General features: G+C 43.5%; 101 protein-coding genes (1 of these 101 running past the window's edge). 50 read left to right on the forward strand and 51 right to left on the reverse strand.

Going from position 1 to position 115,343, the window contains the following annotated elements; genetic code table 11:
• Window positions 1–3,582: VWA domain-containing protein (locus R7Q39_RS15010; RefSeq protein WP_206954803.1), on the forward strand; the 3,582-nt coding region annotated here is incomplete at its 5' end.
• A 52-nt stretch (window positions 3,583–3,634) separates the two neighbouring features.
• Here R7Q39_RS15010 and R7Q39_RS15015 read toward each other — a convergent pair.
• Both R7Q39_RS15015 and R7Q39_RS15020 read right to left on the reverse strand, forming a co-directional pair.
• Window positions 3,635–4,828: a class I SAM-dependent methyltransferase gene (locus R7Q39_RS15015; RefSeq protein WP_054579311.1), complete on the reverse strand. Its 1,194-nt coding sequence runs from the start codon at window positions 4,826–4,828 to the stop codon at window positions 3,635–3,637.
• Window positions 4,829–4,988: 160 nt separating this feature from the next.
• On the reverse strand, window positions 4,989–6,392 hold the full coding sequence (locus tag R7Q39_RS15020) for a methyl-accepting chemotaxis protein (RefSeq protein ID WP_017821867.1): 1,404 nt from the start codon (window positions 6,390–6,392) through the stop codon (window positions 4,989–4,991).
• Between the two features lie 90 nt (window positions 6,393–6,482).
• On the opposite strand from R7Q39_RS15020, the gene yccX reads away from it, so the two are divergent.
• A complete protein-coding gene (yccX, locus tag R7Q39_RS15025; protein ID WP_017634611.1) occupies window positions 6,483–6,755 on the forward strand; it encodes an acylphosphatase in 273 nt (90 codons plus the stop codon).
• A 2-nt stretch (window positions 6,756–6,757) separates the two neighbouring features.
• Here the strand turns inward: yccX and R7Q39_RS15030 are convergent, their stop codons facing one another.
• Entirely contained in the window at window positions 6,758–7,087 is a 330-nt protein-coding gene (locus R7Q39_RS15030) for a TusE/DsrC/DsvC family sulfur relay protein (protein WP_005377396.1), read from the reverse strand.
• A gap of 408 nt (window positions 7,088–7,495) precedes the next feature.
• Here R7Q39_RS15030 and R7Q39_RS15035 point away from each other — a divergent pair, with 408 nt between their 5' ends.
• Window positions 7,496–7,870 carry a chromosome partitioning protein ParB gene (locus tag R7Q39_RS15035; RefSeq protein ID WP_005377398.1) on the forward strand — a complete coding sequence of 125 codons (375 nt, stop codon included), beginning with the start codon at window positions 7,496–7,498 and terminating at the stop codon, window positions 7,868–7,870.
• A gap of 76 nt (window positions 7,871–7,946) precedes the next feature.
• On the opposite strand, the gene R7Q39_RS15040 is transcribed toward R7Q39_RS15035, so the two are convergent.
• The 6 genes from R7Q39_RS15040 to R7Q39_RS15065 form a co-directional block, all read right to left on the reverse strand.
• Window positions 7,947–8,615 carry a Bax inhibitor-1/YccA family protein gene (locus R7Q39_RS15040; RefSeq protein ID WP_186585018.1) on the reverse strand — a complete coding sequence of 223 codons (669 nt, stop codon included), beginning with the start codon at window positions 8,613–8,615 and terminating at the stop codon, window positions 7,947–7,949.
• Between the two features lie 249 nt (window positions 8,616–8,864).
• The gene (locus R7Q39_RS15045) at window positions 8,865–9,614 is read right to left on the reverse strand and encodes an amino acid ABC transporter ATP-binding protein (RefSeq protein ID WP_005377400.1); all 750 of its coding nucleotides are present in this window, start codon (window positions 9,612–9,614) and stop codon (window positions 8,865–8,867) included.
• Window positions 9,615–9,637: 23 nt separating this feature from the next.
• Window positions 9,638–10,735, reverse strand: coding sequence for an amino acid ABC transporter permease (locus R7Q39_RS15050; protein ID WP_005389988.1), 1,098 nt, complete (start codon window positions 10,733–10,735; stop codon window positions 9,638–9,640).
• Window position 10,736: 1 nt separating this feature from the next.
• Complete coding sequence (locus tag R7Q39_RS15055; protein WP_005377402.1) at window positions 10,737–11,942, reverse strand: amino acid ABC transporter permease; 1,206 nt, start codon at window positions 11,940–11,942, stop codon at window positions 10,737–10,739.
• Between the two features lie 19 nt (window positions 11,943–11,961).
• Window positions 11,962–12,105 (reverse strand): hypothetical protein, encoded by a 144-nt coding sequence (locus R7Q39_RS15060; protein ID WP_186584238.1) that lies wholly within the window; start codon window positions 12,103–12,105, stop codon window positions 11,962–11,964.
• Window positions 12,106–12,160: 55 nt separating this feature from the next.
• Entirely contained in the window at window positions 12,161–13,189 is a 1,029-nt protein-coding gene (locus R7Q39_RS15065; protein ID WP_005377403.1) for an amino acid ABC transporter substrate-binding protein, read from the reverse strand.
• Between the two features lie 460 nt (window positions 13,190–13,649).
• Between R7Q39_RS15065 and R7Q39_RS15070 the strand changes: the two genes are divergently transcribed.
• Window positions 13,650–14,570: a bifunctional precorrin-2 dehydrogenase/sirohydrochlorin ferrochelatase gene (locus tag R7Q39_RS15070; protein WP_005377406.1), complete on the forward strand. Its 921-nt coding sequence runs from the start codon at window positions 13,650–13,652 to the stop codon at window positions 14,568–14,570.
• 102 nt (window positions 14,571–14,672) lie between these two features.
• On the opposite strand, the gene R7Q39_RS15075 is transcribed toward R7Q39_RS15070, so the two are convergent.
• Together R7Q39_RS15075 and R7Q39_RS15080 are read right to left on the reverse strand one after the other, a co-directional pair.
• Entirely contained in the window at window positions 14,673–15,155 is a 483-nt protein-coding gene (locus R7Q39_RS15075) for a YajQ family cyclic di-GMP-binding protein (RefSeq protein WP_005377415.1), read from the reverse strand.
• A 21-nt stretch (window positions 15,156–15,176) separates the two neighbouring features.
• Window positions 15,177–16,235, reverse strand: coding sequence for a 3-deoxy-7-phosphoheptulonate synthase (locus R7Q39_RS15080; protein WP_318076417.1), 1,059 nt, complete (start codon window positions 16,233–16,235; stop codon window positions 15,177–15,179).
• A 371-nt stretch (window positions 16,236–16,606) separates the two neighbouring features.
• Here R7Q39_RS15080 and R7Q39_RS15085 point away from each other — a divergent pair, with 371 nt between their 5' ends.
• Window positions 16,607–17,104, forward strand: a complete 498-nt coding sequence (locus tag R7Q39_RS15085; protein ID WP_005377418.1) for a DUF4442 domain-containing protein — start codon at window positions 16,607–16,609, stop codon at window positions 17,102–17,104.
• 33 nt (window positions 17,105–17,137) lie between these two features.
• Here the strand turns inward: R7Q39_RS15085 and R7Q39_RS15090 are convergent, their stop codons facing one another.
• Window positions 17,138–18,490 carry a hypothetical protein gene (locus R7Q39_RS15090; RefSeq protein WP_005377421.1) on the reverse strand — a complete coding sequence of 451 codons (1,353 nt, stop codon included), beginning with the start codon at window positions 18,488–18,490 and terminating at the stop codon, window positions 17,138–17,140.
• A 192-nt stretch (window positions 18,491–18,682) separates the two neighbouring features.
• Here R7Q39_RS15090 and R7Q39_RS15095 point away from each other — a divergent pair, with 192 nt between their 5' ends.
• Window positions 18,683–19,516, forward strand: a complete 834-nt coding sequence (locus R7Q39_RS15095; protein ID WP_054576876.1) for a S1 RNA-binding domain-containing protein — start codon at window positions 18,683–18,685, stop codon at window positions 19,514–19,516.
• Window positions 19,517–19,801: 285 nt separating this feature from the next.
• Here the strand turns inward: R7Q39_RS15095 and rsmF are convergent, their stop codons facing one another.
• From rsmF to R7Q39_RS15115, 4 genes are all read right to left on the reverse strand, one after another.
• On the reverse strand, window positions 19,802–21,238 hold the full coding sequence (gene rsmF / locus R7Q39_RS15100; RefSeq protein ID WP_170890642.1) for a 16S rRNA (cytosine(1407)-C(5))-methyltransferase RsmF: 1,437 nt from the start codon (window positions 21,236–21,238) through the stop codon (window positions 19,802–19,804).
• Between the two features lie 150 nt (window positions 21,239–21,388).
• Window positions 21,389–24,037 carry an MlaD family protein gene (locus R7Q39_RS15105; RefSeq protein ID WP_017634276.1) on the reverse strand — a complete coding sequence of 883 codons (2,649 nt, stop codon included), beginning with the start codon at window positions 24,035–24,037 and terminating at the stop codon, window positions 21,389–21,391.
• Entirely contained in the window at window positions 24,030–25,280 is a 1,251-nt protein-coding gene (locus tag R7Q39_RS15110; RefSeq protein WP_005377429.1) for a paraquat-inducible protein A, read from the reverse strand. Before R7Q39_RS15110 ends, R7Q39_RS15105 begins: the two co-directional genes overlap by 8 nt.
• A gap of 24 nt (window positions 25,281–25,304) precedes the next feature.
• Window positions 25,305–27,101 (reverse strand): ABC transporter ATP-binding protein, encoded by a 1,797-nt coding sequence (locus R7Q39_RS15115; protein ID WP_033905326.1) that lies wholly within the window; start codon window positions 27,099–27,101, stop codon window positions 25,305–25,307.
• 92 nt (window positions 27,102–27,193) lie between these two features.
• Between R7Q39_RS15115 and R7Q39_RS15120 the strand changes: the two genes are divergently transcribed.
• The 14 genes from R7Q39_RS15120 to rmf all read left to right on the forward strand — a co-directional run bounded on the left by R7Q39_RS15120 (window position 27,194) and on the right by rmf (window position 48,331).
• Window positions 27,194–27,667, forward strand: coding sequence for a GAF domain-containing protein (locus R7Q39_RS15120; RefSeq protein WP_017634278.1), 474 nt, complete (start codon window positions 27,194–27,196; stop codon window positions 27,665–27,667).
• A 97-nt stretch (window positions 27,668–27,764) separates the two neighbouring features.
• Window positions 27,765–28,391, forward strand: coding sequence for an RNA chaperone ProQ (proQ, locus tag R7Q39_RS15125; protein ID WP_005377435.1), 627 nt, complete (start codon window positions 27,765–27,767; stop codon window positions 28,389–28,391).
• A 17-nt stretch (window positions 28,392–28,408) separates the two neighbouring features.
• Window positions 28,409–30,415, forward strand: a complete 2,007-nt coding sequence (prc, locus tag R7Q39_RS15130) for a carboxy terminal-processing peptidase (protein WP_017634279.1) — start codon at window positions 28,409–28,411, stop codon at window positions 30,413–30,415.
• A gap of 194 nt (window positions 30,416–30,609) precedes the next feature.
• Window positions 30,610–31,275, forward strand: a complete 666-nt coding sequence (locus R7Q39_RS15135; protein ID WP_005377438.1) for a hypothetical protein — start codon at window positions 30,610–30,612, stop codon at window positions 31,273–31,275.
• 226 nt (window positions 31,276–31,501) lie between these two features.
• Entirely contained in the window at window positions 31,502–34,108 is a 2,607-nt protein-coding gene (gene pepN / locus R7Q39_RS15140; protein WP_258614732.1) for an aminopeptidase N, read from the forward strand.
• A gap of 65 nt (window positions 34,109–34,173) precedes the next feature.
• Window positions 34,174–34,392, forward strand: coding sequence for a DUF2835 domain-containing protein (locus R7Q39_RS15145; RefSeq protein ID WP_005377440.1), 219 nt, complete (start codon window positions 34,174–34,176; stop codon window positions 34,390–34,392).
• A gap of 201 nt (window positions 34,393–34,593) precedes the next feature.
• On the forward strand, window positions 34,594–39,435 hold the full coding sequence (locus R7Q39_RS15150; RefSeq protein WP_086046766.1) for an NAD-glutamate dehydrogenase: 4,842 nt from the start codon (window positions 34,594–34,596) through the stop codon (window positions 39,433–39,435).
• 311 nt (window positions 39,436–39,746) lie between these two features.
• Entirely contained in the window at window positions 39,747–40,757 is a 1,011-nt protein-coding gene (pyrD, locus tag R7Q39_RS15155; protein WP_017634281.1) for a quinone-dependent dihydroorotate dehydrogenase, read from the forward strand.
• Between the two features lie 168 nt (window positions 40,758–40,925).
• Window positions 40,926–41,468, forward strand: a complete 543-nt coding sequence (locus R7Q39_RS15160) for a cell division protein ZapC (RefSeq protein ID WP_318076418.1) — start codon at window positions 40,926–40,928, stop codon at window positions 41,466–41,468.
• 485 nt (window positions 41,469–41,953) lie between these two features.
• Window positions 41,954–44,074 carry a bifunctional 23S rRNA (guanine(2069)-N(7))-methyltransferase RlmK/23S rRNA (guanine(2445)-N(2))-methyltransferase RlmL gene (gene rlmKL, locus R7Q39_RS15165; RefSeq protein WP_318076419.1) on the forward strand — a complete coding sequence of 707 codons (2,121 nt, stop codon included), beginning with the start codon at window positions 41,954–41,956 and terminating at the stop codon, window positions 44,072–44,074.
• 21 nt (window positions 44,075–44,095) lie between these two features.
• The gene (locus R7Q39_RS15170; protein WP_017821808.1) at window positions 44,096–44,338 is read left to right on the forward strand and encodes a glutaredoxin family protein; all 243 of its coding nucleotides are present in this window, start codon (window positions 44,096–44,098) and stop codon (window positions 44,336–44,338) included.
• Window positions 44,316–46,235 (forward strand): ABC transporter ATP-binding protein, encoded by a 1,920-nt coding sequence (locus R7Q39_RS15175; RefSeq protein ID WP_318076420.1) that lies wholly within the window; start codon window positions 44,316–44,318, stop codon window positions 46,233–46,235. The genes R7Q39_RS15170 and R7Q39_RS15175 overlap by 23 nt, the downstream gene beginning before the upstream one ends.
• 7 nt (window positions 46,236–46,242) lie before the next feature.
• Complete coding sequence (locus R7Q39_RS15180; RefSeq protein ID WP_033905318.1) at window positions 46,243–47,976, forward strand: DUF3466 family protein; 1,734 nt, start codon at window positions 46,243–46,245, stop codon at window positions 47,974–47,976.
• Between the two features lie 181 nt (window positions 47,977–48,157).
• Window positions 48,158–48,331, forward strand: a complete 174-nt coding sequence (rmf, locus tag R7Q39_RS15185) for a ribosome modulation factor (RefSeq protein WP_005377453.1) — start codon at window positions 48,158–48,160, stop codon at window positions 48,329–48,331.
• Window positions 48,332–48,471: 140 nt separating this feature from the next.
• Here rmf and fabA read toward each other — a convergent pair whose 3' ends face one another.
• Window positions 48,472–48,990, reverse strand: a complete 519-nt coding sequence (fabA, locus tag R7Q39_RS15190; protein ID WP_005390081.1) for a bifunctional 3-hydroxydecanoyl-ACP dehydratase/trans-2-decenoyl-ACP isomerase — start codon at window positions 48,988–48,990, stop codon at window positions 48,472–48,474.
• Window positions 48,991–49,060: 70 nt separating this feature from the next.
• Window positions 49,061–50,701 (reverse strand): Lon protease family protein, encoded by a 1,641-nt coding sequence (locus tag R7Q39_RS15195; protein WP_318076421.1) that lies wholly within the window; start codon window positions 50,699–50,701, stop codon window positions 49,061–49,063.
• A gap of 210 nt (window positions 50,702–50,911) precedes the next feature.
• On the opposite strand from R7Q39_RS15195, the gene matP reads away from it, so the two are divergent.
• The 3 genes from matP to R7Q39_RS15210 all read left to right on the forward strand — a co-directional run bounded on the left by matP (window position 50,912) and on the right by R7Q39_RS15210 (window position 52,126).
• Entirely contained in the window at window positions 50,912–51,361 is a 450-nt protein-coding gene (gene matP / locus R7Q39_RS15200) for a macrodomain Ter protein MatP (protein ID WP_005396497.1), read from the forward strand.
• A 15-nt stretch (window positions 51,362–51,376) separates the two neighbouring features.
• Window positions 51,377–51,688, forward strand: a complete 312-nt coding sequence (locus R7Q39_RS15205; protein ID WP_005377468.1) for a DUF3634 family protein — start codon at window positions 51,377–51,379, stop codon at window positions 51,686–51,688.
• 114 nt (window positions 51,689–51,802) lie between these two features.
• Window positions 51,803–52,126, forward strand: coding sequence for a hypothetical protein (locus R7Q39_RS15210; RefSeq protein WP_025766620.1), 324 nt, complete (start codon window positions 51,803–51,805; stop codon window positions 52,124–52,126).
• A gap of 602 nt (window positions 52,127–52,728) precedes the next feature.
• On the opposite strand, the gene R7Q39_RS15215 is transcribed toward R7Q39_RS15210, so the two are convergent.
• The 3 genes from R7Q39_RS15215 to R7Q39_RS15225 all read right to left on the reverse strand — a co-directional run bounded on the left by R7Q39_RS15215 (window position 52,729) and on the right by R7Q39_RS15225 (window position 56,091).
• Entirely contained in the window at window positions 52,729–54,450 is a 1,722-nt protein-coding gene (locus tag R7Q39_RS15215; RefSeq protein ID WP_213903948.1) for an ATP-binding protein, read from the reverse strand.
• Entirely contained in the window at window positions 54,440–55,621 is a 1,182-nt protein-coding gene (locus R7Q39_RS15220; RefSeq protein ID WP_151514797.1) for an FIST signal transduction protein, read from the reverse strand. The genes R7Q39_RS15215 and R7Q39_RS15220 overlap by 11 nt, the downstream gene beginning before the upstream one ends.
• Before the next feature lie 113 nt (window positions 55,622–55,734).
• Window positions 55,735–56,091 carry a hypothetical protein gene (locus R7Q39_RS15225; protein WP_005377473.1) on the reverse strand — a complete coding sequence of 119 codons (357 nt, stop codon included), beginning with the start codon at window positions 56,089–56,091 and terminating at the stop codon, window positions 55,735–55,737.
• Window positions 56,092–56,348: 257 nt separating this feature from the next.
• Between R7Q39_RS15225 and ccoN the strand changes: the two genes are divergently transcribed.
• The 10 genes from ccoN (at window position 56,349) to uspE (ending at window position 65,350) form a co-directional block, all read left to right on the forward strand.
• Complete coding sequence (ccoN, locus tag R7Q39_RS15230; protein WP_005396488.1) at window positions 56,349–57,776, forward strand: cytochrome-c oxidase, cbb3-type subunit I; 1,428 nt, start codon at window positions 56,349–56,351, stop codon at window positions 57,774–57,776.
• Window positions 57,777–57,788: 12 nt separating this feature from the next.
• Window positions 57,789–58,409 (forward strand): cytochrome-c oxidase, cbb3-type subunit II, encoded by a 621-nt coding sequence (gene ccoO, locus R7Q39_RS15235; protein ID WP_005377475.1) that lies wholly within the window; start codon window positions 57,789–57,791, stop codon window positions 58,407–58,409.
• Window positions 58,410–58,418: 9 nt separating this feature from the next.
• Complete coding sequence (locus R7Q39_RS15240; protein WP_005377485.1) at window positions 58,419–58,592, forward strand: cbb3-type cytochrome oxidase subunit 3; 174 nt, start codon at window positions 58,419–58,421, stop codon at window positions 58,590–58,592.
• The gene (ccoP, locus tag R7Q39_RS15245; protein WP_005377487.1) at window positions 58,592–59,566 is read left to right on the forward strand and encodes a cytochrome-c oxidase, cbb3-type subunit III; all 975 of its coding nucleotides are present in this window, start codon (window positions 58,592–58,594) and stop codon (window positions 59,564–59,566) included. Before R7Q39_RS15240 ends, ccoP begins: the two co-directional genes overlap by 1 nt.
• A gap of 105 nt (window positions 59,567–59,671) precedes the next feature.
• Window positions 59,672–60,148: a FixH family protein gene (locus R7Q39_RS15250; protein ID WP_005377489.1), complete on the forward strand. Its 477-nt coding sequence runs from the start codon at window positions 59,672–59,674 to the stop codon at window positions 60,146–60,148.
• Window positions 60,149–60,152: 4 nt separating this feature from the next.
• Window positions 60,153–62,516 carry a heavy metal translocating P-type ATPase gene (locus R7Q39_RS15255; protein ID WP_064353934.1) on the forward strand — a complete coding sequence of 788 codons (2,364 nt, stop codon included), beginning with the start codon at window positions 60,153–60,155 and terminating at the stop codon, window positions 62,514–62,516.
• A 15-nt stretch (window positions 62,517–62,531) separates the two neighbouring features.
• Window positions 62,532–62,696: a cbb3-type cytochrome oxidase assembly protein CcoS gene (ccoS, locus tag R7Q39_RS15260; protein ID WP_005377493.1), complete on the forward strand. Its 165-nt coding sequence runs from the start codon at window positions 62,532–62,534 to the stop codon at window positions 62,694–62,696.
• A gap of 8 nt (window positions 62,697–62,704) precedes the next feature.
• The gene (locus R7Q39_RS15265) at window positions 62,705–63,385 is read left to right on the forward strand and encodes a sulfite exporter TauE/SafE family protein (protein WP_064353933.1); all 681 of its coding nucleotides are present in this window, start codon (window positions 62,705–62,707) and stop codon (window positions 63,383–63,385) included.
• A 90-nt stretch (window positions 63,386–63,475) separates the two neighbouring features.
• A complete protein-coding gene (locus tag R7Q39_RS15270) occupies window positions 63,476–64,222 on the forward strand; it encodes an FNR family transcription factor (RefSeq protein ID WP_005377497.1) in 747 nt (248 codons plus the stop codon).
• A gap of 180 nt (window positions 64,223–64,402) precedes the next feature.
• Window positions 64,403–65,350: a universal stress protein UspE gene (gene uspE, locus R7Q39_RS15275; RefSeq protein ID WP_005377500.1), complete on the forward strand. Its 948-nt coding sequence runs from the start codon at window positions 64,403–64,405 to the stop codon at window positions 65,348–65,350.
• 140 nt (window positions 65,351–65,490) lie between these two features.
• Here uspE and ttcA read toward each other — a convergent pair whose 3' ends face one another.
• The 4 genes from ttcA to R7Q39_RS15295 form a co-directional block, all read right to left on the reverse strand.
• Window positions 65,491–66,384: a tRNA 2-thiocytidine(32) synthetase TtcA gene (gene ttcA, locus R7Q39_RS15280; protein ID WP_005377502.1), complete on the reverse strand. Its 894-nt coding sequence runs from the start codon at window positions 66,382–66,384 to the stop codon at window positions 65,491–65,493.
• Window positions 66,385–66,583: 199 nt separating this feature from the next.
• Window positions 66,584–67,246, reverse strand: a complete 663-nt coding sequence (locus tag R7Q39_RS15285) for a DUF2987 domain-containing protein (protein WP_025766641.1) — start codon at window positions 67,244–67,246, stop codon at window positions 66,584–66,586.
• Between the two features lie 13 nt (window positions 67,247–67,259).
• Window positions 67,260–68,096: a glucosaminidase domain-containing protein gene (locus R7Q39_RS15290; protein WP_017634900.1), complete on the reverse strand. Its 837-nt coding sequence runs from the start codon at window positions 68,094–68,096 to the stop codon at window positions 67,260–67,262.
• The gene (locus R7Q39_RS15295; RefSeq protein WP_005377508.1) at window positions 68,089–68,886 is read right to left on the reverse strand and encodes a hypothetical protein; all 798 of its coding nucleotides are present in this window, start codon (window positions 68,884–68,886) and stop codon (window positions 68,089–68,091) included. The genes R7Q39_RS15290 and R7Q39_RS15295 overlap by 8 nt, the downstream gene beginning before the upstream one ends.
• A gap of 400 nt (window positions 68,887–69,286) precedes the next feature.
• On the opposite strand from R7Q39_RS15295, the gene potA reads away from it, so the two are divergent.
• The 5 genes from potA to R7Q39_RS15320 all read left to right on the forward strand — a co-directional run bounded on the left by potA (window position 69,287) and on the right by R7Q39_RS15320 (window position 74,434).
• On the forward strand, window positions 69,287–70,402 hold the full coding sequence (potA, locus tag R7Q39_RS15300) for a spermidine/putrescine ABC transporter ATP-binding protein PotA (protein WP_216613637.1): 1,116 nt from the start codon (window positions 69,287–69,289) through the stop codon (window positions 70,400–70,402).
• Window positions 70,383–71,243: a spermidine/putrescine ABC transporter permease PotB gene (gene potB / locus R7Q39_RS15305; protein ID WP_005377512.1), complete on the forward strand. Its 861-nt coding sequence runs from the start codon at window positions 70,383–70,385 to the stop codon at window positions 71,241–71,243. Before potA ends, potB begins: the two co-directional genes overlap by 20 nt.
• Window positions 71,243–72,013: a spermidine/putrescine ABC transporter permease PotC gene (potC, locus tag R7Q39_RS15310; RefSeq protein WP_005389180.1), complete on the forward strand. Its 771-nt coding sequence runs from the start codon at window positions 71,243–71,245 to the stop codon at window positions 72,011–72,013. Before potB ends, potC begins: the two co-directional genes overlap by 1 nt.
• A 102-nt stretch (window positions 72,014–72,115) precedes the next feature.
• The gene (locus R7Q39_RS15315; protein WP_017634902.1) at window positions 72,116–73,147 is read left to right on the forward strand and encodes an extracellular solute-binding protein; all 1,032 of its coding nucleotides are present in this window, start codon (window positions 72,116–72,118) and stop codon (window positions 73,145–73,147) included.
• A gap of 249 nt (window positions 73,148–73,396) precedes the next feature.
• Entirely contained in the window at window positions 73,397–74,434 is a 1,038-nt protein-coding gene (locus R7Q39_RS15320) for an extracellular solute-binding protein (protein ID WP_025766646.1), read from the forward strand.
• A gap of 88 nt (window positions 74,435–74,522) precedes the next feature.
• Here R7Q39_RS15320 and cobB read toward each other — a convergent pair whose 3' ends face one another.
• A complete protein-coding gene (gene cobB, locus R7Q39_RS15325; protein ID WP_005377522.1) occupies window positions 74,523–75,254 on the reverse strand; it encodes a Sir2 family NAD+-dependent deacetylase in 732 nt (243 codons plus the stop codon).
• 118 nt (window positions 75,255–75,372) lie between these two features.
• Here cobB and R7Q39_RS15330 point away from each other — a divergent pair, with 118 nt between their 5' ends.
• A complete protein-coding gene (locus tag R7Q39_RS15330; protein WP_005377524.1) occupies window positions 75,373–75,546 on the forward strand; it encodes a hypothetical protein in 174 nt (57 codons plus the stop codon).
• 32 nt (window positions 75,547–75,578) lie between these two features.
• Here the strand turns inward: R7Q39_RS15330 and R7Q39_RS15335 are convergent, their stop codons facing one another.
• The 12 genes from R7Q39_RS15335 to R7Q39_RS15390 all read right to left on the reverse strand — a co-directional run bounded on the left by R7Q39_RS15335 (window position 75,579) and on the right by R7Q39_RS15390 (window position 91,772).
• Window positions 75,579–76,799 carry an ammonium transporter gene (locus tag R7Q39_RS15335; protein WP_017634904.1) on the reverse strand — a complete coding sequence of 407 codons (1,221 nt, stop codon included), beginning with the start codon at window positions 76,797–76,799 and terminating at the stop codon, window positions 75,579–75,581.
• 342 nt (window positions 76,800–77,141) lie between these two features.
• Window positions 77,142–78,044 (reverse strand): immunity 49 family protein, encoded by a 903-nt coding sequence (locus tag R7Q39_RS15340; protein WP_213968826.1) that lies wholly within the window; start codon window positions 78,042–78,044, stop codon window positions 77,142–77,144.
• Between the two features lie 2 nt (window positions 78,045–78,046).
• On the reverse strand, window positions 78,047–82,432 hold the full coding sequence (locus tag R7Q39_RS15345) for an RHS repeat-associated core domain-containing protein (RefSeq protein ID WP_318056201.1): 4,386 nt from the start codon (window positions 82,430–82,432) through the stop codon (window positions 78,047–78,049).
• 423 nt (window positions 82,433–82,855) lie between these two features.
• On the reverse strand, window positions 82,856–83,272 hold the full coding sequence (locus tag R7Q39_RS15350) for a membrane protein (protein ID WP_005377532.1): 417 nt from the start codon (window positions 83,270–83,272) through the stop codon (window positions 82,856–82,858).
• Window positions 83,256–84,308, reverse strand: a complete 1,053-nt coding sequence (locus R7Q39_RS15355) for a formate dehydrogenase subunit gamma (RefSeq protein WP_318076422.1) — start codon at window positions 84,306–84,308, stop codon at window positions 83,256–83,258. The genes R7Q39_RS15350 and R7Q39_RS15355 overlap by 17 nt, the downstream gene beginning before the upstream one ends.
• A gap of 14 nt (window positions 84,309–84,322) precedes the next feature.
• Window positions 84,323–84,931 (reverse strand): formate dehydrogenase FDH3 subunit beta, encoded by a 609-nt coding sequence (gene fdh3B, locus R7Q39_RS15360; protein ID WP_005377536.1) that lies wholly within the window; start codon window positions 84,929–84,931, stop codon window positions 84,323–84,325.
• 11 nt (window positions 84,932–84,942) lie between these two features.
• On the reverse strand, window positions 84,943–87,798 hold the full coding sequence (locus R7Q39_RS15365) for a formate dehydrogenase subunit alpha (protein ID WP_172563266.1): 2,856 nt from the start codon (window positions 87,796–87,798) through the stop codon (window positions 84,943–84,945).
• A gap of 10 nt (window positions 87,799–87,808) precedes the next feature.
• Window positions 87,809–88,009 (reverse strand): twin-arginine translocation signal domain-containing protein, encoded by a 201-nt coding sequence (locus R7Q39_RS15370; protein WP_005377542.1) that lies wholly within the window; start codon window positions 88,007–88,009, stop codon window positions 87,809–87,811.
• A 73-nt stretch (window positions 88,010–88,082) separates the two neighbouring features.
• Window positions 88,083–88,709: a molecular chaperone gene (locus R7Q39_RS15375; RefSeq protein WP_017820684.1), complete on the reverse strand. Its 627-nt coding sequence runs from the start codon at window positions 88,707–88,709 to the stop codon at window positions 88,083–88,085.
• Between the two features lie 9 nt (window positions 88,710–88,718).
• Window positions 88,719–90,380: a 4Fe-4S dicluster domain-containing protein gene (locus tag R7Q39_RS15380; RefSeq protein ID WP_017634908.1), complete on the reverse strand. Its 1,662-nt coding sequence runs from the start codon at window positions 90,378–90,380 to the stop codon at window positions 88,719–88,721.
• A gap of 308 nt (window positions 90,381–90,688) precedes the next feature.
• Window positions 90,689–91,318, reverse strand: a complete 630-nt coding sequence (locus tag R7Q39_RS15385) for a DUF3306 domain-containing protein (protein ID WP_053307092.1) — start codon at window positions 91,316–91,318, stop codon at window positions 90,689–90,691.
• A complete protein-coding gene (locus tag R7Q39_RS15390) occupies window positions 91,308–91,772 on the reverse strand; it encodes a DUF3305 domain-containing protein (RefSeq protein WP_017634910.1) in 465 nt (154 codons plus the stop codon). Before R7Q39_RS15390 ends, R7Q39_RS15385 begins: the two co-directional genes overlap by 11 nt.
• A gap of 323 nt (window positions 91,773–92,095) precedes the next feature.
• Here R7Q39_RS15390 and R7Q39_RS15395 point away from each other — a divergent pair, with 323 nt between their 5' ends.
• A complete protein-coding gene (locus tag R7Q39_RS15395; protein ID WP_005377552.1) occupies window positions 92,096–92,920 on the forward strand; it encodes a formate dehydrogenase accessory sulfurtransferase FdhD in 825 nt (274 codons plus the stop codon).
• A gap of 240 nt (window positions 92,921–93,160) precedes the next feature.
• Here the strand turns inward: R7Q39_RS15395 and R7Q39_RS15400 are convergent, their stop codons facing one another.
• From R7Q39_RS15400 to R7Q39_RS15410, 3 genes are all read right to left on the reverse strand, one after another.
• A complete protein-coding gene (locus R7Q39_RS15400) occupies window positions 93,161–94,753 on the reverse strand; it encodes an ABC-F family ATPase (RefSeq protein ID WP_025766654.1) in 1,593 nt (530 codons plus the stop codon).
• Window positions 94,754–94,969: 216 nt separating this feature from the next.
• Window positions 94,970–97,009, reverse strand: coding sequence for a cache domain-containing protein (locus R7Q39_RS15405; RefSeq protein WP_047102277.1), 2,040 nt, complete (start codon window positions 97,007–97,009; stop codon window positions 94,970–94,972).
• Window positions 96,999–98,450: a sigma-54-dependent transcriptional regulator gene (locus R7Q39_RS15410; RefSeq protein WP_017820677.1), complete on the reverse strand. Its 1,452-nt coding sequence runs from the start codon at window positions 98,448–98,450 to the stop codon at window positions 96,999–97,001. Before R7Q39_RS15410 ends, R7Q39_RS15405 begins: the two co-directional genes overlap by 11 nt.
• Window positions 98,451–98,784: 334 nt before the next feature.
• Here R7Q39_RS15410 and R7Q39_RS15415 point away from each other — a divergent pair, with 334 nt between their 5' ends.
• The 6 genes from R7Q39_RS15415 to R7Q39_RS15440 all read left to right on the forward strand — a co-directional run bounded on the left by R7Q39_RS15415 (window position 98,785) and on the right by R7Q39_RS15440 (window position 103,761).
• The gene (locus tag R7Q39_RS15415) at window positions 98,785–99,603 is read left to right on the forward strand and encodes a substrate-binding domain-containing protein (protein WP_171342966.1); all 819 of its coding nucleotides are present in this window, start codon (window positions 98,785–98,787) and stop codon (window positions 99,601–99,603) included.
• Between the two features lie 6 nt (window positions 99,604–99,609).
• Window positions 99,610–100,308 (forward strand): ABC transporter permease, encoded by a 699-nt coding sequence (locus R7Q39_RS15420; RefSeq protein ID WP_005389524.1) that lies wholly within the window; start codon window positions 99,610–99,612, stop codon window positions 100,306–100,308.
• Between the two features lie 50 nt (window positions 100,309–100,358).
• Window positions 100,359–101,078 (forward strand): energy-coupling factor ABC transporter ATP-binding protein, encoded by a 720-nt coding sequence (locus R7Q39_RS15425; RefSeq protein ID WP_213896319.1) that lies wholly within the window; start codon window positions 100,359–100,361, stop codon window positions 101,076–101,078.
• Window positions 101,056–101,643: a molybdenum cofactor guanylyltransferase MobA gene (mobA, locus tag R7Q39_RS15430; RefSeq protein ID WP_171342967.1), complete on the forward strand. Its 588-nt coding sequence runs from the start codon at window positions 101,056–101,058 to the stop codon at window positions 101,641–101,643. The genes R7Q39_RS15425 and mobA overlap by 23 nt, the downstream gene beginning before the upstream one ends.
• Entirely contained in the window at window positions 101,640–103,418 is a 1,779-nt protein-coding gene (locus tag R7Q39_RS15435; protein ID WP_206949511.1) for a bifunctional molybdopterin-guanine dinucleotide biosynthesis adaptor protein MobB/molybdopterin molybdotransferase MoeA, read from the forward strand. Before mobA ends, R7Q39_RS15435 begins: the two co-directional genes overlap by 4 nt.
• Before the next feature lie 76 nt (window positions 103,419–103,494).
• On the forward strand, window positions 103,495–103,761 hold the full coding sequence (locus R7Q39_RS15440) for a DUF2960 domain-containing protein (protein ID WP_005377584.1): 267 nt from the start codon (window positions 103,495–103,497) through the stop codon (window positions 103,759–103,761).
• Between the two features lie 208 nt (window positions 103,762–103,969).
• On the opposite strand, the gene nagK is transcribed toward R7Q39_RS15440, so the two are convergent.
• Complete coding sequence (nagK, locus tag R7Q39_RS15445) at window positions 103,970–104,878, reverse strand: N-acetylglucosamine kinase (protein ID WP_318076423.1); 909 nt, start codon at window positions 104,876–104,878, stop codon at window positions 103,970–103,972.
• A 175-nt stretch (window positions 104,879–105,053) separates the two neighbouring features.
• Complete coding sequence (locus R7Q39_RS15450; protein WP_213895590.1) at window positions 105,054–105,803, reverse strand: tRNA-uridine aminocarboxypropyltransferase; 750 nt, start codon at window positions 105,801–105,803, stop codon at window positions 105,054–105,056.
• Between the two features lie 140 nt (window positions 105,804–105,943).
• Between R7Q39_RS15450 and R7Q39_RS15455 the strand changes: the two genes are divergently transcribed.
• Window positions 105,944–106,759, forward strand: a complete 816-nt coding sequence (locus R7Q39_RS15455) for a sterol desaturase family protein (RefSeq protein WP_031777247.1) — start codon at window positions 105,944–105,946, stop codon at window positions 106,757–106,759.
• Between the two features lie 103 nt (window positions 106,760–106,862).
• On the opposite strand, the gene R7Q39_RS15460 is transcribed toward R7Q39_RS15455, so the two are convergent.
• From R7Q39_RS15460 to R7Q39_RS15475, 4 genes are all read right to left on the reverse strand, one after another.
• Window positions 106,863–107,081, reverse strand: a complete 219-nt coding sequence (locus R7Q39_RS15460) for a hypothetical protein (protein WP_005389537.1) — start codon at window positions 107,079–107,081, stop codon at window positions 106,863–106,865.
• Window positions 107,082–107,129: 48 nt separating this feature from the next.
• The gene (locus tag R7Q39_RS15465) at window positions 107,130–107,510 is read right to left on the reverse strand and encodes a hypothetical protein (RefSeq protein WP_025766661.1); all 381 of its coding nucleotides are present in this window, start codon (window positions 107,508–107,510) and stop codon (window positions 107,130–107,132) included.
• A gap of 210 nt (window positions 107,511–107,720) precedes the next feature.
• Window positions 107,721–108,134: an NUDIX hydrolase gene (locus R7Q39_RS15470; protein ID WP_318076434.1), complete on the reverse strand. Its 414-nt coding sequence runs from the start codon at window positions 108,132–108,134 to the stop codon at window positions 107,721–107,723.
• Between the two features lie 270 nt (window positions 108,135–108,404).
• Window positions 108,405–110,423 (reverse strand): methyl-accepting chemotaxis protein, encoded by a 2,019-nt coding sequence (locus R7Q39_RS15475; protein WP_017820668.1) that lies wholly within the window; start codon window positions 110,421–110,423, stop codon window positions 108,405–108,407.
• A gap of 134 nt (window positions 110,424–110,557) precedes the next feature.
• Between R7Q39_RS15475 and R7Q39_RS15480 the strand changes: the two genes are divergently transcribed.
• The gene (locus R7Q39_RS15480; RefSeq protein ID WP_005377619.1) at window positions 110,558–111,052 is read left to right on the forward strand and encodes an NlpC/P60 family protein; all 495 of its coding nucleotides are present in this window, start codon (window positions 110,558–110,560) and stop codon (window positions 111,050–111,052) included.
• A 44-nt stretch (window positions 111,053–111,096) separates the two neighbouring features.
• Here R7Q39_RS15480 and R7Q39_RS15485 read toward each other — a convergent pair whose 3' ends face one another.
• From R7Q39_RS15485 to R7Q39_RS15495, 3 genes are all read right to left on the reverse strand, one after another.
• Window positions 111,097–111,441: a DUF3802 family protein gene (locus R7Q39_RS15485; protein WP_005377620.1), complete on the reverse strand. Its 345-nt coding sequence runs from the start codon at window positions 111,439–111,441 to the stop codon at window positions 111,097–111,099.
• A 190-nt stretch (window positions 111,442–111,631) separates the two neighbouring features.
• The gene (locus R7Q39_RS15490; protein ID WP_017634922.1) at window positions 111,632–112,594 is read right to left on the reverse strand and encodes a GGDEF domain-containing protein; all 963 of its coding nucleotides are present in this window, start codon (window positions 112,592–112,594) and stop codon (window positions 111,632–111,634) included.
• On the reverse strand, window positions 112,594–113,568 hold the full coding sequence (locus R7Q39_RS15495) for a response regulator (protein WP_021033872.1): 975 nt from the start codon (window positions 113,566–113,568) through the stop codon (window positions 112,594–112,596). The genes R7Q39_RS15490 and R7Q39_RS15495 overlap by 1 nt, the downstream gene beginning before the upstream one ends.
• A gap of 224 nt (window positions 113,569–113,792) precedes the next feature.
• Between R7Q39_RS15495 and R7Q39_RS15500 the strand changes: the two genes are divergently transcribed.
• Complete coding sequence (locus tag R7Q39_RS15500; protein WP_005377623.1) at window positions 113,793–114,659, forward strand: fructosamine kinase family protein; 867 nt, start codon at window positions 113,793–113,795, stop codon at window positions 114,657–114,659.
• Between the two features lie 253 nt (window positions 114,660–114,912).
• Window positions 114,913–115,107 carry a CPXCG motif-containing cysteine-rich protein gene (locus tag R7Q39_RS15505; RefSeq protein ID WP_017634925.1) on the forward strand — a complete coding sequence of 65 codons (195 nt, stop codon included), beginning with the start codon at window positions 114,913–114,915 and terminating at the stop codon, window positions 115,105–115,107.
• 75 nt (window positions 115,108–115,182) lie between these two features.
• Here R7Q39_RS15505 and R7Q39_RS15510 read toward each other — a convergent pair whose 3' ends face one another.
• A protein-coding gene (locus R7Q39_RS15510; protein ID WP_318076424.1) for a riboflavin synthase subunit alpha crosses the window boundary here: on the reverse strand, window positions 115,183–115,343 show its 3' end. The gene runs 451 nt beyond the window's last position; 161 of the gene's 612 nt are visible here — the last part of the coding sequence; its start codon lies beyond the right edge, outside the window; its stop codon occupies window positions 115,183–115,185.

The following is a 115,343-nucleotide window of genomic DNA, read 5'->3' on the forward strand; positions in this document are numbered from 1 at the left end:
CCAGATGATGACCGTCCAAGCGTGACTATTTCAGATGCTGGCACCATTAATGAGGGTGACACAGCGAACTTCAAAGTAACGTTGTCGAACGCCGCCGAGTCTACAGTTCAAGTCGAACTAGGCCTGAACTTGGGTGACACCGAAGCCGGTGACTTAGGTACCTTGGAATACAACACCGGAAGTGGTTGGGTGACAGTGCCAAACGATGGTGTGGTGACCGTGCCAGCAGGGCAAACTGAGTTTGATGTGCGTATCGCTTCCATTGATGACGCTGTTTATGAAGGCCCTGAAGATTTCAGCGTGACAGTAACCGGCATTGGTGCAGTGCAAGGCAGCGATACCGGTACGGCAACGATTATTGATAATGATGCTCCTCCTTCTATTTCAAATGTTGTGAATGCAGTTGTTTCGGAAGAAGGTTTAGCTAATGGTATCCCTGATAATACAGGATCACCTTCAGACACTACTAACTCCGCAAGTTTCTCAGGAACATTCACAGTTGCCGATCCAGACACGGCGAATGTTTCAGTGGTATTGGCAGGTCCTAACAACCTAACATCAGGAGGGGAGCCTATATCGTGGACGTGGGACAACAGTACTCAAACGCTGACTGCGAAAACTGCTCACCTGAGCGTTGTTGCTACTGTTGTGCTGAGCGAGCCTTCAGCTTCAGGTCAAGGCTCTTGGGACTATACTATTACTCTGTTTGAGCCACTTGATCATCCTGTTAATGATGTGGAAGACATCATCAACTTTGATTTACAGATTTCTGTAAGTGATGGACAAACAACAACATCTCAAAGCTTAAATGTGGCCGTTGAAGATGATTGCCCATACGTGCCTGTTGTTGTTCAACCCGTCGATGTGTCGCTTACTGGTGCACCTAACGTTCTGACAGGGCGCATAGATTTTGCAGGAAGTGAGGCAGATGCAACCAGTCGAACATTTGGGGACGTTGTTGTGACTGCAAACGGTTTTGTGTCTGACGAATCTGTGATGCTGGGAACAGCTGAAATCAATCAATCATCAGAAGGGATTGGCGTTAAAAGTTCTGGTAACAACGGCTTCCAATTAGAAAACGAAGTCGATTATCGATTCGCGGGTAATGAGGGTGTATCAGAGCAGTTAATCATAGACTTAGGCAATAAAGTTGCTTACGGAGCAGAAATAGAATTTGAGAAAATGTTTGGTGGTGAACTTGAGAAAGGAATCGCATCTTTTTATAGAGATGGTGTATTAATTGCTCAGCAATCGTTCAGCTCTGACGCAAGCAGTGGTGATTACGCGGCAAATTTCAATGTTCAACAGGGAGGCTTTGATAAAATCATCCTCGAGGCGACCAGTAATGGCAATGGCCCGGATACTGAAGACAACAGTGACTTTACCGTTAAATCAATAACCTTTACAGGTGCGTACTCTGGCGTGCCAATTGCTAGTGCGGATGGGAACCTCGGTGCTGTATATGGAGCTGATGGCCCTGGTTCTATAGTCTTAAATGGAGGTGAGGCTGGTTTAGAGACTCTAGATGGTAAAGACGTGTTGATATACGTCGATCCACAAAACTCTAATAGACTGATTGCAGAGGCTGATGGAGAGCTTGCATTCGAAGTTCAACTTACACCTAGCACTGGAAAATGGGAGTTCTTCCAATACTTGCCTTTGACCTCACCTTATGGCGATGGGGATATCGATTTTAACTACACTATTACTGATAATGATGGCGACAGTAAAACGGGGTACTTTTCTGTCAACCCTTACGCCCCACCAATCGTAGAAGGTGTAACACTAAACGTTTCTGAGGAAGGCTTAAGCAACGCCATTGCTGATGACTCTGCTCTAAACGGCTTTGATGACACAACTGACTCGAGTTCTGATGTAGAACAATTGACGCTGGGTCAAACCGTTGATTCTGTTACGCTCAGTGAACCATCTACAGCTCTTACTAGTAACGGGATCTCTGTAACGTGGACGTTATCAAATAACGACCAAATGCTTATCGGTTCAGCGAACGGTGAAGAGGTTATCAAAATATCAGTCAATGATACTGGAGTGGTATCTACGGAGCTTCTTGGTCCGATTGATCACTCCAACCCATCTGGAGAAGACACCTTAAATATTGAGGTGCCTGTGCTTGTCTCGAATGCTCGTGGCCTTACTAACTCCACAACGGTCAACGTTATTGTGGAAGATGACTCACCAGATTCTGCATCTATTATTCACGATGTAGTTGCAGAAACTAAAGAAAGTGCCAACGTTCAGCTCATAATGGATGTCTCGGGTTCTATGCGAACGGATAATCGCTTGCAGATAATGAAAGATTCGGCAACTCAGTTATTGAATCAATATGAGTCTATCGGTCAAACGCGAGTTCAAATTATTACTTATAGCAGTACAGCATCCACTTACGCTATAGGTGCTGCGACGTGGCTGACGGTCGAGGAGGCCAAAGCGTATATTGAGACGCTAACTGCGGGTGGCGCGACTAACTATAACAACGCGCTAAATGAAGCAAAACAGTCATGGGATGATGTAGGTAAGTTAACCAGTGCGTCGAATGTTAGTTACTTCTTGTCAGATGGTCAGCCAAACCCTGCGTCATCATTTATAAACGACGCTCGCGAGCAGAGTTGGATTGATCACCTAACCGATCCTGATAATCAGATAACAGCCCTAGCGTATGGTATGGGCGTTAATCTTATGCCGGAGCAATTAGATCGCGTAGCATATGATGGCTTTTTGAATCAAGACCTTGATGGTGTTGTGGTTCCTGACGTAACTCAATTACCTCCGGTTATGTTGCAGTCAGTGATTCAACCTGTTGGGGGGAACTTGATGTATACCACTTCTCCAGATACAGGTATTGGTGCAGATGGTGGTTATATTAGCGAAATAGAACATGACGGTGTCACTTATTCGTTTGATGGTACAGACCTAATAGTAACTGACAATAACGATGGTATTTCGCATGCATTTGACGACACAACGATGCAGCTTACTATCTATATCGACAGCAAACATACTCTGGAAATCGACCTAAACGATGGTGCGTATGCATTTTATGGTGCAGTGGGTGATACAGTTGAAACGTTAGACTTCGATTATGTATTGACGGATAACGATGGCGATCAAAGTGAGAATACCCTGCAATTCGTTATTGATGAAAACGGAGGAGTAAATGCTTCAAGTAATGGCTCTGCAAATATTATTGAAGCTGAAGTAGACGTAAGTCATGACATCTTGATCGGTAATGATAACGAGGCAGATGTCTTTAAATGGGTCAACGACTCCTTGGATACAGGAACAGATCTAATTAGAGGTTTTGAGAGAGATTTGGACACCTTAGATCTGAGTGAAGTCGTTGAAGATGCAGGGCACAATACGATAGAAGAACTTCTTAATAGTATTGACTTGAACATTGATGGCGATGACTTATCTCTAGAAATAACCCATAACGATGGAAACTCAATTCAAACTATCGTAATAGAAAACGGGGCGACAGAGTTTAGTGATTTAATCGTGGGAAATGCGGACTTTGAGAGAGATGTGTTATCCGCACTAACTAAGGTTAACTTAGAGCCATAATGAAAAGGGCCAGTAGGCCCTTTTCTTCTGCTTTGTCTTACTTATTCGTAGCCTAAAGCACTTTACATGCAAAACCTTTTAAGTAGAAGCCTTCTGGATATGCTGTATCGGTTGGGTGGTCAGCGGCTTGCTCAAAACGCTCCACAAACTTTACTTGGCGGTTAGCGTCTACGGCTGCATCAGCGATGATTTTCTGGAACAGAACTTGATCCATCAAGCCAGAGCACGAGTAGGTCAGTAGAGTGCCGCCCGGTTTTAGAATTTGCATTGCTAGCATGTTGATGTCTTTGTAACCACGACATGCACCGTTTAGTTGTGCTTTGCTCTCTGCGAACTTCGGTGGGTCCATAATAACCACATCGAACTGAGTTCCTTGATCACGATACTCACGAAGCAGCTTAAACACGTCTGCATTTAGGAACACGGCACGCTTCTTCGAAATATCAAAATCGTTTAGCTCTGCGTTGAATTTTGCGGTATCTAAAGCAGGTTGCGACACGTCAGCGTTAATCACACGCTTTGCATCACCTTTTAGAGCGTAAAGTCCGAAGCCACCTGTGTAAGAGAAGCAGTTAAGAACTTCTTTGCCTTTCATATATTTCATCGCTTGCTGGCGACTATCACGTTGATCTAGGTAGAAACCTGTTTTGTGTCCGCCAACGATATCTACACTAATCTTTACGCCATTTTCTTCGATGACGACCGATTTAGGTGGCTCTTCGCCATGCAAAACGCCCGTGCTCTCTTTTAAACCTTCTTTTTTACGAACGGCCACGTCAGAGCGCTCGTACACATTACAATCAGGGAAGCACTCAACCAGAGCGTCAACAATAGCCTGCTTATTGTGTTCTGCGCCAGCACTGAGAAGTTGGCACACAAAGAAATTTTGGTAACGGTCGATCGTAACGCCAGGTAAGCCGTCAGACTCTGCTGCGATAAGGCGATAACCCGTAAGGCCATCACGTTTGATAATGTCTTCACGAAGAAGTTGTGCGTCTTTAAGTCGTTTAACGAAAAACGCGGTGTCGATTTCTTCTTTATCAAAACTCCAAATACGAGCACGAATTTGTGAAGCTGGCGAATATGCCGCCTTAGCTAGCCATTTACCGTCGTGAGTGAATACATCAACCGTTTCGCCAAGAGCAGGTTCGCCCTCAACTTTGTTGATGCCTCGAGAGAAGATCCAAGGGTGCTTGCGCTTGACCGATTTCTCACGACCTTTAACCAAATAGATAGCAGCTGTCATTTCATTAGCTCTTGTTGAATTTTGAAAGGGGCGTATTGTCCGGGATGTAAATGGTAAAAGCAATATCCCTCGGCAATCCAGTACATTGTAGTGACTTTTAAATACAAAAAAGGTCACTAAAGTGACCCTTTTATTGAATTTGCTGTAATAGATTCCGTTGCTATGCTTTAAGTCCAGTAAGTAGTGCTTCCATTGTGTCGCTTTGCTTACGCAGTTGATCAACGTTTTGTGAAGTCGTGCTTATCATATTGCACACGTTATCTGCTTGAACTCGAATTTCTTCAACGCTTGAGGCGATATTGTCCGCGACTACACCTTGCTCTTCAGCTGCTGTTGCAATTTGAATGCTACTGTCGGAGATAGTTTGATTTTTATCTGCCAAAGAGCCGATTTCGTGATTCACTTCCGTCATGAGGTTTTGTCCCTCATTTGCGTTATTAACTGTCACTTCCATCAGCTTAGTAAGTGACTGACTGTTACGCTGTAACGATTCAATCATCGTTTGGATTTCCACTGTCGCTTGCTGAGTGCGTCCCGCAAGAGCGCGAACCTCATCCGCAACGACCGCAAATCCACGACCTTGTTCTCCAGCACGTGCAGCTTCAATAGCCGCGTTCAGAGCAAGTAGGTTGGTTTGCTCGGAGATCCCATTGATGGTTGTCACGACTTCATCAATTTGTGCTGCATTGGCATCTAACTCGGCAACGGCTTGAGACGCAGATTGAATCTCATTAGAAAGGTTCGAAATCGAGTGAAGCGTATTCTCAACTTTCACTTGTCCAGACTGAGCCACGTTTCGCGCATCATCGGTTTGCGTGCTTGAATCGTGAGCTAGTGTCGCGACTTCTCGAATCGTTGATGCCATCTGTTCAGTTGCACTCGCAAGAGAGTTGAGGTGTTCCTGCTGAGTCGCTGAAATATCTGAACTGTGATGAATCGATTGATTCAGGTCTGAGCTAATTTGTTGCATTAACGCCACAGACTCTTGAATCGACAGCACCATTTGTTGCTCTCGTTCTGCAACTTTGTCTATCGTAATAGCAATTTCACTAAACTCGTCGCGAACAGGGAAGAAGTTCATTCTCGCAGTTAAGTCGCCACCCGCAAGGGTGTTTAATGCTTTGTTCATCGTGAACATCGCGCCGCCAATAAACGTCATGATGTAGTAAACGCCAAGAGCGAGAATAAACAAGCTCACACAGATGATGCTCACTTGAGTCGTTGATAGGGCAGTCCATAAAGAAAGTTCATGGTTCGCAACCAAACTGTACGCACCATTTAAAACAGACACGGATTGCGAACCAGAGCCAATAGAAACGGTTTCTGAACCCGCTATGAGGCTTGCTACTTGAGATTGAGAAAGGTTGCCTGCCTCTATCAGACCTTTCATAAGCATGAGCTCTTCTTGGTACATACTTGAGATCAGTGTATTAGCCGCGCTATTAAGGACGAGAGTGAGAATGACTAAAGCAAGAAGAGGGAGAACGAAGAGCAAATAGAACTTTTCTTGAATCTTTAAGTGAATGAGATACTTATCAATCCAGCGGAATGGAATTTCTTTCATAATTATAATAACCGTGCAAAAACCCACTATCCTTAGTGGGGTGAATAGACGAAAAGAATATATCACTCAGTAAAAAGAAGCGGTACAAAGATGAACGTAAAGTGTGAGAGATTTATAGTAAAAGGTCATGTTCAAGGCGTGGGCTTTCGTTACCATACTTCCCATCAAGGATTGAAGCTAGGGTTAACAGGTTATGCGAAGAACCTAAACAATGGTGATGTTGAAGTGATGGCGTGTGGAACAGACGCGCAAATAGTTGCGTTTTCGGAATGGTTACAAGAAGGACCGCGAACGGCAACAGTAGAGCATGTGATGCAGGAGCCTGCGTCGTATAAGCCGTTACGCGGTTTTAAAATTTTATGAATCTACAAGCATTTAGCTGGCTTTGGTAGGCCGGCTAATTTGGTTGCTTGTTTGGCTGGCCCCTTTTTAAACAGCTTGAATAGATACTTACTGTTACCTTTTTCCGGGCCGTGCGCTTTTTCCATCGCTTTCACAAGCATACGCACTGCAGGGGAGGTATTAAACTCTTCATAAAAGTCTCGCACAAAATGCACAACTTCCAAATGAGCATCCGTAAGCTCGATGTCTTCTTCTTTTGCTAAAAGCTCAATCATACCTTCTTCCCATTGAGTATGATCCAATAAGTAGCCTTGAGCATCCGTTTCAATTTCTTTGCCGTTGTAAACGAACATAACGTTTTATCCGTTAAGTAAACATGGATGTTTATAGATTAGCGACAGCCGAGAATGTTCTCAACAAAAGAATCTCGAAGTAGTGCCGAGCGAAGCAAAAGCGTACAAAATGGTGAGTGTTTTTGACTGAGCTAGGCACTTTGATATAAATGCTCTTTTATTCAAATAAATAGGAAACTATTCAGTTTGTTAGAAATTTTACGGGGTGAGTACCAACGAAATTGCATGGATATCCAGGCTTATTCATTTTTGTTTTGGTTTTTTCTTGGCTACTTGTCTGATTATGGGATTTTATGGGTGAATGAATAGCTGACAACGTTGTGTTTGTTTTCATAGACCGATATTCTCATTGGATTAATGAAAGCCTGTATTCAGGTTAGAAACAACAATGATGACAAGGAGTTAGTCATGTCGAAACAACGTTACATTGAGATTAATGACAATGTAAAATCCACTTGGTCCATCGAGCGTATTTGGCAACTTGCAGAATCCTTACCTGTAGAAGAAATTTCGATTGATGATATCAAAGGCCCAAATGAAGTGACTTGGTTTAGTCATGAAGGGCCACAGCCAACCTGCCGTGAAATTGCAAAACATTGCCAACGAATCAACAATGCTGATTTGTCGTATCCGGTAATCTTAACCAGTGACTATCGTGTTTTTGACGGTATGCACCGAATCGCCAAGCAAATCATGTTAGGAGAGGAAACGATCAAAGTGAGACGCTTTAGAGAAAATCCAGAAGCTGACGAAGTTATCGAGTTGTCAGTAGAGCAGGCGTAATACACTGAATTGCACACAAAGAAAAAGCCCGAAGGAATTACCTTCGGGCTTTTTTATTCTACTTAACGAGAAACGATTAATCGTCGTTCATAATACCTAGAATGCTTAGTAGACTAGTGAACAAGTTAAGGATGTTTAGGTACATCGAAATTGTTGCACTGATGTAGTTTGTCTCTTCGCCACGAACGATACGACTTGTATCGAATAGGATGAAACCAGAGAACACGAGTGCAGAAACACTGCTGATTACTAGGTGAGCCATTGTTGAAGCAACGAAGATGTTAATCAGCGCTGCAACGATCACAATGATCAAACCCGCCATCAGGAAGTTGCGCATGAAAGAGAAATCTTTCTTGCTTGAAATGGTGTAAGCCGATAGGCCAAGGAACACCATACCAGTCAAACCTAGAGCTTGAGCAATGATAGTAGGACCGTTTGGAATTGATGCGTAGTAGTTAAGCATTGGACCTAAAGCACCACCCATTAGAGTCGTGAAAACGAATGTCCAAACGATACCAGATGATGAGTTGATTGCCTTTGGCATAACAAAGAACAAAATACCAATCGCTGCAAGCTGCATCACAATTGCCATGATTGGTGAAATTTGCATTGCCATAGTCGCGACTGCTGCGATAGCACTGGTCATCAGTGTCATCGACAGTAGGAAGTAAGTGTTTTTCAGTACTTTGTTAGTTTCTAGTGTATTAGGAACACTTGTTGAACGAGTAAACATTGGACTGTTCATAATTATCCTCAATAAGGGAGTTTACTATTGGTACATTTATGGGGCTGAAAGTTCAAAAAATCAAGCCCTTTTCATGCATATCCTAGATAAAATGATAATGGAAATAAGATGTTATGTATTTGGCAACTTGTAACACAATATTACTGCCTAGCATAGCTATGTTGATTCTCACACGGATTTTTGAATTTAGTAACAAAAAGCACTGGCTTCATAGAAACCAGTGCTTTTTTATGTCGATTCGGCTAAATCTTAGTGGTGTAAGATTTGCGCTAGGAAGTTTTGGGTCCTATCCGATTGAGGATTCTCAAAGAAGTCGACCGGGTTGTTTTCTTCGATGATCTCTCCTGCGTCCATGAATATCACGCGATCGGCAACCTCTTTAGCAAAGCCCATTTCATGTGTCACACATAGCATAGTCATGCCTTCCTCGGCGAGTTCGACCATTACATCCAGTACTTCGCGAACCATTTCCGGGTCGAGTGCAGATGTTGGCTCATCAAAAAGCATGACTTTAGGGTTCATACACAAAGAGCGAGCAATCGCCACACGTTGTTGCTGGCCACCAGACAGCTGACCGGGATACTTCTCCGCTTGGTCTGGAATTTTTACACGTTCCAGATATTTCATCGCAACTGCTTCTGCCTCATCTTTTGGCATCTTCTTCACCCAGATAGGCGCGAGCGTACAGTTTTCCAGTACGGTTAAATGAGGGAAGAGATTAAAGTGTTGAAAGCACATGCCCACTTCTCGGCGTACTGCTTCAATGTTCTTTAAGTCTTCAGTTAATTCCGTACCAGAGACGTAAATGCTGCCTGCTTGGTGTTCTTCAAGGCGGTTAATACAGCGAATCATCGTTGATTTTCCCGACCCAGATGGGCCACAGATAACGATTTTCTCGCCGCGCTTAACGTCGAGGTTAATATTTTTTAGTACGTGAAACTCACCATACCATTTATTCATGTCCTTCAATTGGATCATGTAATCTTGTTGTTGCGTCATAATACGTCCTTGATCTTGATGAGTTATCGTTTGTGACCGGTATGAAGTTTGTTTTCAAGCCATATCGAATAGCGTGACATGCCAAAACAAAATACCCAAAACACTAACGCGACAAATACATAACTTTCAGTAGCAAAACCTAACCATTCAGGGTCGGTATTTGCTGCTTGTCCTATACCGAGTACGTCAAACATGCCAATGATGAGTACTAAACTGGTGTCTTTAAACAAACCGATAAAGGTGTTCACGATAGAAGGAATAGTAATCTTTAGCGCCTGTGGCAAGATAATAAGCCCAGTCTTTTTCCAGTAACTTAACCCAAGCGCATCAGCGGCTTCATATTGACCTTTCGGAATGGCTTGTAGACCACCGCGTACCACTTCTGCCATGTAAGCGGAGGCAAACATAACCACACCGATAAGGGCGCGAATCAGTTTATCTGTCTCTGAACCTTCAGACATAAACAATGGAAGCATAACCGAAGCCATGAACAAAACCGTAATAAGCGGAACGCCACGCCAAACTTCAATGTAGACGGTACAAATGCTGCGAATGATCGGCATCTCTGAACGTCTACCAAGCGCAAGCACCACACCAATTGGCAGTGAAACTACGATACCAACTAACGCAATAATGAGCGTAACGAGTAATCCACCCCATTTGTGTGTATCGACCACTTCTAGTCCAAAGACACCCCCGTATAACAGCCCAGCGATGATGAATGGATAGATGTTTACGAAGAAAAGCCAAATCCACATCCGTTTCGGTGTCTTCTCATACGCGAGTAAAACGGTAAATATGGCTAATGTGATATAGAAAAGGCGAGGGCGCCATAGTTCGGACTCTGGATAAAAACCATACATGAACTGCTCCCAGCGCACGCTGATAAATACCCAGCAAGCACCATCTCGGCTACAGTCGTCACGCGTTGAGCCAATCCAGTCTGCGTTAATAAACGCCCAATCCACGATATACCATATTGCAGTTACGACAATATACGCAAGAATGACAGTAACAATGGAATTGATAGGGCCATTAAATAGATTTTTCCGCATCCAACCAACGAAGCCTACAGTATTGGCGGGTGGTGGGAGATCCGGTTGAAATTGATGAGTACTCATATTATCTCTCCACCAGCGCGACTTTACGGTTATACAAGTTCATTAATGCAGACGTAATCAGACTTAATGTCAAGTACACGCCCATCGTCATCGCAATGATCTCAATCGCTTGTCCCGTTTGGTTCAGGGTAGTACCAGCAAACACAGAGACAAGATCTGGGTAACCAATCGCCATCGCTAACGATGAGTTTTTGGTGAGGTTGAGATATTGACTGGTTAAAGGTGGAATAATAATTCGTAACGCTTGAGGAATGACAACAAGCTTTAAAGTTTTCGAGCGTGGTAAGCCTAGCGACATCGCTGCTTCGGTTTGACCATGGCTAACCGCATTAATACCAGAGCGCACAATCTCAGCAATGAAAGAAGCTGTATAAACACTCAATGCCAAAAGTAGCGCGGCCAATTCAGGAATAATGCTAATACCACCTCGGAAGTTAAACCCTTTTAGTTCAGGATAATTCAGTGAAATTGGCATACCAGCAAGGAAGTACACAACCAATGGAAGGCCAACAACTAAACCCAAAACTATTCTTCCCATTGGGGTTTGTTGCCCAGTGAGACGTTGCTTATTATTCGCCCATACATTAATTAATAAGCTTGCGATTACCCCGAAGATTAACGCGGCAATAACGTAGCTACTGCCAGGTTCCATAGTCGGTGCAGGGAAATATAAGCCACGAACGTTCAAGAAAATAGCTTCACCAAGACTTAAGCTTTGGCGTGGTGAGGGTAATGCTTGAAGAACAGCGAAATACCAGAAGAATATTTGCAGAAGAAGGGGGATATTTCGGAAAGTTTCGATATAAACTGCCGCTAAACGACTAACTAACCAGTTAGAAGAAAGGCGGGCAACCCCCATGGTAAAGCCAATCACAGTAGCCAGAATAATACCTAATACGGAGACTAACGCCGTATTAAGAAGGCCGATGATAAATGTTCTACCGTAAGAGTACGTTTCATCGTATTCAATTAATGTTAACCCAATACCAAATCCGGCTTCTTGATTCAGAAAACCGAAGCCCGTTGCAATACCACGAGCATCTAAGTTATTGAGAGCGTTGTTTACAATCGTGTAAAAGAAAAATACCAGTGCAGCAATGGCAATGATCTGGAAAATAGCAGAACGAAAGGCAGGATTATAAATCAGGCTCTTGCTTCCGCTTGGTTTGGACATCGTACTTGGCGATGCATCTTGTGTCGGTTTCATACAGCGATAACCTCAAACCTTAGTTATAGATATCGGCCTGTATAAAGAAGTTTCGTCCTTGCTGGCTAAAGAATAACGCTCCCATGTCTGGTGACTTACGAACCTTTAAAGCCGTTCCACCAAGCGAGCGCTTTTCGCCATCCAATGAGCGATCCTTACTCATACAGTGAGATATAATCAAGAAAAAGGGCGGCATGAACCGCCCTGATTAACTCTTTCTATCGGATTGGTGGCGCGTACATAAAGCCGCCTGCATTCCATAGCGCATTAACGCCACGAGAGATTTCTAACGGCGAACCAGTACCGACTGTACGTTCGAAGCTTTCACCATAGTTACCAACTTGTTTGATAACCTGGTAGCCCCAATCGTCGCGGATACCCAACCCTTTGCCTTTAGGGCCATCAACACCAAGGATACGCTTGATGTTTGGATCTGTTGACTTCAGCATTTCATCCGCATTCTTCGAACTAATACCGTATTCTTCAGCGTTAATCATCGCAGACAATGTCCACTTAGCGATGTTAAACCATTGATCATCGCCTTGACGAACGACTGGACCTAGTGGCTCTTTAGAGATGATTTCTGGAAGAACGGCCGCAGAGGACGGATCTTTCAAATTCAAACGTAGTGCATAAAGGCCAGATTGGTCAGTTGTTAATACGTCACAGCGTCCCGCATCAAAACCTTTCGAAGTTTGCGCCGCTGTGTCGAATACCACTGGTTTGTACGCCATGCCTTGGTTGCGGAAATAATCTGCAAGGTTTAGCTCGGTTGTTGTACCTGATTGAACACATACCGACGCACCATCAAGCTCTTTAGCACTTGATATACCAAGCTCCTTCTTCACCATAAAACCTTGACCGTCGTAGTAGTTCACACCTACGAAGTTTAGGCCCAGTGCAGTGTCGCGGTGGAGAGTCCAGGTCGTGTTACGGGAAAGCACATCAATCTCACCAGATTGAAGCGCAGTGAAACGTTCTTTTGCGGTTAGGGGTACATATTTAACTTTCGTTTTATCCCCAAGAACAGCTGCAGCCAGTGCTTGGCAATATTCTACGTCGATACCTTCCCATTCGCCTTTTGAGTTAGGGTTAGAGAAACCAGGTAGACCGGTACTTACGCCACAAGTAAGAAAGCCTTGTTTTGTGACTTTGTCCAGAGTAGTGTCTGCTGCTTGAGCTGATGTTGCCATCATCGCAGTAGAAGCCGCTACGACGGAAGCAAGAACTGTGAGTTTATTTGCCATTTGTATCCTTCCTGTATGATCCATGTTTAATCAGGAGTGACCTGAAATAACGTGTCCAATTCGTTAGAGTTATCGTCCTACGTGATTGATTTTCGAAGAAACGGCATTCGATAGATCAACCAGTTATAAGCGTAGGAAAGGATCTGTTAATTCTCAAATATATAATTTAAATGAAGTTTTGAGAGAACTTACAAAGTGCCTTGAGATTTAGAATGACTAAATGTTAATTGTTTGTAAATAGTGCAATTCATGGACAATTTGGTGCATCAGAACAATCAATAGAAGAGTGAACAATACAAAAGAATAAAAAGTTGTTATTAAAACTGTCATTAGCTGAGCAAGGTGAAGTTCAGTAAAAATTCAAACAAAAATTATTTGTGATACCGAAACAGGGTGATGAGCTTGCCCCATTTTTGGTAGCATGGTCTACAACAGCTAATTAGAGTAATCATGGATTGAAATGCGATATTTTCCTCTGTTCTTAGATTTAATTAATAAACCCGTTCTCGTCGTGGGTGGCGGTGAGGTGGCAAGCCGAAAGGTGGAAGCGTTGCTAAAGGCTGGGGCGGATGTGACTATCGTTTCTCCGACGTTGGTTGATTTTCTGTCTAAGCTTGCTTCTGAGCATCAACTGCGCTGGGTACAACGTTTCTATTCGAGTGACATTGTCACTAAAAACTTTGTTCAAGTGTGGGCGACGACAGACAATCCTGAGCTAAATCACCAAGTGTACAAAGATGCCAAAGAGCTAGGCATCTTGGTTAACGTTGTGGATGATAAGCCTTATTGTGATTTCATCACGCCGTCTATGATTAATCGTGGCCGCATCCAAATCGCTATCTCTAGTGGTGGAGCTTCGCCAGTTTTAATTCGAAACATCCGTGAAAAACTTGAATCGATACTGCCACAAAACATGGGGTTGATGGCGGATTTTGCTAACTCAAAGCGAAACTCAATTAAAGAGGCGCTGCCTAGTGTCGATTTACGCCGCAAGTTTTGGGAGCAATTCTTCTCGAATCCCGAGGTGGAAAACGCGCGAGATAATCGTGAGTTAGAAGCAATTTACCAAGCGACCATGGCAACACCCTTAGATGAAAAGGGAAGTTGTACTTGGGTTCATGTTGGGAAAGATGTTGAGATGTTGCCAATAAAAGCCGTACGCTATATGCAACAAGCGGAGCTGGCTCTGTACTCAACTCGATGTGAAGCGAATGTGTTAGAACTAATACGAAGAGATGCAGAAAGAGAAGCTTTCTCGAGCGCTGCTGAGCTTTCGGATATGCTGGCCAAGGCTAAAGCTGAAAAGCTTCGAATTTGCGTGTTCATACCACAAGGAACGAGCGAATTCGTATTGCTGCAAGGGCAGGACTTGGTTATCTAGCAATGCCAAATGCTAAAAGTGGATACGTAGTTCGTTACACAAAAGCCAATAAAAAACGCCAGCGGATTATGCGCTGGCGTTTTTACTTACTTCTCAGATTGATTAATCACGGAAGTTGTTAAACTGGAATGGGATACCCATCTCTGCTTCACGAATCGCTGCCATTGTCGCTTGCAGGTCGTCGCGTTTCTTACCAGTAACACGTACTTTGTCGCCTTGAATAGAAGCTTGTACTTTTAACTTTGCGTCTTTGATAAGTTTCACTACTTTTTTCGCCGTTGGAGTATCAATACCTTGACGGAAAAGCAGAGTTTGGTGCCAGTTTTTACCAGTAACGTCTGGGTCTTGTGCATCCATTGCGTTCGCGTCAATGTTACGCTTCGCTAAGTGGCCGCGTAAAATGTCGCGCATTTGCTTAAGTTGGAAGTCACCTTCCGCAGACATTTTTACGTTTTCTTCTACTAGCTCAAAGCTCGCATTTACGTTGCGGAAATCGAAACGAGTAGACAATTCACGGTTAGCGTTATCAACGGCGTTACGTAGTTCAACCGTATCGATTTCAGAAACAATATCAAACGATGGCATGAAGATTCCTTGATTATTTTGTTATAGGGACTTTCGGGACTTAACAGCGCTTGCCAGCATATCTAGCATTGTAGCAGTGTCTTCCCAACCTAGGCATGGATCTGTAATAGACTGACCATACGTTAGGTTATTGATGTCAGTCATTGGCTGATTGCCTTCAAGAATAAAGCTTTCAGCCATGATACCCGCAATACGAGTGCTGCCTGACTTAATTTGGTTACAAATGTCTTGAGCTACGTCGATTTGTTTTCTGTGTTGCTTCTGACAGTTTGCATGGCTGAAATCCACAACCAAACGTTGTGGCAATCCAAACTCAGCTAAAGCACCACATGCTTGTTTGACTGATGCTTCATCAAAGTTAGGGCCTTTTTCTCCACCGCGCAGAATAATATGACCGTAAGGGTTGCCACTTGTGCGGTAAACCGTCATTCGACCGTTCTTATCTGGCGAGTAGAAGTAATGCGATGCTTTCGATGCGCGAATTGCATCAATTGCAATTTTTACGTTGCCATTTGTGCCATTTTTGAAACCAACTGGGCAAGATAGTGCCGACGCCATTTCACGGTGAATTTGTGATTCCGTTGTGCGAGCACCAATCGCGCCCCAAGTGATCAAATCCGCGATGTATTGGCCAGTGATCATATCAAGAAACTCAGTAGCAGTCGCAAGACCAAGCTTGTTGATATCCAGTAGTAGTTTACGAGCTTTATGAAGACCAGCTTCAAGTGCGTAAGAACCATCTAGGTTAGGGTCCGTAATCAAACCTTTCCAACCAACTACTGTACGAGGCTTTTCAAAGTAAGTACGCATCACGATAAACAGTTCGTCTTTGTACTTGTCTTGGATTTCACTCAGGCGAGTGGCGTAATCAATGGCAGCTTCAGTGTCGTGAACAGAACACGGACCTACAATCGCAAGAAGGCGATCGTCTTCACCCGATAAAATGTTTTCAATCTGACGACGAGATTGAGCGATACGGTCTGCAACGTCATCCGTAATAGGATGTACACTACCTAGCTCTGCTGGGGTAGGCATTGGACCCAAAGGTTGGGTTCTCAATTCATCTGTTTTTATAGGCATGTTATAGCTTTATTCTCTATTGCGAAGGGGTAAAGATAACGGAATTACAGGCAGGAATAAACCGTTTCACGGGAATCTTCGCCAGGAAATACCGAATTGTATACAAAGGTGTAGGTATTCATTTAAATGACTTATGTATAAATGACAAAACTTGATCATTAAATCAATATATATACATTTGAATTTATAACCATTTTATCTATCTCGCTGTAAGGTAACCTAAGTAACTGCGATAAACTTCATACCTCACGGGTGACACCGTCACTTCCTGAAGGTTAAATAACTCGTGAGATCGACTTTTGTTAACATTTCTTTGACATCTATTTCTTTCGTTGATTAACTGGTCTGACTAGATTGGTAAGGAGACCAAAATGTTATCAGCTCTACGTCGTGCGAATTTGTATCTAAATCTGTTTGGCTTTTCAAAAGTGCCGCTGATTTGGCTTTGCCACCCTAAAATCATTGCGATAGATAGCAAGCATGTTGAGGTTCGTATCCCATTGCGCAGAAGGACGAAGAACCACCTGAATAGCATGTATTTCGGCGCTTTAGCCGTTGGCGCTGATGTTGCTGGTGGTTTTCTTGCTATGAGTAAAGCGCAAGAAAAGGGAGAAGCGATCTCGCTAGCATTTAAAGGTGTGAAAGCCGAGTTTTTAAAGCGCCCGGAAGCCGATGTGCACTTTGTTTGCAATGATGGTCATGTCATTGATGAGATGCTCGAGCACACCTTGGCAACGGGTGAACGAGTAAATCGTGACGTAAAAATTGTCGCGCTGTGTCCTAACTTACATGGTGACGAGCCAATGGCTGAATTCTCGCTTACTCTTTCGATAAAAAAAGCAGCCCAACAAAGAAAAGAGGCTGCCTAGTGGTTTGTGGCTCGCTTGTTTAAAGGTTGTGGCTTAATTGAGTTCAATCTTCTCGATAGAGACGATTTTGGAGCGATTTAAGACCACTTTCCAGCGGTAATAAACAGGCTCATCGGTGTGGTTGTCCTCTTTGACAATCACATTGAGCAAATGACGTTTCTCTACTGACTCTTTGGTTACTTGACCTTCATTTAAACGGTAAACTCGGTTTGAGCTTTTATCCATCAAGCGGATGATAGGGCGCAAACTGATGTTCAATGTTTCTCTCGTTTGTTCGTAACCACTCAAGAAAAGAGAGGTCGCCATTTCGGTTTTCTCGTGATAATGAAGAATCTGCTCTTCACGTTGCACGACGCGTTTTTTACGTATTCTTTGAATCTTATCCGGCAAGCTACTTAAGGTACGATAATCGAGCCACTCCAATTTTTTGCCAACCACTTTTTTCGTCGTTGGATCAACATACTTCTTACGCCATTTTGGCTTGCCTTTACGGATCCATCGCCACATGGCATCGCGTAAATCATCTTTAAAGATTTCTCGTAAAGCGTAAATAAAAGACATCGCGATAATGAATGAGGCAGAAATTTCCCCCAGATAATCGCGAGCGAGAATCACTGTCGAGGTCACGACAACCATCACTAAACCGGTTGCAATACCTTTGATAGCGCGCTTAATGTTGTTACCCATCGATATGGTTTCTTCACGAAGCACGATAGGGTGTTCAATCAATCGCCTTAGCAAGCGCATTTTGTTAGATAGGCGAGTAACGTCTTCAACGACTCTTGATGAGTTGTATTTGTTGAGTTTACGATGGGCTTGCTCTTTCTCACATAGCGTGATCAGACGCTTTTTGATCGTGCCATAGTCGCCTTCACGTGGTAGATGGGCCACCAGTGACAGGAACTTTTGCTCGGTATACCAAGACAGATAGTTATCGATGTTAACGTAGTAGCGTTTTAAGTTCTCTTCATAAGGAATAGAACGCCGCAAGCGCTTTAAGATCTCAAGCGTGAGCTCGATAACTTCGTCCACTTCATCTTCCGTTACGGAGTTGTTCTCATGCTTGTTTAAACTTGCTACCGCTTTGTCTAGCGCGATAACGTATTGGTAAGCGAACAAACTCAAACTTACTCGGTATTGCTGATTCGACAGGCGTCCACGTTTGGCAAGTCGACTGTGTACTAGCGGAAGAAGGATTTCAGTACTGTAATAAGATCGTTGCTGTGTGATTGAGGTGTAATAAAATTCGGATTCACTGATGATATCGGCGTTTAAACCAAGCTCACCAGGTATAAAAAAGTAAATATCTAGGTCGACACTTTTGCTCTTTGCGAGTGCATGACTGATTTTTAATGTTATTGAGTCTTGTTTATCGACGGTGACCAAAGAAAGCTCCTGACTTTGCTAAAGCATTCTTAACTTATGCGTTCCGTTGAGCAGGTAAGTATAAGAGTGCTAAAAGAGTGACTGGGGCATATAGCTGAACGACAACAGCATAACAGAGCACTATGCTTTTCTCTCTGATTTTCTTGTTAGTTTAGGTATAATTCCACGTAAATTTAAAAAGAGACAAAATCAATGATTAAAATTGGTCAAATTAACAGCTTAGAAGTCATTAAAAAGGCTGATTTTGGCGTATTTCTGGATGGCGATGATTACGGTTCTGTTCTACTACCTAGTAAGTATGTACCAGAGGGTACTGAAATTGGTGAGTATGTAGACGTATTTCTGTACTTCGATTCAGAAAGCCAACTTGCTGCGACCATTGAAAGACCAATTGCCCAAGTGGGTGAGTGGGGTTTAATGAAGATTGAGGGTGTGAATGCGACAGGTGCTTTTGTAAATTGGGGCATCAAAGAAAAGGACTTACTGATTCCTTTTAGTGAGCAACGCACTCGCTTCTCTGCCGGACAAACCATTTTAGTGTATGTTTATACCGACAAAGCGTCAGGTCGCATTGTTGGTACGACTAAGTTCAATAAATGGTTAGATAAAACTCCAGCGAATTATGAAGTTAACGAACAAGTTGATTTGATCATCGCAGAGCGTAGTCAACTTGGTTATAAAGCTATCGTTAACGGTAAGCATTGGGGCATGATTTTCCCATCGGATGTTTTTGGTAAGCTTTACATCGGTAAAAAGCTGAAAGGCTTTATTAAGCACATTCGTGAAGATGGTAAAATCGACCTTGCTCTACAAAAAGTAGGTGTGGCGAAAATGGACGATCTTTCTAGTAAGATCCTTGACCTGCTAGAGAAGAAAGGCGGATTTTTGCCTTTGAATGACAAGTCGTCTCCTGAAGCGATTTTTGATGCTTTCCGCACAAGTAAAGGGACTTATAAAAAGACCATCGGTGGCTTATACAAGCAGGGTAAAATTGTCATTGAGAAAGACGGTATTCGTCTAGCGTAGTCCAAACTCACGTATAGCGGATCTACAGCCAAAAAAACGGCCCAAACTTTTCCTTTTTTTGGGCCTAGGGGAAACGGCTCCGCAGAGCCTGCGCTAAACTTGTCCAACAATAATTTTGTTGGTGAACATAGAGAGAAATGCCACATCAAAGCATTACTTTGATACAACTAGTTTAGTACAGCGTGTCCGGATCGCTAGCGAGCCCACTTGCTTTCATACTTACGAATTAAAAAGCCATCGCAAATACGATGGCTTTTCATTTATTTATGGTTCGTTTTACGTCTTTTAAAATAAGTTCTTATCTCGTACTAATTCGCGAGGGAGACCATTCTTTATTCGGTTGCTTACCCACTTGCCAAGGCCAATAACTGCGCCTTGATAGGTGACAAGCACTTCGCCTTTACCTGTTTTCATTCCCTCAGGAATGGTTTGTGGGCGAACATCACGCCCCATGTACCATTCGCGCGCTTCTTCAATACTGAGTTCAATGGCGTTGCTTTCAGAACCTGTCGCCAGGGCAGTCGCGACTTGGTGTTGCCAACGGTAGCCATTTTTATGTGCTTCCGCGATCTTTATACCCATACGGGAGAAGCGTAATTCGCCGATCATCGCTTCTAAAGCATTAGGGAATAACCAGACATCTTTATCGCGAAGCCATACAGAACTGTCATTTGGAAGTTTAATACCTAACGCGCTTTGGAGTTGTTGAGCAATTTCTGTCGATTCTTTTTTTGAAGTTTTAGCAAAGGGGAATTTCCCCATGCGCTTTTTGACTTCTGGCGCCTCAACAGCAGCCTGTTTGCGAATTCTTGCAACAAAGAACCCTTCACAGTCGTAGACCTGCGGGAAAATATGCAAAAAGCCTTCTTCAGTTAGAGCTGCCTCTGCGTTTTCAAACAAGTTCTCAAGGCTTTCAAACTCTACAGCATCCCCAAAGGTTTCTTTCAAGTGTTGACAAACTTGTTGGTTTTCTTCTGTACTGAGCGTACATGTTGAGTAAACCATCACACCACCGGGCTTTAATGCATGGAAGGCGCTTTCAATAAGATCTTTCTGTGTGTCAGCGATGTCGAGTACGGAAGCTTGCGTCCAGTTTTTCATCGCATCTTCGTCTTTGCGAACGGTGCCTTCTCCAGAGCAAGGCGCGTCGAGCAAAACCGCATCAAATTGTTCTGGTAGCCAACCGCCAAAAACGCGCCCATCGAAGTTACTTAGTGCGGCGTTACGTACTCCACAACGTTCCACATTAGCGTGCAGTACTTTTACACGACTTGCGGCGTATTCATTGGCCACAAGCACACCTTCGTTGTTCATTAAAGCTGCAATTTGAGTGGTTTTTGAGCCTGGAGCGGCTGCGGTATCTAACACGGCATCGTAAGATTCATCATTCATAAACAGAGCAGATACCGGCATCATCGAACTGGCTTCTTGAATGTAGAATAAGCCAGACATGTGTTCTGCTGTGTTGCCTAATGGTACAACTGACTCGTCCGCTTCAATCCAAAAACCTGTGTCACACCAAGGCACGGGAGAAAGCTTCCAGCCTTTTGCTTCTGTTCGTTCTAGAAACGCTTCAACACTGATCTTCAACGTATTAACTCGAATACTTTTGCGCAGTGGCTTTTGGCACGACGCGATAAAGTCTTCCATGTTGAGGTGAGCAGGAAGAATAGTTTGGATTTTTTCCAGAAACGCGTCTGGGATGTAAACATTAGGATGCAATGTGGGATCTCGTTTGCAGAATTTGTGGCAAATAATATACGAAAGCGAAGCAGAAACGAATAGTGACAAGGGCCGAGCAATAAAAAAGAGCAGCGATTGCTGCTCTTTTAAAATGATCAAACTTCAATTGTACGTGAATTGAGCTTTATTCTACGGCTTCGGAATTGCTGTACGCCATTGAGTCCAACCTTCTTCAGCTTGTGGATACAAAAAGAAAGATTGCCCACTCTTTGCCGCTGGTGGAATAGTCGATTGCTCTGGCGTTGAAAACGCAATTCCTCCGCGAACTAAACTATCAAAGGTTCCCGCTTTGATGTTAGCGCCGGTAAGCCCGATGGAAACATCTACTCCTGAAACATTCCAGAACACACTGTTTTGACGAACGAGGTAAGCATATTCAGGCTGTATTTTGATAGTCGTGACGATGCGATCAGCAAATTCTCCTAGGCTTACGTCGGTCACTTGGCCAACTTCCATCTGGCGGTAAAGAATAGGGGTACCGACTTGTACTGAGCCTCTTTGTTCACTTTGTAACGTAAACATGATTCCATGCACGCGTTCTGAACTATTTTCTAATTGAAAATCAAATTTAGCTTTACCTTTACCTGGTTCAACACTGATGGATTTCGACACCAACGCCCCGAGGTTTTTAACGCCACCTAAACCAATTTCTGGTTCAGTTAGCCAAAAATGTGAGCCTTCAACTGCAATGTTTTCTACGTATTCAGGTAGGATCCTTGCAGTGACTTCAACCATGTTACGACGAAAATTCGGTACAACCAGAGTGATTTCACCAACTTTAACACCTTGATATTCAATCGGCATTCCTTTAGCAATCTCTTGCGAACCGTCGGTTTCTAAAGCAATGACGCGCCCAAACTTGCGAGCGGTTTTTTGATCAGAATACAGCTTCCAGTTTTCTCCGATTTTGTTTTCAACGCCTGGTACGGAGTCAAAAGCGATGCCACCTTCGATTAACGACTTCAAAGGGTGCGCTTTCACACTGACGCCAGCTAATGATGCATCTATCTCAATCCCTGAACGATTCCAAAAAACGGTTTGTGGCGTTACAAGATAAGCGAAGCGGTTTTCGATAGTAGCCTTAATTAGTACTCCGCCATCAACTAGTTGGAAATCGGAGACGTTACCAACTGGAAGATTACGATAGAGTAGAGGGCTGCCTTTGGAAATCGGCGGCAATTCAGAAGCAAATAGTGTTAGCGCCCTAGAGCCACTTTGATTGTACTGCGCCAATTCAGCCAATGATTCATTTTGGAACAGTTGATACTCTTTTTGAATATCCTGCTTGCCTTCGCTCACAAAACTAATTGACCCGGTTAACAACTGCTTTGCTGGAGGAACGGTAACGCTGAGCCCCGATTCAGTTAACTCTGCTGATGCACTGCCGGTTACATAAAAACGATTGTTTGATTTGATCAGATGTTTGTATTCATGGTCAATCAATACATCCATAAATACTTCGTGTTGTGATTTTTTATCTTCCTTAACTAGGCCCACTTTGATGATTGAACCAACAACGATGCCTTTATAAAGTACATTGGCACCGCTATCTAGGCCAAACGAATTGTCGGACACCAACCGAATCGCGATAGACTTTTCTTGCTGTTGGTTAAACACGTTTTTACGAATCGCAGTAAAGCGGCGAGAGCGTTCACCCGCGCCCGGTACGATCGTTAAGAAGTTTCCTCGCACTAAATTAGCAATGTTTTCAACACCAGAAAGGGACACCTTTGCTTCTTCTAAGACAAATCGAGTACCTGTCGTCAGCATGTCACTAAAAGCGGGTTGAATTGCCGCTGACGCCAATATCACTTCTCGGCCTTCGGAAAGGCTCAAGTCCGTAACTTGGCCAATTTCGATTCCGCGATACATAATTGGAGCGCCTTCTCCGCTGATCTTGCTGTCATCAGGTAGGACGATTTTAACCGCGATGCCTCGACCAGCAGTTTTCAAATCTTTATACAAACGGAACTCGGTGTTCTCTTCTACAGGCTCACCATCATCCGGAGAGTCGACGGCGATGGCGCCACCTAGTAAGGCACTCATGCTTTCTAGTCTTACATCGACACCTTCAAAACCGATGCTGGCACCAATTCCACTGACGTTCCAGAATCGACTGCGGTTGTTAATGATATGTCGGTATTGATCCTGAATGTTGGCTTGAATAGTGATAGATTTTGCATCTTCATCTAGCTGGTAACTGTACACTTCACCGATTGGGATTTTCTTATAAACAATTTGAGAGCCAACCGATACACCACCTAAATCACGGCTTTTGAGCTTAATATTCAAACCTTGAGAAACGCGTAAATCTGTTGGGGCAGAGTCTAACGCATGGAATGTTGTCTCAAACTCTTGACCATCTCCGGGTTGAATCGAGATGTAGTTACCTGAGACGAGCGCATCCAGTCCGGAAACTCCCGTTAGGCTAGCTGTTGGTTTTACTAACCAAAAGCGTGTTTTATCGTTCAGTAACTTTGCAGCTTCAGGATAGATATCAGCATCGACATAAATACTGCCGAGATCTTCGGTGAGGTTAATGTCTCTTACCATGCCGACTTCTAATCCTTGGTAACGGATAGTGGTTCGGCCGGCGACAAGACCAGCGGCATCAGAAAAATAGATTTGCACTCGTTGTCCTGCATCGTGTATCGACTTCACAACAAGCCAGCCAGCTAAGACCATGGTCAAAATTGGCAACAGCCAAAGAGGAGATATGCCTTTACTCCGCTTTACATCTGGTACGTATGACGTTTGAGAACTGTTCTGATCACTCATTCATTGACTCTTTTTCTGATTGTTTTGGGCTTGTTTGGTCCCAGATTAGCCTTGGATCAATACTTTCTGCTGCAAGCATGGTCAATACAACGACAACACCAAATGCTACCGCGCCATATCCTGGTGTGAAATCCAGTATCTGACCACGATCGACTAACGTCATCATGATAGAAATAACAAACAAATCCATCACAGACCATTTACCGATCCATTTAACAACAAAGTAAACCATCATTCGTTGTCTCTTAAACACCGAACGTTTGAATTGGATGCAAAGCATGATGTAGGCGAGCCCAAGTATTTTAATCACCGGGACAACGATACTGGCAACAAAAATGATCGCAGCGATTCCATACATGCCGCTTTTTACCAAACCAGCCACGCCTGAAAAAATAGTGTCCTCCAAACGCTTACCATTGGTAAGCAAGATGGAAATAGGGATCAGGTTAGCAGGGAAGATGGCGACCGTTGCTGCGATGAGGTAAGCCCATGTTTTCTGAATGGAGTTTGGCTTGCGATGATATAACTCGTGATGACAACGCTGGCAATGGTCACCTTCAGGTTGGGACAAGTGGCATTCATGGCAATGCACATCTTTATGCTCAAAAGCATATAAACTTTCTGGCTTCCAAGCTTCCCAATAACGACGGACGCTGATTCTTGAAACTAACAAAACGGTAAATATCTGCAAAAGAACCAGACCAATTAACCCTGGACCGACGAAAATGTCGGAATAATCTTGGAGTTTAAAACAGGAAATGGCGATGCTAACTAAGAACACATCCAACATAACCCAATGCTTCAAATGTTGAATTAGCCACAGTGAGATACGAAGCCCACGGAACCATCGTTGATGTAAAGAAATATGTGCCGTTACCACTGAAACACAAACCGTCAGTGGCGCAAGAGAGCTACAAAATAGAATGAGCAATGAAAGAAGAACAAATCCTTCTTCCATCAATGTGATCATCCCTGAAGGTAGGGTTGCCGGAATCATCACACCAAAGAGTCGGATGCTAATAAAGTTAAAAAAGTGCGATGGAATAAATAGTAGGATGCAGGTTATCGCGACGGCTAGATTACCAGAGAGGCTAGGGCTACCTCCGCGATATAATTGTGTACCACAACGAGGGCAGTGTGCATTTTTGCCATGGGGTAAGTCGACGATGTCGACAGGCAATTCACAACCTTGGCACAAACGTACGTTATTGGGTTGCATGGCGTGCTTAGACAGAGAGGTCATAACGACCTCTCTAGCTTGAACGATTTAAGCGTGGGACTGTATGCCCCCATATAAGGTTTGATATAAGCCTTCTTGCTCAACTAACTCACCATGAGTACCTGTTTGCGTCACTTTCCCATCTTCAAGCACGTAGATCAAATCGGCTTGTTTAACAGCGGACAGTCGGTGCGCAACGATTAATGTTGTTCTACCACGTAAGAACTCGGTCAGTGCTTTGTGTAAAGCCGCTTCAGTAGCGGTATCTAGCGCAGACGTGGCTTCGTCTAAAATAACAAATTGAGGATTACTCAGCACCATTCTAGCAATGGCCAGCCGTTGTCGTTGACCTCCTGACAAACGAATGCCATTACGACCAACTTGAGTATCCAAGCCGTGGTTCAGTTGAGAAATAACATCTTGCAGCTGAGCCACTTCAAGCGCACGCCAAAGTGACATTTCGTCAAAATCCCCACCAAGCGTTAGATTATGCCTCAAGGTGTCGTTAAATAGTATAGGTTGCTGTAATACCACGGCAATTTTGTCGCGAATTACTTCAAAACCAATATCTTCTGTTAATTCATCATTAAAGCGAATGCTACCGGAGTTTTGACGGTAAACCCCAATAAGTAATTGTATCAAGGTTGACTTACCACCGCCGCTTGCACCAACTAACGCCACTTTCTTTCCTGCCGGCATATGTAAAGAAAGATTATCTAGGACTTTGTTTTCATTATTGTAAGAGAAATTAATGTTTTCTACTTTAACATCAACTTCTCTACCTTCTTTGAAAGGATTTACCTTAGAAACCGGTCTCTGCTCTTCTTCTAACTCTAATAAGTCGTTGATGCGTTTTAATGCCGCTTTAGCGCTATACCAAGAAAACTGAATCCCAAGCAACTCTTGAACAGGAGACAGCATGAACCATAGGTAACCAAAAACGGCAAATATTTGGCCAATAGTAAGGTCACTGAACATGACCATTAACATTGCTACAGCTCTGAATAATTCAAAGCCGATCAAAAAGAGAAGGAAAGATACGCGACCAGCAGCTTCAGATTGCCAAGCATACTTGTCTGCATCAACGCGAACTTGGTTCGCACTGTCTTTGAGTTGCTGGAGAAATTCTCGTTCTTTATTGGCCGCGCGTAGTTGGTAGATTCCATCTAATGTTTCAACTAAACGGTTTTGGAAAATTTCAAAAGAATGATTTTCCTTCCGTTTCAGATGTTTAACCATACTGCCTAGTTTACGTGAGAAGTAAATGACAATAGGGTTAACTAACAGGATAAACAGACCAAGTCGCCAATCGAGCCAAAGTAGAACGATAGCAGTACCAATAACAGTCAGAAAACTGATAACGAATTTTGCTAACGTAGAACCAATAAATTTATCAATGGTCTCAATGTCAGTGATAAGGTGTGCGTTGATTCCTCCGCTACCTTTGGTTTCGTATTGTCGGATGCTGATACGGCCGAGTTTGTCGATCATTTTACTGCGCATCTCAAACGTGATGGTTTTTGAAACAAGCGTAAATTGTCGGCTTTGAAGGATATTTAATCCTTGGCTCGCAGCTCGCATAAGAACAACCAAGAACAGGGTGAAGAAAATATAGCCTGTCGGAGTGTGCCACGCTTCAGGGAGAATGGCATTCATGGCATCTAAACCTTTTGCAGGTTGGTCCAATAAGACCTCATCAACCATCAAAGGCATGAGGAGGGGAATTGGAACACTAATCAAGGTTGCAAGCACCGCTATCAAGTTCGCTATGATCAGCTTGGACTTGTGCTTTTTTACTTGTGTTATCAACCAAGAACGGCTAATAGTGTCATTTTTCAGAAGCATTGTAATTGAGAATAAGTCCTATTATAAAGTAGGGCTGCATTTTAGCGCCATACATTGAGAATGGAAGCTTTTATAGTAAGTAGGAAGTTAATATGAACTTAGAACAATACCAAAGACTAACCAAACAAGCTGTTGCTCTAATTGAGTCTGAACCAGACTTTATTGCGAACCTAGCAAACTTGAGCTCATTGCTTTTCATGGAACTTGACGATCTTAACTGGGCAGGCTTTTACCTAACAAAAGGTGAAGAGCTTATTCTTGGTCCGTTCCAAGGAAAACCAGCTTGTGTTCGTATCCCAATGGGTCGAGGCGTCTGCGGTACTGCTGCACAAACTAATACTATACAAAGAGTATACGACGTTCACGAATTTGAGGGGCATATTGCGTGCGATGCAGCGAGCAATTCAGAAATTGTGATTCCATTTTCTATTAATGGAAAGGTGGTTGGTGTACTTGATATTGATAGTCCAAGTATTGGCCGATTTAATGAAACAGACGAAGAAGGTCTCACTCATTTCATGGTTGAAGTAGAAAAGCTGCTTAATTCACACGCGAACGACGCATAAATTAGCCTTCGAGTGTGGTTTTTCCTTGGCATGTCACTATAATACGAGAATATTTTTTCTTAATGCTCGCGGAAATCCGCTCAAATCAGGACCCCTCATGACTGAAAAGTTAAAAAACAGCAAAGAAGTTATTGCATATATTGCTGAATGTTTCCCTAAGTGCTTTACTTTAGAAGGTGAAGCAAAACCTCTGAAAATTGGTATTTTTCAAGATCTTGCGGAACGTCTAAATGAAGACGAAAAAGTAAGCAAAACACAGCTTCGTGCAGCGTTAAGACAGTACACTTCATCATGGCGTTACCTACACGGTGTAAAACCAGGTGCAGTACGTGTAGACCTAGATGGCAACCCTTGTGGTGAGCTAGAAGAAGAGCACGTTGAACACGCGAAAGCGACACTTGCAGAAAGCAAGGCGAAAGTTCAGGCTCGTCGTAAAGAACAAGCACAAAAAGCTCGTGAAGAGGGTAAGGCGAAAGCGAAACCTGCGGCTAAAAAGCCTCAACAGCCTCGTCGTACTAATAAACCAAAAGTACAAAAACCAACTAAGCCTGTAGAAACGCGCGCTCTAAATGCTGATGAAATCACAGTAGGTAACGCAGTTAACGTGAACATGGGCAAAGGAAACATGGCAGCGACCATTGTTGAAATCAATAAGGATGATGTACGTGTTCAACTTGCTAACGGCCTACAAATGGTTGTGAAAGCGGAGCACTTGCGCGCATAAAGGAGATACTCCTACGCATGAATTGCCGTTCAAAAGTGACCCTGATTGCTGCTAGCTTATGGCTAGCAGCATCAGCTCAGGCTCTTGAAGCCAAACTACATAAAGATGACCTGCCGGTTCTTTCTCCTGAAGTTCAGCATGAAACAGCTAGCAAACGAGTCACCTCGCGATTTACCCGCTCTCATTATAAGCACTTCAGCCTCAATGATGATTTCTCTAAAGCGATATTTGAACGCTATGTAGAGTTGCTTGATTACAATAGAAATATTTTCACTCAAGCAGACATCGATTCATTTAAAAATTGGTCAGTCGAGCTTGATGATCAGCTTAAATCGGGCAACAACCAAATTGCTTTTGATGTTTACAACCTCTCAATGCAGAAGCGTTTCGATCGTTTTGCTTATGCGTTAACTCTACTCGATGAAGAGATCAAGTTTGATACCGATGACGAGATAGAGTTAGACCGCTCTGAGGCCGCATGGCCAAAAGACGAAGCAGAGCTCAACGAGTTGTGGCGCAAGCGTGTGAAATATGACGCGTTAAATCTGAAACTGACTGGCAAAGAGTGGCCAGAGATTAAAGAAGTTTTAGAGAAGCGTTATAACAACGCGATGAAGCGCATCACACAGACCAACAATGAAGACGCATTTCAGTTGTATATGAATGCCTTCGCGCGACAGGTTGACCCTCATACAAGCTACCTTTCTCCACGTAATGCCGAGCAATTCCAATCGGAAATGAACCTTTCTCTAGAAGGCATCGGCGCCGTTTTGCAAATGACAGACGATTACACAGTAATTCGTTCACTTGTTGTTGGCGGTCCGGCATCAAAGAGTAAGCAACTTGGTGAAGGGGACCGAATCACTGGTGTTGGACAAGACGGTGAAGAAATTGTCGACGTGATCGGTTGGCGTCTGGATGATGTTGTTCAGTTAATCAAAGGCCCTAAAGGCACAAAGGTTAATCTACAGATCTTGCCAGAAGGTAACGATGCGAAGAGTTACATTGTCACAATTGTTCGTGACAAAGTTCGCTTAGAAGATCGTGCGGTTAAGTCAGAAATCATCGAAAAAGACGGTAAGAAGATTGGTATTTTAGAAGTACCAAGTTTCTACGTCGGCTTATCGAAAGACACCGATAAATTACTAGCTGAGTTGAAAACCAAAAACGTTGACGGCGTAATCGTTGATCTACGCAACAATGGCGGTGGTGCGCTAACAGAAGCAACGGCATTGACAGGTCTATTCATTAAAGAAGGCCCTGTAGTTCAAGTCCGTGACAGCTATGGCCGCATCAAAGTGAATGCCGATACCGATGGAAAAGTGAGTTATGATGGCCCATTGACGGTATTGATTAACCGCTACAGTGCTTCAGCATCTGAAATTTTTGCAGCGGCAATGCAAGATTATAATCGTGCAATCATCTTAGGTGAAAACTCTTTCGGTAAAGGTACAGTTCAGCAACATCGTTCACTGAATCATATTTATGATCTGTTCGATAAAGAGCTAGGTTATGTTCAGTACACGATTCAGAAATTTTATCGTATTGACGGTGGAAGTACGCAAAATCGTGGTGTTGCACCAGATATTTCGTACCCAACGCCAATTGAGGCTTCTGAAACAGGTGAAAGTGTTGAAGACAATGCTTTACCTTGGGATCAGATTGATAAAGCACAATATCAAACGTTTCCAAGTAACGACGCCTTAGTTGAAAAACTTACTGCTCTTCATAACAAGCGTATTTCTGATGAGATGGAGTTCCGCTTTATCAATGAAGACATCGAGAAATATCGTAAAGAAAAAGACGATAATACTTTGTCTTTGAACGAAAAAGTTCGTAAAGCTGAATCGGATAAAGCGGAAGCCCTTCGATTACAACGCATAAATGAACGTCAAGTTGCTTTGGGTAAAAAAGCATTCAAAACATTGGATGACATACCAAAAGACTACGAGGCTCCTGATGTTTATTTAGATGAGTCTGTCGCGATTATGGTCGATCTACTTAAGCAGGAAAATCAGTCATAATAACTGGCAATTTAGAATAAAAAGAGTGAGTCTTTCAGATTCACTCTTTTTTTATGCCTTTTTGCCTTCCGCTGTCTCGATATCGAGCAAGATATTCGCTTATTTTCCCCCAATAATTTACGTGATCTACATCTAAAATTTCGCGAAAGTGAGGACTACTGGCTAAGCTAAAAGAAAACGATAAGGATGCCGATATGAAGTGGTTCTTTATTTTACTTAGCTTTTGCTGCTTTAGTGTGTTTGGTGGAGAAAACACCAGAGAAGATGAATTAAGTCACTTTGACACGCCGTTTCTCATCGGAGACTGGTATTTGATGAACCCAAACCCCGAAGAGTCGGCTGAAAACTTTCGTGCGATCAAACTCTCATTAGGTTCTGACTACAGCTTTTCTATTGATATTCAAAAGAAAGACTATTCCGTTGATCATTGGGAAGGGCTGTATAACGCAAATGAAGACACCATCGTTCTTGGTTTAAACACCGACGAGCCTCAAATTTATGCCTATCGCAACAACCATAATACGCTTGATCTTAATGGTGTAACGTTCACTAAAGGATTATCTAATTCACTTGCAGGTATTTGGTCTAGCTCTCACGTATCTGGCGACGGTCTTGTGGCCAACAACATTAATCAGATGGATTTGATACTTCAACCTGATTTCGTGTTCATGTTTAGGGTTTCGAACGAAGAAGGGGATGAGTCCATCAAACAAGGTGTGTTTTACACAGAAGATGAGTTTTTGGTTCTGCTGTATGAAAATGGCGAGCATGGAACCACGTATAAGCTCAACAAGAATGAGCTAACGATCGAAGATTCCAATGGTGATATGTACGCCGTACTCAATAGAGTTACGCCATGATGCCTTTAACATGCGCCAAATTACGCGTGCGTACGGTAAGTCATTAATGTTGTTTAAATGTTAATCAAAAAACGGAGCTAGAGCACTAAAAGCTCCGTTTTTTGATGGAAAGACTTGTATTCTGATACCACAACCCCTACAAATAGCTTATATAGTGATACCAGAAATGCATTTTTGATCATGCAGTCTGGTATTTTTGTTGTTCGACATACAAGGATTTATGCTCATGTCTCAAGCTCCCCTGGCCAAATATCGTAAAGATTATAAAGAGCCATCTCATGCGATTACTGATATCGATCTTACTTTTGATCTATATGACAATGACTCAATCGTTACGGCGGTATCAAAAGTTGCTCAAAAAGGCGATACAACAACGCTAGAACTCGATGGCGAAGGGCTTGAGCTACGCGCTGTAAAAGTAAATGGTGAGGATTGGGCTCATCACGAGGTGAAGGAGTCATCGCTGGTACTGACCGATCTTCCATCCGAGTTTGAACTTGAAATCGTCACCAAAATTGATCCTGAAGCGAATACAGCACTCGAAGGTTTGTACAAATCAGGCGGCGCATTTTGTACTCAGTGTGAGGCTGAGGGCTTCCGCCGTATCACGTACTATCTAGACCGTCCGGATGTTCTAGCAAAATACACAACAAAAGTGATCGCAGATAAAGCGGCTTACCCATATTTGCTGAGCAATGGTAACCGAATTGCAGAAGGTGATGCAGAGAACGGTCGTCATTGGGTTCAATGGCAGGATCCGCATCCAAAACCAGCTTACTTGTTCGCCCTTGTTGCAGGCGACTTTGATGTATTGCGTGACAAATATACAACGATGTCAGGTCGCAGTGTTGATTTAGAAATCTTTGTTGATAAAGGTAACCTAGATCGTGCAGGCCATGCGATGACATCTTTGATCAACTCGATGAAGTGGGATGAGGAACGCTTTGGCCTGGAATACGATCTGGATATTTACATGATCGTTGCTGTTGATTTCTTCAACATGGGTGCAATGGAAAACAAAGGCTTGAACATTTTTAACTCAAAATATGTGCTGGCGAACGATCAAACTGCGACAGATCGTGATTATTTAGGCATCGAAGCTGTGATCGGTCATGAGTACTTCCACAATTGGACTGGAAACCGTGTCACTTGTCGTGACTGGTTCCAACTAAGTCTAAAAGAAGGCTTAACCGTATTCCGTGACCAAGAATTCTCTTCTGACTTAGGCTCTCGTGCTGATAACCGTATTGATAACGTACGTATTATTCGTGGTCCTCAATTTGCGGAAGATGCAAGCCCAATGTCTCACCCGATTCGTCCTGACAAAGTCATTGAGATGAATAACTTCTACACGCTAACGGTGTATGAAAAGGGCAGCGAAGTTATTCGTATGTACCATACACTCCTTGGCGAAGAGGGCTTCCAAAGAGGAATGAAACTTTATTTTGAACGTCACGATGGTACCGCCGCGACGTGTGAAGATTTTGTTTCTGCAATGGAAGATGCCACCGGTGTTGATTTAAAACAGTTCCGTCTGTGGTACAGCCAATCGGGTACACCAACGCTGCGCGTAAATAGCGAATACAACGCTGATGCAAAAACTTACGCACTAACGGTAGAGCAATTTACGGAGCCGACGCAAGACCAAGCAGAAAAACAAGCGCTGCATATCCCGTTCGATATCGAGTTGTATGATTCGAAAGGTCAAGTTATCCCATTGATGAGTAACGGTGAATCTGTTCATAACGTGCTGGATATTAAACAAGATAAGCAAACGTTCGTATTTGAAAATGTCGAAGAACAGCCAGTGCCATCTTTGTTGCGTGAATTCTCGGCACCAGTCAAATTAGAATACGATTACAGCGATGACGAGTTAGTCTTCTTGATGAAGCACGCAACGAACGATTTTGCTCGATGGGACGCTAGCCAAATGCTATTGGCTAAATACATTCGTCAGAATGTGAAAAACGTTCAAGCGGGACAAGAAGTATCGCTTTCTGAAGGTGTGATAGATGCTTTCCGCGGTGTGCTGTTGGATGAAACGCTTGAGCCAGCTTTCATTGCTCAAGTTTTCTCTATGCCTTCAATCAATGAGATTACTGGTTGGTACCAGCAAATTGATATCGATGCCGTAGACAAAGTGCTAAACAGCATTACAGTGTCACTTTCCAAAGAGTTAGAAGATGAGCTAAGTGCGACTTATCACACGCTTAAGCAAACAGAGTATACGATCGACCACGCTGCTATTGGCAAGCGTGCTTTACGTAACCGTTGCCTTCAGTACCTTACACATACGGAAAAAGGTAATGATTTAGTCAACGCGCAGTACGCATCTGCAAATAACATGACAGATACGATTGCTGCGATGAGTGCTGCAAATAACGCTCAGCTCGAGTGTCGTGAAGCACTTATGGCTGATTACAGCGATAAATGGAAGCACGATGGTTTGGTTATGGATAAGTGGTTTGCACTGCAAGGTAGCAATCCTGCAGAGGATGCTCTTGAAAAAGTAAAAGCAACCATGAACCACGAAGCATTTAGTTTGAAAAATCCGAACCGTACGCGCAGCTTAATTGGCTCGTTCTTAAGTGCGAACCCTGTACGTTTCCATGATAAATCCGGTGTAGGTTACCAGTTTGCCGGTGAAATTCTTCGCCAACTAAATGATTCGAACCCACAAGTAGCTTCTCGAATGATTGATCCTTTGCTTAAGTTCCGTAAATACGATGAAGCTCGCCAAGCAATGATTCGTGCAGAACTTGAAAAGCTCAAAGCAATGGATAATCTTGCTAAAGATCTATTCGAAAAAGTGACTAAAGCACTAGACGAATAGTAAACAACACAATAGGGTGGTCATTAAGGCCACCTTATTTGTTTATGTCACTTAGTTTTCACTTCATGAACTATTACTACTTCAATCTCAACATTTCATATCAAACGTTTTTATCTCATTATTCTGGTGCGGCAAGTGTTGTTCAAGTTGTCACACACAACGGTTTGCGTTTGCAGTTACCCGCCGCGAGATTTAGACCATTTCTTAGTCAATTGGGCGTTAGAGGCCAGTTTAGACTAACAACTGACCAAAATAATAAGTTTCTTAAGTTAGAAACTCTGTGATGTATTGTATTTGCAGAGAGTTAAATAGGAATCTTAGTCACAGAATCGGACATTTCACCTCTTACCACTACGATTAGTTGTTAAACATTTGTAATTATGCTTTTACAATGGGCACATGCATTACCTATGCTTAGTTTCTAAGGTAACAACCTAGCTACTAAGTCCCCCTACAAAACAACAATTCTAATGTGGAGTGTGAATATGACCGCGCGTGAAAATGTAGTGCCGGTTCTGCTTGAAAAGGTTTACCAACTGATTCAAGACAAACTCGAGCTTTCTCACCAAACGCTTGTAACTAAACTTGCTCAACACTTATTCAGTAACATTGCTGATGATGATCTAATTCAGCGAAACGAATCCGACCTTTATGGTGCTGTCGTTAGCCTTTGGCACCATATCAATGAAAAAAAACCAGAAGAGATTTCGGTTCGAGTATTTAACCCGACCGTAAGTCGTCAAGGCTGGCAATCCACACACACAATCGTAGAAATTGTTGTTCCAGATAGTCCATTCTTAGTGGACTCAGTCAAAATGGCTTTAGCACGTTTGGATCTTGTTTGTCACCTAATGTTGAATAACCCAACACAGATTCAGCGTGATAAAAAAGGCCAAGTTACAGACGTAAACGGTGAGGGTGGTGTTCTTCAATCACTTTTCCACATAGAGGTAGACCGCCTTACTAGTAAAGACGAGATGCAAGCGCTTAAAGAAGAGCTGTTAAGAATTCTATCTGATACTCGCTTAGTCGTTGATGACTGGAAGCAGATGGTTGATAAGCTTAAGTTTGTTACTGATGAACTTGAGAAAAATAAAGATCGTGTTTCTATCCAAACTGATCGTATGGATGAAACGATCGCATTTCTTCGTTGGCTAGAAGATCATAACTTTACCTTTATGGGTTATAAAGATTATGACTTAAAAGAGGTCAATGGTGATACCGAACTTGTTCCTGCTAAAGAAAAAGGACTAGGTCTGTTTGCTGATGACAAGCGCGTGCGTAGCGTCAAGCTCTCTGAATTATCAGATTCAGCGCGATTAGAAGCGAAAAAACCATACGCTCTGATCATCACCAAAGGTAACAAAGCATCTCGTATCCACCGTCCGGCTTATACTGATTACATCGGTATTAAGAAGTTTGATGAAAACGGTAAAGTAATAGGTGAGCATCGCTTTACTGGTTTATATACCTCCGCCGTTTACAACCAAGCGGTACAAAGTATTCCTTTGATCCGCGAAAAAGTTGACCGTATCCTTGAAGCAAGTGGATACCGTCACGGATCATACTCATACAAAGCATTGCACAATATCTTAGAAAACTACCCACGCGACGAGTTGCTTCAAGCTAATGAAGAAGAGCTGCTTGAGGTGGGAATGGGTGTTGTACAAATGCAAGATCGTGACTTGCTGCGTTTGTTTGTTCGTAAAGACCCATTTGGTCGTTTCTTCAGTTGCATGGTTTATGTCACTAAAGATCGTTACAACACAGAATTGCGTCGTCAAACTCAACGCATTCTTAAGCAGTACTTTGGTTGCGAGCAAGAGGTTGAATTTACAACGTACTTCTCAGAAAGCCCACTAGCGAGAACACATTACATTGTTCGTGTAGACAATAACAACATTGACGTAGACGTGAAAAAGATCGAGCAAAATCTAATGGAAGTTTCTACCTCTTGGGATGACAGACTAAAAGAATCCATCATTGCTAACTTTGGTGAAAGTAAAGGCCTTCCTCTTTCAAAAGAATATATGAGTGCGTTCCCTCGCTCATACAAAGAGGACATGATGCCAGGTTCTGCGGTTGCAGATATCGAGCGCTTAGAAGCGTTAAGTGATGATAATAAACTTGGCATGTTGTTCTACCGACCTCAAGAAGAGGGTGCAGATTCCAAAGCTGTCCGCTTAAAGTTATACCATCGCGATGAACCAATTCACCTTTCTGACGTAATGCCGATGTTGGAAAACCTTGGTTTGCGTGTGATTGGCGAATCGCCATATGAGATCGAGAAAAACAACGGGCAGACTTTCTGGATCCTTGACTTCTCTATGCTGCATAAGAGCGAGAAAACCGTTGACCTTCGTGAAGCTCGTGATCGTTTCCAACAAGCATTTGCTGCCATTTGGGCGGGTAATCTTGAAAGTGATGGTTTCAACCGATTGTTATTAGGTGCGTCTTTATCTGGCCGTGAGATTTCCATTCTTCGCGCTTACGCACGATACATGCGCCAAGTCGGCTTCCCATTCAGTCAGCAGTACATCGAAGACACGCTAAGCCACTACCCAGACTTAGCGACAGGTCTAGTCAAGCTGTTCACCAAGCGATTTGATCCGAAACACAAAGGCAGCGAGAAAGGCCAAAACGATCTAATTAAAAAGCTAACAGAGCAGTTGGATCGTGTAGAGAGCTTGGATGATGATCGTATTATTCGTCGTTATATTGAAATGATCATGGCGACGCTTCGTACCAACTACTACCAAGTAGACGAGAATAAGCAGCCTAAGCCTTGGTTATCTTTGAAAATGAAGCCAAGCGATATTCCTGAGATTCCGCAGCCTGTACCTGCATTCGAGATCTTTGTTTACGCACCAGATATTGAAGGTGTTCACCTTCGTGGTGGAAAAGTGGCTCGTGGTGGTTTGCGTTGGTCAGATCGTCAAGAAGACTTCCGTACGGAGATTCTTGGCTTAGTAAAAGCGCAACAGGTTAAGAACACTGTAATTGTACCAGTGGGTGCAAAAGGCGGCTTCGTTTGTAAACGCCAGCCATCTCTCACCACTCGTGATGAAATTTTTGCGGAAGGTCAGCGTTGTTACAAACGCTTTATCCGTGCACTGCTAGATGTGTCAGATAACATCATTGAAGGAGAAGTAGTACCACCACAAAACGTTGTTCGTCACGATGAAGATGACCCATATCTAGTAGTGGCTGCCGATAAAGGCACAGCAACCTTCTCAGATTTGGCAAACTCTGTTTCTGCAGAATATAACTTCTGGCTAGGTGACGCATTCGCTTCAGGTGGTTCAAACGGTTACGATCACAAAGCAATGGGTATCACCGCAAAAGGTGGTTGGGAATCTGTTAAGCGTCACTTCCGTGAAATGGGCATCAACTGTCAGACCACTGATTTTACTGCAATCGGTGTAGGTGATATGGCAGGTGACGTGTTCGGTAACGGTATGCTGTTATCGAAGCATATTCGATTGCAAGCTGCGTTTAACCACATGCACATCTTTATTGATCCAAATCCAGATTCAGCCAGCAGCTGGGAAGAGCGTAACCGCTTGTTTAATCTGCCAAGATCAAGCTGGGAAGATTACAACAAAGACTTGATCTCTCAAGGTGGTGGCATCTTCTCTCGTCGATCAAAATCGATCCAGTTGACGCCAGAAATTCAGAAAATGTTAGGTACTAAGAAAGCATCTTTAGCGCCTAACGATCTGATAAAGATGATCTTGAAAATGAAAGTCGATCTGCTTTGGAATGGTGGTATCGGCACTTACGTTAAATCATCGACAGAAACTCATACAGATGTTGGTGACCGTGCTAACGACATGCTGCGCATTGACGGCCGTGACTTAAGAGCCAAAGTGGTTGGCGAAGGTGGTAACTTGGGTATGACTCAGCTTGGTCGTATCGAATACGCACTAACTGGCGGTCGAGTGAACACGGACTTCGTTGATAACGTAGGTGGCGTTGACTGTTCGGATAATGAAGTCAACATCAAGATCTTCCTCAATGGACTGGTTTCAAATGGCGATCTTACGGTTAAGCAACGTAACCAAATTCTAGAGTCTATGGAAGACGAAGTGGGTGAAATTGTCTTGGATGATGCTTACCGTCAGTCGGAGTCGATCTCTGTTACTGAACAGCAAGGTGTTGGCATTGTTAAGGAGCAAATTCGATTCATCCACACTATGGAGAAAGCAGGGTACTTGGATCGTGCTCTCGAATACATCCCTGATGATGAAACGCTAATCGAGCGTGAAAAACAGGGACTAGGTCTGACTCGTCCTGAGCTATCAGTGTTAGTTGCCTACGGTAAAATGGTACTTAAACAGCAACTTGTTACGGATGAAATCGCAAATGATGAATTCCATGCAAAACAACTTGTTGAATATTTCCCAAGTGCGTTACGACGTAACTATAAAGATCAAATGGTTAATCACCCACTGCGAGCTGAAATTATAGCTACAGCATTGGCTAACCAGATGGTTAATGAAATGGGCTGTAACTTCGTTACTCGTTTGCAAGAAGAAACTGGTGCAAGTGTTGTCGATATTGCCAATGCTTACAGTGCGGCTAGAGAAATCTTTGATTTAGAAGCAATCCTCAAACAAACTCGCAAACTTGATAACGTTGCGACAGCGCAAGCTCAATACGAAATTATGTTTTACGTGCGCCGAGCACTGCGTCGAATTGCACGCTGGTTGCTTCGTAACCGTAGCGGCAAATGCACGGTCGGTGAGTTGATTGCTATCTACAAGCAAGATGTCAATGTTATCACTGAAACCCTAGACACTATGTTAGTTGAGTCTGAAGTTGAAGAACACAATGAGTTGGCTCAAGGTTGGATAGAGAAAGGGGTTGAAGAGAAACTCGCTCACCAAGTTGCCCGCTTATCAAGCTTACAATCTGCACTGGATATTTCATCAGTAGCAAGTGAAACAGGTAAAACGGTTGAGCAAGCATCGAAACTCTACTTTAACTTGGGTGACCGTTTATCGTTGCATTGGTTCTTGAAGCAAATTAATAGCCAAGCCGTTGATAACAACTGGCAAGCACTTGCAAGAGCGGCATTCCGTGAAGATCTGGACTGGCAACAACGTCAACTTACCGCTCAGGTACTGACTTGTGGCTGCTCAACCGAAGAGCTTGACGTGATGGCTGCGTTAGAAGATTGGATTGAAACTAACGAGCAATCGTTGCACCGCTGGGAGAGTATCTTAAACGAGTTCAAAGTTGGCTCAGTACACGAATTTGCTAAGTTCTCTGTAGCACTTCGAGAGCTAGTACTTTTAAACCTCAACTGCTCATCGAAAGAGTAGTGGAATAATCAAGTCATAAGTAAAAGCCTCGTTATTTAACGGGGCTTTTTATTATCTATTATTCACATTTGGAACGAAAATGGTTACATTGTCACATTGAGTTGAAATTAAAACAGAGTGAAATCGATTGCTTTTAAGCGGTTAGTTACGATTTTTATCGCAGAAACTTGATTGTAATTGTTTGTTTTATATTTGAAAATCTTATAAAGATATAGGTTTTTACTTATTACGTTCATTTTCATTGAATTACGATGAAAAACGGTAAATAATATTGTCCCGTTTATACGGGGCTTTTTTCTTTCGGAGGCACAATGCTTTACCGTCTAGCCAGAACTGGCTTTTTCCAACTCGATGCCGAGAAGGCACATGATCTTGCAATCAAGAACTTCCAACGCTTTAACGGCACACCACTTGATCTCTTTTACCGCCAACAGTTACCAACTCGTCCAGTTGAGTGTATGGGTCTAACATTCCGTAACCCTGTTGGTCTTGCGGCTGGTTTAGATAAAAACGGCGAATGTATTGAAGCATTTGATGCCATGGGCTTTGGCTTTGTCGAAGTCGGCACTGTAACGCCACGACCACAACCAGGTAATGATAAACCACGCCTATTCCGTTTAGTGGAAGCAGAAGGGATCATCAACCGCATGGGCTTTAATAACCTAGGCGTTGATAATTTGATCGAGAATGTTAAACGAGCAAAATTCAATTGTGTTCTCGGAATTAATATCGGTAAAAATAAAGATACGCCAATTGAGAAAGGGGCAGAGGACTACCTGATTTGTATGGAAAAAGTGTATGAGTATGCTGGCTATATTGCAGTAAACATCTCATCGCCAAACACTCCAGGCCTTCGTTCACTTCAATATGGTGAAGCGCTTGATGAACTGCTTTCCGAATTAAAGGCGAAACAAGCGGAGTTATCAGAGAAGTACAACAAGTACGTCCCGTTAGCATTAAAGATTGCGCCAGATTTAAGTGACGATGAAATCTGCCAAATTTGCGATTCTTTATTGAAAAACAATATAGATGGTGTGATCGCGACTAACACAACTTTGGATCGCACGATCGTAGAAGGGATGAAACACGCCAATGAGGCAGGTGGCTTGAGTGGTCGCCCTGTGCAATCACGCTCTACGGAGGTCGTACGTAAGCTTCATGAAGAGCTTGGAGACAAACTTCCAATTATCGGTGTTGGTGGTGTAGATTCCTATGTTGCAGCCAAAGAAAAGATCATGGCAGGCGCTAAACTTGTTCAAGTCTACACTGGCTTTATTTACCACGGCCCAGGTCTCGTACGTGATATTGTTAAGAATCTTTAACATATACATCAAAAACTACTGAAAAATCAGTACCTGTTACATAAAAAAGAGGACTTTGTTTCCTCTTTTTTTTTATCCGTTCGTTTGTAGAATTTAAAAATCACGAGTAGGTAATTAAGCGTCTTACCTCTTTACCACTGATTTAACTAGTCAAGAGAGAACGGAATAATGCTTAAACCCAGCGACAAATGGAATTGGTATTTTGACGAGCAAAAAGCTTGCTTAATGCTGGATCTGGGGGAGGAAATGATTTTCCAAACCAATCTATCCCGAAAATTGTTGGTTAACTGTGCCTTCTCAAACAGTGAATTTACCGTTGATGACGCCAGCGCATTTCAAACGTTTAATGAGCGCATTCGCTGTCTCGATATCAGTGAATATCGCCAAGCTGAATTAACACTGTATTGTGTTGCTGCAAAGCGTTTTCATAAACCTGTACAGCCTAAGAGCTGGTTCTTCGATGCACAGTCCTCTGATTATGAACCTCAAGAAGGGGACATGGTCTTTCTCACAAATCAATATTCTGATGGTATGTTCATCGTTCTAGAACCAGGCGAAACATCGAGCTTATGTGCTTATGTTAACCAAGAAGCCTTTGTTCTTGATGGCAACAAGGCGCTTCAATTTGGGCAGCCGATTAAAGTAATGCATGATCGCATGGCTTGTGCAAATCACCTCTTTGTAATGACCCCTATGGCAATGGTGGGTTAAAGCTGTTTAATTTTTCTTTATTTCGTTCCTTTGTTTGCCTTAATCGACCTTATTGGGTCGATTTTTTTTGTCCTTTCCTCTGACACTCCAATCCGAAAGACCATGAAACTGTTTGTTTTCTATGCATGCAAACATGAAGCTGGTCACTTTTATTTTACTTATTTCAATTTGATTACTCCTTTAATTAGGCAACCTAGCGCCTAAAACAACCCTATTTATTCCCCTATAAAGGGCATTTGTAAGTAATTTACATCAACCAATCACGACTGGTATATACCAAAATGCATGTAAATAAGTATTCACTTCTTCTAAAGGAAACAAAATACGTTCATGAATGAAAAACATTCAAACTAAAGATTTTAAAATTTTAGATCATTTGAGTGGTGATGATTTGAACTAACGGGTGGGAAAATACCTTTAAAAACGAGGCATTGATCGTAAAGTCAGGTATAATTGAAGCCATTTTTTATCAGCGAAAGAACACTATGAATCAATATCTCGCGGTAACTTCAAATGGCATGGAAAATTTGCTTGTTGAAGAACTGACTAAACTAGGCATTGAAAATGCGAAACCAGTACAGGCAGGCGTAAAATTTAAAGCGACAAACGAACAGGTTTATCGCTGTTGTTTGTGGAGCCGTTTAGCGTCTCGATTTGTACGTGTTTTATCTGAGTTCACGTGTAACAACGACATGGACTTGTATCTATCCACTTCCACTATTAACTGGGTTAACCAATTTCATAGCTCTAAACGCTTTGTTGTGGACTTTAACGGCACAAACCGTGAGATTAGAAATAGCCAATACGGAGCTATGAAGGTCAAAGATGGCATCGTAGATTGCTTTGAGAATAAAGGCTTGCCACGTCCTAATATCAGCAAAGAACGCCCAGATATTCGTATTCACGTTCGTTTGCATAAAGATAAAGCGTTGCTTGGGATAGACATGGTAGGTAGTGGTCTTCATCAGCGTGGTTATCGACCAGAATCGGGTCGTGCGCCATTACGTGAAACGCTTGCTTCTGCGATTATCATGCGTTGTGGCTGGGATGGGCATCAACCATTACTCGATCCAATGTGTGGTTCTGGTACTTTGCTTATTGAAGCGGCAATGATGGCAGCCAACATGGCACCTGGCGTTAAGCGCAAACAATGGGGCTTCGAAGTTTTGGAAGACTTTGAACCGGAGACCTGGGCTGAGATTAAATCAGAGGCTAATGTTCAAGCTAGACGGGGTGTCAAGAAAGTTGACGCTAAGTTTTTTGGATTCGATAACGACCCCAAAGTATTAAAAGTCGCTCAAGAAAACGCCCGCAGAGCAGGTGTTGAAGAGTTGATTGAGTTTGCGCAAGGTGATGCTGCAACTATTACTCGTCCCGCAGGATTTGAACACGGTGTTATCGTTTCAAACCCACCTTACGGTGAGCGTCTAGGAACTGAGCCGGGGCTGATTGCGCTCTATACCGCATTCGGTGGACAGCTAAAATCTGAGTTTGGCGGATGTAAAGCATCTATCTTCTCTAGCTCAGACGAGCTCTTGAGTTGCCTTCGTATGCGCGCTGATAAACAGTTTAAATTGAACAATGGTGCGTTACCGTGTAACCAAAAGAACTACAGCATTGCCGAGCGCAGCGCTGATGAAGTTAAAGGTGCAGATACTAACGTTCAAATCGCACCAGACTTCTCAAACCGTTTGAAGAAAAACATTGGCAAGATTGGCAAGTGGGCGCGTAAAGAGAAACTAGACTGCTACCGTATCTACGATGCAGACCTTCCAGAATATAACGTAGCGATCGACGTGTACGGCGATCAAATTGTGATTCAAGAGTACGCAGCACCTAAGAACATCCCTGAAGAAAAAGCCAAGCGTCGTCTAACGGACATTATCCGTGCGACGATTCAGGTGACAGGTGTCGAAGCGAACAAAGTTGTACTGAAAGTTCGTGAGAAGCAGAAAGGTCGAAGCCAGTACCAAAAATTAGGTCAGGTATCAGAGACGCTCGAAGTAAACGAGTACGGTGTGAAGCTGATCGTGAACCTTCATGACTACCTAGACACAGGCCTGTTCTTGGATCATAAGATCACTCGTCGTCGTCTTGGCGAAATGGCACAGGGTAAAGATTTCCTTAACTTGTTTGCTTACACTGGTAGTGCAACAGTGCACGCTGCAGTTGGTGGTGCGCGTTCCACTACAACTGTCGATATGTCAAACACCTACTTGAACTGGGCGAAAGACAATATGCAGCTTAATGGCTGTGTAGGGCGCCAACATAAATATGAACAAGCGGACTGTTTGCAATGGCTAGAAAACGCAAAAGGTGAGTACGACTTGATCTTTATTGACCCACCTACGTTCTCTAACTCTAAGCGTATGGAAACATCATTCGATGTACAACGTGACCACATTAAGCTAATGAAGAACCTCAAACGTTTACTGAGAAGTGAAGGCACAATCGTATTTTCAAATAACAAACGTCATTTCAAGATGGATGAAGAATCACTCGCTGAATTGGGTTTGAAGGCTCAGAATATTTCTTCTCAAACGTTACCATTAGATTTTTCGCGTAATAAACAGATTCATAACTGTTGGCTAGTAACGCACGCGTAGTATAAACAAAAGGATTAATACGTGCTGATATTGTATAGCACGGAGGGATGCCATCTTTGTGAGATGGCATTTGCTCTAGTAGACCAAGTCGGTTTGGCCGAGCAAACAGATATCATTGATATTGCGTTTGATGATGTACTATTTTCTCGTTACGGCGTCACAATACCCGTATTAAAATATCAAGATTCTGAGTTGAACTGGCCGTTTGACTTAGAACAACTCACACATTGGTTGGATAATAATGGCATTACTTACCATTCATAACGCACAACTTGCATTTGGTGACCACCCATTGCTAGACAAAGCGGAGTTCGCTCTTCAAGAAAACGAACGCGTTTGTTTAGTTGGTCGTAACGGAGCAGGTAAGTCCACGTTAATGAAAGTGCTTGCCGGCGACATTTTGTTGGATGATGGCAAGATTCAAATAACTCAAGACGTAGTAGTTTCTCGGCTTGAACAAGATCCACCGCGCAATCAAGAGGGTACGGTTTACGAATACGTATCTGGCGGTTTGGCTGAAATCGGCGAACAATTGAAGATTTATCACGATCTTCTCGATCTTGTTGCTCAAGACCCAAGTGAGAAGAACATTAACCGTTTGGCGAAAGTTCAAGAGCAGCTTGATCATTCTAATGCTTGGCGCTTTGATGACCGTGTTAAGAACGTACTTGGCGCTTTAAAACTAAGCCCTGAAACCAAACTGACCGATCTATCCGGTGGCTGGCAACGTAAAGCTGCTTTAGCTCGTGCGCTGGTTTGTGATCCTGATGTATTGCTTCTTGATGAACCAACAAACCATCTCGATGTGACAACGATCGAATGGTTAGAGAACTTCTTAAAAGACTTCAAAGGCTCGATCATCTTTATTTCTCACGACCGTGCATTCATCAAGTCGATGGCGACACGCATCGTCGACTTAGATCGCGGTCAATTAGCTTCTTTCCCTGGTAATTACGAACAGTATTTGAATGACAAAGAAGAAATGCTTCGCGTCGAAGAAATGCAGAATGCTGAGTTCGATAAGAAACTAGCTCAGGAAGAAGTGTGGATTCGTCAAGGCATTAAAGCACGTCGTACTCGTAATGAAGGCCGTGTTCGAGCCCTTAAAAAACTTCGTGAAGAGCGTCGTGACCGTCGTGAAGTTCAAGGTAAAGTTAACCTAAACATCGATGATGCTTCTCGTTCAGGTAAGATTGTATTTGAAGCAGAAAATGTATCTTTTGCTTACGAAGGCAAGACAATTGTCGACGACTTTAGCTTTAACATCATGCGTGGTGACCGTATTGCACTTATCGGACCAAATGGCTGCGGTAAGAGTACGGTACTTAAATTGCTACTAGGGCAATTGTCAGCGCAGTCTGGTCGTTTACACTGCGGAACAAAATTAGAAGTCGCGTACTTTGATCAGTACCGAGAGATTTTGGATCCAGAAAAGACAGTGATCGATAACTTAGCGGATGGGAAACAAGAAGTAATGGTTGGGGGACGTCAGCGTCATGCGCTGAGTTATCTTCAAGACTTCTTATTTGCACCTAAGCGCGCCAGAACCCCGGTTAAGGCACTTTCTGGTGGTGAGAAAAACCGATTATTGCTAGCCCGTATCTTGTTGAAACCAAACAACTTACTTATTCTTGATGAACCAACTAACGATTTGGATATCGAAACGTTGGAACTTTTAGAAGAAATGCTTGCCAATTATCAGGGTACATTATTGTTAGTGAGTCACGACCGTGAGTTCGTAGACAACACAGTAACAACCAGCTGGATTTTTGAGGGTAACGGTATAATCGAAGAGTTCGTTGGTGGTTATCATGATGCTAAACACCAACGTGACCAAGTTCTTGCTTCGCGCAACCAGGTTGAAAAAGCAACGAAGAAAGAGAAAGTGGTTGAGGAAACTCCCAAAACTACGCAACCTAAGAACAATTCGAAGAAGTTATCGTATAAGCTGCAAAGAGAATTAGAGGCTCTACCAGCTAAACTTGAACAATTAGAGTCGGATATCGAGAGCCTTCAGGAGCAAGTGAACGATCCAGAGTTCTTTGCTAAACCTGTAGAGCAAACTCAGCCGGTATTGGAACAGCTTGCTGCACTAGAGCAGGAGTTGGAAATCGCATTCGAGAGATGGGAAGAACTCGAAGCAATGCAACAGGATAGTTAAGAATTCAATGAATTGTAGTAATAAATTCAAATTGACCGCCATTGCAATGATGGTTGGTACCACAATGAACGCACAGGCGGCATTGTATCAAGTTGTTGAGGTTTCACCTCAGGATCATGGTTCAAACGGTGACTACCAAACGGCTTACGGGGTTGCAATTCAACAGGGCGATGCAGGTACAGATCCTTCAACAGGTTCACCTTTCGCTTTAGGCTGCTTTGATGCAGCAGCAAACTGCACGCCAGAGCAGTTTAAACTTGCAATGGAAACTCGCACTACACCGATTTCAGCGACACAAGCCGTGGATGGGAACAGCTATCGTGAAGAAATCCCATTCGGATTAGACGCTGGCTTTTATTACATCCAAGAACTCAAAGACTTTGAGCGTTACTGTTACAACCAGCTTCGCTATTCCACCTGTGACTCATGGGCTTCAGTAAACTGGACGCCGTGGAATAAAGAACGTAGTAAAGACTTTACTTCTAATGCGTTAGCGTTCATAGAAGAAGATTCTGCTGCTTATAAAAATGAATATAACAATGTTATCAACCAGCTTACCGAGGATGGTGCAGCTGTCGGTAATCAGAGTAAAGTTAGCACAGAAAATGCTTCTACATTAGAAACACGAAATACCGTAGTTGCACCAGTAGAGCCAAATATTCTTACTGGCGATAGTGACGCAAGTGTTGTGCAAAGCCATGCTTGGAGCACAGACGGCATTTTTACTGTTGGCAGTGTTTCTCGAACAGCAAGCAATACCAATGGATCTCACCACACATCAAAAGCAGCGATTTGGGATCAAAGCGGAACCGTCAGTGAATTGGCTTGGCCTAGTGGCACATCTAAAGATGGAGAAAGGTTAGCTCAAGGGAGCATGCGTGACCTTGTCACTGATGGAACAACGGTCTATGGCGTAGGTTACAACACTTACAGTGATGATAACTACCTGAATGCGACTGTTTTTGTCGGAACTCTAGAAGCCGAAGGTAGCGTTGAAAACGCAACTTGGAAAAATAAAGTTGTTGTAGGAGCTAGACAGCGCGAAGGTGATGATACGGTTCATACAAACTCACGCTTAACCGACGTTAACTCTAATTTTGTTGCTATTGGTGAAGCGAAACGTTCGGGCGGATACTTAATGCCAACGGGCTCTGCTCCGAATCGTCTCTTTATCGTAGATGATGTTCGTAAGGATTCTATTAGCGCTTTTTACCCAACTACTGGCATTTTCTTTAGCGGTGCGGGCGGTAAGATGGGCGGTATCAACTCTTACAATGAAATCGTCGGGCAACTTGATGCGGAAACGACTCGTGAAGACGATGGCAAGCCACGTCGTAAGCGCGGTTTTATCTATCCATATAGCCTAGGTGGCGAGACTAGTGAACGTGCTGCAACATTGTTTAATGGAAAAGCTTGGTTCCTAGACAGTTTGACTAATGGCGGTGATTACTCTGAACAAAACAATCAGTTCCGTATTATCGACGCAACTGATATCAATGATGCAGGTGTGATCTCTGGTACTGCTATGAAATGTGCAGGTGGTTATAGCACAACAGCAAACAATGCGACATGTAGCTCTGAAGAGCAAATTGTAGCAGTCAAACTAGTACCTATTGCTGACGCAACTAAGGACGACATCGTATCTCGAAGCATTGACTCAACGACGACAGAGCGTCAAGGTGCAGGCCTTGGTTGGTTAGCTTTGACCATGCTTGGATTGTTTGGGTTCCGTAGAAAATAGTTAAAAATCGTCAGTAATTTTTAAATCAAGCAGAGGCTCACACATTTGAGTCTCTGCTTTTTTTATGCCTTGAGAAATTGCCTACTTTGATCGATTCTTATAAGTGGAGTCATAAAAACTCCATCAAAGTTTCACAATAACAGCTGTACGTTAGTAAATGGACCTGTATGAGGAATTAACTATGAAGAGACAAAAGCGTGATCGCCTAGAACGAGCTCAATCTCAAGGCTACAAAGCTGGATTGAATGGAAGGTCTCAAGAGGCTTGCCCATATCAACAAGTTGATGCTCGGTCGTATTGGTTAGGTGGTTGGCGTGATGCCAGAGATGAAAGACAATCTGGTCTCTACAAATAAACTCTCCACATACAAAAAGAAGGATTCGAAAGGGCTCTACGGAGCCTTTTCTACATTATAGGGACATAGGGAAGTAGGTTAACACTCGATAACAAAAAGGCTCCTAAATAGGAGCCTTAATAAATCGATTAAAATCGTGATTAGAAGCTTGAAGTGTCTTGGAACAAGCCAACTTTCAAATCTTTTGCTACGTAGATTTCTTTGCCGTCCACACATACACGACCGTCGGCCAAACCCATCACAAGTTTACGGTTTACAACGCGTTTCATGTGGATTTCGTACGTCACTTTTTTCGCTGTTGGCAGGATCTGACCTGTAAACTTCACTTCGCCAACACCCAGAGCACGACCTTTTCCTTTGCCACCAACCCAGCCAAGGAAGAAACCAACAAGTTGCCACATCGCATCAAGGCCAAGACAACCCGGCATTACTGGGTCGCCAGGGAAGTGGCAGTCAAAGAACCACAAATCTGGAGTAATATCCAATTCCGCCAAGATCAAACCTTTACCAAAATCGCCTTCAGTCTCAGACATTTTAGTAACACGATCCATCATTAGCATGTTTGGCGCAGGAAGCTGAGGGTAACCAGGCCCAAACAGTTCGCCTTGGCTAGAAGCAAGTAGATCGTCACGGTTATAAGAATCACGTTTGTTTTGCATTATCAATTACTCCAATTTTTGATAGCTGCATCTTAGTGAACACGTGTACGCTAAACAACTCCGATCAGTACTAGACAAACCAGTTTTTGATGCGCTGCACAATTCCTTCTGGATGCTCATGTCTTTCAAAGTTTTCAATACGTTCCGCTATTTTGCCAATAATGCTATCGTCTTCACCTCTAAAAGGTTTATTCATTACAATCGGAATAGCTTCATCTACGGTAGAAACGGACCAAATATGGAACTCACCATTTTTAATGCTTTCTATTACATCTTTATGTAATGCAAGGTGTTTAAGGTTTGATTTTGGCATCACAACACCTTGATTTCCTGTAAAACCTTGATGTTTACAAACCTGATAAAAGCCTTCAATTTTTTCGTTCAAGCCACCGACGGCTTGCACTCGACCAAACTGATCAACAGCTCCTGTAACAGCAACTTGTTGATTAATTGATGATTCAGATAAAGCACTCACCAAGCAACAAAGTTCTGCAAGAGATGCACTGTCACCATCAACTTCACTATAAGACTGTTCAAATACGATGGAGGCAGAGTAAGGCAGTGGTTCATCCAGTTTCAGAGCAGAGCTCAAGAAAGCTTGCATAATCATCATGCCTTTTGCATGTAGATTGCCTCCAAGCTCAGCTTTGCGCTCAACATCGGAAACATCGCCATCACCAAAATGAATTACACAAGATATTCGTGCAGGCTCACCATAGCTGACAGGGTGCCCAGCCATATCAATAACGGTTAGGCCATTGATTTGACCAACTTGTTCCCCAGTTGTCTCAATGATGACTTGGCCATCTAAAATATCGTACACGGCACGCTGAGGAAGGTAAGATTCTCGGTAATACTTGTCGTCAATCGCTTTATCTAACGACTTGTAATCTAATGCTCGGCCATCACTGAACTGGCTGGCAAGCGTTAGAAGTTGAGAGTGCCACATTACTCCTAAAGGCAGATAATGTTGATCTTCAGTAAATCTCATACCGGCCAGCAACAATCTTCTAAAACCACATTCGGTTAAGTGAGGCAGCTGATATTGAGAACATATCCAGTTCACCAAACCAAAGTAATCTGTCAAATTCTGCTCTGACAGATGAATATCTTCTTCAACTTCCGTATACATGGCAAAGCCAGAACAGAAGTCTTCATCGATGTATTCTAGCTCTGCTAACTGACTTCTTTCTCCTGTTACAATCAGTTTTACATCATAAGCTTTAGCTTGCGGTACTGAAGTAGGTAAACGAGTAGGGCTTAGGTTCAGTGGCTCGATAAGGTTTTGTTGAATTGCAGACTTTATATTTGGCCAAAGTCCTGGGTTAGCCAAAATTAGATTAGCCGGTACAATTAAGTAACCGCTATCTGCCTGTGAAATTAAGCCAGGTTGGAAGGCAATATCACCACTTAAATCGACACTGTAACGGTCAAATAAGCGTTTGGCATCAAGTGATTCCGACAAAACAATCGCAGCGTTAGACTGGCTCTGAAGAGCTTTACTGATGAACTCTCTATAGACAGAATTATCTACGCAGTTAATGAGTAGTACTCGCGTCAATCCAGAAATTTTTGAAAAACGAGATATCGTTGCCGACATTCTCGGTTGGAGCTCAGTAAAAGACTTCTTTGGTAACGAAGGTGCAGACTTTAAAAGTGCTTCGTACTGCTCAAGTGAAGGTGTTACGTCTTGCCAATTAAGTTGGTTCATTAAAATTCATCGTAATTCAATCTTGCCGACATTATAACGAAACGGACTATAACACCCTAGCACCAATTTGGTTTGCTCTCGGCATTCATCTCTCAATGAACAATACTTAGACAAATGAGTGATCAACATCGATACTTCTAAGAGTTTTATTTGCCCAAGTAAACCATCTGGGTTACGCTGTCACTAGGTTATGTTTATGGGTCGGAACAAATGAAATATCAGCAGCTTGAGAATCTAGAATGTGGGTGGAAATGGAAGTATCTCATCAAAAAATGGAAAGATGGTGAAGCGATTACCCGACATATTGATACAAGCGAAGCAGATGCAGCGGTCGCAGAACTAAAACGCCTTGAACACGAGCCTACACTTGTCTTAGCTTGGATAGAAAACCACATGTCAGAAGAGTTAGATAATAAACTCAAGCAGGCTATCCGAGCGAAACGGAAACGTCACTTCAATGCAGAGCAAGTCCATACAAAGAAGAAATCCATTGATTTAGATTACCGAGTTTGGGAAAAGCTTTCTAGTAGAGCGAATGAACTTGGTTGTACGTTATCTGACGCAATTGAATATTTGCTTTCCGAAGCGTCGAGAAGTGAAAAAGCGAGTCAAAAAGTTACCTCAATTAAAGAGGATTTGAGTAAATTGCTATCTAGCTAGGATAGGGAGTGCCAAATGTTATATGTAATCTTAATTGCAGCCATCGTGATCTTTTGGTTGATCGCAGTCGATAGGCCGGTGTTAAAAGTAAAGTTCGATAATGGCCATATTAGTAACGTAAAAGGGCATCTACCTCCTTCTTTCAAACACAACTTACAGGATATTAGTGAGCATAACCCGTTTACTGGTGAAATGAAGGTGTATAGCCAACGAACAGGAATGCGCTTAAGCTTTTCCAAAGGCATTCCCAAAAAAGTTCAACAGAGGATTCGTAACGTTTTTCCGCACCAGGGCTTCAAAGCAAACAAAGGCAAGAAGCGCGCTTAATTACATATCAGTTACTTCATCATGTTAAATGGGACGCAATGTGGCGTCCCATTTTCGTATCTACAGAAAAATTACTTATCATCGAACAATCAACAACATAAACGGACCAAAACGATGAGATACGTTGTAACTTTAATGGTATTGATCTTTGCAAGTAATTCAGTTTTTGCTGACGATTCAGAAACGAACCTGTTGGCTAAAAAGATTAAGACTAAGCTTCAAAAGAAAGTAGACAATAAGTTTGATGGCTATCAAGGTTATTGTGACGTCATGATAGAAATGGAGCACAAAAGTAAAAACGCAGTAATAAAAAGAGTAACCAGCAGTGGTGACCAAAAAGTGTGTAGGTACGTTAAGTCCAACTTGAAGAAAGGAAAACGCTATCGTTACAAATACCCCGAAAAGTACATTCGCCTCCATATAACCACAGGCTTATAAATGTTTCAGAACGCAACTGAGCTCGTGATTTTTGGCAGATTTCGTTGCGGAGCGATTAGAGCGTTTAGCTGATTTTTGCTGTTGTACGAGGCGAGTATGAAAGGCTTTTTTGTTTGGTAGCGCTTAAGTTAGTAATCGTGATGCCATTGAATGGCAAATTCAGTGAGTTGGCCATCATCACCATACATAGATTGATTCAGGTGCTTACGGAAGAACACGCCAGTAAGTCGAGGACTAAGCGCGCATCAATTTTCAATAAGAGATTTGATTTGCTTCGTAAGCATAACCACAAACCAAACTAGCGATTGCAAGCCCACAGAAACCTCGGTTAAAGCTGTTAATCTTAGGATGACATTAAAGTAGCTAAAACCGGACATTATTGCTTTGAGTTTACACTCCCCTCAGTGCGCATTATATGTGTTATGTTAAATTGTATATTGCCATACGCTAAATGTTGTCTGAGTATGCTCCTATTCCCCTGCAGATTTTAAATTTAAGGGCCTTACTGTGAGCATTAAACATAATGGTTATTTACCATAAAATACTTAATATAGATCTTAATAATCTATCGATTGTTAAGATCTATATTAACGCCTTTTTACTTATTGAAATGACTGTATAGCTTCAAAGATATCTTGTCTTCTAACTGGCTTGGAAATGAATCCGTCCATCCCGGCATCCAGGCATTTATCTCTATCGCTTTCTAGCGCATGTGCAGTTAACGCTATAATTGGAGTATTGAGGCCTTTATCTCGAATAAGCCTTGTTGCAGTAATTCCATCCATCACCGGCATCGAGACATCCATGAGAATCAAATCGATTAAATCCTCATGCTCCTCTAAAAATGTTAATGCCTCTGCTCCATGGCTTGCGATATGAACATTATGGCCAAGCTTATTTAAGATAAGCTTTATTACGAACTGATTCGATTCGGTATCTTCTACGACGAGAAGTTCCATTGCTTTTGTCGGTTGATTGGTTTCGATTCTAACTGGACGATTTTGATTACAACGAGTCAAAACTGGAATCGAAATCGTAAAGGTTGAACCAACATGCTCATCACTTTTAACGGCAATCTTTCCACGCATCATTTCGACTAAATGCTTGGTTATTGCGAGCCCCAGTCCTGTACCACCGAAGCGTCTCGTGATGGAACGGTCTCCTTGATGAAATGCCGTAAACAAGTGCTCTTGCTTTGCTTTAGATATACCAATTCCAGTGTCAGATATTGAGATCACAAGTTCAGCATCTTGCTCAGATACAGAAACTTTTACTTCACCTTCGTCTGTAAACTTTATTGCATTCCCTATTAGATTAAACAGAATTTGAGATAACCGCGTGGAGTCAATCCAAAATTGTTTGTCATTAGTGACAGTACAGTTGAGCTTGAATTTAAGATTTTTCTTCTTAGCTATTTGTTTTTGCTGAGAAATAACAAAAGTGACAGTGTCTCTTAAGTTAATCCATTGTTCATTGAGCTGAAAGCGACCTGACTCGATTTTAGAAAGATCAAGAATGTCACTGATTATCGCGAGAAGTAACTCTGCAGAGCACTCCATTTGGCTCAAAGCATCAATTTGTTCTTCTGACAAGGTTGATTGCTTCAGTATATCTAGCATTCCAAGAACGGAATTTAAAGGGGTTCTTATTTCATGACTCATCATCGCTAAGAACTCCGACTTAGACCGGTTCGCAAGCTCTGCTTCTTCTCTTGCTTTAGCGAGCTGAGTTGTTCTTACTTCAACGATACGTTGTAACTTCTCTTTGGTCTCGATATCAATGACCGCCCTTTCAATTAAGGGACGAAACCGCCTCAAGGTTTCCTTATTCTCTATGCTAAAGTGCCCTTTCTGAGCTCCAATAAGTAGGATTACGGTTTGCGTTACTTCTGAACGTATACCAGTTAAAACGACCGAGTTTACATGGCTTTTTATAAAGCTGTTTAAGTTAACAAACTCAGCGAGTTTATCTGGCTCGAACAGTAGAATGCATTCACCATTGAGAGCTCTTTGATAGGTGTTACCGTGTAACCAGGATACATTATCAAATACGCTATTAGTTGATATCAATGTCTTGAAGGGATATCGTTCACCATCACGAGTCAGTACAATAAAATCATCGAAGTTGATGTACTTTTTGAGGACATTGTTTAATCCCGTAAATATCTCATGCCGATTCTTTGCCTCACTCATCGCAGATATCGCGGAAAGAATGGCCTTGTTTTCATCAGCGAGTAGTCGTTCTCTTTGTCTCGCCTGCTTTAGCTCAACTAACGCTTCTTGAAGCGCTTCCTGTTGATATATGTCTAAGTATTTATCTTTCATAAGGTTTATGGAATATAGCCGATGAAATCATCAGGTTTCCATGTCCATTCTCACCACCAATAAATCTACCTTGCTCGCCGAAAGTAAAAGGGCAAATAAAAGGCAAATGTTCTAGTTCTTGGTTAATTTGTTCACAAACGCTATTCATGTCTTGCATTAAGTGCAACATGGGACCTGCGCAAAAGATATTTATCACTCCAATTTTTCGAGACTCTTCTAATTTTTGGTTAAAAGCGGCATTGACGACTTTTGCAGCGCGCGCAACGAGATGCTCACGACTTCCTTTCATTAATGTGAGCTCGTCACCCTCTTCTATTCGTGTAAACAACTCGATTCCACCATCTTGCGTCTCACGGATCGGATGGGATAACTTGTAATATGGGCGATCATAGAGATGACCTGCGATCCGCCCTAATGGATAAGCACTCGAGTTTGTAAACAGCATATTATCTTTACCTACTTGGTTATCCTGGTGATTTGTCCACCTTCTATAAACATTGAGCGCAGGTTCGTTATCAATTTCAAGTAAGCATCTATCGTTGGTCTTGGTTGCAACACCTTTGATATTAGTTGGTGTATGTCCAGCGCTAAAAGCGATATCAACAGGTTGAGAGGAGTAAAAGAGAGTTAAGCTTAAACCTGAAGTTTGAGAGCCTTGGGCGGTTATCACAGACCATTTCCCAGCGATGTTATTATCAGCGGCCGAACCACCAATAATTGGAATTAGAGTTCCAAATCTTTCATCTATAGACGCAATGATTGATTCCTCTTGCCCTGGTGTAGCATGAAGTAGAATTAAGTTTGGTACTTCTCCTACACGGTTTGCGTTCTCAAGGGCCATATCCAAAGCCTTGGTGACGCTGTCACCTGAGTTGTGATTAGAAATACCAGTACCATAAGCATGAGGACCTGTATCATAAACAGCAAGTGCCGCAATTACTGGGCCTGTATGAAAGCCCTGATCTGTCATTACGGCTTGACATGAACTGGCGCCATGAAAAGGCACACCAGGAAAATGCGCAAGAAACGCTTCTCGAATCAACTCAAAATTGTATTCTTCCGTGTAGTAACACATCACGTAAGACAAGCTCTGTTGTGTCAATTCGGACCTGAGCGTTTTTATCGCTGAGTCTTCATCTTTAATATGAGTAAAAACTGATTGGCAATGCATACGATTTTATAATTGGATATCACTCTGCTGTTATACCATTCCAACCAATTTTCTCTAGGTAAGAAGGTGTTAATTTCACTAATAAGTTACGATTATCTCGTGATAGATCGTATTTATAATTGAACTACAACAATGTTTTCACCTTTTTTAAAGGTGATTTTTTTCGATTCAGGCATGATGTCCCATTCTACTGACTTATGCTTCTCATTGAGATTGATAAAATTACCAGATTGATTTAGATCAATTTTTAGAGTGCTACTTTCTGTCGTTTCGAGCGAAATTCCCATTGAGTCACGATTAATCGTGATTATTTCTCCTTCAATTGTTACATCGCATCGTTCTTTTTGTGAACAGTCAACGCTATTAACACTCTCGTGTGTAAAGGTACGCCAGAAAAATGCGCCTATTAAAACACTGAGCATGATTAAGATTTGTGCAAGTCGCGCCTTTGTTAACTTTTGTGCAGGCATAATTACTAATATCCTTGTTACAAACTTCAAACTTTTTAAATAAAAAATGATTTCCAGAGGTCCAGTAAGGTTACTACCCTGTCATTGAATTGTTAATTCAAGTATAGTGTCACGCTGAAAATGCCACTTTTTATTAAAGTCAGCAATGGAAATAAGGTGATGATAACACTTGAATTCTAGAGTTTACTTGGGTGGTGTTACGACGCAAGTCGTGTTGGAAGTAAAAGTGTAGTTAATTAGAAATTGGAAGCATGCAAATGAGCCAAGTAAAGCAGCTTGAACAAAACTACAACTATACAGTCGTTCGCCAATTTACCCTTGTGACCATTTTATGGGGCATAGTTGGTATGGCTGTTGGTGTTTTGATTGCCGCTCAATTAGTTTGGCCACAGCTAAACTTTGATACGCCGTGGTTGACGTACAGTCGCTTACGTCCACTGCATACTAATGCGGTAATTTTTGCGTTTGGTACCAGTGCTCTGTTCGCAACGTCTTATTATGTTGTACAGCGCACATGTCAAACACGTCTTTTTGGTGGCCCACTCGTTGCCTTCACCTTTTGGGGTTGGCAAGCAATCATCCTGGCAGCAGCCATTACTTTGCCTCTCGGTTTAACATCGGGTAAAGAGTATGCTGAGCTAGAATGGCCTATTGATATCGCAATTGCGCTAGTATGGGTATCATATGCGGTGGTGTTCTTCGGCACACTGGTGAAACGAAACACGTCACACATATATGTGGCAAACTGGTTCTTCGGTGCCTTTATTATCACAGTAGCAGTACTTCACATCGTGAACAGCATGGCTATTCCTGTGTCACTCGGTAAATCTTACTCGATTTACTCGGGCGCAGTGGATGCGATGGTTCAGTGGTGGTATGGACACAATGCGGTAGGTTTCCTACTGACCGCTGGTTTCCTAGGTATGATGTACTACTTCGTTCCTAAACAAGCTGAACGTCCTGTTTATTCTTACCGTCTATCTATCGTTCACTTCTGGGCACTTATTTCTCTATATATTTGGGCAGGCCCTCACCACCTTCATTATACAGCGCTACCAGACTGGACTCAGTCTCTAGGTATGGTTATGTCGCTGGTTCTATTTGCTCCTTCTTGGGGTGGTATGATCAACGGTATTATGACGTTATCTGGTGCATGGCATAAGCTTCGTTATGACCCTATCCTACGTTTCCTAATCGTTTCACTGTCGTTCTACGGTATGTCTACCTTTGAAGGCCCGATGATGTCGATTAAGACGGTTAACGCACTTTCTCACTACACAGACTGGACCATTGGTCACGTTCACTCTGGTGCGTTAGGTTGGGTTGCGATGGTTTCTATCGGCTCTGTATATCACTTGGTACCTCGCCTATTTGGCCAGGAGCGTATGTACTCTGTTGGTCTAGTTAATGTGCATTTCTGGCTAGCAACAATCGGTACCGTTCTTTACATCGTTGCGATGTGGATCTCTGGTGTAATGCAAGGTCTTATGTGGCGCGCGGTTAACTCTGACGGTACGCTAACTTACAGCTTTGTTGAGTCTGTAGAAGCGTCTTATCCGTTCTACTTTGTACGTTTCCTAGGCGGATTTATCTTCCTATCTGGTATGTTCCTAATGGCATATAACACGTACAAAACGGTAAGTGCACCAAAAGAAAGCCTAAAAGCTATCCCACATCCGGCATAAGGAGATTTAAGAATGAGTAATAATTCTAATAATCGCCATGAAATCTTAGAACGTAATGTCGGTTTGTTGGCTATTTTTATCGTGTTTGCTATCAGTTGGGGCGCTCTTGTAGAGATCACTCCTCTGATTTTCCAAAAGCAAACGACTGAACCTGTAGAAAATCTGCGTGCTTACACTCCTTTGGAGATGGAAGGCCGTGATATCTACATCCGTGAAGGTTGTAACGTTTGTCACAGCCAGATGGTTCGTCCTTTCCGCTCAGAGACTGAACGTTACGGTCACTACTCTGTTGCTGGTGAGAGTGTTTGGGAACACCCATTCCTTTGGGGCTCTAAGCGTACAGGCCCGGATTTAGCTCGTGTTGGTGGTCGTTATTCTGACGAATGGCACCGTGTTCACCTGTTAGATCCTCGTGAGCTTGTACCTGAGTCAAACATGCCAGGTTTCCCGTGGCTAGCTGAAAACGTTTTAGACGGTAAGCTAACTCAGAAGAAACTTGAGCTATTTCGTGATCAGTTCGGCGTTCCATACACTGATGAAGAGATCGCGAATTCGGCTAAAGAAGTAGAAGGTAAAACAGAGATGGATGCAATCATCGCTTACCTTCAGTCTCTTGGTCATGCAATGAAGTAAGGGGATCATATGGATTTCGGTACAATTCATAGTATTTATACCGTTGTACTCTTCGCTAGTTTTATTGGCATCGTATGGTGGGCATTTAGTAAAAAGCGTAAAGCACGCTTTGAAGAAGATGCCAACTTGGTGTTTGCTGACGAAGAACAAAAGACCCCTAATAACCAAGGAGTGAAGAAGTAATGACTACATTCTGGAGTCTCTGGATTATCGTGATTACTGTCGGTACGCTAGTAGGCTGTGCGATTCTCCTGACTTGGTGCGCTAAAGATAAAATGGGCGTCGAGGAAGGGGAAGACATGGGCCACGAGTACGATGGTATTCGCGAGCTAAACAACCCTCTACCAAAGTGGTGGACTTACCTGTTTGTAAGTACATTTGTGTTCGCAGCAGTTTACCTTGCCCTATTCCCAGGTCTAGGTAGCTTCAAGGGCTTTTTAAACTGGCAGAGTTCGGCTCAAACCGTTCGCTCACTAGAAGAGTCAAAAGAAGCCATCGCTGCAGCACAAGAGAACAAGCAACTAAACCAATATGCAAAAGAACTGGATGATGCCGACGCTTACTTCGGCGAAGCATTCCGTAAACTTGCGCACAATGACAGTGGCCTACGCCCAATTCCTGAAATTGCGCAAGATCCTGAAGCATTAAAAGTTGGTCAGCGTTTGTTTTTGCAAAACTGTTCTCAATGCCATGGCTCTGATGCACGTGGTCAGAAAGGCTTCCCTAACCTGACTGATGATGCATGGCTATATGGTGGCGAGCCAGCAGCGATCGTTACAACCATCATGCACGGCCGTATTGGTCAAATGCCAGCATGGAAAGATGCCCTTGGTGAGCAAGGTGTTCAAGAAGTTGTAAGTTACACACTTAGTCTATCTGGTCGTAAAGTAAATGCTCGTGAAGCCGCGGCAGGTAAAGCACGCTTCGTAGTGTGTGCAGCTTGTCATGGTACCGATGGTAAGGGTAACCCTGCAGTCGGTGCGCCTGACCTTACAGACCAAGACTGGTTATTTGGTGACTCTCGTGCAGCTGTAACCGAAACCGTAATGAACGGCCGCTCAGGTGTAATGCCCGCGTGGAAAGACATTTTGGGTGAAGATAAAGTTCAGCTCGTTGCCTCTTATGTCTGGAGCTTAAGTAACTCAGAGAGTAAGTAACTGAGATATTAAGTAACATAGCAATAACAGCCCCTTTCATAGGGGCTGTCTTTCCTTTAAATTTAACGCCTTACATTTTTTCATTTAGCTGTTGAGAACTTTTTTATGGTAAAGCCTTGGTATAAACAATTTTGGCCGTGGTTCCTAATCATCCTTCCTCTTACTGTCGTAGTTTGGACTGTGATTACTGTGGTCGTTTTCTCGAACAACTCTGTTTCTTTAGTCGCCGAGGATTACTATAAAAAAGGCAAAGGCATTAATATCGACATTAGTAAAATGAATGTCGCTCGTGACCTAGGTCTTAACGCTGAGATTTCCTCTGAAAATAACAATGTTGTGATTGTTTTCGCTAAAGGGAAGCTACCTCATTACCCTGCTCTAACGGCCACTTTCACTCATCGTACTCTTCCTGATCGTGACTTCACAAAGCTTGTAACAGCGGATGCATCTGGTAATTACCGACTAAAAGCTGAGGAATCTATTCAAGGACCATGGTTTGTTGAACTACAACCACACGACAAGCAATGGATGATCCAAGGTAAAGTTGAGTTTCCTGCCTCTTCAACACCGTTAATGAAGTAAGCATATGTGTAAATCCTGTTATCACTGCGGTGAAGATGTACCAGCCAACACGGATTTCAAAGTAGAAATATTGGGTGAAATTCGCGACATGTGTTGTCCGGGCTGCGAAACTGTGGCGCAGACTATTGTCGATAGTGGTCTTGTATCATATTACCAATACCGCACTGCGCCTGCAGAAAAGGCAGATCTAGTACCAGAGCAACTCCAAGCTTTAATTCATTATGACAATGCGGATGTACAATCTGAATTCGTACGAAATCGCGAAAATGTTTCTGAAGTAACCCTTTCTTTGGAAGGCGTTTCATGTGCCGCTTGTGCGTGGTTAATCGAAAAGCAAGTTTCTAATACGGCCGGGTTGGTATCTATCCGTGTTAATACAACCACCAATCGAGCGTTACTAGCCTGGGATAAAACTCAGGTACGGTTAAGCGAGCTCCTTTCCGTTATTCATAAACTTGGTTACAAAGCTGCACCTTTTGAAGCAGATAAGCAAGAAGCCTCTTACCATCGAATGATGAAGCAATATCTATATCGGCTAGGTATTGCAGGTTTAGCAACCATGCAGGTCATGATGCTCGCCGTTGCACTGTATCTCGAAGTCTTTGGTGATTTAGAGCCGGAGTTTAAAAGTTACTTTCGTTGGGTAAGTTTGATTTTTGCTACTCCTGTTTTGCTTTATTCCGCTCTTCCATTTTACTTAAACGCATGGCGCAGTATCAAAGGCCGAACCCTTGGTATGGATGTCCCGGTTTCTATCGCGTTGATCTTTGCCTATGTTGCAAGTTTAGTTGCAACAGTAACTGAACAAGGCGAAGTCTTCTTTGAATCTATCTCGATGTTTACCTTCTTTTTGTTAGTAGGTCGATTCTTAGAGATGCGCGCTCGTCGCAAAGCTGCTGCAGCGAGTGGTAACCTTCTTAAGTTGATTCCTGCAATTGCTACAACGCTGGACGGTGATCAGATACCCGTGAAGACGCTAAAAGTTGGCGATCGTATTCGCGTTCTACCTGGTGAACATATCCCCGCTGACGGTAAAGTTATTTCAGGCCGTATTCATATTGATGAATCCATGCTAACGGGCGAGTCAGTGCACGTTGTGAAACGAGAAGGCGATATTGTTTATGCAGGAACGCTAAACGGAGACGAATCATTTGAACTTGAGGTAGTAAGCTCAAAGGCCGATTCAATGATTTCTAACATCGTGCGTTTACAAGATGAAGCTCAACACTCCAAACCTAAAATTGCGGAAATTGCAGACATTGTCGCCCGTTACTTTGTTGGTGTGATTCTTATCATCTCTGCTGGTACTTGGTTTTACTGGCATCAAACAAAACCAGATGATGCGTTTTGGATCATGCTGTCTGTGTTAGTCGCTACATGCCCATGTGCGCTATCTCTGGCCACTCCGACCGCTCTCACTTGTGCTACATCTAGAATGGGTAATTTTGGCATTTTGCTTCGTAAAGGCCATGTGTTTGAGACACTATGTAAGATCAACCACTTAGTTGTAGATAAAACAGGCACTCTAACGAAAGGTGATATTGAGATCTGTGAAACAAAGGTACTTAGTGATCTCCCACAGAAAGATTGTCTATCACTAGCTGCAGCTTTAGAGGCTCATGCAAACCACCCTATCGCTCGTTCTTTTGCAACTTTCACCAATGATGACTTTATCGTGTCTGATGTGCAAAACGTGATTGGGTCAGGGATTGAAGGGATATGGAATGGCAAAATCGTTAAGATAGGCAGTGCGGCTTTTGTTCAAGGCAAAGAAAGTGGTGAAAGCCAGGCGGTCTATCTGTCGGTTGATGGCAAGCATGTCGCTAGCTTTTACTACCGCGACCCTATCCGAAAAGAAAGCAAAGCCTTTATTCAACGTTTTGCTGACGCTGGAATTAAGACAACCCTGCTAACTGGTGATTCTCTCTCAAACGCCCAACCAGTGGCGAATGAAATTGGTATCGATCACATCGTCGCGTCAGCAAAGCCAGAAGATAAGCTTGCATACCTTAAGAGCTTGGACGAAAACAGTATCACTATGATGGTTGGTGATGGAATCAATGACGCGCCGACTCTCGCCGGAGCTCACCTTTCTGTCGCAATGGGCGGTGGTACAGATGTCGCTAAAGCTTCTGCAGATATGACGTTACTTGGGGATAATCTCGAAAAGCTACTAGAGGCACGTTTGCTTGCACTGCGTACAAGAAAGATTATTCGAGAAAACTTGGCTTGGTCTTTGGGTTACAACCTGTTAATTTTGCCTTTGGCGGTCGCAGGTTTAGTGGCTCCCTACATTGCAGTAGTTGGCATGTCTGCAAGCTCAATTATCGTTGTATCTAACTCTTTGCGCCTGCTCAAAGAGAAATAAGTAGAGAAAGCAAACATGGAAAGTCTTTATATATTGATTCCCATCGCTATCGTTCTCGTTTGTGTTGCTGTCGCCGTTTTTCTTTGGGCGGTAAGAAGCGATCAGTTTGAAGATCTTGAACGGCAAGGGCACAACATTCTTCTCGACGAAGAAGACCAATCTAATAGTGATAAAAAGTAGCGACCTTTATGACTCCTGATTTTATCGGTGCGTTGATGATCGGCTTAGTAGGAGCCGGTCATTGTATGGGTATGTGTGGTGGTATCGCGTCTCTACTTACCATGGGCTCTTCTGCTAAAAATAAAACCACCCCTCTTATCCCCCTCTTCTACAACCTCGGACGATTGTTCAGTTATACCTTAATAGGTGCATTAGTGGGTGGTGCTATATCAGGTTTATCTGAGCTTAGTGGGTTAACGCACTCTCTTGCTTGGTTAAGGCTGATTGCTGCGTTATTCATGATCCTGGTCGCGCTGTATATTGCTAAATGGTGGCAAGGCTTACTTTTAATAGAAAAGCTAGGGCAGTATCTCTGGCGCTTTATCTCGCCGGCAGGGAAGAGTTTGTTACCATTAAAGCATCCTCTTCACGCGTTGCCATTTGGCTTTATTTGGGGTTGGTTACCATGTGGTTTAGTTTATTCAGCGCTTACTTGGTCGGCGGTTTCTGGTAGTGCGATGAACGGCGGCCTAATTATGCTTGCGTTTGGGCTCGGAACGCTACCTGCAATGCTTATTATTGGATACGGTGCCAATCATTTTCAGAAATTACAAAAATCATTAATATTTAGAAATATTTCAGCATTAATTCTTATTGGCTATGGTACGTATACCGCTGTAGGAGCCTTAGCGTTACTCGGTTTCATATAACGTTAAACTCTATTGAGGTGACATTTTTGCTACCCTTTAGGATTAAGCGATGCTAAAATATTGATGTATATCAAATAGTGAAAGGTTGTTATGATTTCTGAAAAACCTGCAACAAAGCGTATCCAATCAGGCGGTTGCGCCATTCATTGCCAAGATTGTAGCATTAGTCAACTGTGTATCCCGTTCACTCTAAATGAGGCAGAACTTGACCAGCTTGACCAAATCATCGAACGTAAGAAGCCTATTCAAAAAGGACAAGAGCTTTTTAAGGCCGGTGATGAGCTAAAATCGCTATACGCTATCCGCTCTGGTACCATCAAGAGCTATACGATCACAGAGCAAGGTGATGAGCAAATCACAGCGTTTCATTTAGCTGGAGACTTAGTCGGTTTCGATGCTATCACTGGTGACTCCCACCCTAGCTTTGCTCAAGCACTCGAAACGTCGATGGTATGTGAAATCCCATACGAAATTTTAGACGATCTATCGGGTAAAATGCCTAAGCTTCGCCAGCAAATCATGCGTTTGATGAGTAACGAAATTAAAGGTGATCAGGAAATGATTTTGCTTCTTTCTAAAAAGAACGCAGAAGAGCGACTAGCTGCTTTCCTTTACAACCTATCAACGCGTTTTTCTCAGCGTGGCTTCAGCCCTAGAGAGTTTCGTTTAACTATGACTCGTGGTGATATTGGCAACTACCTTGGTCTTACAGTCGAAACGATCAGTCGTTTGTTAGGTCGTTTCCAGAAATCTGAGATCCTAAGCGTAAAAGGTAAATATATCACTATCTTAGACCACGATGCATTGATGGAACTTGCTGGTGTAACTAAAGAATAATACACCCTAATTATTGATGTAGCTCGAAAATGAGCTACATCATATTTCTCATAAATTCCTTTCGAAAGTCCTCAAAAAGTTCTCCAAACTAAGCTACAGTAAAAATGTACGGTGAGTACTCCAAAATACTGATTTAATTTACATTCAGTATCTGGTTTTGCAATAGAAGTGGGCTTAGTTATGAGTATATACAGTAAGATCCTTGTTGTAGCTGACATCAATAATGATGAGCAGCCCGCACTTGCAAGAGCTGTTCAATTAGCTCAGAAAAGTGTATCTAGAAGCCGAATCACTTTCTTTTTATCCATTTACGATTTCTCGTATGACATGACGTCAATGCTATCAGTGGATGAAAGAGATGCTATGCGTCGAGGTGTCATTCATCAGCGTGAGCAGTGGATGCGTAAAATTGCTCAACCATACCTAAACGATGGCTTCGACTTTGATGTTTGTGTTGTCTGGCACAACCGCCCTTATGAGGCGATTATTGCTGAAGTCTATGCAGGCAATCATGACCTAGTCATCAAAGGCACACGTAAGCATGATGTTTTAGAGTCTGTCATTTTCACACCGACAGATTGGCACTTGTTGCGAAAATGCCCTATTCCAGTGCTTCTTATTAAGAATGCTGCTTGGCCGGAACAAGCAAGTATCCTTGCCTCAGTACATGTGGGCTCAGAAAACCCGACTCATATTGATCTCAACGATACGATGGTCGAGCGATTAAAAGAAATCACCACTCGGCTTGAGGCCAAGCCATATCTTGTTAACGCCTACCCCGTTACACCGGCGAACATTACGATTGAACTTCCTGAATTTGACCCAACGACTTATACCGATGCGGTGCGAGGTCATCATTTAACGGCTATGAAAGCACTACGCCAAAAACATGGTCTTGATGAAGAACAAACGATAGTTGAGCAAGGTTTACCTGAAGATGTCATTCCGGCAGCTGCAGAGCGCTTGAACGCAGCAATGGTTATTTTAGGTACCACAGGGCGAACAGGGCTTTCTGCTGTCTTTATTGGTAATACAGCGGAGCACGTAATTGATAAAATAAATTGCGATGTGTTGGCTCTAAAACCAAAAGGCTACATTAGTCCTCTCGATCCAAATACAGCAACCTAATCTCTCTTTAGTATTGTTATGTATTGAGCGCTTTCAAATAAGCGCTAATAAATCCCCCCAATACAGGGGGATTTTTGTTTGGGAACAGTTAAAGCATTGGGTACAAAAAAGGAGGTCTAATTGACCTCCTTTTTTACGAGTTAGATGTTCGTAACATCGATGAACATTGATTCATCAATATTCGTCGAAGAAACGACAGCCTCATTAAATTCATACTCTTCGCGGTTACCTTCACGATCTAGCGGTAAGTTAACAAAGTCGAACAATTCGCGGTCTGCTAGTTGGCTTGGGCTTACGTTTTGAATTGATTTAAAAATTGCTTCCACACGCCCTGGCGTCTTCTTATCCCATTCAATCAACATTGCTTTTATAGATTGACGCTGAAGGTTCTCTTGAGAGCCACAAAGGTTACACGGAATTATTGGGAAATCCTTGTGCTCAGCGTATTTGATCAAATCTTTTTCACGACAGTAAGTCAATGGACGAATGACCACGTTACGACCATCATCAGAGCGTAGCTTTGGTGGCATCGCTTTAAGGCGAGAGCCGTGGAACATGTTCAAGAACATTGTTTCGACGATGTCATCCATGTGATGACCTAGCGCAAGCTTAGTTGCACCAATCTTCTCTGCAAATGAATACAGCGTACCACGTCGCAGGCGTGAACAAAGACCACAAGTGGTTTTGCCTTCTGGTACCTTCTCTTTTACGACGGAATACGTGTCCTTATCGACAATATAGTAAGGGATATTCAGTGTTTCGAAATACTCTGGCAGAATGTGCTCAGGGAAGCCCGGTTGTTTTTGGTCTAGGTTTACTGCAACCACTTCAAATTTGATTGGCGCAGCTTTTTGAAGATTCAACAGGATATCAAGCATCGCGAATGAATCTTTACCACCGCTAATACATGCCATCACAACATCGCCTTCTTCGATCATGTTGTAATCAGTAATGGCATTTCCAACATGTCTTCTCAGGCGTTTCTGAAGCTTGTTGAATTCTAGGGTTTCTTTTCTTGTATCTATTTGGTTCATTGCGGGCTCTCACATCGCCGATAAATCGACTAGGACTTCCTAACATGGGTTTCTTTGGGGCGTGGATTATACGAGCTTTTTACACAGGATTAAATGCTTGTCTTATTGAGTCTTTAAGAAAAGAGTGTGAAAGATACTTTAGTTACGGTCACAAATGAAAAAAGAGCTGCGATTGCAGCCCTTTCTAAACGTTCAGTGTTCATTTCTTTGCGTTAGGTAGATAAGGTAACACTCGCATCGTCGGTTCTGGTAGTGTCATTGTGCCACCTTGCCCTATTTCACTTAGTGCGACTTGTATCTTGCCATTGACAATTGGCTTTTCGGTTCCGTTTGAGAAAATCACTTTATCATTCAGTTGATTTGCAAACTCCATCGTCACACCTTGAACCTCCGGTGTAAACCAACCCGCAAACATACCGCCTAAATCTTCCAGCATCGTCTGCATTTGAGGTAGAAGAGGCTTAAGTTGGTCGTAAGAAACGTTACCCTGTAATGGTTCTTTGGTCATCACGACAAGTGAGTAATCGCAACGTGTATCTTTTGGGGTATCGACAAAAACCAACGGATTCGCTGACTTTAAGTTTTTATCAACAGGTAAAGGCAACTCTTGTGAAGCAGGGATAACAAACTCTTCATAGTGCTCTTCTTTTTCCATCCAAGCTTTTTCTATCATACAAATTTGTTTAGTTTTTGCGTCCACAAAAAAGACACCAACTTTCACATCGTCATGCCCTTCTTTATTGTTGTTTTTTAGTTGAGTATATAACTTTGAGTACGTGAACATGTACTCTTGAGCTTGGGTTATCGGCGATGCAAGAATTAGCGCCGCACTTCCCAACAGACTTAGGCTTAACTTTTTCATTTTATCCGTTATTTTATTGCGTCCAGTAGGCGTTGTTATGACGAATCATAGCGCGAAGATCGTGTACATAGGCGATGCCACGTTCAGAATAGGCTAGCAACCCATGCGTTAACTCTGACGCGGTTGCGACCGTTAACAAGCCCTTGTTCTTTTCAGCCAGAGATGTTCTGATTTCACGCAGGTCTGCATACGCTGGGTTTCGATTAACGTTCATAAAGTAGCCATGAACAGACTGTTGTACAGAATCGAATTTTTCAACTTCATGAACTTTGTTAGCGCCACGTTGCGCTGGAACAATTCCACAGCCCTTTTTATAACACCATTGGCCGAACAAGTTGTTTGCTTGAGTAGCAAAACGAGAAGTGCCCCACGCAGATTCATTTGCCGCTTGAGTTAGAACCAAGGCTTCAGGTAAGACGTTCACTCGCACAAGCATCTCGTCTAGCCATGCTTGATCAATCTTATCGTTACTCAAGGGCAACGAATACAGAGATGATAACCGCTGAGCATACTCTTGTTGTTCTTGCGTCACTTGTCCCACCTTTAAAGAGGTAAGAAAGGCCCGCTCATGACGAATTCGTTGATTCTCAAGAGCAATTTTAGGCCTTAAAAAATCAAAAAAAGCAGCTTTTTTCTCTTTCGTATCTTTTATTGAATTGAAGTCTGGGATATCACCGATGTATGGCAAGTGTGATAAATCGACATGCTTAATCTTGCCAGAGAGTACGTCAGGATTTTCCACATATTTAAACTGTTTCTCGTAGTGTAAATATGGGCCTATAGAAATGAAAGTGGCGGCTATACAGGTTGCCGCCACTCGTAAACTTATTGATTTCAAAGAATTAGGCATCAAACACCTGTGAGTTACCATCGTGATCATTATCGTTTTTCTGTGTTGTAACGATCTTAAGCTTAATTCCAAACATTTCGCGGTAGAGTATGCCTTTCAAATGGAAGAAGAATGGCAGCACAAAAATCAAGCCAATACCGTAGAACATTGCTGCAATAATAAACATTAACATCACGCCTAAGTAAAGCCCCGCGACCACAAAAATCTTCTTGTTGATTGCGCGAAGTGATAACAGCAACGCTTGCATTGGTGGCACCCTTTTCTCACAAATCAACAAAATAGAGTGACTAAATGCCAAGGAAAGATACAGCGACAGTAAAGGAAAAATCATACCAACCACACCTTGTAGCATTAAGCTCATGAGCGTTGCTAGAATAACAGGAATGGTGAACTGCAACCCCTTTCCAACATGGCGCAACTTAGTCTTCAGGCCAGCGACATGGCTCATAGCCATCAAGCTGATCCCCGCATAAATTGGGGCGCTAATCACCTCATAACTGAAATTCGCGACATAAATAGAAGACACAATATCGTTTGTGAACGACTCTGGGTTCTCAAACGCATCAAGAATAACGGTCAAATCGCCCAACTGCAGTTTTAATGCAATATAGAAAATACCTAACTGGACAAAAAGCAATACAATAATGGCAGGAGAAAATGATAAAAAGTGCTGGATGGTTGCTCGCCAAGCTTCGTTAAAAACCGCGCCAGCTTTAAGCTCGTAGTTGCCAGACAAAGCTCGCTCTACACTCCCCCCAAGATTGAAATCTTTCTCAAAATCGTCGTTCATAGTTTATCCAAGACTAACTTGTAAAATTTTGACTGGAATTCCAGTCAATTAATGTAATCGTCATTATAAAGAAATCTTTCCACATCTAACATCACAACTCACCTACAATCCTTGCAATCTCAACTGTATGGTTGATAATTAACCACTTTCAAGGTCATGAAATTGAAACAATTGTTGAACAAAGTTTAGTGCTATCAAACTGTGTCTAGATGCCAATTAATCTCATAAAAACAGTATGGTAAGGAATGATGGCTTTTTCCTGCAAAATTATTTCTGTTTCAAGATAAGAAAATGCTTTAATTTCACACTTTTGGTGATTATGATGCGCGCCTCAAAAGTGAATGGTTAGTGTCACATCAGCTGGGATAATCCCGGCTTGAACGTGGGGGAAATACAGACGTTGAACGCAAAACCGCAAGCAGGAAAGCCAGTTATTCGTTTATCTGGTATTAGTAAAAGTTTCGATGGTAAGGAAATCATCGGTAATTTAAATCTGGATGTTAATCATGGTGAATTTCTGACGATTCTCGGGCCTTCTGGTTGTGGTAAGACAACAGTTTTACGCATGATTGCAGGTTTTGAAACGGCAGATAACGGTCAAATTATTTTGGATGACCAGGATGTAACACAGGTTCCTGCAGAGCAAAGGCACGTCAACACGGTATTTCAAAGTTACGCATTGTTTCCACATATGACCGTATATGAGAATGTCGCTTTTGGTCTTCGTATGCAGAAAACGCCTACTGCGGACATTGAACCACGAGTAATGGAAGCACTGCGCATGGTGCGCCTAGAAAAAATGGCACAGCGTAAGCCTCATCAGCTTTCTGGTGGTCAGCAACAACGTATCGCCATTGCGCGTGCGGTTGTTAACAAACCAAAAGTACTGCTGCTAGATGAATCTCTATCTGCACTTGATTACAAACTGCGTAAGCAAATGCAAATTGAGCTTAAACAGCTTCAGCGTCAACTTGGTATTACCTTTATCTTTGTTACGCACGATCAGGAAGAAGCCCTATCGATGTCTGACCGCATTATTGTAATGCGCGACGGTGTTATTGAGCAGGATGGTTCTCCACGTGAGATTTACGAAGAGCCGAAGAACCTATTTGTTGCTCGCTTTATCGGTGAGATCAACGTATTCAACGCAACCATGCTAGAGCGTATCGACGAGAAACGTATCCGTGCAGAAATCGAAGGTGTCGAGTCTGTTGTTTACTACGATCAAGAAGCACAAGCCGGTGACAAACTACAAGTACTACTTCGCCCAGAAGACTTACGTATCGAAGAGATCAAAGAGTCTGAAGAAAAAGGCATCGTAGGTCACGTAACCGAGCGTACCTATAAAGGTATGACGCTTGATTCAGTTATCCAATTGGATTCGGGCATGCGTGTAATGGTTAGCGAATTCTTTAACGAAGATGATCCTGATGTGGACCACTCACTTGGCCAGAAAGTCGCTATCACTTGGGTTGAGAGCTGGGAGGTAGTCCTCAATGATAAGCAAGAAGATTAATCTTCAAAACGCGATCATTACCTTAATCGTCGGTTGGTTAACACTTTTCGTGTTGGTACCAAATGTGATGATTATCGGTACGAGTTTCTTAACGCGTGATGAAGCAAACTTAATCGAAATGACATTTACTTTCGACAACTACTTACGTCTACTCGACCCCTTGTATGCGAAAGTGCTGATGCACTCGTTCTACATGGCGATCGTGGCGACGTTGTTGTGTTTAGTAATTGGTTACCCATTTGCTTACATCATAGCGAAAATGCCAGAGAAATGGCGCCCATTTATGTTGTTCTTAGTTATCGTACCTTTTTGGACAAACTCTCTTATCCGTACTTACGGCCTGAAGATTGTTCTGGGTACACAAGGTATTTTGAACAAATCATTAATGGCGATGGAAATCATCGATAAGCCATTACGTATTATGTACACCGAAACAGCAGTAATGATTGGTCTTGTGTACATCCTGCTTCCATTTATGATTCTGCCGCTTTACTCGGCAATCGAGAAGTTGGACAACACTTATATCGAGGCGGCGAAAGATCTTGGTGCGAACAAGTTCCAAACCATTACGAAAGTGATTCTACCTCTGACAATGCCTGGCATTATCGGTGGTTGTTTGTTGGTTCTGCTACCAGCACTAGGTATGTTCTACATCTCTGACCTTCTTGGTGGTGCGAAGAACCTACTGATTGGTAACGTTATTAAGAGCCAAGTATTGAACGCTCGTGACTGGCCATTTGGTGCTGCGACCAGTATCGCCCTCACCTTCGCAATGGCTGTGATGCTTTACGCTTACTACAGAGCAGGCAAACTATTGAATAAGAAAGTGGAGCTAGACTAATGGGACGCACAGTTAGATTTAGCTTTATGGCGCTGGTGTATGCATTTTTGTATCTGCCAATCATCGTCTTAATTGTTAACTCATTTAATGCCAACAAATTTGGTATGAAATGGGGTGGTTTCACCACGAAATGGTACGAAACCTTAGTAAATAACGACAGCCTAATGCAAGCTGCATGGCATTCATTGAACGTAGCGGTATTCTCAGCGACAGCAGCAACCATCATTGGTAGCTTAACGGCCGTTGCCCTATTCCGTTACTCGTTCAAAGGTAAAGGTGCGGTAAACGGCATGCTGTTTGTCGTGATGATGTCTCCCGATATTGTAATGGCGATTTCATTACTTGCTCTGTTCCTAGTATTAGGCGCACAGCTTGGCTTCTTTACACTATTGATTGCTCACATCACCTTTTGTCTACCATTCGTTGTGGTAACTGTATACAGCCGCTTAAATGGCTTTGATGTGAAAATGTTGGAAGCAGCAAAAGACCTTGGTGCAAGCGAGTGGGTTATCTTGAAACAGATCATCCTTCCTCTCGCTAAACCAGCGGTTGCCGCAGGTTGGTTATTGAGCTTTACCCTGTCTTTGGACGATGTGATCATCAGCTCGTTTGTAACGGGTCCAACATACGAAATCTTGCCATTGAAGATTTACTCCATGGTTAAGGTGGGCATTTCACCGGAAGTGAACGCCCTAGCAACGGTGATGTTGATTGTTTCTTTGGTCTTGGTAGTAATTTCTCAGTTGCTAGCAAGAGAAAAAGTGAAGTAGAATCCGCACCTGTTAACATCACGAAACAGAATGGTTACATGCCATTCTGTTTTTCTATCTATCGTCCAAAATTGGACAACGTTTGGTTTGGAGCTAACGTCAATGAAAAAATGGGCTACTCTATTAGCTGGTAGTGCATGTGCGCTTTCTCTGTTCTCTGGTACAGCGACAGCGGATGATAAAGAACTAGTATTTATGAACTGGGGTCCTTACATCAACAGTAATATCCTAGAGCAATTTACTAAAGAAACTGGCATCAAAGTGATCTACTCGACTTACGAGTCGAACGAAACTTTGTATGCAAAGCTAAAAACCCATAACCAAGGTTATGACCTAGTAGTACCTTCAACGTACTTCGTGGCGAAGATGCGTGACGAAGGCATGCTACAAAAGATCGATAAGACTAAGCTGAAAAACTTCGGCAACCTAGATAAAAACTACCTAGACAAGCCTTACGATCCAAGTAACGACTACTCTATCCCACACGTTGTTGCGATTACAGGCCTAGCGGTTAACGCAGATATGTACGATCCAAACGACTTCCAAAGCTGGGCTGACCTATGGAAGCCTGAGCTTGAAGGTCAAGTAATGTTGATGGACGACACTCGTGAAGTGTTCCATATCGCTCTGCGTAAACTTGGCTACTCAGGTAACTCAAAAGACCCTAAGCAAATCGATGAAGCGTACGCTGAGCTACAAAAGTTGATGCCTAACGTTTTAGTTTTCAACTCTGACAACCCTGGCGCACCTTACATGTCTGGTGAAGTGGGCGTTGGTATGCTTTGGAACGGTAGCGCCGCAGCGGCACAAAGTGAAGGCCTGAACCTTAAACTCGTTTTTCCTAAAGAAGGCGGTATCGGCTGGGTTGATAACTTCGCTATCTCTTCCGGTGCGAAGAACGTAGAAGCCGCTCACAAGATGATTGACTTCCTACTGCGCCCAGAAATCGCAGAGCAAATCTCTCGTGATACTGGCTACCTAACGGCGGTGGAAGAATCGAATGCTAAGTTTAAAGACGTTGCCCCACTGTTCCCTTCTCAAGAAGACCTTGACCGCGTTGAATGGCAAGATGCGGTTGGTGATCTAACCGTTAAGTACGAAGATTATTTCCTCAAGCTGAAAGCGGGACAATAATCTAGCTTGTGTAACAAGTCATCAACCATAGGAAAATAGGCAGCAATACGCTGCCTATTTTTGTCTTAGGCTGATATAATCGCGCGTTGCTAGGTTTATTTGTCTTGGTATCATAGATTTATCGTCTCATAACAAGGAGACAACGATATTCAAGCTAAATGAACATATTTGTGCTTACTGCGATTTGGCTCAACTCGATAACTCCAGCTAGTATTGACTTGTCCAATCGCGAAACAAAACGGAAAACAAATGAAAAGTAAATTCTACGCAAGCGCTCTATGTGCAGCGACGCTCATCGCTACCCCTGCAATGGCTGCTGATCAAGAACTGTATTTCTACAACTGGTCGGAATACATTCCAAACGAAGTTCTTGAAGACTTTACAAAAGAAACCGGAATCAAAGTTATTTACTCTACATACGAATCTAACGAGAGTATGTACGCAAAACTAAAAACTCAAGGTTCTGGTTACGACTTGGTAGTACCGTCTACCTATTTCGTCTCTAAAATGCGTAAAGAAGGCATGCTACAACAGATCGACAAAGAGAAATTATCTCATTTTGCCGATCTTGATACTAACTTCCTAAACAAACCGTTCGATCCGAACAACAACTACTCTATCCCATACATTTGGGGTGCGACCGGTATTGGTATCAATGCTGACATGCTAGACAAATCATCGGTTACTAAGTGGGATGATTTTTGGGATAGTAAGTGGGAAGGTCAACTAATGCTGATGGATGATTCTCGCGAAGTATTCCACATTGCATTGACTAAGCTTGGTTACTCACCAAACACGACTAACCCAGAAGAAATCAAAGCCGCTTACGAAGAACTGAAAAAGCTAATGCCAAACGTATTAGTATTTAACTCAGACTTTCCTGCAAACCCTTACCTTGCGGGTGAAGTTTCACTAGGCATGCTTTGGAACGGTTCTGCATACATGGCTCGTCAAGAAGGTGCGAACATCGACATCATCTGGCCAGAAAAAGGCACTATCTTCTGGATGGACAGCCTAGCAATTCCAGCTGGTGCGAAGAACGTTGACGCAGCTCATAAGATGATCGATTTCCTACTACGTCCTGAGAACGCAGCTAAGATTGCACTAGAGATTGGTTATCCTACGCCAGTTAAAACGGCACACGATCTGCTACCGAAAGAATTTGCTAATGATCCAAGCATCTTCCCACCACAAGAAGTGATGGACAGCGGTACTTGGCAAGATGAAGTTGGCGAAGCGAGCGTAATGTACGATGAGTACTTCCAAAAGCTAAAAGTGAACAACTAATTCGTTAGTTTTAAAGATATGAAAAAGCGGCTCATGAGCCGCTTTTTTGTTCTTAATGACAAGACAAAAACTCTTCCTGTTGAAGTTATTACGCTCTTTCTTTTCCTTCTAGAGCCAGTATCTCGTCAACTAATTTTGGAACCTCAACGCTTGCTTTTCCGTAGCGTTTTTCCTCAAATTCACTTTCTACCGCACTAGGTTCTAGGTTAATTTCAATGGTATGTGCGCCGTGCATTTTTGCATCATGAACAAAACCTGCTGCGGGATACACAACGCCAGAAGTCCCAATAGAAATAAACAAATCTGCTTCTTCTAATGACGCGTAGATATCACCCATTCGCAGTGGCATTTCACCAAACCAAACAATATGTGGTCGCATTTGTGAAGGGATCTGACAACAGTGACAAAGTTCGCCTGTCTTAATGTCCTCATTGTGCTCTACTACTTGGTTAGATTCACTACAGCGCGCCTTGAGCAACTCACCATGCATGTGAATCACATTCTGACTGCCGCCTCTTTCGTGAAGGTTGTCTATATTTTGAGTGATGACCGTCACTTTACCTTCTAACTCAGCCTCTAAACGACCTAATGCTTCATGCGCTGCATTAGGCTTTATCGCATTATCTTGAAGTTTCTTGCGGCGTTGGTTGTAAAAGTCTTGAACAAGGTCCGGATCGCGAGCAAACCCTTCAGGCGTTGCTACATCTTCGATACGGTGATTCTCCCATAGGCCATCTTGCGCACGAAATGTTTGAATACCAGATTCGGCCGAGATACCTGCACCAGTAAGTACTACAATATTTCTATAAGGGAAATTCATAACTCATCCTTGCTGTTTTTTCATTAGCTTAACACTGAAAGAATAGCAACAGTAGTAATATGGATTAGACCATAGTCGTAATGGTCACTATTAGAATTACAATTTAAGAGGAACAGCAATGAGACAAGTATCTCTAACGTTTACATTGCTTCTGACTTTGGCAGGCTGTCAACTTACCAATGTTGAAGGCGAAGTCGATGATGTAAAGGTAAGAGTCAGCACCAATGATGATGACCATCGAGGTAATGGTAATTTCTGTCCTCCGGGCCAAGCCAAGAAAGACAATTGCTAAAAGAGCGGCTTTATGCCGCTCCCATATTGGCCTCAATCCTCGTTGGTCGAAGATATTTTATGAATGGCTAGGTCAGCGCCATTGAATTCGTCTTCTTCTGAAAGCCTCAGTCCCATACTGGTATTAATCGCACCGTAGACTACAAGTGCACCAAGCGCTGCGATGGAAAGGCCCAAAAGCGTTCCTAGAAGCTGAACGATAATGCTCACGCCACCTAGCCCACCCAATGCGCTTTGACCAAAAATCCCAGCGGCAATACCACCCCAAGCGCCACATACACCGTGTAAAGGCCAGACACCTAGCACATCATCAATCTTGGTTTTGTTTTGTAGGTGGGTAAAAAGATAAACAAATAGCACGCCAGCAATCGCACCTGTCACTAAAGCACCGATAGGATGCATTAAGTCTGAGCCCGCACATACAGCAACCAAGCCAGCTAGTGGGCCGTTATGAATAAAGCCAGGGTCATTCTTACCAGCCAACAGTGACGCGACAATGCCCCCGACCATTGCCATCAATGAGTTCATAGCCACCAAGCCACTTATGCCTGACACAGTTTGAGCTGACATGACGTTGAAGCCAAACCACCCCACACATAAGACCCAAGCTCCCAAAGCCAAAAACGGAATATTCGAAGGTGCAAAGTTGGTGTGCTTTCCTGCTCGAACTCTGCCTTTTCTCATGCCCAAAAACACGACAGCAACAAGCGCTATCCAGCCGCCAACACCATGCACAACGACTGAACCTGCAAAATCGTGGAAGCCATAACCAAAGGTATTTTCAAACCAAGCTTGAACACCAAAGTTTCCGTTCCAGATCATTCCCTCAAATAACGGGTATACGATGCCGACAGTGAAAAATGTTGCGATAAGAATCGGATAAAAACGAGCTCGCTCTGCGATACCACCAGAAACAATAGCAGGAATCGCTGCAGCGAAGGTCAGCAAGAAAAAGAACTTCACCAACTCGTAACCATTACCTTGAGATAATGTCTCTGCATCAGCAAAGAAGGTGCCGCCATAAGCGACCCAGTATCCAATGAAAAAATACGCAATGGCGGAAATACCGAAATCGGCCAAGATTTTAACTAAAGCATTAACTTGGTTCTTTTGGCGCACGGTTCCTACTTCAAGAAAAGCAAAACCAGCATGCATCAAAAAGACCATGATTGCGCCAAGTAGTAAGAAAAGTGTGTCGGAACTTTGCGTGAGAGTTTGTACAGCGCCGTGTACCTGATTGGCAGTTACACTCATTATGATTGTCTCCGTTGATCTGTAGCGCACTTATCCTGTGCATCAAAGTTAGGCTCATCACCAATTTGGTGAACTTAGTTTATAGAGCGTCTAACAGAGCAATTCTCATTCCATAATTTACATTTCTAACACTTACACTTTAATTTATTGTTTTGTATGAACTTTAATAAAATTATGCATTCTTGAAATGGTGCTTAACACGCTAATAAATGCACCAATGTGGTTTTAGTGCACCAACATAATGCGCACCATATAGCTCAACAAGCAGCAAACTCCCCACCATAAACATAAAAGCCACCTCATGAGAGGTGGCTTTTATACTGAATGGCTAACTAAAGGAGTTTATCGAGTGATCTTCCCTGCTTTTACATCTTCTAGCCAACGTCCTTCAACGAGATATGGGGGAAGCCAACCAGTTTCAATAGATAGACGGTTGCCTTTGTCGTACCACATACAAGCCATACCAAGTAGAGGGAAAGAGATGAAAGTTTCTATAGAAATCAAGTCCTCTGGCTGATCGAGCCTCATTTGGTATTGCTCTTGGAACTGAAGGTTCTTAATGAGTACATCTTCGAAATCATAACCGATGTCGGTTGTCAGGGCGGCAAAAGTTTCCAAAATACCCATGGCAATTTCTAACGCCCAATCATCACCCTGAGCAACTGCCGTGTCCATCGCGGCCACCAATTTATCAGGGTAGTCTGCTGTACGGTTATGGAAAGACTGAATCACATCCACCAGCATATAAGACAGCTCACCCGCTTTGGTAGAACTCTGTCTCATCAAAGAAATCGGAAAGTTTGCCAACACATCCATACTAGCTTTGTCACGGACGATTACAGAGGTAAAATAGGTATCCAGCCACATTGAAGGACAAATGAAGCCCATCTCTAAGATACCTTCACCATCCCATGTTACTTCTGGGTAACCGAGTATCTTAATAGTTAATGACTCATTCGGAAACATAGTAAGCCGATGATAACAAGCGCCCATTAGAGAAGTTTCATAAAGACGCAAGGTACATATTTGTTCATCTTCATGTGAGGTTTGGAACCAGGTATACCAGCGAACCTGGTCGATGGCAAAATCACCAAGACTGATTAGATTTTCCCTCCTGACTTTAAGACCTTCTTTTCTGTTATCTAGGACCCTGTTTATAAATTTTTTTTTACTCGCAATGGCTTGTGCGTCAAGTTCAGGATTTGCTTTGCGCTCTACGATCTTGATCGATTCATTACTTTGCATTTTTACTTTAATCCTTTGGAATTAATTTTAAACTCTGCCACTTCTAGTTTTAAGTCCGAGGCCTTTCCACTTTCAGGGATGCTTGCTTGAGTATGTATATATCGAATAGGTCTGCCGGATAAAGCGGCGTATTGAATTTCGTCGGCAGCTACTTTTTCCGTCGTTCCTTCTATATTTTTCGACATTAACTTAACTATTTCCGCCGCATATTTACTTGTACCTTGCTGATATGCCTCGTTTCCAATCTTACGGCTACCCAGCGGGCTGCTCCCCCCTTTGGCCTCAACAATGATAATTTCACCTGGTGGTGGCTCTTCCACCTCGTAAACCATGTCAAAGTCGCCCGGCTTCGAAATTGAAGTTCCAATATTTTTGGGATGAAGCAACTTAGCATTGGGACATTTATTTCGAACAAAGTCATCCGCGGCCAACTCACCAATTTTTGCAGACTGTTGGTTAATATTGCCGATTTGAGCGTTATATCCCTCTTCGCCAGTTCGAGCGTCCATAGCCTTTTGACGCTCTTTCAAACATTCATCAATTTTTGCTTTGTTTCTTTCTGTTAGCTCATAACCACTCGTATTGAGTTCTGAGTTTTCTTTATACTCAGCTTTATTCAGCACAAGATCTTCAGTAAAGATCGTGCAACCTTCTTCCCCGCCAACTTTCTCTGAGTCAAAAACATGCGCATTGACAAACTCCTCAATCCCAACAACATACTGCACTTCGTGTCGGCTGCCATCTGAATGATTGATATGACGATAAAAAGTAATCTCGTTTCTTTCGCAATCAATATGGTCTAAATCGTATTCATATCGAATATGATTTTTACCTTTGGGTTTTCGGATTTTGACTTGCGAGCGAACGCCATCTTCTCCGACGGATGATTCTTTTGCTGCCTCTAAAATCTGATCGCAAACCTCTTGGGGGACATCGCTTTGCGCCTGATACTCTGCCAACATTTGACCCAAGCGTTTTAGCCCTTCTTCACAAAGGAAACCTGTTGGATCAATCCACTGGATAGGGTTGACTGCATATTGGTAATGATTAATACCACCAGCAATAGATATCGGATCTTGTTGGATAAAGCGTCCTAGCTTAGGATCGTAATACCGAGCGAGGTTGTAGTGTAAGTCGGTTTCTTGATCGAAGTACTGCCCTTGAAAACGCAGTGGATTTGCTACATTTTCAATATGTACATGAGCAAAGCCGTGAGCATCGTAACTGGCACTCCATACAACATTCCCTTCGCAATCGATCAGCCGCTCTGGTTTACCAACTTGATCACACTGGTACCAATAAATAACGTCGTTTTCTAGCAGTGCCACTGGCGTGTAGGTTTCTGGTTGATATAGGTACCATCGGAAAGCACCTGAAGAGCGTTCACCAATTAAACGTTCCCCTTCCCACAAGAACTCCGTAACGCCTTGTTGTGTAATTTTCTTCGTCCTGCGCCCTAATGCATCATATTCATATTGACTGATGCCATCGTCGGTGTGAACTTCAATGAGCTGATTTAACGCATCAAATACGCGAGTCTGAACATGTCCTTGCCCCTCACGTTTTGTCTGGTTTCCTTGCGCGTCATATTTGAACCGGACATCATCGTGTACTTCAATACGATCAGCGAATACCTCTGAAGATGGCAAAGTAGGATTGCCAAAACTATCGTATTCAAATTTAGTCACTTCTCCGGAAGCATTGACTCGTTTCAGTTGCCCTAAGGCATCGTACTGATAGTGTGTTGCTCCTGCCGTATTATCAATGATTGATGAAATACGGTTTTGCGCATTGTAAACGTACTTTTTCTCTCTATCAGGCCAATGTTGTTCGACCAAACGACCAACACCATCATAAATGATGCGCTCATTAAAATGTGCCGTTTCAATTTGGGAAACTCGTCCCATTTCATCGTAATGAAATTTGATTTGAGGTAAATCTAGGTTTCCAAACCGAATCGCTGAAAAACGCCCATATCGATCATAAGAGAAGTTCAGCTCCGTATTATCTGGCAGTACCTGAGATACGCGTTGGCCAACTCTGTTAAACTCCTGCGCTATCTCAAACTGACCTTGAATGCGCTTTGTTAAATGCCCGAATGAAGAGTATTGGTATTGCAGTGTTTGATGGCGATTGGATGCGAAAGTAAGTCGCCCACTAAGCGTATAATTGAAGTGGTGCTCTACAATACTGCTAGCATTTCCTGCTTTGACGTGCTTGAGATAACCCGCAGCGTCATAGCGGTACAGCACGGTCCTATCGGCGACTTGCTTACGATGGATCCGCCCCATATCGTCATAATCAAATTGGCTTTGTAGATTATCAAACCCAATAGTTCCTGATAGCTGGCCTTCATCGTCATACAGGAATTCGAACTCTAAGCCGTCACTCCGAACTAATTTAGTCAGGTTACGTTGTTGATCGTATTCGTAAGAAATATGGCTGCCATCGGGAAAGATGACTGCTTCTTGTTGCGCGAGTGCTCCCCATTGATACGAGGTAATGCCTGCTGGCGTCCGAATCTGAGCAACACGACTGTGCTCATCGTAAGAATATTCTTCGCTATAACCGACTTTGTCTTCGTCGTTAAAATAACGAACTGATGTACGCCTGCCGAATTGATCATAAGCGAGTTGAGCAATACACCCATCGGGATAAGCGACGCCATTCACTAGATCTTCTTCGTTGTAGCTGTAACGAAGTAATGTACCGTCTATTTCATTCGCGATAAGTCTTTGTTGTTCATCCCACCACCACTGACTTTTCTTACCATCTTCAGACTCTTTTTTGACGACTTGACCGTGTTTATCGTAATCATACTCCGTGACACAGCCGAACTGATCGGTATCCCAAACTCTTTGACCGAGACTATTGTAGTAAGCCTTCTCGATATCCCCGTCAGGTGAAACCGTTTTAACTAACTTACCTAAGCCGTCATAGCCATATTGAATTTCTTTGCCAGAGGAATGAAACTTAGAAACTAATTGACCATGCTGATTATATTGATAATTGACCGTTGACTGATCAGGATAGATAGCTTGTGCTTTTCGTCCCAATTCATCATATTGCCATCGCCAAGTTCTACCTGTGGGGCTTATTTTCTCGAGTAAGTTACCCTGCTCGTCATGCAAGAAAGACCATTGATGATCTAACGAGTCAGAATAAGAAGAATGATTTCCCTGATAATGGAAGCGATAGTCATAAATTCCTGCGTCCCCAACGTTTCTGATGCACTTCGCTTTTGCACCTTCGCCATCCCATTCAAAATAATGAGTAAAGCCAGTTGGTCGTACACGCTTAATAATTAAATGGCCGAGGTATTGATACTGTTCCTTTAGGCCCAAATGATTAGTTGCACTGACCAAATCATCGTGCTCATCATAGGTATAAGTTGCCAGAACTTTTTGGGACTTTGCATTAAGCAGTTCTACAAGGCGTCCTTGCTTATCATATTGACATTCAAGAACCGGACGCTTGTTATATGCGATCTCGATCAATCGATGGTTTCGAGAATACTGCAATTGAAACGTTGAAAACGTGCCATTTCTAACTTGTTTAGCTAGCCAACGATCATCTTTTTGCTCAAACCGATATTGATGCCCACTAGCGAGCGTTACAATCCGAGTTGTTGAGCTCAGGAAATAACAGCTCGCACCAGCGTATATCTGGTAACTTGTTGCTCCAATATCTACTGGCTCAAATTCTGTGATATCTGCCTTATCGTCAACAAACTCCCAAGCGATAACGTTGTCTTTCTCGTCCGTCTTCTCGCGTAATTCAAACTGAAATGCATGTCGCCAACCAAAGCCCATTCCATGATTTACATCCGACTGCGAAGAGCGGTAAGTACGCTGCCAAGTAGTACCTTGTTGTAGCTCGATATCATAGAGTTCGAGAATTTCTTCACCCGTCACAAGTGATACAGGATCACCGGCTTTCTCATGTTTTTCGCTGCTTTGTTGCTGAGGCTTGGCGGATGCGGCACTTCTGCCACTCTTTTTATTCGACTTCCCCTTTCCCTTCGATGGTTTTGCATTGACGGTATTTTGAGTCGGTGGAGGCGTAACCGCTGACGAGAGTGCGTAGTTTTCGCCGGTAGGTACAATTCGAGCGACATGCAAATCACCGTTCACCAAAGCATTGGCAAACGTTGAATTATAGTGTTGGGAAGTAAGCTCACCGTCAGGTATGTTTGGCTTGAATTGACCAATCGCATAGAACAAGTCCTCGACAGAGCGAAGGTCAAGCTCACCAAAGCTCTCAAGAAACTCTATTGCCTCTTGTTTGGTCACGAATGTTTTAGGTTCGCCGCTAGTAAGTAACTGACCAGAGAAGTGATAACTTTCGCCAAAGCGATTCGTGATAGGAATGACGAATTGAGGGATCATAGCCGTAACGTGTTTGTCCTTTTCTTACCTTGCCGCATCATTTAATGCTCGTTTCGCTCTTTTTATTTGTGAGAGCAAGATGCCTTAATCAAACATCCTCCGATAGAGATTCCTCTGTATGCGTAGACTGAATGTATTGATGGCAATTTTCACGTATGCAACTCTTTGAATTTCTGAGCGCAGCGTACTTTAACGGGACGATGAATCCTGAGTAAATGAACAATAGCGTGAGTGAGACTAATGTCTCATCGTGACGCGATTTTTTTACATGTTTCTTACTTAACTATGATTTTCTGCCCAGTTACGTAAATTCACTCAATAAGTTGCATCAAGTATCACCACTGCGACTAAGTGCTTCATATTTGAGACAAAACAGCAACAAAAAAACCGCCTATTACGGCGGTTTTGCTTAAAGAATACTGATTAAAGGTTTGGACCTGTCGATGGTCTGTGTGGTTGGTTATTGAGCAGTTGCTGCATCCCTTGAAACATTCGCATAAACCACACCAAGATGGCTAATGCAGCAAACACCATCCCTACCCAAGGAATAAAGTAAGCGATGGTTTCAAGCAAAGTACTATGCAACCAATAATCACTCACGCCAACGAGTACACCGTTAGAAGTCGCGACGGTGACGATCAACACAACAAAAAACGTCAGGTAGAGAAAGAAGGTGCGAATTAAACCGTAGTAATGAGAAATCACTACGTCGCTGTCTTCTCCCTTATCTAATCGGTAACCCGCATAGATAATTGCGATAACGCCTGAGATCAGAAACGTAAACGGGGTCAGACAGCTCAGGATGTACGCAACCCAAATCCCGTTATGAGGTTTGTTCATTCGCTTTCGCTCCTTTTACTTCCGTTTGTGCCGTATCTGTTTCACCCATCGCTTCTTTGGACTTCACTTCCTCATACCAAAGATCGTGATGCTCTTTCGCCCATGTTTCATCAACTTCACCTGTCACCATGCCTTCTAGCGCACCTTCCATACCGAATAGACCAATATAGATGTGGAAGATAAAACCACAGATTAGAATCAGCGCCGAAATCGCATGAACTAAGTTAGAAAGCTCCATGTCACGGCGAGTTTGGCCAAAGATAGGAAAGTCCAGAACTAAGCCACTCACTGCCGCGATAGCACCAAAAAAGATTAACAACCAATAGATTGCCTTCTCACCACCGTTTGAGAAACCAGCTGACGGATGTGTGCCTTTGTGTTTACCAACCATGCCGCCCATTTTCATAAACCAACGAACATCTGTCATGTTTGGAATCGACTTGCGCCACCATTTAAAGAGCACGAGCATCAGTAAAATGAAGAACAATGGTCCCATGTAATTGTGGTAATGCTTCGCCAACATGACGATAAAGCCCCAGAACTCAGTAGGAACGTACGGTTTTAAGAAGTGCTTACCGTAAACCAGCATCAAACCACTGAATGCCAGCGTTAAGAATGTAAACGCCATACTCCAGTGAAGCGCGCGGTCTAAACGAGACCAACGCTTCATTTTTTTACCAGTACGCGGCTTGCTAAGCATCAAAGGACCAACGAATACGTAAGCCATGATTACCATTGCAATACTGCCGAAAATCGCGACAGCACCCGCTGGAGACATCCATTTCTCTTTTAGAATGTACCAAGTCTCACCAGGTTTACTGATCAATACGCCATGTTCTGGCGATTGAGACGTGGTGTAGCCTTCTTGCCCCTCTCTGACTTCGCGCCAATAGTCTGCCCCGGCGAGTTGCGTGATCTCCTGTTGAATAACTTTAGAAGATTGTTCCTCTGCTGAAGCAGGCATTGCGAAAGTCAGCAGCAATGCTGTCGTCATTGACAGCATTGCTAAAGATGCACGTTTAAGCGTGTTTAACATGTGCCTCTCCTTACTTAGCTTTTCGTCGCATCGTAAGAAAGATCGTTTCCGTCTGTCCAACCTGCGTTTTTCGCGCCGCGTTCTACCACACGTTGACGGAAAATGTCAGAGACTTTCTCTGCGTCACCCGCAAGCAGCGCTTTAGTTGAACAAAGCGATGCACACATCGGTAACTTGCCTTCTGCGATACGGTTCGCACCGTATTTTTGACGTTCTTCCTCAGAGCCAGGCTCTGTTTCTGGGCCGCCCGCGCAGAAAGTACATTTATCCATTTTGCCACGTTCACCAAACGCTTCTTGTTTAGGAAATTGAGGTGCGCCAAACGGACAAGCAAACAAACAGTAACCACAACCGATACACAGATCTTTATTGTGAAGAACGATGCCGTCTTCGGTATGTTCGAAACAATCAGCTGGACAAACTGCCATACAAGGCGCATCGGTACAGTGCATACAAGCAACAGAGATAGAGTTTTCACCAGCTTCACCGTCGTTTAGTGTTACCACGCGGCGACGTTGAATGCCCCATTCAAGCGCATCGTCGTTTTCGTTCTTACATGCAGTAACACAGCCGTTACACTCGATACAGCGTTTGGTGTCACATAGAAATTTCATTCGTGCCATTGTCAGACTCCTTACGCTTTACGAATGTTACATAGGGTTACTTTGGTTTCCTGCATCAAGGTAACCGGGTCGTAACCGTAAGTGGTTGCCGTGTTAGCCGATTCGCCAACAACGTAAGGTTGTGTACCTTCTGGGTATTTAGGGCGTAGGTCTTCACCTTCGAACTTACCGCCAAAGTGGAACGGAATGAACGCCAAACCAGGTTTCACACGACGTGTTACCATCGCTTTCACCTTGATTCGTCCTTTCTCTGCACCTTCAACCCAAACATCATCACCATCTCTAAAGCCAAGATCGTTTGCGTCTTTCGGGTTCACTTCAACAAACATTTCTTGTTGAAGCTCGGCAAGCCAAGGGTTTGAACGCGTCTCTTCACCACCACCTTCGTATTCAACCAGACGGCCAGAAGTCAGAACGATTGGGTACTCGCCCGATTTGTCTTGCTCTTGAATGGATTTATACAACGTAGGAACACGGAAGATTGCATCTTTGTCTTCCCAAGTTGGGTAATCCGTTACAAGGTCACGACGTGGTGTGTAAAGTGGTTCACGATGCAGTGGCACACGGTCTGGGAACGTCCAAACAATCGCACGCGCTTTCGCGTTACCAAATGGAATACAACCGTGCTTGATCGCGACACGCTGAATACCGCCAGAAAGGTCAGTCTTCCAGTTTTTACCCTCTGCTGCCACTTTCTCTTCAGCAGTTAGATCGTCCCACCAACCAAGTTGTTTCAACAACTTGTCAGTGAACTCTGGGTAACCGTCTTTGATTTCACAGCCCTTCGAATAGCTGTCTTCAGCAAGTAGGCTCTTGCCTTCAAATTCCACACCAAAGCGCGTACGGAAGTTACCGCCACCTTCTGCAACCGTCTTAGACGTATCGTACAGAATGTGCGTGCCTGGGTGTTTCATTTCTGGTGTACCCCAACATGGCCAAGGTAGACCGTAGGTTTCACCGTTGACAGGGCCACCTTCCGCTTCCAATGTGGTTTTGTGGAACGTATGCCAGTTTTGTTGGTGCGCTTTCAAACGCTCTGGGCTTTGGCCTGTGTAACCAATCGTCCACATGCCTTTGTTGAATTCACGCGTTAGGTCTTCAATCACCGGCTGGTTGTTTTCAACACGGATGTTTTTGAACAGAAGATCGGAATAGCCCAGTTTCTTCGAAAGCAGGTACATGATTTCGTGGTCTGGTTTTGATTCAAACAAAGGTTCAATCACCTGCTCACGCCATTGTAGAGAACGGTTAGATGCGGTAACGCTGCCGTGTGTTTCAAACTGTGTTGTTGCAGGAAGCAGGTAAACGCCGTCGGTACGGTCGTTCATTACCGCAGCAACCGTTGGGTAAGGGTCCACAATCACCATCATGTCCAACTTCTGCATCGCTTTTTTCATCTCAACACCACGTGTTTGAGAGTTCACTGCGTGTCCCCAGTAGAACATTGCACGGATGTTTTCGCGCTGACGAATGTTGTCTTTGTTCTCCAGTACACCATCAACCCAACGAGATACAGGAATACCTGCACTGTGCATTGGTTTCTGACCGCTGTAAGCGTTGTCATCGAAACGACCTTTGATCCATTCGTAATCGATTTCCCACACTTTTGACCAATGACGCCAAGCGCCTTCAGAAAGGCCGTAGTAGCCAGGCAGCGTGTCAGAAAGTACGCCAAGGTCGGTTGCGCCTTGTACGTTATCGTGACCACGGAAGATGTTTGCACCGCCGCCTGATTTACCAATGTTACCAAGCGCTAGCTCAAGCACACAGTAAGCGCGTGTGTTGTTGTTACCAGTAGTATGCTGAGTACCACCCATACACCAAACAATACAGCCCGGGCGATTTTCAGAAAGCAGTTTTGCTGTTTGGTAAACGTCTTCTTCGCTTACGCCTGTTACGCGCTCAACTTCTGCTGGCGTCCATTTCGCTACTTCAGCACGGATTTCATCCATACCGAATACACGTTGACGGATGAACTCTTTATCTTCCCATTGGTTTTCGAAGATGTGCCACAACACACCCCAAATAAATGCTACGTCAGAACCAGGACGAAGTGATACATAGTGATCCGACTTTGCTGCCGTACGTGTACGACGAGGATCCGCTACGACGATCTTACAGTTGTTCTTCTCTTTCGCGATCAGAATGTGCTGCATCGCTACTGGGTGTGCTTCAGCTGGGTTTGAACCAATGAATAGCATCGACTTACAGTTGTGCATGTCATTGAAAGAGTTGGTCATCGCACCGTAACCCCAAGTGTTCGCTACACCCGCCACGGTTGTTGAGTGACAAATACGCGCTTGGTGGTCAACGTTGTTCGTACCCCAAAGTGATGCCATTTTGCGGAACAAGTACGCTTGTTCGTTGCTGTGCTTTGCGCTTCCCAAGAAGTAAACCGAATCAGGGCCGGACTCTTTACGGATGTCCATCACCTTGTTACCGATTTCTTCGATCGCTTGATCCCAAGAAAGCTTTTTCCACTTACCGTTTTCAAGCTTCATTGGGTATTTAAGACGGCGCTCACCGTGGCCATGTTCACGCAGTGCTGCACCTTTTGCACAGTGACCACCGGCGTTAAATGGGTGGTCGAATGCAGGCTCTTGACCCGTCCAAACACCATTTTGAACTTCTGCGTAAATACCACAACCCACTGAACAGTGAGAACAGATAGTACGTTTTATTTCTGTTTTCGCTTCTGGATCGACAGATTTTGCTTGCGCTTTTTTCATCATTCCCGGTGCAAATAGACTAGCACCAACCACTGCGCCACCAGCGGCAAGCGAAGTGTTTTTCATGAATGCACGACGAGATACGCCAAGCTGGTTCGTTTCTTTGCTCACACTGTCGGAGCGTTTGACAAGTTTCATCCGTTATCTCCTAAAGTGTGTCGTAGTAATCGCGAATGTGTTGAGTTTCACGATACCCTTTCTTCTTCACGTCGTTTTCAGAAGGCTCAACCGTTTCTGAAGCAACGGCCACTTTCGTGGTTCCCGCAACAACAGCACCGGCAACGGCAGCGGTTGTGAAGCCTTTTAGGAGATCCCTACGGCTTGTGTTTATTTCTTTATTATCTTTCATCATTGCTTCCTTACCTTACGGTAGATCTTTGGAGACTCATGCCTCTCTATCGATATGACCAAGTACTGCTCGATTACTCGTAATCAGTGACGTTTTTCACATCAATTTTTAATTTGTTCTTACTGCTTTTGGTGTTCACGCTAAAGCGGACTTGCTCTAACGTTAAAAATGCATCGCAAAGCTGTGCAGCTGGCTTGTAGAAGTTCACGCTTTCGGCGCTCTCTAGTTGGCGCGTAAAAGATTGGAACCAAGGAGCAATGTGTTTGTTAAACACCGCTTGTTGAAGTTCTTCCTCTTCACCTGTCAGCATTGCCATCACTTCGCACAGTGCAGAAATATGGTCTTCAGGCTCTTTCACGTTCTCTTCTCGTTCGATGCCTAAAAGATCCAAATCGCGACGAATTTCCGCTAACGGTTTTTCCATCATCGAGCCAGTGCGATGCCAAGATCCGAATGGCACAACTTCACCACGTCCAATGCCAATAAACAGATCTTGATATTCTTCTTCTAACGCTTCTCGCTGCGCTTCGTTCGCGGCTTGTTGCAGTGCGAGCCAAGCTTTTTGCATCGCGCTCTCAGACGGTTCAATTTCTAGCGATTTCAGGAACGCCAGCATTTCATCACTAGGCGCACTACGAAAAAGTGCGGATAAAACGAGATAAATGTCTGTTCTCAGTGTTTGTTCTTGTTGTGTGTCCACTGCGAGCTCCTAGTATTTCAGTTGTTTCATTGGGTCTTCTGCCATCGACTCAAACATGTCGATCACACGGCAGTCTTCACACATCGCGATACGATTGATCGCCGCTTCATCAGAGAAATGAGAGTGACCGCGTAACTTGTTTTGTAGCATGTCGATCATCGATTGCGGAGCAAAGGGCTTGTGACAACGAATGCACTCGGCTGCCTTTTCTTCATGAATCACAACCGCTTTCTGGCGTTCTTCTTTCACCCAGTTCATACGAGGAGTAAGCGTCAGCACTTTCTCTGGACACGCTTTCTCGCACAGCCCACATTGAATGCAGTCTTGCTCGACGAATTTAAGCGACGGAGATCGACCGTCCGTATGCAATGCACGTGTTGGACACACCGCCACACAGCTCATACACAACGTACAACCTTTACTTTCACAAGAGACTGTGCCGTAAGGTGCGTTCGCTGGAAGTTCAACAATGTTCTCAACTGGAATACGTGATGCGGACAACGCATCCAACGCCGTAAATAGACGCTGACGTTTGTTGCCTTGCAAGTCTCCTAATGCCAAATCAAAAGACTCGGTACAAAGTGTCGGAGCACCTTCACGTAGTGACTCTAGATACAGAATGTCGATGGTTTCTTTGGCGATACCAAGCTGACCGAGCAGCTCTTGAGCAATACCTACTTCGCTATTAAGCACACGAATAATGGTTTGAGGCATAAAACGTGAAGCCGCAAACAGCACCTGAGTAGCACCATTCACAAGCGCGGCGAACCAAGTATCAATACCAACCGAAGGCAGTTCTTCCACCACAATTGGAATCACATTATCTGGCAGTGCTTTTAGTGCCATCACGTTGTAGCTCTCGTGGCGAGAACTGCAAATCAATACGATAGGATCTAAACCACCCGCTTGCTCATAGTTGGCGAGCGTACGTTCAATAAACTTTTGCGTATCTTCAGGGTTTGGCAGTGCGTAATGAATCGCTTCTGTCGGACACGCTGTAGCACAAGTACCCACGCCTTGACATAGGTATGGGTTGATCTCGATGCGATGGCCCGTTTTGTCGCTGCCTTCACTCGATAGTGCCCCTGCCGGACAAGCATCCACACACCGTTCGCAACCTTTTACGCCACGAGAGCTGTGTGCACATAAATCGGTATCTAAACGGAAGAATTTCGGTTTATCGAACGTCCCCATTAAGGTTGGAATCTCTTCCAACGCTTCAGCCAGTTTCGGATAGCCACGACCTACTGGGTAGTAGCCCGGTACTGGGACTTCTTCCGACATGCAGCTGTTAAGGCAAAGATCGAGTACGATATCGAAACAATCGCTATTGATCGCGACCTTGGCAAGATTGTTGGTCGAACCATGATTTTCAATCAGAACTTCAAACGTACCTAAGAACCCTGAAACCTGAACCGAATTGGCGTAATAAAGCTCGGGATTTGTGCCCTTTTCGCCATCGGTAGAAAGCAGCGTTAGGCTGTTCATTTGCGACAATTGCGCTGCCGCACTTTCGATGATTGCTGTTGGGCCCACAATCAAAGTATTACCACCGCTTTCATAGCTTACGGTTGGTGGAATAAGATTGGTCAACTCTACGGTATTTTCGAAAGCGTACAGCCTCGCTTTACCGTTATTGGAAGTTGCTTGTTCTAATAATTGTTTCAGCATTGCTCAATTCCATTTATGAACATGGATAGTCTTTTCCATCTCTTAGTGTAGTTAGCGCCGGAGATTCTGCTGATTAACTTATCAATGAGCATTCTTATTCCGCCATCTATAGGCGATGAATACTACGCAGTGCGTCCGTACTAACTTCAACCAGATTGGTATTGAGCAACAGACAGCAAGTGTCATGCCAATAAAATATCAACTAAAAATCAATAGGTTATCAATTTTACTGACAAATAGTAGGGATAAAAAAACCGGTTGAGACATTTTGTCTCAGCCGGCTCATTGAGTGTTTAGTCAAAATGTACCTATTCTTTATGTGGTATATTTTGTCTCACCTCGTTAGGCTGTGATTCTTCAGCAAAAGTATCACTTTCGCCAGGAACTGTATTTATATACAGTTCATTTTCATATTGAGTAATTTGGCCACTTTTGTCGGTGTTTGACTCTGCGTCTTCAACTACCCCAGATGCGATATCGTTAACGTTAAGCTCAGACCCTTGCGCAGTTTCAGCGTCTGGTTCGTCTTCCACTTTGTCTTTAACCCAATCACGCAGCGTCTCAGCGACGTCTTGAGAAAGTGACTTTAAGTTACTGTAATCATCATCGTAATCGTCTAGGCCGTCACGCACGTTAAATTCTTCGGACAAGAACATTTTGCGCAGCGCAGCTTTCTTGACGCTTTCTGAGGCTTCAGAAACCAGCAGTTGCGCCACAGACATTTCTTCGGTTTTTTCAGTCTCTACACTCGCGGTAATGTCTGGAGCCTGACTATCCTCATTGACGTTCAAAGCATCTGAGCTTTCGTCAGCGTTTGAAAGCGCTGTGACACTATCTTCGGATTGCGCCGTCTCTGCTATCGGCGTGATCTCTTCATCATGTTGGGAAGATTCTTCTAACTTACGTTTCGACCAACGGCTTAAAAAACTAGTTGCCATTTGCTCTGCCCGCTCCTTTGCGTTTCTTACGTCTTACTTCTAACAACTCACCGTGGCGACCGATAAAGGCTTCCATCCAAGCCTGAACGGCTAACGGCATATCGTTAGATAGTACAAGGTTATCACCATCCATATATTGCGCCGCAACAGATTGTGAAGCCGTCAGTAACTGTATCGCTGGTTTTTCACCAGACTCGACGTTATCCATCACTAAAAAGAGTTTAGGTTGCAGAGAGCTTAAGTTAAAGCGGTAGTCTGTACGTTCATCTTTATGTAATTGCAACGGACAAACATCTGGAGTCTCTTCCGTCGGATTCAGCGCAAATCCTGTCAACTGCCATTGGGTTGTCACCCAAATCCCTGTACTGATCTCATGCTCAACAAGCTCTACGCCGATTGGCCATGTATCCTCAGTCTTTTCGTAATTTTTTTCGAAATCTTTCTTATCCGACATAACTCACCCAGTCTTTCTATTTTTGGTCTGAAAACACACAGGACATTTTGCCCCCGTTTTCGACCATTTTTATTGTCTTCGAAGCAATAAACGCGCCAAGCTGATATAACTTAGTCTATATACTCCCTCAGGCTATAAGTACCAAACTAGACGAAACTCAAATGTATTGATGTGTCATTACTGCGAACTCGCAGTTTTAATGCATTGTTGACATAAAACCTCGCAACTTCTGTGGGAACCGCTATTTTGGAATGAGATTTGCTAGCCACTTAACAAGCTAAAATGCGTAGCAACCTAACGCTCTTAATCACTAGGACACGACTGTGCTGAAACCAAATATTATTAAAACCAGTGAAAATCCCCTGCAAACCATTGAAGTCGATGTGTACGACGAGTACGGCGAAAAGCTCACGAAGCAAATCGCTTGCGAGCGTCCTCTTACGGTCATGCTGAACTGGAAAGAAGTGGTCACGCTCATGACGCTAGGTTCGCGTCCAGAAGCACTAGTACTGGGTTATTTAAAAAACCAAAGCTTCCTGTCCGATCCAGCCGCGATTGAATCCGTTATTATTGACTGGGAAACGCATTCCGCAGCGGTGATTACTAAAGAAAACACTGAACACTTAGAAGGCGCCCTGAAAAAGAAAACCGTCACCTCAGGTTGTGGCCAAGGCACTATGTATGGCAACGTGATGAAGCAGCTTGAAAATTATCAAGTGCCTCAAGTTTCTCTTAAGCAGTCAGAAATTTATTCTGCGCTGGAAGCGTTAACTCATTACAACGACACCTACAAAAAAGCGGGCGCAGTACACGGCTGTGCGGTTTGCAAAGGTAATGAAGTGTTGTCATTTGTGGAAGATGTCGGCCGTCACAACGCAGTGGATACACTTGCAGGTGAGATGTGGCTCAAAGAAGAAACAGGTGAAGATAAAATTTTCTACACAACTGGTCGCCTTACATCAGAGATGGTGATTAAAGTGGCTCAAATGGGCATTCCTGTTCTGCTTTCTCGCTCTGGCGTTACTCAAATGGGGTTAGATCTAGCGAAGCAATTTGGTATTACGACCATTGCGCGTGCGAAAGGTTTGCGCTTCCAAGTGTTTACAGGAGCCGACAAGGTTGAATTTGATGTAAAAGGCAACCAATAACACCTTTTCAGTGTAAACTAAAACCAATAATGCGGATTCACAGAGGATGTGGACTATGAATAATGACCAATTGTGGAATTTTCTGCTTACGCCCAGCGGTATCATGCTTTCTATGATTATTACCTTTGGCGTGGTCGGGCTCTATGCGTATATAACCGGTCAGTTTAAGGATTAAGGCCAAATATCAAAAAAGCCTCGCTAAATAGCGAGGCTTTTGCTTTTTAAACGCTTTGCGAGTAATTACGCGTCAACACCACGAGATTTTAGGAACTCAGAGTAAGTGCCTTTAAAGTCTGTGATTTTACCATCGCGGATTTCGATAATACGCGTTGCTAGTGAGTCTACGAATACACGGTCGTGAGAGACGAAGAACAACGTGCCTTTGTATTGCTCAAGCGCCGTGTTCAAAGATTCAATTGATTCCATGTCCATGTGGTTGGTTGGTTCGTCCATTAGCAGCATGTTTGGCTTGTGCATCATTAACTTACCAAGCAGCATACGACCTTGTTCACCACCAGACAGTACTTTTACTGACTTCTTAATGTCATCTTGACCAAACAGCATACGACCAAGGAAACCACGAACGACTTGCTCGTCATCACCTTCTTGACGCCATTGACCCATCCAATCCGTTAGATTCATATCTTCTGCAAAGTCATGCGCGTGGTCTTGCGCGTAGTAACCGATGTTTGCATTTTCAGACCATTTGAACTCACCAGCACGCGGTTCAAGTACACCAGCAAGCGTGTTTAGAAGTGTTGTTTTACCCACACCATTTTCACCGATGATCGCAACGCGCTCTCCCACTTCAAAAATTGCATTGAAGTCTGAGAACAAGTCCTCTTCAAAACCTTGGCTCAGGTTTTCTACAATCAGAGCGTTACGGAACAGCTCTTTAGACTGTTCAAAACGAATGAATGGGTTTTGACGACTAGACGCTTTCACTTCGTCCAATTTGATCTTGTCGATTTGCTTCGCACGAGATGTCGCTTGTTTTGCTTTCGATGCGTTTGCAGAGAAACGCGCAACGAACGTTTGTAGCTCAGCGATTTGTGCTTTCTTCTTCGCGTTGTCGTTTAGTAGACGTTCGCGAGCTTGAGAAGCCGCCGTCATGTACTCGTCGTAGTTACCAGGGTAAACGCGTAGCTCACCGTAGTCCAAGTCAGCCATGTGTGTACATACTGAGTTTAGGAAGTGACGGTCGTGCGAAATGATGATCATTGTGCAGTTACGCGCGTTTAGCGTGTCTTCCAACCAACGGATTGTGTCCATGTCCAAGTTGTTGGTAGGTTCGTCAAGAAGCATCACATCTGGGTCTGCGAATAGAACCTGCGCTAGAAGCACACGAAGTTTCCAGCCTGGTGCTACTTCACTCATTAGACCGAAGTGTTGCTCCATTGGGATACCTACAGCAAGAAGAAGCTCGCCCGCTTTGGCTTCTGCCATGTAGCCGTCCATTTCAGCAAACTGAACTTCTAAGTCAGCCACTTTCATGCCGTCTTCTTCACTCATTTCAGCAAGTGAGTAGATACGGTCACGCTCTTTCTTCACTTCCCATAGCTCTTTATGACCCATGATAACGGTATCGATTACCGTAAATTCTTCGTAAGCGAACTGGTCCTGGTTCAGTTTTGCAACGCGCTCGTTTGGATCGTAGCTTACGTTACCACTGGTTTGCTCAAGCTCGCCGCTGAGGATCTTCATAAAGGTTGATTTACCACAACCGTTAGCTCCAATTAAGCCATAGCGATTGCCTTCGCCGAACTTAACTGAAATGTTTTCGAATAGCGGCTTAGCGCCGAATTGTTGAGTAATATTCGCTGTGGAGATCAAAACCTTTACCTTAGCAATTGGGGTGTATTTAGAAAAACCGGGCAACGGTACTTGTTCATGCTACATACTGCAAGTGTTGTTTTTATTAATTCACTCCAAGTAAAATCATTGTAAGGTTTCTAAGAAGCAAAAGCGCAAACATAAATGCGTCATTAAATACAAAAAAGAGCCACTATCGTCAGTGGCTCTTTTTCCATTAATACTTCAAAAAAGTGACTAAGCGATGTTCGTCACCTCTAGGATCAGTTCGGCTTTTTTAGGTAAATAAATACTGAATTTACTGCCTTTTCCCCATTCAGACTCTGCTTTTAACTCACCACCCGTTTGGCTGAGAATACTTTGGGAGACCGATAGCCCTAACCCTGTGCCTTCTCGTTTCGTTGTGTAAAATGGCGAGAAGATTCGACTCAAGTTTTCTGGTTTAATACCGCAGCCCTCATCGATAACATGAATCGCGGCTCCTTTCACTTCTCCCTCGTCAATCCAGTCTTCACTGACTACTGTTAACATGCCTTTACCGCTCATTGCGTGAATGGCGTTCATTTGCAAATTAACTAAGATTTGTAGCAAGTGGTGACGGTTTATCTCAACGGACGTATGCGCTTGTAGGTCAGTCACAAACTCAACGTCGCGTTTCTTGGTGCCAGTTTTAACCAAGGTGATGCTTTCATCAATGATAGGATTGACATGTTGCCAAGTGATTTCATCTTGAACACCGCCTTGGCGACTGTATTGCAATAAACTGCGTGTGATATTGCGGATACGATCAATTTGCGCGTGAATCGCATCAATTTCTTCTTGTACTCGACTTGCATCGTCACCCAATTCAAAATGGATCAATTCTACGTTGCCAAGAATCACGGCGGTTGGGTTATTAATTTCGTGAGCAATCCCCGCGGTGAGTTCTCCCAATGCTGCCAGTTTTTCATGAACAACGAGTTTGTCGCGAGTTTGGTTAAGCAATTGAATATGCAGCTCAAGATCTTGGGTTTTTTCTCTCAGGCTTGCCGTACGCTCTTGAACTTTGCATTCAAGTTGAGCTGCGGAGTTTTTCAGTTCAATTTTGCGCTCTTCTAGCGCGTCTAACATATCATCAAACTGTCTGGCTAACTGCGCAAGTTCATGATCGGCATCTAATCCTAACGGGCCAATCCGTTTTTCTTTACCTTGTTGGACCTGCTTCACCACTTTGTGAATGCGTTCGATCGGTCGAAACAGATCATAAGAACCGCGATATACCATCACGCCAGAAACCAGCAATAACATAACCGTAATCAAGCTGATTTCGGCAATGTTGGTCATGTAGGCTTTAACGAATGGCCACATTAGGTAACCGGTATAAAGCATACCAATGACGTTGTCGTATTGGTCTTTGATCGGTTGATACGCCGTAATATACCAAGCGTCATACACATATGCTCGGTCAACCCACTGTTCACCCTTCGAAAGTACTTGGTTATACACTTCTGCGCTCACGCGAGTGCCTATGGCGCGCCCTAGTCTATGATCGCTGTCTAGAGGAACGTTGGTGCTCACACGCAAATCATCGAGAAATACCGTCAACGTACCCACAGGGCGAAGGCGGTCATTATCACTTAAGTAAATGAGATCGCGGATTTGATCCACCAGCACTGTGCTGTTGTTAAGGAGCAAACCACCATCAAGAAAGCCGATCAAATCGTTCGCTTGGCTGTATACCGGAATCACGGTTCGACTGACTAACCCACGCACTTCCCTGTCACCATCAGCAAGAATAGGCACTTCAGCTCGTTTGGCGAGTTCAGGATCGAGGCGTTCGAGTTCTTCTTTATTGAGTACATCAAAAAACGATTCGCGCTTGGTGAGATCCATAAAGCGGAATTTGTTTTCCATGGAATTAACGCGTTGGAAAGAGAGAAAATCTAAAGCATATCTTTTCTTCTGCTCTGTGACCCACTTTTGCAGGTCACCTTGTGGCGTTCCTTGATTAATGCGAATACGGAAATCGTACGAATCGGCAAACGCCCGCACGTAATTGGCTTGCTTTTGCTGTAACAACGTTACGCTGTTATTTGCAACACCAAGACGCTCCGAGACATCAAGCAGCGCATTTTGCCACGTGTAATGAATAGACCAATAAATGGTAATGCCGATCAGAGCTAACAATGTGAGGAAAATCGGCGCAGAGGTTAAGAATAACAAGCGATAACGCACCATGGTTTTAAAACGGTGCGTCCATTTTGACAATCCTTTGTACTGTGGGCCGTTAGTCGGCATATTCCTCATCCTCAGAATCCCATTCTTTGTATTTACGTTCTAAGGTCTTGCGAGCTACGCCCAAATCACGAGCAGCAGCAGACTTATTGCCTTCATGCAAGTTAACGACTTGTTTAATATGTGCTTTCTCGACTTCTTTTAACGTCCAGCTGTTTGGATAGCCTTCGCCAGTAAATTCTTTGCCTTCTCTAAAGGTTGGTAACTCAGCAGAGTGAGAAACAGTAATCGATACATTAGGCAGTGAATGCCCGCCATTCAGCTCTCGCCAATAGTGTGCAGGTGGTTTGCCAAGCAAGATACAACGCTCAATCAAGTTTTTCAGCTCACGAATGTTTCCCGGCCAATCGTACTCACTCATGGCTTCCATGTCCTCGTGCGCCCATTTGGGCGCAGGCATACCGAGCTCGCGCGTCAGCATGTTGCTGAAAAATGGCACCAACTCAAATAAGTCGGTTTTGCGCTCTCGCAGCGGACACACTTCAATTTTCAGAACGTTTAAACGGTAATAGAGGTCACTGCGGAAATTACCTTGATTGACCTCTTCTTGCAGGTTTCGGTTGGTTGCCGCTACGATACGGACATCAATACTGATCTCTCTTTCTGAACCGACAGGGCGAATCGTACGCTGCTCTAACACACGTAATAATGATGCCTGCATTGCAAGTGGCATCTCCCCGATTTCGTCAAGAAATAAGGTGCCACCGTTAGCAACACGGAACAAACCTTCACGCGATTTTTTTGCACCGGTAAACGCGCCCGATGTATGACCAAACAACTCACTCTCTAAAAGCTCAGGTGCAATCGCGCCGCAGTTGATTGGCACAAACGGGCCCGTTCTCCCACTCGCCTGGTGGATACCTCGTGCAACTAGCTCTTTACCCGTACCCGACTCACCTTCCACCAAAACAGAAGCGCGTGATGGTGCAAATTGGTTAATAAGTTGCTTAAGCAGGCGCGTTTTTTCTGAGCCGCCGATGATCTCTGAGGTATTGTGACGTTGGTAATCGCGTGTCATGGCGTACTGCATGCGTTCGTTCAAACGGCGATCCATACAGCGACTGACCGCTTTTAACATCTGCTCAAGGTTGAATGGTTTGAGGATAAAGTCGGAAGCACCGAGCTGTAGCGCTCGAATGGCAATTTCTAAATCCGCATAACCCGTCATAAAAATCACATCGGCACGTTTGTCATCATCTTCAAACGCTTCTTCCCACTCAATTCCAGAACGCCCTGGCAGATTAATATCCAGTAAGATCAGATCATAATGTCGAGAATTACGCAGTTGTTCTGCTTCTTCGATGCTACCAGCTGTATCGACATGTGAAAAAAGCTTACCCAATGCCTTTTTCAAGATGGCTTGCATGCCTAATTCATCATCGACGACCAGTACGGAAAAGGCGCTATATTGTTGGTTTGTACTAAGATGGGATTGAGTAGACATATTTACCCCAGATGGATTTCGATGGGACAGAGTGTACCAAGTTTAAACAGAGATACCCTACAAAAAGTGCGACATTTTGTACCAACGCAAACTTTTATGCAAATAACCCCATGATTTAGTGCATAAACCAAGCACTTTAAGCTTGTAAAAGGTTGGCATCTTGTTTGCTATAAGGTGGATACGGAGCGCATTTAAGTGATCTCAGGATGTTGATGTTTGCTTATTCCAACACCCTAAGACAACTTGCGTATTACGCTAATCGCTCTCGTCCAAAAAGGCTTCTCCCTAAAACCTGGAGAGATTCCAAAGAATCATTGGAAAGGAACACATAAAAATGAAAAAAATTGCGCTAACTCTGGCTGCAACGTCAATCACGCTTGTAAGTTACTCTGCGTTTTCTGCTCAAGACGGAGAACACGTTCGCCTTGCAACCACAACCAGTACTTACCATTCAGGTTTACTTGATTACCTACTTCCACAATTTGAAAAAGACACGGGCTACAAAGTCGATGTTATTGCTGCAGGTACGGGTAAAGCCTTAAAAATGGGCGAAAACGGTGACGTAGATTTGGTGATGACACATGCACCAAAAGCTGAAGGCGCATTTGTTGAGAAAGGCTACGGCGTTTTACCTCGCAAGCTAATGTACAACGACTTTGTGATTGTAGGCCCGAAAGCTGACCCAGCAACAATCAAAAATGACGAAGGCGTGTTAGATGTATTCAAAGAGATCGCAAACAAAAACGCAACGTTCATCTCTCGCGGCGATGATTCTGGTACGCACAAAAAAGAAATGGGCTTCTGGGCTCAAACTAAAATCGAACCGAACTTTGGTGGCTACCATAGCGTAGGTCAAGGTATGGGCCCAACTCTAAACATGGCGTCTGAAATGCAAGGCTACACCATGACGGACCGCGGCACATGGCTGGCTTACCAAAACAAATTGGATCTAGAAATTCTGTTCCAAGGCGATGAAAAACTGTTTAACCCGTACCAAGTTATTCTTGTTAACCCTGAGCGTTACCCAACGATCAACTACCAAGGTGCGAAGGCATTCAGTGATTGGTTGGTAAACCCTCGCGGACAGGAACTTATCAATGGTTTCCGCCTAAACGGTAAACAACTGTTTGTTGCGAATGCTGAGAGCAAATAACGCAATATGAATCTTGCTGATACAACACTGGAAGCGCTTCGCTTACTGGTGAATTTTGATGCAGACCTATGGGAGATCGTTGCGGTCTCCTTTAGTGTTTCTATTACGGCAATATCCCTAGTGGTATTGCCGGCTATTTTGATGTCCTTTGTACTGGCGTACACCGACTTTCGCGGTAAATGGTTTTTGTTGTCGATCGTAAATACGCTGCAAGCGGTCCCTACTGTGGTGATTGGCCTGTTGCTGTACATGTTGCTGTCGCGTGCTGGCCCTTGGGGAGACTGGCAAATGCTGTTCACTCAGAAGGCAATGATCTTCGGCCAAATGGTGATCTGCTTCCCTGTTTTGGTATCGATGATGCATGGTGCATTACAATCTAGCGACCGTCGTGCAGTGGAAACTGCCATCACGCTGGGCGTCTCCATTCCGCGCTTGGCAGCTACGATGATTTGGGAAACCCGCTTTCCTCTACTTGCGGCTATCATTGCAGGGTTTTCACGTATCGTGACCGAGGTGGGCTGCTCAATGATGGTTGGTGGGAACATTATGGGCGTGACGCGAAATATTCCCACGGCTATCGCAATGGAAAGCAGTAAAGGTGCTTTTGCGCAAGGAGTTGCATTAGGAATTGTATTACTATCTTTAGCGTTGGCTCTAAACTTCTTCTTATCAAGTATGAGAGGCAAAGGCTACCTCAGAACATAGAACATGAAGCAAACAAACGACTCACCATTAACCCCATGTCGAGGCGAATTATGACTATAAAAATCACCGCCGAACAGTTATCCATGCGCTTTAAAGAGCGTGTGCTTTTCCACATCCCTGAGTTAGCCATCGGCCCAAATGATGCCATTTATCTCAAGGGTGACAATGGTGTGGGCAAAACTACCCTACTCAAAATCCTTGCTGGCTTGCTCAAACCCTCTACTGGCGATGTTGTTGCGCCAAAAGATACGTGGCTGAAAAGACTGACGCGTCGCAATGGTCGTGTCGATGTGATTTATCTCCATCAATCCCCTTACCTTTTTGACGGCACTGTATATGAAAACGTAGTCTATGGAGTGAAATATCAACAAGATACGCAAAAAGATAAGCGAGCTCAAGTTATTCACGCGCTGCGCATGGTAGGTTTAGAAACCTTAGCGGACGAACATATTTCCGTGTTGTCCGGCGGTGAAAAACAGCGCGTTGCCATGGCAAGGGCTTGGATCTTAAAGCCGTCGATTTTATTGATGGATGAGCCAAGTGCGTCTTTAGACCAAGAATCCATTGAACGATTGGTAGTGATGGCGAAAGATCTTTTGGATCGTGGTTCCAGTATCGTGGTGACAAGCCATCAGGCCAACGCACTGACCGACTTATGTAAAAAACAGTGGTGGATTAAAGACAAGACTTTGATAGAGTCTCCTCTGTTGTATGTCATACCAAAAGAAACATCCCAAGAGAATACATATGCTTCAACCAACACAAACTAGTTGGGTCATTTTGGCTGGTGGCCAAGCCAGCCGTATGGGTGGAAAAGATAAAGGTCTGATTGAGTTAAATCAGAAGCCACTCATCGAACACGTTATTGAACGTTTATCTCCACAAACTCCACGCATTTTAATTAATGCCAACCGAAACCAAGATGCGTACAGCAAATTTGGTTTCGTATTTAGTGATCAATTCAAAGATTTCCCTGGGCCTATGGGCGGTATTCACGCGGGTTTGATGCATGCTGAAACTGACTGGGTCGGATTTGTACCTTGCGATAGTCCACAAATTAACACCGACCTTGTCGAGCGTTTCTGCCAGTTTGTCAAAGAAGACAGCGATATTTTGGTCGCGCATGATGGTGACCATCAGCAACCTGTTTTTACGCTCTACAACAAGCGCGTACTGCCAAAACTCACCGCGTTTTTAGAACGTGGCGACCGCAAAATCATTCTGCTCTACAAAGAGTGCAACACCAGTTACGTTGACTTTAGCGACTCACCAAACTGTTTCGTCAACTTGAACACTCCGGAAGAACTGGCGCAATTTGGACAATTAGAATCATGAAACACACGCTAAACATTCCTATTCTTGGTTTTGCAGCTTATTCAGGCACAGGCAAAACCACGCTACTTGAAGCCCTATTGCCAAAGCTGACCGAAGCAGGTTTACGCATTGGCATGCTAAAACATGCGCACCACAACTTCGATGTCGATAAGCCGGGTAAAGACAGCTACCGTTTACGCAAAGCTGGCGCATCTCAAATGCTGATTGCTTCTCGCAACCGTTTTGCGTTAATGACAGAAACGCCAGAAGCCGAAGCGGAGTTTGAATTCCTATTAACACGTTTTGATGAAGACATGCTTGATGTGGTTTTGGTCGAAGGCTGCAAAAACATCGCGTTTCCTAAAATCGAATTGCACCGTGAAGAAGTCGGCAAGCCTTGGCTTTATCCAAACGATGAAAACATCATCGCTATCGCTTCAGACGGCGGCGAGTTGGACTCTGAACTGCCACAAATGAACATCAATGATCTTGAAGCGATTGCTCAGTTCGTTATTCAGTATGTTCAAGAAGCGAAAGCACCAAAAAACAAAGAGAAAGAAGCCGCATGTTGCGACACACTTTCTCCTGCTTTCCTTTCTGTGGTTCAAGGCCAAGAGAAAATCCTTTCTTTGGTGAACACGGTTTCGGAAATAGAAGCATGCAAGATTGAAAACGCCTATGGCCGCGTTCTTGCGGAACATATCGTTTCACCAGTAAATGTGCCGCAATACACCAACTCCGCGATGGACGGTTATGCCATCCGCAGTGATGATGTTGACCGTGATAGCTACCAAGTGGTTGCTGAAGTGATGGCGGGCCATGCTTACGATCAGCCTCTGGAAGTTGGTCAAGCAGTTAAGATCATGACTGGCGCACCAACACCACGTAACGGCGATACAGTGGTCATGCGTGAGCAAGCCACTCAAGAAGGTGACAAGGTCACTTTTAACGGTGCGAATATCAAAGCAGGCCAAAACGTTCGTCAAGCAGGTGAAGATCTCGCTATCGGCAGTGACGTCTTTACCGCAGGCACTCGCCTCGCCTCTCCAGAAATGGGCATGATCGCTTCGCTTGGCTTTGGTGAAGCGAATGTATTCCGAAAATTGAAAGTTGCCGTGTTCTCCACCGGTGACGAAGTACAAGCGCCGGGAACAGAGCAAAAAGCGAATTCTATCTACGATTCCAACCGTTTTACCATCATGGGCATGCTTGAAAAGCTCGGCTGCGAGATCTTGGACTTCGGTATTCTGGAAGACAACGAACAGTTAATGATTGAAGCATTGGAAAACGCATCGGCGCAAGCGGACGTGGTTATGACTTCTGGTGGCGTATCCGTTGGTGATGCGGATTACATCAAACTTGCCTTGGATAAACTTGGTCAAATCGATTTTTGGCGAATCAACATGCGTCCGGGACGTCCATTAGCGTTTGGTCAAATCAACAACAAGCCGTTCTTTGGTCTGCCGGGCAACCCTGTTGCCGTGATGGTTTCATTCATCAACTTTGTCGAGCCTGCACTGCGTAAGATGCAAGGCGAACAAGGCTGGAAGCCTCTGAAAGTGAATGCCATCGCGACTGAAAACCTTCGCTCTCGCCAAGGTCGTACCGAGTTTAGTCGAGGAATCTATGAACTGGATAACACTGGCCGTTTAACCGTTCGTACAACAGGCAAGCAAGGCTCTGGTATTTTACGCTCAATGAGTGAGGCAAACTGTTTGATCGAAATCTCCCCAGCTATTGATACAGTAAAAGCGGGAGAAAGCGTGACAATTATCCCACTTCAAGGCAGAATCTAGCTCAAACTAGAAATTCAAAGGTCAGCGAGTTTGGCCTTTTTGTTTAATATACAGAAACCTTTTCAGAGAGACAGCTATGGCTCGCACCATTCTTTACACTTACAAAGACCAAGACAAAGAACTGACGTTCTCATACCAGCAACACCGCAACATTCAAGAAGCAGTTGCAGAAGCCGAAGGTATCGATATCACTGAGTTCCTAAAGATGGAGCAACAAATCGAAGCAGTGTCTGACACTAAAGCGGTGCGAAACTACCGCGACAACTACTTCAGAAAATTAGGCTTTAGCAAAATCACCCTAGCTCAAAAAGAAAACCTGGGCGTAGGCAAAAAGAACAAATAAGCTTAGCTGCAAACAGAAAACTCACGATTCGTCGTGAGTTTTTTATGCATGCTACTTTTGTTCATGATCCATACCCGAGCATACCGAAATTACTTAGGTATATGAGTTACTTGGGTATACAAGTTAAAGTAAAAGCCCCGTTTAACCTTGAAAGTCTAAACGGGGCTTTAAATTTCTTCTTACTTTATATCGAGTAAGGTTTAAGTCATTACTTGATGTTTAAGAACGCAGCGCCGCGTACACCACCTGAATCACCGTGTTTTGCTTTGATGATCTTAGGACACTTAGCCACAGACAATAAGTGTTTAGGGATGCGTTTTGGCATCTCTTCGTAAATCAATTCGAAGTTAGATAAGCCGCCACCAAGTACAACGGTGTGTGGGTCTGTGGCAGTAAACAGGTTTGCAAAGCAGATTGCTAGCAGCTCCATAAAGCGCTCGACGTGCTCTACTGCTTTCTCTTCACCCTCTGCGTGCGCTTTAATAATGTCGATCGCTTTCTTCTCTTCGCCGTAGTAATGCGCGTAAAGAAGCTCGAAACCACGACCAGATAGGTAACTATCTAAACAGCCTTTGTTGCCACAGCCACAGCCAAGTAATGGTGCGTTTTCGCCCAGGTGGAACCATGCGTCGATAGGAAGACGTGTGTGACCCACCTCACCCGCTACGTGGTTGCGGCCAGAGAATACTTTACCTTCGTAGATAAAGCCACCGCCAAAACCAGTACCAAGGATCAAACCTAGTACAGATGGTTCATCTTGAAGATCTTCGTCCCAGGCTTCAGAAAGCGCGAAACAGTTTGCATCGTTTTCAATTTTTACGCTGCGACCGATTTTAGCTTCCAGATCAGCACGAAGTGGTTTGCCTTTTGCCGCAGGAACGTTAACTGTTAGTACCGTTGCATCATCGGCGTCTTCCATACCTGGTAGGCCAAGACCAATCGTACCTTCGCAGCCAAACTCTGTATCGTATTTGTTCACCAATTCCGCAATGGTATCAACCAGCAGCTCGTAGTTGTCTGTTGGTGTAGGTACACGTTCCGTCGCTACACACTCAAGCTTCTCGTTAAATGCACCAAATTCAATTTTAGTGCCGCCGACATCAAAGCCGTAATACATGTATTTCTCTCCTAAAAAATGCTTCAAACGACTCTCAAAAATGGCTAGAGTCAAAAGTATAAACTGATGGCATTATCCATATCTGTACGCCTGCAAACCGTGACCGAATGCAGATTTATCCCCTCACCGAAGCCAGTTGAACAACATACCATCAACAAAAGCTCATTCCTTAGAGTCAGCTCTCGGTTTTCATCCACTCTTTGAAACGTTTCAAGTGTGGCTGGTTAGGGTCGCTTTTGACTCGAGTCTTGCTCAGCATGTAAGTTTCTCTGAAGGCTTCAAACCACAATTGAAGGCATTCCGCAGCTTTCGGCTCACCAGCTTGTTTTAAAACTAATGTCGCGACTTCGGCGGTTGAAAGATGCTGCTCATTCTCGGAGCGGCGCATGATGTATTCAGACAGAGATTCCGGCTCAATGGAAAGCACAGGCAAAGATTTAAGAAAATCAGAACGACGGAATATCTTTCGCGCCTCACGCCAGCTACCATCAATAAAGATCAGCAACCATTTTTTGTTCTCGACATCTTCTTTTACCAATCGCCCTGGCTCTAGATCTTCAATTAAACGAGAGGGATCATCCACATAGTCTGCAGGAAATACAATCACCGGTTGGTAACTGTCATCCTGTAGTAGCGCTAGCATCTCTTCAGACGGTTCTGTTCGGTTCCATTGATACACGTAAGTCTCTTGAATCGTATCAGCGATTAGACGACCGGTATTACTTGGCTTAAACACTTCGTTTTCAGAAACAATCAACATACATGCAATATTGGCCTTGATGTTTGGCTGAAGGTCGCACAAACAGTGTTGCTCAGAAACCTGGCAATATTGGCAACGAACCACTTTACATCCACGCGCGTTGAAAGGCTTGGTTGAGATAGATTGTCGGTACTGATATAAACGGTGGAAAGCGTGAATTCTCATGGTAAGTAATGCCAAGTAAAAAGTAGAGCGCGATTCTACTGATATTATGGTTTCGCCTCAAGATAAGTCCATCAGCAGTGTGTTGAAATAATTTCACTCTTATCTCGGTCATAGATAAAGAAATAAATAAGGGAATGACAGTGACAGAAACGACATTTCAAGAACCCTCATGGCTCAGATTAGGCTTTTTCCTTGGCGTATTATTGCTTTGTGCCATTTGGGAGAACAAATTGCCTAGAAAAACACTGACCGCTTCGCGCAGGTTTCGCTGGGTCAATAACTTGTCATTGGTTGCTTTTAACAGCCTAGTTATTGCTTTAATCATGCCTATCGCCGCCTTTCAAGCTGCGGTCATAGCTCAGGAGCAACAATGGGGGCTGCTGAATATTCTGTCCCTCCCCGCTTGGTTAAATATTTTTCTAACCGTCATTTTGCTTGATTTCGTCATTTACGCTCAGCATGTTGTCTTTCATCATGTAAAACCGCTGTGGAAGATTCACCGAATGCATCACGCCGATCTCGACATAGACGTCACCACAGGCGCACGCTTTCATCCCTTCGAAATAATCATTTCAATGGGAGTAAAAATTGCAGCCGTGTTTATCTTAGGTGTTTCACCTATCGGAATTGTGGTATTTGAAATTGTGCTTAATGCGAGCGCGATGTTTAATCACAGTAATGCAAAACTGGCTTTATCTATGGACCAAAAACTGCGAAACGTCATCGTTACACCAGACATGCATCGCGTGCACCATTCAGTGATAGTAAAAGAGACCCACTCAAACTTTGGTTTTTTCCTTTCAGTTTGGGACCGCTTTTTTGGGACATACCGAGCTCAGCCTAAGTTGGGTCATGAAGATGTTGTTATTGGTGTGCCGGAAATTAGAGACGAAGAAGAGCAAAGATTAGATAAGCTGTTAACGCAGCCCTTTCGCTACAATAAAGAGAAGAAGTGATGGTTGAAAAAATATTGTTGGATGAAGTATGTCAACAAAACGAATAGACCAAGCCTAAACCCCTGTTAAACACTACTTCATCCTCATGATGTGTAAGAACAGATTAGTTTTCTGCTAGCTGACGCTTTTTGTTTAACTGAGTAATACCAACAAATAAACCAACAACACCAAGCACTGCACATGCCAAAGCATTGGTGTTCATTACTTGCTGTGCCTCTATTGAGCTGTATAGAAAAGCAAGGCTGAAGAAAGTGGTGGCAAAGCTCAAACCTGTCAGTACGCTGAAACCAGCAAAACTGGCCAAGTCTTTAAAATCGTTCATAACGAGTCCCTGTTTACAATCCTTAATCGAGTGTTGTGAAAATAATAATTAACGAAATATTTGGCGCGATTGACTATGTTTTCGCGCATTCCATAACCAGATAGATACCCCAAATGAGAACCCTAAAAACAGTGTCTTCATTTGTAGGGCGACGTTGTTATCTAATATTTCTAATGTATAGTGAGCGTGGGAACTAAAGATAACATTGGTTATAAGAATCAATAACATAACGACTATGCCAGAGCGGCGATGCTTGACCAATAGATACGCTGCTAATAAGTCCAATAGTCCCAAAGCGCTCCAATACATATTCAACCAGCGTGGCGCAAAATCGTAAGGTAAAAAGCCACCAACAATGTTGTCATAAAGATGAACCACTCCGCCAACTGTCATAAAAAGGCATAAGAGAAACAAGACGAATTTATCCATTACCGTTTCCTTATCTGAATGAATGAGCAAAGCATATAGAAGTCACTTAAACATTTGTAATCTCATCGCCATTTTTGAGATCGACAGTGCCATTATCAACACGATGAGAACAGTAACGGCTACTCTACCTTCTTTATTTGCTTCTAGTAGAAGCATAGTGTTTGCTTTGTCATTGTCCCAAATCCGCCAATGCAACGACAGAATCCTCCTTTAAATCACGCCTTGGTTTAGCAACTCTCGTACCTTTTCCAGCCTGCGATGAAACACAGTATGTGCATTCGCGGGAAGGCCGCTCTCGACATCGTGCCAGAAGAACGCGAAATCATGTCCACCATCGTCTTGCGTATGAAACAGCCATGAATTAGCGAGATCAGCACACTCACACAAAACAAAATGCCATGCTTGATTTTGAAAGCCACTGTCCCATGAGCATAAATATCGTGCGGAACGAACATGTGTGATACCAGACTCCTCAGCGAGCTCCCGCTTGGCCGCTATGATGTAACTTTCATCAAACACTTCAACAGTGCCCTTGACGAGCTGAACACCCGCCAACGGATGTTTAAAAAGTAGGATCTCTTGATTTTGATTACGTAGAACGACGGGGCAAACTTTATCGATCACAAAACCACTCCTTCTTATGGCTTTAGCTTTCTCTGGATATAAAAAAATCGCATGAAGCTGCATGATTCATTCCTTTGAATTCTGGCGACATTCTAGTCAACGAGTCCCTCGAACAAAGCATTAACATCACGTTGTGATAACTAAACCCTTTAGAAATGAACGAGATGAGATGTAACTCACTTTTGCGATGCAAATAGGAGCCATTAAATGAGTAGCCGTAACAAAAAAGCAGAACCGAGGTTCTGCTTTTTGTCGGTGGAAACATCTCATTTACTTGGTCTGATGAAGCTCATACTTGTGCAGCATTGCTTGCTGGTGCCCAGCAATTTCCGCCACTTGCTCAGAACTCTCAACCATAGACTCAAGCTGCAGCTTTGTGCGTTCGCCAAGATCAGAAATATGTGTGATGGATTGAGATACATCTGCCGTCGCTCGTTCTTGTTCTTCTGTAGCAACTGAGATTTGCTCAACACGTTCTTGAATGTGCTTAACCGCGAGGTTGATATCAGAGAATGTCGATTTCACTTCATTGCTGGACTGTAGCGCGTGGGTCATTTCTTCTCTTGAATCATTAACTGCTTGGCGCGAGCGCTCTGCGGCAGTAATAAGCTCGCTCATCATTTCTCGGATGTTCGTAGTTTGTTGAGAGGTATCACTTGCAAGTTTGCGAACTTCATCAGCGACAACCGCAAATCCACGCCCTTGCTCACCAGCACGGGCAGCCTCTATTGCCGCGTTGAGAGCAAGTAAGTTGGTGTTGTCCGCGATCCCACTGATCATATCCACCATTTCACGAATCTGTTTAACACGCTGGTCTAGCTCTAACATTGACTGTTCATTTACATCCAAAGAGCTTTCTAATGACTCCAAACGTTCGCGGTTTTGTTCCACGACTTGAACCCCTTTTTCAGTGTGTTGGGTTGCAAGGAGCGAGTCCTGTGAAGATGCATTTGTCACCATTGCTATTTCACGAATAGAGGCTTCAAGCTGCGTTATGGTCGTGATCATACTCGACAACGCTTCATTTTGTGTTGCCAACCCATCACTTGTTTGTTCGGCTGCACTGTGACTTACTTCTGCCGTCTGATAAAGCGTTTCACAATTGCGCGTCACCGTTTGAATGGAGTCATGTGTGGAATCGATTACTTGATTCAACTTTCGTGCTACTTCTTTCAGCTCATAGGGGCCAACTTCTTCTGCCTTGTCACGAAAATCATGTTCGGTAAGTGCTGAAAGACGCGTTAGTACATTCCTTAACCCTCGGTTTGTCCATGACTTGAGACTAAACCAAGTAACAAGAATAATAAAAGAAATCACACACGCCGCAAACACGAGCACAACGCTCACCGATTCAATGGTCTCGTTGACCACCCGCTCCTTTTCATCGATCAACTGACCAGCGGTTTGGGAGATTTGATCAAGTAACCGCATGGTTTCATCCGCAAGCATCGAAGCCTGTTTAAACTCTGAACGTTGCAATTCCCCTTGTTCTAGTTTGGCGAGGATCAAACGCAGCACGCCCTTTTCACTAAAGCCTTGTTTCACCATCTCATATGGTGCGGTTAAGCTTGCATATTCACTTACTTCAGGATGGAAAGATTGGAAGTCTTCATAGGCGAGTTTAATACCTGCTATGCGATTTCGCATTTCTCGGTATTCTTTTTCGGCTTTGTTTAATTCTGAGTGCATCATCATGACTAAGAACGTACTTTCCATTGAGCTTGCAGAAGCAATGAAACGGTTAGCGGCATCGCTCGACTCAGGATTATCAGCACTAAGGAACGAACTGATTCGATTCATTTCCGGGCCGATAGAGCTAAGCCCATAGCGAAAACCACCAACAGCGGCATCAATATCCATTTGAATTTGTATCACCGAAGATTGCTTCAACAAAATGGACTGCGTGATGTTATGTAAACGCGCTAGTTTGGTGTCTAACTCCTCCGAGAGTTGCTGAGCTACACCAGACGCTTTCACAACCAAAGTTGTGCTTTGAGTTGCAAGAGAGTCGATTTGCTCTTTTACGAGAGGCAACTCTTTCGGCTCAGTAATCTGCATACCATGGTTGAGTAGCTTAACCATCTCCAATACATTCCTGGTTAACTTTGCGTTTGCCATCGCGATTGGTAATGCTTTTTGCGACAAGTCTTCAAATTGTTCCCCTACCTGTTCCATTCCTTTGAAACTTGAGACAGAAAGGGCTATAACAAGAGCAATGATAGTTAAAAATGTTGCACTGACAGCCTGAATCAGTGAAAGTGATGTGCGTGAGCGTTTTCGCTTTGCCATAATCAATTTTTATTCTTTCTTAAGGTTGAATCGGTTCTGCAGTGATTCCGTCACATTTGTGAGACAAAACCGTGATTTGCAGCCCATACTATGGATTGGTTATGACACTAATATTTCAGTTGTGAGTCATAGAGATGACAGGTGGTGATTTGCGTCGAGTATATTTTCCTTTGATAATCAGTGTGCTACTAAGCGCCTGCTCTTCTGGGCCTGAGCCTAGTGAGCAAGCTCAAGTGACAGCACCTACAAATCAGCTATTGTCGGACAACCCCGACTTGTTCGAGTTTTACACAGAGTGGCACGGCACGCCTTATCGCTTAGGCGGGACACAGAAATCTGGAATTGATTGCTCAGCATTTGTACAAAAAGCGTTTATTGAGGCTTATCAGCTCTCGTTACCAAGGACAACGAGGCAGCAATCAACGCAAGGTGTGGAGTTAAGTTGGACGGATGCCAAGCAAGGGGATCTAGTGTTTTTTAAAACAAGACGTACAACTTATCATGTCGGAATTTACTTGGGTAACAAGCAGTTCATGCATGCATCGACGTCTAGAGGTGTGATTATTTCAAGAATCGACAACCCATACTGGGCATCTAAGTTTTGGCAAATAAGAAGAGTTACAATGTAACTCTTCTTACTCTTAACCGGACATTGCTGTAAGTTAAAACAATATCAGTCGTAAGTCGCAACAGCATTATCGAACAGATTTTTGACCAGAGCGATGTATTCATCAAGGAACGTGATCTGTTCATTGGTCGCTTTTTTATGCCATACCCCAGCCAATATCTCACCAAGATCTTCAACAACTGCATCAGCCTCTTTCAACAATTTGAAGCGTACGCTCGAGTGAAGTTCTGGATTTTGCTCAAAAATCGCCATGATGTTTGAAGCCACCATATCGGTGACAACATCTTCGATGCTTTCGGATCCAGTGTCGCCAATTTCGGTCGTAAAAATATCTAGATTTAGAGACAAGTGCTCGATAAGAGCGAGATATCCATCGGTTTCTAAAACCACTGTTTTTCTCCGTTTATTGCAAGCCTTCGAAGCTGAAAGCAGAATAGTTTCAATAGTAAGACATGCCGAGAAAATTTCATTAACTTATTTCATATTAACAAACATTCACGAACCAACTGGATGATTTTCAAACAATTGAGCTTTGCTTCACTGAATTCGGATACAGGGTTTCTTCAAACCTTTTTATATTTCAGCCATTTTCATGCAAACAGGTTTGGTTACGACCATTTTCTTTTGCACGATACAGCGCAGCATCGGCACTCTTTAACCATTGAGTGTGAGTTTCAAAATAAGGCTTATACTCGCAAACACCAATACTTATCGTGTAATTAATCAAAAAATCTTCCACTTTCACGATCTCTTGCTCAATTCTTTTGCGCAAACGCTCTGCGAAATAGCAAGCTTGCTCCTGGTTTGTGTGAGGAAGTAGTACCGTAAACTCTTCACCACCAAAACGACCGCAGATATCACTGCTCCTTGCTGTTTTTCTCAACAATGCAGAGGTTCGACGAATGACTTCGTCCCCTGTCGGGTGACCATAAGTATCATTCACCTTCTTAAAGTGGTCGATATCGAATATTACTAATGAGCATGGTCCGTCGATAACTTTTAAGTGAGCAAACTCATCTTTCAATGATTGCTCCCAATAAGCGCGATTAAATAAACCTGTTAAACCATCTTTGCGACTGATTTCCGACAAATGTTGATTTGTTTCTTTCAAATGAATGCGATTTCTCGCAGTTTCAGAAACATCATTGACTTGAATCGCTATGTGGCTGACCTCTCCTGAAAGCCCAATTAACGGCGTGATCACGATATCTTGATACATAAAATCACTGCTGTTTGAAACCGGAGAAAAATTGTTGAACTTAAAAAGGTACGGTCGGTTTTCCCAGCTAGAAAAAGAACGAGTTTCCAGATCGGCGGCAGCTTTTATCTTGGTTTCTAGCCAAGTTCTTGGCAGCTCTTCAAAATGCTCAAATAAACATTCACCAAGAATTTCTTGTGATAGAACGCCACTGTATGACTGCATAAAACTGTTCCACACACACACTTTATACTCTTGATCCAAAACAATAAGCCCTGAATCCATCGTATCGAGAATTTGTGTGACCCAATGAAAGTCTGCTATGTCCAGCGTGATATCGGACATTAGATTAGCTCCATGATTTCATAGATTATTTCTACGGATGGCTTATCAATTAAAAACAGTACCTCGCACTCGAAATCGAGCGCTTCTGCCATGTAGGTGTATTCGATAGTAAAGAGCTCACCCAACTCGCCTTGCTCTTCACAATAAGGTGTTAAGGTATCCACAATGCCTGGCTGACGAAGTGAGAACTGCTTGTCGAGTTGATCGCCCAATGATGTGAGAAATGACGAGACCAGTAGGTTAGAGATATTCAAGATGATTTCATTATGAGGCGTAAACTCAAGGAGGTAACCTAATTTTTCCCCAATCTGATTGATATCCCTACCACGTAAGCACACCAGTGCCTCTCCGTGAATACCACCACCGACAAACCTCTGCGCTACCGCAACGGAACTGTCACGCCCAACCACATCAACCAGTGTCATATGAAGCTCGCCGTAGGACAACGGTCCAACATGAGGAACAGGAAGTTGGATGAACTCATGTAAATGGTCAGCCATAATCGCAGCCCCTTTACCAAGGGCAATGTTCGCAATTTCACGGAATTTGGCTAGTAAGGAAAGCTCTTCGCAACCCTGGTTTTTAGAATCAACCGAATGACTAGGTTTGAACGCATAATGCAGCCCTAATTGTTCGTATAGTGGGAGCACCTGCTCTTCTGTCAGAGGCTTAGCGATAAAAGCTTGAGCACCAAGATCGAGACAGCGCTGTTTTGCCTCTTGTTGAACATCTCCAGAAATAATGACGATTTTGGTCGGGTACTGACTAACAGGTAATGATTCGAGGACCTCAAAACCATCCATTATGGGCATCGTTAAATCGAGAAACAAAATATCGATATTTTGCTCAGCAAGAATATTAAGCGCCTCATAACCATCTTGCGCTTCAATAAGATGCAATGATGTATCTTGTACGATAGAACGCGCAATAAGCTTTCTTGCAACAGCTGAGTCATCACATATCAGTATTTTCATGCCACCAATGGAACTAACGTCAAAAAAATCATAATACCTGTTGTAAACGTTCATCTCCATATGCTAAGCCAACAAATCAGAGGCTTATAAGCGATTTGATTCACATTTATACAAATTGACTACACTAAGAGGAAGGTTTCTTTACTAAGTATGCTCAACATAGCGCCAACTCCCTGCTATTTATCCTAAACTATTGGTGGTCAAATAGATTCGCGAGGTTTTGTATGTGGCAAGCAATATCGCAACAGCTTTCTGATACTTTATTGTTCGATTACCAGATCACGGAAAAAGTAAGGCTGTCTGGTGGGGATATCAGTGAAAGCTACATGATCAATGATGGCGAGCAACGTTATTTTGTGAAAATTAACGATCGCGAGTTTTTGTCGAAATTTGAGGTAGAAGCTGAAAGCCTGCATCTTTTGCGTGAAACATCCACCCTATTTGTACCTGAGGTGGTATTGGTTGGTAAAACCAAAAATGCCTCATTCTTAATTCTTAACTACCTTCCAACGAAACCATTAGAAGATGGTCCCAACAGCTTTAAATTTGGGCAGCAATTAGCTCACCTACACCAGTGGGGCGAGCAAAAAGAGTTTGGTTTTGATACCGACAACTATCTCGGTTCGACTCTACAGCCCAACAAATGGCACAAGAAATGGTGTGTATTCTTTGCTGAGCAACGCATAGGATGGCAATTACAGCTCCTTAAAGAAAAAGGCGTCACCTTGGTTGATATCGATGACTTTATCGATGTCGTAAAACAGCGGCTAGCAAACCATGCTCCGGAACCTTCTTTGTTGCATGGCGATTTATGGAATGGAAATGCGGCACTCACTGCATTCGGTCCTATCTGTTACGATCCTGCGTGCTATTGGGGGGACAGGGAGTGTGATATTGCGATGACGGAGCTTTTTGGTGGATTTCAACCAGAATTTTATCAAGGCTACGAATCGGTTATGCCACTTTCTTCAAGCTATGAAGAGCGTAAAGATATCTATAACCTTTACCATGTTCTCAACCATTGTAATTTGTTTGGCGGCCATTACTTGGAACAGGCTCAACTGGTTATTAATAAAATCATTTCTTATTAATTTGGAAGCCACTGCATATTTCAAGATGTAAAATCTCGAGGCACATCACTACAGAAGATCACCCTAAGCTCAAGGTTGAGTTTGGGGTCAAGTTTTGTACTTATTTCGACTCAATTAGCAACAACTCGACCTAATATCAAAGGAGACTTAACTTTGGATTGTGCCTATTTTCCTTGTAGGCAAAGTAAGTAAAGGGCTGTGCTTCCTTGATGAATAGTGTGTTTAAAAGCCCTGCGAGATTAGGAGTTGTTGTATGAAAAATTATACCGAAAGGTATGTAAAGTGCCCGCATTGCGGACACTCTATCGGCATTACATTGGATGCAAGCAATGGTGACCAAGAGTTTTATGATGATTGCCCAGCTTGTTGCCACGCTATCCACCTAAATATGCGAGTGGATGAGTTACAAGATAAGGTCGAACTATTTATCGATGACAATTACGAATAGCAGCTCGAGCATGTGAACATCAGAAATATAAAAACGCTTAAATGAAAAAGGAGCACTAGGCTCCTTTTTCTCATTCTAAAGCTGTTTTGCTGCAAGAACGCGCTCAACAGTATCAACAATTGCTTGAGTCTGAGGATCAAACTCAATATTAACACGCTCCCCTACTTGTCTCACTCCGAAAAGAGTTCGCTGCAAGGTTTCTGGAATTAGATGTACTGAAAAACGACACGCTTCAA

Origin of the sequence: Vibrio sp. 947, assembly GCF_033339115.1 — a bacterium.
GTDB lineage: Bacteria > Pseudomonadota > Gammaproteobacteria > Enterobacterales > Vibrionaceae > Vibrio > Vibrio alginolyticus.

What these genes read in the sequence shown, in the direction of transcription:
- R7Q39_RS15015 (WP_054579311.1), bottom strand. Translation starts at nt 4,828, where the DNA reads ATGACAGCTGCTATCTATTTGGTTAAAGGTCGTGAGAAATCGGTCAAG.
- R7Q39_RS15020 (WP_017821867.1), bottom strand. Translation starts at nt 6,392, where the DNA reads ATGAAAGAAATTCCATTCCGCTGGATTGATAAGTATCTCATTCACTTA.
- yccX (WP_017634611.1), top strand. Translation starts at nt 6,483, where the DNA reads ATGAACGTAAAGTGTGAGAGATTTATAGTAAAAGGTCATGTTCAAGGC.
- R7Q39_RS15030 (WP_005377396.1), bottom strand. Translation starts at nt 7,087, where the DNA reads ATGTTCGTTTACAACGGCAAAGAAATTGAAACGGATGCTCAAGGCTAC.
- R7Q39_RS15035 (WP_005377398.1), top strand. Translation starts at nt 7,496, where the DNA reads ATGTCGAAACAACGTTACATTGAGATTAATGACAATGTAAAATCCACT.
- R7Q39_RS15040 (WP_186585018.1), bottom strand. Translation starts at nt 8,615, where the DNA reads ATGAACAGTCCAATGTTTACTCGTTCAACAAGTGTTCCTAATACACTA.
- R7Q39_RS15045 (WP_005377400.1), bottom strand. Translation starts at nt 9,614, where the DNA reads ATGACGCAACAACAAGATTACATGATCCAATTGAAGGACATGAATAAA.
- R7Q39_RS15050 (WP_005389988.1), bottom strand. Translation starts at nt 10,735, where the DNA reads ATGAGTACTCATCAATTTCAACCGGATCTCCCACCACCCGCCAATACT.
- R7Q39_RS15055 (WP_005377402.1), bottom strand. Translation starts at nt 11,942, where the DNA reads ATGAAACCGACACAAGATGCATCGCCAAGTACGATGTCCAAACCAAGC.
- R7Q39_RS15060 (WP_186584238.1), bottom strand. Translation starts at nt 12,105, where the DNA reads ATGAGTAAGGATCGCTCATTGGATGGCGAAAAGCGCTCGCTTGGTGGA.
- R7Q39_RS15065 (WP_005377403.1), bottom strand. Translation starts at nt 13,189, where the DNA reads ATGGCAAATAAACTCACAGTTCTTGCTTCCGTCGTAGCGGCTTCTACT.
- R7Q39_RS15070 (WP_005377406.1), top strand. Translation starts at nt 13,650, where the DNA reads ATGCGATATTTTCCTCTGTTCTTAGATTTAATTAATAAACCCGTTCTC.
- R7Q39_RS15075 (WP_005377415.1), bottom strand. Translation starts at nt 15,155, where the DNA reads ATGCCATCGTTTGATATTGTTTCTGAAATCGATACGGTTGAACTACGT.
- R7Q39_RS15080 (WP_318076417.1), bottom strand. Translation starts at nt 16,235, where the DNA reads ATGCCTATAAAAACAGATGAATTGAGAACCCAACCTTTGGGTCCAATG.
- R7Q39_RS15085 (WP_005377418.1), top strand. Translation starts at nt 16,607, where the DNA reads ATGTTATCAGCTCTACGTCGTGCGAATTTGTATCTAAATCTGTTTGGC.
- R7Q39_RS15095 (WP_054576876.1), top strand. Translation starts at nt 18,683, where the DNA reads ATGATTAAAATTGGTCAAATTAACAGCTTAGAAGTCATTAAAAAGGCT.
- R7Q39_RS15105 (WP_017634276.1), bottom strand. Translation starts at nt 24,037, where the DNA reads ATGAGTGATCAGAACAGTTCTCAAACGTCATACGTACCAGATGTAAAG.
- R7Q39_RS15110 (WP_005377429.1), bottom strand. Translation starts at nt 25,280, where the DNA reads ATGACCTCTCTGTCTAAGCACGCCATGCAACCCAATAACGTACGTTTG.
- R7Q39_RS15115 (WP_033905326.1), bottom strand. Translation starts at nt 27,101, where the DNA reads ATGCTTCTGAAAAATGACACTATTAGCCGTTCTTGGTTGATAACACAA.
- R7Q39_RS15120 (WP_017634278.1), top strand. Translation starts at nt 27,194, where the DNA reads ATGAACTTAGAACAATACCAAAGACTAACCAAACAAGCTGTTGCTCTA.
- proQ (WP_005377435.1), top strand. Translation starts at nt 27,765, where the DNA reads ATGACTGAAAAGTTAAAAAACAGCAAAGAAGTTATTGCATATATTGCT.
- prc (WP_017634279.1), top strand. Translation starts at nt 28,409, where the DNA reads ATGAATTGCCGTTCAAAAGTGACCCTGATTGCTGCTAGCTTATGGCTA.
- R7Q39_RS15135 (WP_005377438.1), top strand. Translation starts at nt 30,610, where the DNA reads ATGAAGTGGTTCTTTATTTTACTTAGCTTTTGCTGCTTTAGTGTGTTT.
- pepN (WP_258614732.1), top strand. Translation starts at nt 31,502, where the DNA reads ATGTCTCAAGCTCCCCTGGCCAAATATCGTAAAGATTATAAAGAGCCA.
- R7Q39_RS15145 (WP_005377440.1), top strand. Translation starts at nt 34,174, where the DNA reads ATGAACTATTACTACTTCAATCTCAACATTTCATATCAAACGTTTTTA.
- R7Q39_RS15150 (WP_086046766.1), top strand. Translation starts at nt 34,594, where the DNA reads ATGACCGCGCGTGAAAATGTAGTGCCGGTTCTGCTTGAAAAGGTTTAC.
- pyrD (WP_017634281.1), top strand. Translation starts at nt 39,747, where the DNA reads ATGCTTTACCGTCTAGCCAGAACTGGCTTTTTCCAACTCGATGCCGAG.
- R7Q39_RS15160 (WP_318076418.1), top strand. Translation starts at nt 40,926, where the DNA reads ATGCTTAAACCCAGCGACAAATGGAATTGGTATTTTGACGAGCAAAAA.
- rlmKL (WP_318076419.1), top strand. Translation starts at nt 41,954, where the DNA reads ATGAATCAATATCTCGCGGTAACTTCAAATGGCATGGAAAATTTGCTT.
- R7Q39_RS15175 (WP_318076420.1), top strand. Translation starts at nt 44,316, where the DNA reads ATGGCATTACTTACCATTCATAACGCACAACTTGCATTTGGTGACCAC.
- R7Q39_RS15180 (WP_033905318.1), top strand. Translation starts at nt 46,243, where the DNA reads ATGAATTGTAGTAATAAATTCAAATTGACCGCCATTGCAATGATGGTT.
- rmf (WP_005377453.1), top strand. Translation starts at nt 48,158, where the DNA reads ATGAAGAGACAAAAGCGTGATCGCCTAGAACGAGCTCAATCTCAAGGC.
- fabA (WP_005390081.1), bottom strand. Translation starts at nt 48,990, where the DNA reads ATGCAAAACAAACGTGATTCTTATAACCGTGACGATCTACTTGCTTCT.
- R7Q39_RS15195 (WP_318076421.1), bottom strand. Translation starts at nt 50,701, where the DNA reads ATGAACCAACTTAATTGGCAAGACGTAACACCTTCACTTGAGCAGTAC.
- matP (WP_005396497.1), top strand. Translation starts at nt 50,912, where the DNA reads ATGAAATATCAGCAGCTTGAGAATCTAGAATGTGGGTGGAAATGGAAG.
- R7Q39_RS15205 (WP_005377468.1), top strand. Translation starts at nt 51,377, where the DNA reads ATGTTATATGTAATCTTAATTGCAGCCATCGTGATCTTTTGGTTGATC.
- R7Q39_RS15210 (WP_025766620.1), top strand. Translation starts at nt 51,803, where the DNA reads ATGAGATACGTTGTAACTTTAATGGTATTGATCTTTGCAAGTAATTCA.
- R7Q39_RS15215 (WP_213903948.1), bottom strand. Translation starts at nt 54,450, where the DNA reads ATGAAAGATAAATACTTAGACATATATCAACAGGAAGCGCTTCAAGAA.
- R7Q39_RS15220 (WP_151514797.1), bottom strand. Translation starts at nt 55,621, where the DNA reads ATGCATTGCCAATCAGTTTTTACTCATATTAAAGATGAAGACTCAGCG.
- R7Q39_RS15225 (WP_005377473.1), bottom strand. Translation starts at nt 56,091, where the DNA reads ATGCCTGCACAAAAGTTAACAAAGGCGCGACTTGCACAAATCTTAATC.
- ccoN (WP_005396488.1), top strand. Translation starts at nt 56,349, where the DNA reads ATGAGCCAAGTAAAGCAGCTTGAACAAAACTACAACTATACAGTCGTT.
- ccoO (WP_005377475.1), top strand. Translation starts at nt 57,789, where the DNA reads ATGAGTAATAATTCTAATAATCGCCATGAAATCTTAGAACGTAATGTC.
- R7Q39_RS15240 (WP_005377485.1), top strand. Translation starts at nt 58,419, where the DNA reads ATGGATTTCGGTACAATTCATAGTATTTATACCGTTGTACTCTTCGCT.
- ccoP (WP_005377487.1), top strand. Translation starts at nt 58,592, where the DNA reads ATGACTACATTCTGGAGTCTCTGGATTATCGTGATTACTGTCGGTACG.
- R7Q39_RS15250 (WP_005377489.1), top strand. Translation starts at nt 59,672, where the DNA reads ATGGTAAAGCCTTGGTATAAACAATTTTGGCCGTGGTTCCTAATCATC.
- R7Q39_RS15255 (WP_064353934.1), top strand. Translation starts at nt 60,153, where the DNA reads ATGTGTAAATCCTGTTATCACTGCGGTGAAGATGTACCAGCCAACACG.
- ccoS (WP_005377493.1), top strand. Translation starts at nt 62,532, where the DNA reads ATGGAAAGTCTTTATATATTGATTCCCATCGCTATCGTTCTCGTTTGT.
- R7Q39_RS15265 (WP_064353933.1), top strand. Translation starts at nt 62,705, where the DNA reads ATGACTCCTGATTTTATCGGTGCGTTGATGATCGGCTTAGTAGGAGCC.
- R7Q39_RS15270 (WP_005377497.1), top strand. Translation starts at nt 63,476, where the DNA reads ATGATTTCTGAAAAACCTGCAACAAAGCGTATCCAATCAGGCGGTTGC.
- uspE (WP_005377500.1), top strand. Translation starts at nt 64,403, where the DNA reads ATGAGTATATACAGTAAGATCCTTGTTGTAGCTGACATCAATAATGAT.
- ttcA (WP_005377502.1), bottom strand. Translation starts at nt 66,384, where the DNA reads ATGAACCAAATAGATACAAGAAAAGAAACCCTAGAATTCAACAAGCTT.
- R7Q39_RS15285 (WP_025766641.1), bottom strand. Translation starts at nt 67,246, where the DNA reads ATGAAAAAGTTAAGCCTAAGTCTGTTGGGAAGTGCGGCGCTAATTCTT.
- R7Q39_RS15290 (WP_017634900.1), bottom strand. Translation starts at nt 68,096, where the DNA reads ATGCCTAATTCTTTGAAATCAATAAGTTTACGAGTGGCGGCAACCTGT.
- R7Q39_RS15295 (WP_005377508.1), bottom strand. Translation starts at nt 68,886, where the DNA reads ATGAACGACGATTTTGAGAAAGATTTCAATCTTGGGGGGAGTGTAGAG.
- potB (WP_005377512.1), top strand. Translation starts at nt 70,383, where the DNA reads ATGATAAGCAAGAAGATTAATCTTCAAAACGCGATCATTACCTTAATC.
- potC (WP_005389180.1), top strand. Translation starts at nt 71,243, where the DNA reads ATGGGACGCACAGTTAGATTTAGCTTTATGGCGCTGGTGTATGCATTT.
- R7Q39_RS15315 (WP_017634902.1), top strand. Translation starts at nt 72,116, where the DNA reads ATGAAAAAATGGGCTACTCTATTAGCTGGTAGTGCATGTGCGCTTTCT.
- R7Q39_RS15320 (WP_025766646.1), top strand. Translation starts at nt 73,397, where the DNA reads ATGAAAAGTAAATTCTACGCAAGCGCTCTATGTGCAGCGACGCTCATC.
- cobB (WP_005377522.1), bottom strand. Translation starts at nt 75,254, where the DNA reads ATGAATTTCCCTTATAGAAATATTGTAGTACTTACTGGTGCAGGTATC.
- R7Q39_RS15330 (WP_005377524.1), top strand. Translation starts at nt 75,373, where the DNA reads ATGAGACAAGTATCTCTAACGTTTACATTGCTTCTGACTTTGGCAGGC.
- R7Q39_RS15335 (WP_017634904.1), bottom strand. Translation starts at nt 76,799, where the DNA reads ATGAGTGTAACTGCCAATCAGGTACACGGCGCTGTACAAACTCTCACG.
- R7Q39_RS15340 (WP_213968826.1), bottom strand. Translation starts at nt 78,044, where the DNA reads ATGCAAAGTAATGAATCGATCAAGATCGTAGAGCGCAAAGCAAATCCT.
- R7Q39_RS15345 (WP_318056201.1), bottom strand. Translation starts at nt 82,432, where the DNA reads ATGATCCCTCAATTCGTCATTCCTATCACGAATCGCTTTGGCGAAAGT.
- R7Q39_RS15350 (WP_005377532.1), bottom strand. Translation starts at nt 83,272, where the DNA reads ATGAACAAACCTCATAACGGGATTTGGGTTGCGTACATCCTGAGCTGT.
- R7Q39_RS15355 (WP_318076422.1), bottom strand. Translation starts at nt 84,308, where the DNA reads ATGTTAAACACGCTTAAACGTGCATCTTTAGCAATGCTGTCAATGACG.
- fdh3B (WP_005377536.1), bottom strand. Translation starts at nt 84,931, where the DNA reads ATGGCACGAATGAAATTTCTATGTGACACCAAACGCTGTATCGAGTGT.
- R7Q39_RS15365 (WP_172563266.1), bottom strand. Translation starts at nt 87,798, where the DNA reads ATGAAACTTGTCAAACGCTCCGACAGTGTGAGCAAAGAAACGAACCAG.
- R7Q39_RS15370 (WP_005377542.1), bottom strand. Translation starts at nt 88,009, where the DNA reads ATGAAAGATAATAAAGAAATAAACACAAGCCGTAGGGATCTCCTAAAA.
- R7Q39_RS15380 (WP_017634908.1), bottom strand. Translation starts at nt 90,380, where the DNA reads ATGCTGAAACAATTATTAGAACAAGCAACTTCCAATAACGGTAAAGCG.
- R7Q39_RS15385 (WP_053307092.1), bottom strand. Translation starts at nt 91,318, where the DNA reads ATGGCAACTAGTTTTTTAAGCCGTTGGTCGAAACGTAAGTTAGAAGAA.
- R7Q39_RS15390 (WP_017634910.1), bottom strand. Translation starts at nt 91,772, where the DNA reads ATGTCGGATAAGAAAGATTTCGAAAAAAATTACGAAAAGACTGAGGAT.
- R7Q39_RS15405 (WP_047102277.1), bottom strand. Translation starts at nt 97,009, where the DNA reads ATGCCGACTAACGGCCCACAGTACAAAGGATTGTCAAAATGGACGCAC.
- R7Q39_RS15410 (WP_017820677.1), bottom strand. Translation starts at nt 98,450, where the DNA reads ATGTCTACTCAATCCCATCTTAGTACAAACCAACAATATAGCGCCTTT.
- R7Q39_RS15415 (WP_171342966.1), top strand. Translation starts at nt 98,785, where the DNA reads ATGAAAAAAATTGCGCTAACTCTGGCTGCAACGTCAATCACGCTTGTA.
- R7Q39_RS15420 (WP_005389524.1), top strand. Translation starts at nt 99,610, where the DNA reads ATGAATCTTGCTGATACAACACTGGAAGCGCTTCGCTTACTGGTGAAT.
- R7Q39_RS15425 (WP_213896319.1), top strand. Translation starts at nt 100,359, where the DNA reads ATGACTATAAAAATCACCGCCGAACAGTTATCCATGCGCTTTAAAGAG.
- mobA (WP_171342967.1), top strand. Translation starts at nt 101,056, where the DNA reads ATGCTTCAACCAACACAAACTAGTTGGGTCATTTTGGCTGGTGGCCAA.
- R7Q39_RS15435 (WP_206949511.1), top strand. Translation starts at nt 101,640, where the DNA reads ATGAAACACACGCTAAACATTCCTATTCTTGGTTTTGCAGCTTATTCA.
- R7Q39_RS15440 (WP_005377584.1), top strand. Translation starts at nt 103,495, where the DNA reads ATGGCTCGCACCATTCTTTACACTTACAAAGACCAAGACAAAGAACTG.
- nagK (WP_318076423.1), bottom strand. Translation starts at nt 104,878, where the DNA reads ATGTATTACGGCTTTGATGTCGGCGGCACTAAAATTGAATTTGGTGCA.
- R7Q39_RS15450 (WP_213895590.1), bottom strand. Translation starts at nt 105,803, where the DNA reads ATGAGAATTCACGCTTTCCACCGTTTATATCAGTACCGACAATCTATC.
- R7Q39_RS15460 (WP_005389537.1), bottom strand. Translation starts at nt 107,081, where the DNA reads ATGAACGATTTTAAAGACTTGGCCAGTTTTGCTGGTTTCAGCGTACTG.
- R7Q39_RS15465 (WP_025766661.1), bottom strand. Translation starts at nt 107,510, where the DNA reads ATGGATAAATTCGTCTTGTTTCTCTTATGCCTTTTTATGACAGTTGGC.
- R7Q39_RS15475 (WP_017820668.1), bottom strand. Translation starts at nt 110,423, where the DNA reads ATGGCAAAGCGAAAACGCTCACGCACATCACTTTCACTGATTCAGGCT.
- R7Q39_RS15480 (WP_005377619.1), top strand. Translation starts at nt 110,558, where the DNA reads ATGACAGGTGGTGATTTGCGTCGAGTATATTTTCCTTTGATAATCAGT.
- R7Q39_RS15490 (WP_017634922.1), bottom strand. Translation starts at nt 112,594, where the DNA reads ATGTCCGATATCACGCTGGACATAGCAGACTTTCATTGGGTCACACAA.
- R7Q39_RS15495 (WP_021033872.1), bottom strand. Translation starts at nt 113,568, where the DNA reads ATGAAAATACTGATATGTGATGACTCAGCTGTTGCAAGAAAGCTTATT.
- R7Q39_RS15500 (WP_005377623.1), top strand. Translation starts at nt 113,793, where the DNA reads ATGTGGCAAGCAATATCGCAACAGCTTTCTGATACTTTATTGTTCGAT.
- R7Q39_RS15505 (WP_017634925.1), top strand. Translation starts at nt 114,913, where the DNA reads ATGAAAAATTATACCGAAAGGTATGTAAAGTGCCCGCATTGCGGACAC.